This window comes from Colwellia sp. 5_MG-2023 (genome assembly GCF_030547795.1).
GTDB lineage: Bacteria > Pseudomonadota > Gammaproteobacteria > Enterobacterales > Alteromonadaceae > Colwellia.
Genome location: NZ_JAUOPW010000006.1, coordinates 1 through 115,343, shown reverse-complemented (window position 1 = coordinate 115,343; position 115,343 = coordinate 1). Strand labels below are relative to the sequence as shown.

102 protein-coding genes (1 of these 102 running past the window's edge) are annotated in these 115,343 nt (G+C 35.9%); 64 read left to right on the top strand and 38 right to left on the bottom strand.

Annotated features, from left to right (window positions below; translation table 11 throughout):
- The 6 genes from Q4496_RS06970 to nqrM form a co-directional block, all read left to right on the top strand.
- Positions 1-678, top strand: partial view of a Na(+)-translocating NADH-quinone reductase subunit C gene (locus Q4496_RS06970; protein WP_215973233.1) — the 3' portion only. The gene continues 93 nt to the left of window position 1, outside the view; the window shows 678 of its 771 coding nt (coding positions 94-771); its start codon lies beyond the left edge, outside the window; it ends in the stop codon at positions 676-678.
- The gene (locus tag Q4496_RS06965) at positions 678-1,301 is read left to right on the top strand and encodes an NADH:ubiquinone reductase (Na(+)-transporting) subunit D (RefSeq protein ID WP_215973232.1); all 624 of its coding nucleotides are present in this window, start codon (positions 678-680) and stop codon (positions 1,299-1,301) included. Before Q4496_RS06970 ends, Q4496_RS06965 begins: the two co-directional genes overlap by 1 nt.
- A 4-nt stretch (positions 1,302-1,305) precedes the next feature.
- Positions 1,306-1,929, top strand: coding sequence for an NADH:ubiquinone reductase (Na(+)-transporting) subunit E (nqrE, locus tag Q4496_RS06960; protein ID WP_215973231.1), 624 nt, complete (start codon positions 1,306-1,308; stop codon positions 1,927-1,929).
- Between the two features lie 63 nt (positions 1,930-1,992).
- Complete coding sequence (nqrF, locus tag Q4496_RS06955; RefSeq protein WP_303610134.1) at positions 1,993-3,216, top strand: NADH:ubiquinone reductase (Na(+)-transporting) subunit F; 1,224 nt, start codon at positions 1,993-1,995, stop codon at positions 3,214-3,216.
- 222 nt (positions 3,217-3,438) lie between these two features.
- The gene (locus Q4496_RS06950; protein ID WP_215971371.1) at positions 3,439-4,470 is read left to right on the top strand and encodes an FAD:protein FMN transferase; all 1,032 of its coding nucleotides are present in this window, start codon (positions 3,439-3,441) and stop codon (positions 4,468-4,470) included.
- A 112-nt stretch (positions 4,471-4,582) separates the two neighbouring features.
- A complete protein-coding gene (gene nqrM, locus Q4496_RS06945; protein ID WP_215971370.1) occupies positions 4,583-4,813 on the top strand; it encodes a (Na+)-NQR maturation NqrM in 231 nt (76 codons plus the stop codon).
- Positions 4,814-4,951: 138 nt separating this feature from the next.
- Here the strand turns inward: nqrM and dxs are convergent, their stop codons facing one another.
- From dxs to xseB, 3 genes are read right to left on the bottom strand one after another with little or no spacing between them, the layout of a single operon-like run.
- The gene (dxs, locus tag Q4496_RS06940; RefSeq protein WP_215971369.1) at positions 4,952-6,826 is read right to left on the bottom strand and encodes a 1-deoxy-D-xylulose-5-phosphate synthase; all 1,875 of its coding nucleotides are present in this window, start codon (positions 6,824-6,826) and stop codon (positions 4,952-4,954) included.
- A 33-nt stretch (positions 6,827-6,859) separates the two neighbouring features.
- Positions 6,860-7,750, bottom strand: a complete 891-nt coding sequence (gene ispA / locus Q4496_RS06935; RefSeq protein WP_303610133.1) for a (2E,6E)-farnesyl diphosphate synthase — start codon at positions 7,748-7,750, stop codon at positions 6,860-6,862.
- Entirely contained in the window at positions 7,747-8,013 is a 267-nt protein-coding gene (gene xseB, locus Q4496_RS06930) for an exodeoxyribonuclease VII small subunit (RefSeq protein WP_215971367.1), read from the bottom strand. The genes ispA and xseB overlap by 4 nt, the downstream gene beginning before the upstream one ends.
- Before the next feature lie 245 nt (positions 8,014-8,258).
- On the opposite strand from xseB, the gene pomA reads away from it, so the two are divergent.
- From pomA to thiI, 3 genes are all read left to right on the top strand, one after another.
- Positions 8,259-9,026: a flagellar motor protein PomA gene (pomA, locus tag Q4496_RS06925; protein WP_215971366.1), complete on the top strand. Its 768-nt coding sequence runs from the start codon at positions 8,259-8,261 to the stop codon at positions 9,024-9,026.
- A gap of 27 nt (positions 9,027-9,053) precedes the next feature.
- Positions 9,054-9,995 carry a flagellar motor protein MotB gene (locus Q4496_RS06920; protein WP_215971365.1) on the top strand — a complete coding sequence of 314 codons (942 nt, stop codon included), beginning with the start codon at positions 9,054-9,056 and terminating at the stop codon, positions 9,993-9,995.
- A 159-nt stretch (positions 9,996-10,154) separates the two neighbouring features.
- Positions 10,155-11,609, top strand: coding sequence for a tRNA uracil 4-sulfurtransferase ThiI (gene thiI / locus Q4496_RS06915; protein WP_303610132.1), 1,455 nt, complete (start codon positions 10,155-10,157; stop codon positions 11,607-11,609).
- Between the two features lie 41 nt (positions 11,610-11,650).
- On the opposite strand, the gene Q4496_RS06910 is transcribed toward thiI, so the two are convergent.
- Both Q4496_RS06910 and Q4496_RS17985 read right to left on the bottom strand, forming a co-directional pair.
- Positions 11,651-12,634, bottom strand: a complete 984-nt coding sequence (locus Q4496_RS06910) for a ketopantoate reductase family protein (protein WP_215971363.1) — start codon at positions 12,632-12,634, stop codon at positions 11,651-11,653.
- Between the two features lie 7 nt (positions 12,635-12,641).
- A complete protein-coding gene (locus Q4496_RS17985; protein ID WP_215971362.1) occupies positions 12,642-13,040 on the bottom strand; it encodes a VanZ family protein in 399 nt (132 codons plus the stop codon).
- Positions 13,041-13,185: 145 nt separating this feature from the next.
- Between Q4496_RS17985 and Q4496_RS06905 the strand changes: the two genes are divergently transcribed.
- Both Q4496_RS06905 and Q4496_RS06900 read left to right on the top strand, forming a co-directional pair.
- Positions 13,186-13,668 (top strand): YajQ family cyclic di-GMP-binding protein, encoded by a 483-nt coding sequence (locus tag Q4496_RS06905; protein ID WP_215971361.1) that lies wholly within the window; start codon positions 13,186-13,188, stop codon positions 13,666-13,668.
- A gap of 583 nt (positions 13,669-14,251) precedes the next feature.
- Positions 14,252-14,605, top strand: a complete 354-nt coding sequence (locus Q4496_RS06900) for a DUF1428 domain-containing protein (protein WP_215971360.1) — start codon at positions 14,252-14,254, stop codon at positions 14,603-14,605.
- Between the two features lie 177 nt (positions 14,606-14,782).
- Here Q4496_RS06900 and Q4496_RS06895 read toward each other — a convergent pair whose 3' ends face one another.
- The gene (locus tag Q4496_RS06895) at positions 14,783-15,277 is read right to left on the bottom strand and encodes a peptidylprolyl isomerase (RefSeq protein WP_215971359.1); all 495 of its coding nucleotides are present in this window, start codon (positions 15,275-15,277) and stop codon (positions 14,783-14,785) included.
- An 80-nt stretch (positions 15,278-15,357) separates the two neighbouring features.
- Positions 15,358-16,338 carry a tRNA-modifying protein YgfZ gene (gene ygfZ / locus Q4496_RS06890; protein WP_303610131.1) on the bottom strand — a complete coding sequence of 327 codons (981 nt, stop codon included), beginning with the start codon at positions 16,336-16,338 and terminating at the stop codon, positions 15,358-15,360.
- A 198-nt stretch (positions 16,339-16,536) separates the two neighbouring features.
- Between ygfZ and Q4496_RS06885 the strand changes: the two genes are divergently transcribed.
- The gene (locus tag Q4496_RS06885) at positions 16,537-16,809 is read left to right on the top strand and encodes a succinate dehydrogenase assembly factor 2 (RefSeq protein ID WP_215971383.1); all 273 of its coding nucleotides are present in this window, start codon (positions 16,537-16,539) and stop codon (positions 16,807-16,809) included.
- 31 nt (positions 16,810-16,840) lie between these two features.
- Positions 16,841-17,239: a protein YgfX gene (locus Q4496_RS06880; protein WP_303610130.1), complete on the top strand. Its 399-nt coding sequence runs from the start codon at positions 16,841-16,843 to the stop codon at positions 17,237-17,239.
- Here the strand turns inward: Q4496_RS06880 and nadB are convergent.
- Positions 17,214-18,869, bottom strand: a complete 1,656-nt coding sequence (gene nadB / locus Q4496_RS06875; RefSeq protein ID WP_215971356.1) for an L-aspartate oxidase — start codon at positions 18,867-18,869, stop codon at positions 17,214-17,216. The genes Q4496_RS06880 and nadB overlap by 26 nt on opposite strands.
- Positions 18,870-19,100: 231 nt before the next feature.
- Here nadB and rpoE point away from each other — a divergent pair, with 231 nt between their 5' ends.
- From rpoE to Q4496_RS06815, 12 genes are all read left to right on the top strand, one after another.
- Positions 19,101-19,679, top strand: coding sequence for an RNA polymerase sigma factor RpoE (gene rpoE, locus Q4496_RS06870; RefSeq protein ID WP_215971355.1), 579 nt, complete (start codon positions 19,101-19,103; stop codon positions 19,677-19,679).
- 77 nt (positions 19,680-19,756) lie between these two features.
- Positions 19,757-20,386, top strand: a complete 630-nt coding sequence (locus Q4496_RS06865; RefSeq protein WP_303610129.1) for a sigma-E factor negative regulatory protein — start codon at positions 19,757-19,759, stop codon at positions 20,384-20,386.
- Positions 20,387-20,477: 91 nt separating this feature from the next.
- Entirely contained in the window at positions 20,478-21,491 is a 1,014-nt protein-coding gene (locus tag Q4496_RS06860) for a MucB/RseB C-terminal domain-containing protein (RefSeq protein WP_215971353.1), read from the top strand.
- Complete coding sequence (locus Q4496_RS06855; RefSeq protein WP_252727311.1) at positions 21,491-21,982, top strand: SoxR reducing system RseC family protein; 492 nt, start codon at positions 21,491-21,493, stop codon at positions 21,980-21,982. The genes Q4496_RS06860 and Q4496_RS06855 overlap by 1 nt, the downstream gene beginning before the upstream one ends.
- Before the next feature lie 102 nt (positions 21,983-22,084).
- On the top strand, positions 22,085-23,875 hold the full coding sequence (gene lepA, locus Q4496_RS06850) for a translation elongation factor 4 (RefSeq protein WP_215971352.1): 1,791 nt from the start codon (positions 22,085-22,087) through the stop codon (positions 23,873-23,875).
- A gap of 76 nt (positions 23,876-23,951) precedes the next feature.
- The gene (gene lepB, locus Q4496_RS06845) at positions 23,952-24,884 is read left to right on the top strand and encodes a signal peptidase I (RefSeq protein ID WP_215971351.1); all 933 of its coding nucleotides are present in this window, start codon (positions 23,952-23,954) and stop codon (positions 24,882-24,884) included.
- On the top strand, positions 24,884-25,612 hold the full coding sequence (gene rnc, locus Q4496_RS06840) for a ribonuclease III (RefSeq protein WP_215971350.1): 729 nt from the start codon (positions 24,884-24,886) through the stop codon (positions 25,610-25,612). The genes lepB and rnc overlap by 1 nt, the downstream gene beginning before the upstream one ends.
- A gap of 3 nt (positions 25,613-25,615) precedes the next feature.
- On the top strand, positions 25,616-26,527 hold the full coding sequence (era, locus tag Q4496_RS06835; RefSeq protein ID WP_215971349.1) for a GTPase Era: 912 nt from the start codon (positions 25,616-25,618) through the stop codon (positions 26,525-26,527).
- An 86-nt stretch (positions 26,528-26,613) separates the two neighbouring features.
- Positions 26,614-27,342 (top strand): DNA repair protein RecO, encoded by a 729-nt coding sequence (recO, locus tag Q4496_RS06830; RefSeq protein WP_215971348.1) that lies wholly within the window; start codon positions 26,614-26,616, stop codon positions 27,340-27,342.
- Positions 27,343-27,353: 11 nt separating this feature from the next.
- Positions 27,354-28,085, top strand: coding sequence for a pyridoxine 5'-phosphate synthase (pdxJ, locus tag Q4496_RS06825; protein ID WP_215971347.1), 732 nt, complete (start codon positions 27,354-27,356; stop codon positions 28,083-28,085).
- Positions 28,086-28,174: 89 nt separating this feature from the next.
- Positions 28,175-28,567, top strand: coding sequence for a holo-ACP synthase (gene acpS / locus Q4496_RS06820; RefSeq protein ID WP_215971346.1), 393 nt, complete (start codon positions 28,175-28,177; stop codon positions 28,565-28,567).
- 151 nt (positions 28,568-28,718) lie between these two features.
- The gene (locus Q4496_RS06815) at positions 28,719-28,967 is read left to right on the top strand and encodes a hypothetical protein (protein WP_215971345.1); all 249 of its coding nucleotides are present in this window, start codon (positions 28,719-28,721) and stop codon (positions 28,965-28,967) included.
- Here the strand turns inward: Q4496_RS06815 and barA are convergent.
- On the bottom strand, positions 28,964-31,768 hold the full coding sequence (gene barA, locus Q4496_RS06810) for a two-component sensor histidine kinase BarA (RefSeq protein ID WP_303610128.1): 2,805 nt from the start codon (positions 31,766-31,768) through the stop codon (positions 28,964-28,966). The genes Q4496_RS06815 and barA overlap by 4 nt on opposite strands.
- Before the next feature lie 195 nt (positions 31,769-31,963).
- On the opposite strand from barA, the gene rlmD reads away from it, so the two are divergent.
- From rlmD to Q4496_RS06785, 5 genes are all read left to right on the top strand, one after another.
- Positions 31,964-33,379: a 23S rRNA (uracil(1939)-C(5))-methyltransferase RlmD gene (gene rlmD, locus Q4496_RS06805; protein ID WP_215971343.1), complete on the top strand. Its 1,416-nt coding sequence runs from the start codon at positions 31,964-31,966 to the stop codon at positions 33,377-33,379.
- Between the two features lie 139 nt (positions 33,380-33,518).
- Positions 33,519-35,711 (top strand): GTP diphosphokinase, encoded by a 2,193-nt coding sequence (relA, locus tag Q4496_RS06800; protein WP_215971381.1) that lies wholly within the window; start codon positions 33,519-33,521, stop codon positions 35,709-35,711.
- A gap of 35 nt (positions 35,712-35,746) precedes the next feature.
- Positions 35,747-36,565 (top strand): nucleoside triphosphate pyrophosphohydrolase, encoded by an 819-nt coding sequence (gene mazG / locus Q4496_RS06795; RefSeq protein WP_215971342.1) that lies wholly within the window; start codon positions 35,747-35,749, stop codon positions 36,563-36,565.
- An 11-nt stretch (positions 36,566-36,576) separates the two neighbouring features.
- Positions 36,577-37,188 carry an RNA methyltransferase gene (locus Q4496_RS06790; RefSeq protein ID WP_215971341.1) on the top strand — a complete coding sequence of 204 codons (612 nt, stop codon included), beginning with the start codon at positions 36,577-36,579 and terminating at the stop codon, positions 37,186-37,188.
- 11 nt (positions 37,189-37,199) lie between these two features.
- The gene (locus Q4496_RS06785) at positions 37,200-37,655 is read left to right on the top strand and encodes a YbaN family protein (RefSeq protein WP_303610127.1); all 456 of its coding nucleotides are present in this window, start codon (positions 37,200-37,202) and stop codon (positions 37,653-37,655) included.
- A 277-nt stretch (positions 37,656-37,932) separates the two neighbouring features.
- Here the strand turns inward: Q4496_RS06785 and Q4496_RS06780 are convergent, their stop codons facing one another.
- Complete coding sequence (locus Q4496_RS06780; protein ID WP_215971340.1) at positions 37,933-38,547, bottom strand: DUF4202 domain-containing protein; 615 nt, start codon at positions 38,545-38,547, stop codon at positions 37,933-37,935.
- A 294-nt stretch (positions 38,548-38,841) separates the two neighbouring features.
- Here Q4496_RS06780 and Q4496_RS06775 point away from each other — a divergent pair, with 294 nt between their 5' ends.
- The 17 genes from Q4496_RS06775 (at position 38,842) to Q4496_RS06695 (ending at position 56,353) form a co-directional block, all read left to right on the top strand.
- Positions 38,842-40,479 carry a CTP synthase gene (locus Q4496_RS06775; RefSeq protein ID WP_215971339.1) on the top strand — a complete coding sequence of 546 codons (1,638 nt, stop codon included), beginning with the start codon at positions 38,842-38,844 and terminating at the stop codon, positions 40,477-40,479.
- 68 nt (positions 40,480-40,547) lie between these two features.
- Positions 40,548-41,846 (top strand): phosphopyruvate hydratase, encoded by a 1,299-nt coding sequence (gene eno, locus Q4496_RS06770; RefSeq protein WP_215971338.1) that lies wholly within the window; start codon positions 40,548-40,550, stop codon positions 41,844-41,846.
- 206 nt (positions 41,847-42,052) lie between these two features.
- Positions 42,053-42,706, top strand: a complete 654-nt coding sequence (locus Q4496_RS06765) for a hypothetical protein (RefSeq protein ID WP_215971337.1) — start codon at positions 42,053-42,055, stop codon at positions 42,704-42,706.
- Positions 42,707-42,763: 57 nt separating this feature from the next.
- The gene (ftsB, locus tag Q4496_RS06760; protein ID WP_215971336.1) at positions 42,764-43,078 is read left to right on the top strand and encodes a cell division protein FtsB; all 315 of its coding nucleotides are present in this window, start codon (positions 42,764-42,766) and stop codon (positions 43,076-43,078) included.
- 2 nt (positions 43,079-43,080) lie between these two features.
- On the top strand, positions 43,081-43,830 hold the full coding sequence (gene ispD / locus Q4496_RS06755) for a 2-C-methyl-D-erythritol 4-phosphate cytidylyltransferase (protein WP_303495257.1): 750 nt from the start codon (positions 43,081-43,083) through the stop codon (positions 43,828-43,830).
- The gene (ispF, locus tag Q4496_RS06750; protein ID WP_215971335.1) at positions 43,821-44,324 is read left to right on the top strand and encodes a 2-C-methyl-D-erythritol 2,4-cyclodiphosphate synthase; all 504 of its coding nucleotides are present in this window, start codon (positions 43,821-43,823) and stop codon (positions 44,322-44,324) included. Before ispD ends, ispF begins: the two co-directional genes overlap by 10 nt.
- A gap of 36 nt (positions 44,325-44,360) precedes the next feature.
- A complete protein-coding gene (truD, locus tag Q4496_RS06745) occupies positions 44,361-45,443 on the top strand; it encodes a tRNA pseudouridine(13) synthase TruD (RefSeq protein ID WP_215971334.1) in 1,083 nt (360 codons plus the stop codon).
- 8 nt (positions 45,444-45,451) lie between these two features.
- On the top strand, positions 45,452-46,204 hold the full coding sequence (surE, locus tag Q4496_RS06740) for a 5'/3'-nucleotidase SurE (protein WP_215971333.1): 753 nt from the start codon (positions 45,452-45,454) through the stop codon (positions 46,202-46,204).
- Positions 46,204-46,866 carry a protein-L-isoaspartate(D-aspartate) O-methyltransferase gene (locus tag Q4496_RS06735; RefSeq protein ID WP_215971378.1) on the top strand — a complete coding sequence of 221 codons (663 nt, stop codon included), beginning with the start codon at positions 46,204-46,206 and terminating at the stop codon, positions 46,864-46,866. The genes surE and Q4496_RS06735 overlap by 1 nt, the downstream gene beginning before the upstream one ends.
- Positions 46,866-47,444: a YqaA family protein gene (locus tag Q4496_RS06730; protein WP_215971332.1), complete on the top strand. Its 579-nt coding sequence runs from the start codon at positions 46,866-46,868 to the stop codon at positions 47,442-47,444. Before Q4496_RS06735 ends, Q4496_RS06730 begins: the two co-directional genes overlap by 1 nt.
- Positions 47,445-47,458: 14 nt before the next feature.
- Positions 47,459-48,343, top strand: coding sequence for a peptidoglycan DD-metalloendopeptidase family protein (locus Q4496_RS06725; protein ID WP_303601337.1), 885 nt, complete (start codon positions 47,459-47,461; stop codon positions 48,341-48,343).
- A gap of 131 nt (positions 48,344-48,474) precedes the next feature.
- On the top strand, positions 48,475-49,368 hold the full coding sequence (gene rpoS / locus Q4496_RS06720) for an RNA polymerase sigma factor RpoS (RefSeq protein ID WP_215971330.1): 894 nt from the start codon (positions 48,475-48,477) through the stop codon (positions 49,366-49,368).
- A 502-nt stretch (positions 49,369-49,870) separates the two neighbouring features.
- Positions 49,871-50,512 (top strand): hypothetical protein, encoded by a 642-nt coding sequence (locus tag Q4496_RS06715; RefSeq protein ID WP_215971329.1) that lies wholly within the window; start codon positions 49,871-49,873, stop codon positions 50,510-50,512.
- Positions 50,513-50,620: 108 nt separating this feature from the next.
- Positions 50,621-51,379 (top strand): hypothetical protein, encoded by a 759-nt coding sequence (locus Q4496_RS06710; RefSeq protein ID WP_303610126.1) that lies wholly within the window; start codon positions 50,621-50,623, stop codon positions 51,377-51,379.
- A gap of 241 nt (positions 51,380-51,620) precedes the next feature.
- Positions 51,621-55,001: a carboxypeptidase-like regulatory domain-containing protein gene (locus tag Q4496_RS06705; RefSeq protein WP_303610125.1), complete on the top strand. Its 3,381-nt coding sequence runs from the start codon at positions 51,621-51,623 to the stop codon at positions 54,999-55,001.
- 60 nt (positions 55,002-55,061) lie between these two features.
- A complete protein-coding gene (locus tag Q4496_RS06700; protein ID WP_215971326.1) occupies positions 55,062-55,550 on the top strand; it encodes a hypothetical protein in 489 nt (162 codons plus the stop codon).
- A gap of 125 nt (positions 55,551-55,675) precedes the next feature.
- Positions 55,676-56,353 carry a FlgO family outer membrane protein gene (locus tag Q4496_RS06695; protein WP_303601334.1) on the top strand — a complete coding sequence of 226 codons (678 nt, stop codon included), beginning with the start codon at positions 55,676-55,678 and terminating at the stop codon, positions 56,351-56,353.
- Between the two features lie 254 nt (positions 56,354-56,607).
- Here Q4496_RS06695 and mutS read toward each other — a convergent pair whose 3' ends face one another.
- A complete protein-coding gene (mutS, locus tag Q4496_RS06690) occupies positions 56,608-59,202 on the bottom strand; it encodes a DNA mismatch repair protein MutS (protein ID WP_215971324.1) in 2,595 nt (864 codons plus the stop codon).
- A 340-nt stretch (positions 59,203-59,542) separates the two neighbouring features.
- Between mutS and recA the strand changes: the two genes are divergently transcribed.
- The 3 genes from recA (at position 59,543) to metH (ending at position 65,505) form a co-directional block, all read left to right on the top strand.
- On the top strand, positions 59,543-60,583 hold the full coding sequence (gene recA, locus Q4496_RS06685) for a recombinase RecA (protein WP_215971323.1): 1,041 nt from the start codon (positions 59,543-59,545) through the stop codon (positions 60,581-60,583).
- Positions 60,584-60,807: 224 nt separating this feature from the next.
- The gene (gene metA, locus Q4496_RS06680) at positions 60,808-61,755 is read left to right on the top strand and encodes a homoserine O-succinyltransferase (RefSeq protein ID WP_215971314.1); all 948 of its coding nucleotides are present in this window, start codon (positions 60,808-60,810) and stop codon (positions 61,753-61,755) included.
- Positions 61,756-61,812: 57 nt separating this feature from the next.
- On the top strand, positions 61,813-65,505 hold the full coding sequence (metH, locus tag Q4496_RS06675; protein WP_303610124.1) for a methionine synthase: 3,693 nt from the start codon (positions 61,813-61,815) through the stop codon (positions 65,503-65,505).
- A 459-nt stretch (positions 65,506-65,964) separates the two neighbouring features.
- On the opposite strand, the gene raiA is transcribed toward metH, so the two are convergent.
- The 3 genes from raiA to radA form a co-directional block, all read right to left on the bottom strand.
- The gene (gene raiA / locus Q4496_RS06670) at positions 65,965-66,303 is read right to left on the bottom strand and encodes a ribosome-associated translation inhibitor RaiA (RefSeq protein ID WP_215971312.1); all 339 of its coding nucleotides are present in this window, start codon (positions 66,301-66,303) and stop codon (positions 65,965-65,967) included.
- A gap of 284 nt (positions 66,304-66,587) precedes the next feature.
- Positions 66,588-68,771, bottom strand: a complete 2,184-nt coding sequence (locus Q4496_RS06665; RefSeq protein WP_252727314.1) for a S9 family peptidase — start codon at positions 68,769-68,771, stop codon at positions 66,588-66,590.
- A gap of 174 nt (positions 68,772-68,945) precedes the next feature.
- Entirely contained in the window at positions 68,946-70,316 is a 1,371-nt protein-coding gene (radA, locus tag Q4496_RS06660; RefSeq protein ID WP_303610123.1) for a DNA repair protein RadA, read from the bottom strand.
- Between the two features lie 207 nt (positions 70,317-70,523).
- Between radA and Q4496_RS06655 the strand changes: the two genes are divergently transcribed.
- A complete protein-coding gene (locus Q4496_RS06655) occupies positions 70,524-72,974 on the top strand; it encodes a PilZ domain-containing protein (RefSeq protein ID WP_303610122.1) in 2,451 nt (816 codons plus the stop codon).
- Positions 72,975-73,044: 70 nt separating this feature from the next.
- On the opposite strand, the gene serB is transcribed toward Q4496_RS06655, so the two are convergent.
- Positions 73,045-74,064 carry a phosphoserine phosphatase SerB gene (serB, locus tag Q4496_RS06650; RefSeq protein ID WP_303495258.1) on the bottom strand — a complete coding sequence of 340 codons (1,020 nt, stop codon included), beginning with the start codon at positions 74,062-74,064 and terminating at the stop codon, positions 73,045-73,047.
- Positions 74,065-74,111: 47 nt separating this feature from the next.
- Here serB and Q4496_RS06645 point away from each other — a divergent pair, with 47 nt between their 5' ends.
- Complete coding sequence (locus tag Q4496_RS06645) at positions 74,112-74,765, top strand: AhpA/YtjB family protein (protein ID WP_215971308.1); 654 nt, start codon at positions 74,112-74,114, stop codon at positions 74,763-74,765.
- Here the strand turns inward: Q4496_RS06645 and Q4496_RS06640 are convergent.
- Positions 74,762-75,607: a TatD family hydrolase gene (locus tag Q4496_RS06640; RefSeq protein WP_303610121.1), complete on the bottom strand. Its 846-nt coding sequence runs from the start codon at positions 75,605-75,607 to the stop codon at positions 74,762-74,764. The genes Q4496_RS06645 and Q4496_RS06640 overlap by 4 nt on opposite strands.
- Before the next feature lie 153 nt (positions 75,608-75,760).
- Complete coding sequence (gene purL / locus Q4496_RS06635) at positions 75,761-79,726, bottom strand: phosphoribosylformylglycinamidine synthase (protein ID WP_303610143.1); 3,966 nt, start codon at positions 79,724-79,726, stop codon at positions 75,761-75,763.
- Between the two features lie 214 nt (positions 79,727-79,940).
- Between purL and mltF the strand changes: the two genes are divergently transcribed.
- Together mltF and Q4496_RS06625 are read left to right on the top strand one after the other, a co-directional pair.
- The gene (gene mltF, locus Q4496_RS06630; protein ID WP_215971306.1) at positions 79,941-81,431 is read left to right on the top strand and encodes a membrane-bound lytic murein transglycosylase MltF; all 1,491 of its coding nucleotides are present in this window, start codon (positions 79,941-79,943) and stop codon (positions 81,429-81,431) included.
- 214 nt (positions 81,432-81,645) lie between these two features.
- Complete coding sequence (locus Q4496_RS06625; RefSeq protein ID WP_289847510.1) at positions 81,646-81,780, top strand: hypothetical protein; 135 nt, start codon at positions 81,646-81,648, stop codon at positions 81,778-81,780.
- Positions 81,781-81,811: 31 nt separating this feature from the next.
- Here Q4496_RS06625 and tadA read toward each other — a convergent pair whose 3' ends face one another.
- From tadA to Q4496_RS06590, 7 genes are all read right to left on the bottom strand, one after another.
- Complete coding sequence (tadA, locus tag Q4496_RS06620) at positions 81,812-82,318, bottom strand: tRNA adenosine(34) deaminase TadA (protein ID WP_215971305.1); 507 nt, start codon at positions 82,316-82,318, stop codon at positions 81,812-81,814.
- Positions 82,318-83,538 carry a radical SAM family heme chaperone HemW gene (gene hemW / locus Q4496_RS06615; protein ID WP_303610120.1) on the bottom strand — a complete coding sequence of 407 codons (1,221 nt, stop codon included), beginning with the start codon at positions 83,536-83,538 and terminating at the stop codon, positions 82,318-82,320. Before hemW ends, tadA begins: the two co-directional genes overlap by 1 nt.
- A 42-nt stretch (positions 83,539-83,580) precedes the next feature.
- Complete coding sequence (rdgB, locus tag Q4496_RS06610) at positions 83,581-84,183, bottom strand: RdgB/HAM1 family non-canonical purine NTP pyrophosphatase (RefSeq protein ID WP_215971304.1); 603 nt, start codon at positions 84,181-84,183, stop codon at positions 83,581-83,583.
- Positions 84,184-84,306: 123 nt separating this feature from the next.
- Positions 84,307-84,747, bottom strand: coding sequence for a DUF4426 domain-containing protein (locus Q4496_RS06605; RefSeq protein WP_215971303.1), 441 nt, complete (start codon positions 84,745-84,747; stop codon positions 84,307-84,309).
- A 174-nt stretch (positions 84,748-84,921) separates the two neighbouring features.
- Positions 84,922-85,467 (bottom strand): YggT family protein, encoded by a 546-nt coding sequence (locus tag Q4496_RS06600; protein WP_215971302.1) that lies wholly within the window; start codon positions 85,465-85,467, stop codon positions 84,922-84,924.
- 84 nt (positions 85,468-85,551) lie between these two features.
- On the bottom strand, positions 85,552-86,370 hold the full coding sequence (gene proC, locus Q4496_RS06595; RefSeq protein WP_215971374.1) for a pyrroline-5-carboxylate reductase: 819 nt from the start codon (positions 86,368-86,370) through the stop codon (positions 85,552-85,554).
- A 93-nt stretch (positions 86,371-86,463) separates the two neighbouring features.
- Positions 86,464-87,222, bottom strand: a complete 759-nt coding sequence (locus Q4496_RS06590) for a YggS family pyridoxal phosphate-dependent enzyme (RefSeq protein WP_215971301.1) — start codon at positions 87,220-87,222, stop codon at positions 86,464-86,466.
- Between the two features lie 144 nt (positions 87,223-87,366).
- On the opposite strand from Q4496_RS06590, the gene Q4496_RS06585 reads away from it, so the two are divergent.
- Together Q4496_RS06585 and Q4496_RS06580 are read left to right on the top strand one after the other, a co-directional pair.
- Positions 87,367-88,410 (top strand): type IV pilus twitching motility protein PilT, encoded by a 1,044-nt coding sequence (locus Q4496_RS06585; RefSeq protein WP_215971300.1) that lies wholly within the window; start codon positions 87,367-87,369, stop codon positions 88,408-88,410.
- 32 nt (positions 88,411-88,442) lie between these two features.
- Positions 88,443-89,570: a PilT/PilU family type 4a pilus ATPase gene (locus tag Q4496_RS06580; RefSeq protein WP_215971299.1), complete on the top strand. Its 1,128-nt coding sequence runs from the start codon at positions 88,443-88,445 to the stop codon at positions 89,568-89,570.
- 46 nt (positions 89,571-89,616) lie between these two features.
- Here the strand turns inward: Q4496_RS06580 and Q4496_RS06575 are convergent, their stop codons facing one another.
- The gene (locus Q4496_RS06575; RefSeq protein ID WP_303610119.1) at positions 89,617-90,051 is read right to left on the bottom strand and encodes a CBS domain-containing protein; all 435 of its coding nucleotides are present in this window, start codon (positions 90,049-90,051) and stop codon (positions 89,617-89,619) included.
- Positions 90,052-90,264: 213 nt separating this feature from the next.
- Between Q4496_RS06575 and Q4496_RS06570 the strand changes: the two genes are divergently transcribed.
- The 3 genes from Q4496_RS06570 to Q4496_RS06560 all read left to right on the top strand — a co-directional run bounded on the left by Q4496_RS06570 (position 90,265) and on the right by Q4496_RS06560 (position 93,953).
- The gene (locus Q4496_RS06570; protein ID WP_303610118.1) at positions 90,265-91,710 is read left to right on the top strand and encodes a coniferyl aldehyde dehydrogenase; all 1,446 of its coding nucleotides are present in this window, start codon (positions 90,265-90,267) and stop codon (positions 91,708-91,710) included.
- Positions 91,711-91,996: 286 nt separating this feature from the next.
- The gene (locus Q4496_RS06565; protein WP_215971296.1) at positions 91,997-92,677 is read left to right on the top strand and encodes a TIGR00153 family protein; all 681 of its coding nucleotides are present in this window, start codon (positions 91,997-91,999) and stop codon (positions 92,675-92,677) included.
- Positions 92,678-92,687: 10 nt separating this feature from the next.
- Complete coding sequence (locus Q4496_RS06560) at positions 92,688-93,953, top strand: inorganic phosphate transporter (RefSeq protein ID WP_215971295.1); 1,266 nt, start codon at positions 92,688-92,690, stop codon at positions 93,951-93,953.
- 127 nt (positions 93,954-94,080) lie between these two features.
- On the opposite strand, the gene Q4496_RS06555 is transcribed toward Q4496_RS06560, so the two are convergent.
- A complete protein-coding gene (locus Q4496_RS06555; protein WP_215971294.1) occupies positions 94,081-94,359 on the bottom strand; it encodes a peptidylprolyl isomerase in 279 nt (92 codons plus the stop codon).
- A gap of 318 nt (positions 94,360-94,677) precedes the next feature.
- Here Q4496_RS06555 and Q4496_RS06550 point away from each other — a divergent pair, with 318 nt between their 5' ends.
- Positions 94,678-95,595 carry a hydrogen peroxide-inducible genes activator gene (locus tag Q4496_RS06550; RefSeq protein ID WP_215971293.1) on the top strand — a complete coding sequence of 306 codons (918 nt, stop codon included), beginning with the start codon at positions 94,678-94,680 and terminating at the stop codon, positions 95,593-95,595.
- Between the two features lie 130 nt (positions 95,596-95,725).
- Here the strand turns inward: Q4496_RS06550 and Q4496_RS06545 are convergent, their stop codons facing one another.
- From Q4496_RS06545 to Q4496_RS06525, 5 genes are all read right to left on the bottom strand, one after another.
- Positions 95,726-96,001 carry a hypothetical protein gene (locus Q4496_RS06545; RefSeq protein ID WP_215971292.1) on the bottom strand — a complete coding sequence of 92 codons (276 nt, stop codon included), beginning with the start codon at positions 95,999-96,001 and terminating at the stop codon, positions 95,726-95,728.
- Between the two features lie 234 nt (positions 96,002-96,235).
- Positions 96,236-98,410 (bottom strand): malate synthase G, encoded by a 2,175-nt coding sequence (locus Q4496_RS06540; RefSeq protein WP_215971291.1) that lies wholly within the window; start codon positions 98,408-98,410, stop codon positions 96,236-96,238.
- Between the two features lie 182 nt (positions 98,411-98,592).
- Positions 98,593-99,303 (bottom strand): LrgB family protein, encoded by a 711-nt coding sequence (locus Q4496_RS06535; RefSeq protein WP_303610117.1) that lies wholly within the window; start codon positions 99,301-99,303, stop codon positions 98,593-98,595.
- Between the two features lies 1 nt (position 99,304).
- Positions 99,305-99,679, bottom strand: a complete 375-nt coding sequence (locus Q4496_RS06530; protein ID WP_215971289.1) for a CidA/LrgA family protein — start codon at positions 99,677-99,679, stop codon at positions 99,305-99,307.
- A 113-nt stretch (positions 99,680-99,792) separates the two neighbouring features.
- Positions 99,793-100,734, bottom strand: coding sequence for a LysR family transcriptional regulator (locus Q4496_RS06525; protein WP_215971288.1), 942 nt, complete (start codon positions 100,732-100,734; stop codon positions 99,793-99,795).
- Positions 100,735-101,074: 340 nt separating this feature from the next.
- Here Q4496_RS06525 and Q4496_RS06520 point away from each other — a divergent pair, with 340 nt between their 5' ends.
- The gene (locus Q4496_RS06520) at positions 101,075-102,664 is read left to right on the top strand and encodes an isocitrate lyase (protein ID WP_215971287.1); all 1,590 of its coding nucleotides are present in this window, start codon (positions 101,075-101,077) and stop codon (positions 102,662-102,664) included.
- 397 nt (positions 102,665-103,061) lie between these two features.
- On the opposite strand, the gene Q4496_RS06515 is transcribed toward Q4496_RS06520, so the two are convergent.
- From Q4496_RS06515 to Q4496_RS06485, 7 genes are all read right to left on the bottom strand, one after another.
- Entirely contained in the window at positions 103,062-103,844 is a 783-nt protein-coding gene (locus Q4496_RS06515) for a YdiY family protein (RefSeq protein WP_215971286.1), read from the bottom strand.
- A gap of 87 nt (positions 103,845-103,931) precedes the next feature.
- A complete protein-coding gene (locus Q4496_RS06510; protein WP_215971285.1) occupies positions 103,932-104,792 on the bottom strand; it encodes a YdiY family protein in 861 nt (286 codons plus the stop codon).
- Positions 104,793-105,178: 386 nt separating this feature from the next.
- Positions 105,179-106,243 (bottom strand): class II fructose-bisphosphate aldolase, encoded by a 1,065-nt coding sequence (gene fba, locus Q4496_RS06505; protein WP_215971284.1) that lies wholly within the window; start codon positions 106,241-106,243, stop codon positions 105,179-105,181.
- Between the two features lie 298 nt (positions 106,244-106,541).
- A complete protein-coding gene (locus Q4496_RS06500) occupies positions 106,542-107,447 on the bottom strand; it encodes a fructose bisphosphate aldolase (protein ID WP_252727308.1) in 906 nt (301 codons plus the stop codon).
- Between the two features lie 203 nt (positions 107,448-107,650).
- Positions 107,651-108,829: a phosphoglycerate kinase gene (locus Q4496_RS06495; RefSeq protein WP_303610116.1), complete on the bottom strand. Its 1,179-nt coding sequence runs from the start codon at positions 108,827-108,829 to the stop codon at positions 107,651-107,653.
- Positions 108,830-108,870: 41 nt separating this feature from the next.
- Positions 108,871-109,794, bottom strand: a complete 924-nt coding sequence (gene rdgC, locus Q4496_RS06490) for a recombination-associated protein RdgC (protein ID WP_215971282.1) — start codon at positions 109,792-109,794, stop codon at positions 108,871-108,873.
- Between the two features lie 170 nt (positions 109,795-109,964).
- Positions 109,965-111,710 carry a HAMP domain-containing sensor histidine kinase gene (locus Q4496_RS06485; RefSeq protein WP_215971281.1) on the bottom strand — a complete coding sequence of 582 codons (1,746 nt, stop codon included), beginning with the start codon at positions 111,708-111,710 and terminating at the stop codon, positions 109,965-109,967.
- Positions 111,711-111,965: 255 nt separating this feature from the next.
- Here Q4496_RS06485 and Q4496_RS06480 point away from each other — a divergent pair, with 255 nt between their 5' ends.
- The 3 genes from Q4496_RS06480 (at position 111,966) to phoR (ending at position 115,028) form a co-directional block, all read left to right on the top strand.
- Positions 111,966-112,889 (top strand): porin, encoded by a 924-nt coding sequence (locus tag Q4496_RS06480; RefSeq protein ID WP_215971280.1) that lies wholly within the window; start codon positions 111,966-111,968, stop codon positions 112,887-112,889.
- Positions 112,890-113,229: 340 nt separating this feature from the next.
- Positions 113,230-113,937, top strand: a complete 708-nt coding sequence (gene phoB, locus Q4496_RS06475; protein WP_215971279.1) for a phosphate regulon transcriptional regulator PhoB — start codon at positions 113,230-113,232, stop codon at positions 113,935-113,937.
- 50 nt (positions 113,938-113,987) lie between these two features.
- Complete coding sequence (gene phoR / locus Q4496_RS06470) at positions 113,988-115,028, top strand: phosphate regulon sensor histidine kinase PhoR (protein ID WP_215971278.1); 1,041 nt, start codon at positions 113,988-113,990, stop codon at positions 115,026-115,028.
- The last annotated feature ends 315 nt before the right edge of the window (positions 115,029-115,343 follow it).

Below are 115,343 nucleotides of genomic sequence, written 5' to 3'. Positions count from 1 at the left end.
GGCTTAAAAGATAAACAAGACGCAAACAAGTTACTTGATCAGCAAACTAAAGTTTTAGAAGCTGCAAAGTTAATCGAAAAAGCAAACGGCGATATTGTTGGTACATATAATAAATATGTTGATGCTAGAATGATTGACCTTGATTCAGGTGAGTTCATTGATAGTGACCCATTATTATTTGATGAGCGTCGTAATGCTCGTGATAAAGCTTTATCAATTAAACCGGAAAATGATATAGCAGGTATCAATCGTCGTTCTAATACAGCGGTTGTTTACTTAATCAAATCAGATTCAGGTTCTATTGATACTGTTGTATTACCTATCATAGGTTCTGGTTTATGGGACTTAATGTACGGTTACGTTGGCTTAGAGTCAGACTTAAATACAGTGAAAAGTGTTATTTACTCTGATCATAAGGAAACTCCAGGACTAGGTGCGGAAGTGCTTAACCCTAAATGGAAAGCCTTATGGCCAGGTAAAAAAATATATAACGACGCTGGTGAAGTTAAAGTTAAGCTAGTTAAAGGCGGTGCTAAACCTAATGATATTCACGGTGTGGATGCGTTATCAGGTGCAACCTTAACAAGTAACGGTGTTACTCATACATTACAGTTTTGGTTTGGTAAAGAAGGTTATGCTCCTTTCATTACTAAATATCGTGCAGAAGGGGTTAAATAATGTCTTCAGATGCTAAAAAAGTATTAACGGGTCCTATTGTTGACAATAACCCAATAGCATTACAAGTATTAGGTATTTGTTCTGCTTTAGCGGTAACCAGTTCGATGGCAAATGCTTTGGTTATGAGTTTAGCTGTTATTTTTGTAACGGCATTCTCTAACTTATTCATTTCTAGTATTCGTAACTATATACCTTCAAGTGTGCGTATTATCGTACAAATGGCTATTATTGCATCTTTAGTAATTGTAGTTGACCAAGTGCTTAAAGCTTTTTCGTATCAGTTATCTAAAGAACTATCGGTTTTCGTTGGTTTGATTATTACTAACTGTATTGTAATGGGGCGTGCGGAAGCATTTGCCATGAAAGAAAAACCTGTTGTGAGCTTTATCGATGGTATCGGTAACGGTCTAGGTTACGGTTTAATATTAATGCTAGTTGCTTTTTTCCGTGAATTATTTGGTTTTGGTACTTTATTTGGTATTGAAATTCTACCATTGATTCAAAATGATGGCTGGTATCAGGCGAATGGTTTATTAGTATTACCATTTAGTTCATTCTTCGTTATTGGTTTAATCATTTGGGCTATTCGCCAATGGAAACCAGAACAAGTAGAGAAGGATTAATACCATGGAACATTATATTGCATTATTAGTTAAGTCTATTTTTATTGAAAACATCGCATTAATGTTTTTCTTAGGTATGTGTACTTTCCTGGCGGTATCGAAAAAAGTAGATACGGCAATTGGTTTAGGTGTTGCTGTTGTTGTAGTACTTGGTTTGGCTGTGCCAATGAACCAAATTATCTACCAAGCAGTATTAGCACCAGGTGCACTTGATGCTGTATTAGGCATTACCGATCCAAGTGAATCGATTGATTTAAGCTTCTTATCTTTTATTACCTTTATTGGTGTAATTGCTGCCTTAGTTCAAATCTTGGAAATGGTATTAGATAAATATTTTCCTTCTTTGTATCAAGCCCTTGGTATATTTTTACCACTTATAACCGTTAACTGTGCGATTTTTGGTGCGGTATCATTTATGGTATCTAAAAACTTAACGCTTGGTGAATCAGTTGTTTATGGTATTGGCTCTGGTGTTGGTTGGGCATTAGCGATTGTTTTACTCGCTGGTATCCGCGAGAAGATGAAATACTCTGATGTACCAGACGGCTTGAAAGGTTTAGGTATCACATTTATTACTGCTGGACTAATGGCTTTTGGCTTCTTGTCTTTCGGTGGTATTTCGTTATAAATTTGGTCGGTGTAACGCAGGTTTCTATGCGTTGCACCCTTAGATAACTTTAAGGAAAGGTCGATGGAAATTATTCTCGGCGTATCGATGTTCACAGCGATAGTTATTGCCTTAGTATTAGTAATTTTATTTGCTAAATCTAAGTTAGTATCAAGTGGTGACGTAACGATTAGCATAAACGGTGATCCATCTAAAGCAGTTGTTACTGCTGCAGGTGGTAAATTATTAGGCGCATTAGCTGATCAAGGTATTTTTATACCTTCAGCATGTGGCGGCGGCGGTACTTGTGGTCAATGTCGTGTTGAAGTGCATTCAGGTGGTGGTGATATTCTTCCTACGGAAGAAGGTCATATCAATAAGCGTGAAGCAAAATCAGGCTGTCGTTTAGCCTGTCAGGTTGCTGTTAAGCAAGACATGGAAATTGAAGTAGAAGATGAAATCTTTGGTGTTCAACAATGGGAATGTGAAGTTATCTCTAATGATAACAAAGCAACTTTCATTAAAGAGCTTAAGCTACAAATTCCTAATGGCGAATCAGTACCATTTAAAGCCGGTGGTTATATTCAAATTGAAGCACCAGCGCATCACGTTAAATACAGTGATTTTGATATTGATGAACAATATAGTGGTGATTGGAACCATTTTGGTTTCTTCGATGTAGAGTCTAAAGTAGATACAGACACATTACGTGCTTACTCAATGGCTAACTATCCAGAAGAGGAAGGCATTATTATGCTTAATGTGCGTATTGCTACGCCACCTCCTGGACGTTTGCATTTACCGGCAGGTAAAATGTCATCGTACATCTTTAGCTTGAAGCCAGGCGATAAAGTAACAATTTCAGGTCCGTTTGGTGAGTTCTTTGCGAAAGACACTGATAATGAAATGGTATTTATTGGTGGTGGTGCAGGTATGGCTCCAATGCGTTCTCATATCTTTGATCAACTTAAGCGTTTGAAGTCTAAACGTAAAATGAGTTTCTGGTATGGTGCTCGTTCACTTCGTGAAATGTTTTATGAAGATGATTATAACGGCTTAGCTGCTGATAATGATAACTTTGAATGGCATGTTGCATTAAGTGATCCTCAGCCTGAAGACAACTGGGATGGCTTAACCGGCTTTATTCATAATGTTCTTTTCGAAGAATATTTGAAGGACCATGAAGCTCCAGAAGATTGTGAGTACTACATGTGTGGTCCTCCTATGATGAATGCTGCGGTTATTCATATGTTAAAAGATCTTGGTGTTGAAGATGAAAACATCATGCTAGATGACTTCGGTGGCTAATTAAGCTGAATCTTTTGTTATTTCGTCCAATAGCTGTATCGAAGGTCTTCATTGAGTAATATTAATGCTGCGCCTTCTTTTTGCTCTAAACGAACTATCTGTAAAGTAAGGTTTAATTTGCTATAAATAATAAGGGCGACTTAGGTCGTCTTTATTATTTATATCAAGATATTAAATTACCCAAATTAGTATCTTGATATAAATAATAAATTTGGAATACCTATGAATAAATTCAAACTAATACTAATTGTCTTATTAGCCCTTATCCTAACAGCTTGTTTTCCTAGTAATAACTCTGCTAAAAAAGAAATTTTATTGCAAGGTTATACGATGGGAACTACATACAATATTAAAGTTGTAGCGACAGCCGCTGAGGTAGAAAGTTTAGGCTTACATAAACAAATTGATACATTGCTCGAGCAAGTGAATCAGGAAATGTCGACTTATATTCCTAATTCGGAATTATCTCGCTTTAATGCTCTTCAGTCACTGGAACCTGTTGAAGTATCACCTGGTTTTAAACGAGTCTTAGCGGAATCTATTCGTTTAGGTGAGTTAAGTGGTGGTAAATTAGATATTACCGTTGGTCCTTTGGTTAACTTATGGGGGTTTGGACCTGAGCATAGACCAGAAAAAGTACCAAGTGATGAGTTACTAGCCAATACACGGTTACGTGTTGGGTTAAAGAACCTTCATTTGAATGGCAATAAATTATCAAAAGATATTCCTAACTTGTATGTTGATTTGTCTACTACGGCTAAGGGCTATGGGGTCGATGTAGTCGCAGAGTTAATTGAAGCTAATGGTATCCATAACTATTTAGTCGAAATAGGCGGAGAACTTCGTGTAAAAGGTTTTAAACATACTGGTGAGCTGTGGGCAATTGCGATAGAAAGACCTATTTTTGATCCTTTAGGTGATCATAGAGCGGCTCAGCAAGTAATTATCCCTAAAGATAATGCTGTTGCTACAGCAGGCGACTATCGTATTTACTTCGAAGAAGATGGACAACGCTTTTCTCATATTATTGATCCTGATACTGGGAAGCCGATTAATCACAACCTTGTGTCAGTCACCGTTATTGCTCCATTATCCATGACCGCGGACGGTTTATCTACTACCATGATGGTGATGGGCGCTGAAGAAGGAATGAAGTTTGCGACTGAAAATGATATCGCAGCATTGTTCATTTCTAAAGCTGAAAATGGCTTTCATGAAGAATTTACGGTAAAATTTAAGCAATACTTGAAATAATACTTACCGTGTGTCGGTCTTAATTAATAACATAGATACGCATTAAACTTATTTTCCAATGGCTTTTGTCCTGAGCCCTGATCATTAATTATTTAATTGAGAGCATAACATTATGATGATTTTTATTATTACCTTTGGTTTTTTCCTAGTTGTCGGCGTAGCTATGGCAGTGGGTTATATTTTTCAAAATAAAACGTTAGCGGGTAGTTGTGGTGGTTTAGCAAGCGTCGGTATTGAAAAAGATTGTAATTGTGAAAATCCATGTGAAAAACGTCAAGCGCGTGAGCGTAAATCAGCACTTGAAGAAAACTTGAACAATAGAATAGATGTTACAAATCTCTAGTGATTTGAGACTATAGACTTATTAAGGATAGTACCATTGCTATCCTTTTTTGTTTAATAGGTTTATTTAATAGATTTTTTACTGAACGCTAACTTAATCAAGTCATATAAAAATATCAGTATTGTTAATTTTTAGCGGCTAGTTCATAAAACTTTTTATTTTTTGAATGATCCCTAAACTATCTAAGCCTAACTCTTGATGAACTTCTTCTTGCGTACCATGCTTAATAAATTGATCAGGAATACCTATATTTAATACTTTTATTGCGATACCTTGCGATAAAATATATTCATTTACTGCTGAGCCTGCACCACCCGCTATTGCATTATCTTCAATAGTTACTAGGGTACTATGGGTTTTAGCTAATTGATTAATCATGTTATTATCAAGTGGCTTAATGAAGCGCATATCTATAAGGGTTGCGCCAAGTGTTATAGCGGCTTTATTTGCTTCAATTAGCATGGTACCAAAGCTTAAAATCGCGATATTATTATTGCTTTCGTTTGGCGATATTATTTGTTTGGCTTTACCTATCTCTATCACTTCATCAATATGTGGTAATTCTTCACCAGTACCACTGCCGCGTGGATAACGAACAACGGTGGGAGTGTTTGATTTATGCCCTGTATTTAACATTAATTGGCATTCACGTTCATTAGCTGGTGCCATAATTACAAGGTTTGGAATACAACGTAAAAAGCTTAAATCAAATGAACCTTGATGTGTAGCACCATCTGCACCCACAATACCCGCGCGATCAACAGCAAACATTACTGGTAAGTTTTGAATGGCAACATCGTGAATAAGTTGATCGTAACCACGTTGTAAAAAGCTTGAATAAATTGCAACAACAGGGTGCTGATCACCAATTGCTAATCCAGCTGCGAACGTGACAGCATGCTGTTCAGCAATGGCGACATCGTAATATTGATCAGGAAAGCGTTGACTAAATTCAACCATACCCGACCCTTCACGCATCGCGGGGGTAATTGCGACTAACTTTTTATCTACAGCCGCTGTTTTACAGAGCCAATCACCAAATATTTGAGAGTAAGTTGGCAATGAAGGTTTAGATTTAGGTAAATGTGCATCACTAGGATTAAATTTTGGAACAGCATGATATTTTATTGGATCTTGCTCTGCAGCTTGAAAACCTTTACCTTTTTTAGTCGCAATATGTAGCAGTTGTGGCCCTTTAAGGCTACGCATATTTTTAATTGTATCGACTAAACCATTAACATCATGACCATCAATTGGACCAATATAATTAAAGCCAAGTTCTTCAAAGAAAGTGCTAGGAACAACCATACCTTTCAGGTGTTCTTCTGCTCTGCTAGCCAATTCTTTAATTGGAGGAATGTTATTTAATAAACGCTTACCACCTTCTCTAATACCTGTATACAAACTACCTGATAGCATTTTGGCGAAGTGATTATTTAATGCACCAACATTTTCTGAAATAGACATTTCGTTATCATTTAAAATGATCAACATGTCTTTTTTAATATCACCAGCGTGATTTAATGCCTCAAAGGCCATTCCTGCAGTCATTGCACCATCACCAATAACGGCAACAGTTTTTCTATTTAATCCTTCTTTTTCTGCGGCAACTGATAAACCTAAGGCAGCAGAAATTGAAGTGCTTGAATGACCAACACTTAAAGTATCGTATTCACTTTCTTCACGCCAAGGAAAAGGGTGTAATCCGTCTTTTTGTCTAATAGTATGCAGTTGATCGCGACGACCAGTAAGAATTTTATGTGGGTATGCTTGGTGTCCAACATCCCAAATAAGGTGATCAAAAGGCGTATTGTAGACATAATGCAATGCAACAGTCAGTTCAATAGTACCTAACCCTGAAGCGAAGTGGCCACTGCTTTTACTTACTGAATTTAATAGGAATTTACGCAGCTCATTACTTATTCGCGGTAATTTATCTTGAGAATAATTTCGCAAATCTTTTGGTGAGTTGATTTGGGTAAGTAATGGATAGTCAGCAAGGTTTGTGGTCATAGTTGTTCTATAGTTGTTTTTATTTTTAGCTACTTAATGGCTACGTTTAATGATAAAGGTGGCAAAATCAGCTAAGGATTGTGTATTGTAAGGCAAACTGGCTAAAGCTTGAAGTGCTTGTTGAAATAAGTTTTCAGCTTTTTCTTGAGCACCTTCTAAGCCAAGTAGGGCTGGGTAAGTGCTTTTATTTAACGCAATGTCCGAACCGCAAGGTTTCCCAAGCTGTTCTTGGGTTGATGTTATATCAATAATATCATCTCTGACTTGATATGCGAGACCAATAAATTTTGCATACGCTTTTAGGGATTCTTTTTCTGATTGTGATATTTTGGGGCTACATTCGGCTACCATTGCAACAGAAGCTTCCAGTAAGGCACCCGTTTTCAATGAATGTAAAGTTTCCAGTTGTTCTAAGGTTATCATTTTATCAGTTGCGGCTAAATCAAGTGCTTGGCCTCCGCACATACCTTGATAACCAGCGGCCGTTATTAGTTGCTGAATTAGCTTAACTTGCTTAGGTTTAACTGCTTCTGAAAAATCGTGGTTGGCAATAATATCAAAGGCAAGAGTTTGTAAGCTATCACCAGCAAGAATTCCTGTTGCTTCATCAAAAGCCTTGTGACAGGTTGGTTGACCACGCCTTAAGTCATCATCATCCATCGCGGGTAAGTCATCATGTACTAAAGAATAAGCATGTATACATTCTATTGCGCCAGCTATTCCATCAACGTCTTTTAAATCTAGGTCTAATGCTTGTCCTGTAATATAAGCTAAATAAGGACGTATGCGCTTGCCACCTATCAATAGCCCATATCGCATTGCTTGATGAAGTTTCTTATCGTTAACAGTTAAACTCGCAAGTTTCTGCTCTAAAAATTGGTCGATACGTTGTTGAAAAACATCATGATTGGCTAAACTACTCACGAAAGATCACCGGATAATTGCTCATTGTCAGTTAACGCAAAATCTTGGAGTTGTTGTTCTCCGTTTTGCTCGAGTAAAATTTTTACTTTTTGCTCTGCTGTTTGTAGCTTATTTTGGCTTAGTTTACTTAATGTTAAACCACGCTCAAAAAGTGCCATTGATTCTTCTAAGTCTAAATTCCCTTGCTCTAAATTTTGTACTATCGTGTCCAATTCGCTAAGAGATTCTTCAAAACTTAGGTTTTCTAATTTTTTTTTGGCCATATTTTATATTCTCTTTATGCCTTAGATGCTTTCAACTCTAGGCGCAAACTTACCTTAGCTAAGCACAATGGTCAATGTAGTGCTCATATATTTCAGCGTATATTGTGATTATTTAACGATTAAGTTATTGACTATTAGGGCGATAACTTAATATATAAAGGGATAAGTAATGGCGAATAGCTTTATCATAATGTACTATTATTTTATTAGATCAAATTAGTTTTTATAGCTTTAGGAGTTTTTCTGTGGATTTAGCAACCTTAATCGGTATCCTTGGTGCCATTGCTTTTCTCGTTATGGCGATGGTTTTGTCTGGCGATATTACGATGTTCGCTGATACCCAATCAGTACTAATTGTTTTTGGTGGTTCACTATTTATCGTGTTATCTAATTACAGTATAGCTCAGTTTTTTGGTATAGGAAAAATTATAGCTAAAGCGTTTATATTTAAATTAGAAAAGCCCGAAGAATTAATAGAAAAAGCCGTTGATATGGCTGATGCTGCACGTAAAGGTGGATTCCTCGCCTTAGAAGAAGCAGAGATAACCAATAATTTTATGCAAAAAGGTGTTGACATGCTTGTTGATGGTCATGATGCCGATGTAGTGCGGGCGACCTTACAAAAAGATATTAACCTAACGACAGAGCGCCATGAAAAAGGTGCTGGTATGTTAACGGCTTTAGCTGATGTTGCACCTGCTATGGGGATGATTGGTACACTTATTGGACTCGTTGCTATGTTGGCTAATATGGATGATCCTAAATCTATTGGCCCAGCTATGGCGGTTGCTTTGTTAACGACACTTTATGGTGCCTTCTTAGCAAATGTTATTGCTATTCCGTTAGCGACTAAATTAAAACTGCGCATGGAGGAAGAAAAAATGAATCAAGAGTTAATTCTTGATGCCGTGCTTGGAATCCAAGATGGGCAAAACCCGCGAGTCATTGAAGGTTTATTGAAAAACTATCTGGCTGAAGGTAAGCGTCAAACGAATACTACTGATGATGAATAACAATCGATTTATTAATAGGGAGGACTTATGACTGAGCAAAAGTGTAAATGTCCGCCACCTGGGCTACCTGCATGGATGGGAACATTCGCCGATCTTATGTCGTTGTTAATGTGTTTCTTTGTTCTATTGTTATCTTTTTCTGAAATGGATGTACTAAAGTTTAAACAAATTGCCGGATCAATGAAATTTGCTTTTGGGGTACAAAATAAAATTGAAGCAAAAGATATTCCGAAAGGGACAAGTATTATTGCTCAGGAGTTTAGACCTGGTAAACCGGAGCCAACACCAATAGAAGTTATTCAGCAGCAAACCATGGAAATAACTCAGCAAATGTTGGAGTTTGAAGCGGGAGAAGAAAACTCGGCTGGTGGACGTCAAGAGCAACGTGGTAGCGAACGAGGCGGAAAATCACAGAGTACTGATGATGCCTTATCTGAACAAGCGTTACAAAAAGCACAAGAGCAAATAGAGCAGGCAGCACAAGATCAAGTTAATGAATTGGTCAAAAAAATAGCGGATAAACTTGAAGAGCAAATTGAAGATGGTGCTATTGAATTAGAGTCACTAGGCCAACAAGTTATTATCCGTATTCGAGAGAACGGCTCATTTCCATCAGGCTCTGCTTTTTTACAGCCTAAATTCAAACCTATTATTAGACAAATAGGTGAGTTGTTGAATACAATTCCAGGTGAAATTATGATTTCAGGGAATACTGATAACCGTGGAATAGATTCAGAGTTATTTGACTCAAACTGGGATTTATCTAGTAAAAGAGCGGTTGCTATTGCACATGAAATAATTAAAGTACCAGGGTTTAATCAAACACGTTTAGTTGTTGCAGGGCACGCAGACACTCGTCCGTTAGTACCAAATACTAACCCATTGAATCGTCGACGAAATCGCCGTGTTGAAATTGCCATTAATCAAGGTAAGCCAAAAGAGAGCGAACCTATTCAAGTACTACAATAAAAATTAAGGTATAACCTTAGTTATGTTGAAAAGCTGTCATCGTAATGAGGACAGCTTTTTTTGTTGGTACTCAATATTGCCTTAACTCGCATTTTGAGGTGGTTTGGGTATATAATGCGCGCCATTATTCTTATTGTTATATTTATTAGGCCAACATCGATGAAATTTATCGTAAAGCTGCAAGCTGAAATCACCATTAAATCTCGCCCTGTTCGTAAGCGTTTTACCAAGATCTTAGAATCGAATATTAAAAATGTTTTACGCCGCATTGATGAAAAAGTTACCACGCGGATGAACTGGGATAACATCGAAGTAAATACTAAAGATAATAGTTCTGAAAACCGTGAACGTTTAGTGGAAGCACTTAAGTGTATTCCAGGTGTACCGATGTTTTTAGAAGTTCAGCAGTCAGAATTTATTGATGTTCATGATATTTATGAAAAAACTTTAGCCATTCATGCTAAGACGATTGAAAATAAAACTTTCTGTGTTCGTGTAAAGCGTACGGGTACACATGACTTTAATTCACTGAAAGTAGAGCAATATGTTGGTGGTGGTTTAAATCAGTCAGTAGAAAGTTCAAAAGTTAAACTGACTAAACCTGATGTCACTATTCGTTTAGAAATAAAAAACAAAGATTTATTTATTGTTACCCAACGTCATAAAGCGCTAGGTGGTTTTCCTATCGCAACCCAAGAAGACGTTTTGTCTTTAATGTCTGGTGGTTTTGATTCAGGGGTTGCTAGTTATCAAATGATTAAAAAAGGGGCTAGAACTCATTATTGTTTCTTTAATCTAGGTGGCTCTGCTCATGAAGTAGGGGTGAAGCAAGTTAGCTATTATTTATGGAATAAGTTTGGTGCGTCTCACAAGATTAAATTTTTTGCTGTTGACTTTGAACCTGTTGTGGCTGAAATATTAGAAAAAGTTGAAAACAGTCAAATGGGCGTAATACTTAAACGTATGATGATGCGTGCCGCGAGTAAAATAGCTGCAAAAGGTAAAATTCAAGCGCTAGTGACGGGCGAAAGTTTAGGGCAAGTGTCTAGTCAAACACTCACTAACTTAAACGTTATTAATCGAGTAACAGACACACTTATTTTACGTCCATTAGCTGCTTATGATAAACAAGATATTATTGATATAGCTCGTGATATTGGTACAGAAGATTTTGCGAAAACTATACCTGAGTATTGCGGTGTTATTTCAAAGAAACCGACAGTAAAAGCGGTATTATCTAAAGTTGAAGAAGAAGAAGGTCATTTTGATTTTGATATTCTGGATAAAGTTATTAGCGAGACCCGTGTTTTTGATATTCGTGATATTGGTAAAGAGACCGAAGAAGAAATTCACGCAGTTGACCTAGTAGAGAATATTCCAGGCAATGCTGTTGTGGTTGATATTCGTAGTCCAGAAGAAGAAGAAGATAAGCCATTAAGCTTAGATAATGTTGAAGTTAAACATATCCCTTTTTATAAACTTGCCACTCAGTTTGGTGATTTAGATATGAGTAAAGATTACCTACTTTACTGTGATCACGGGGTCATGAGTAAGCTACAAGCTCTTTACCTGATTGATAACGGTTTCAGTAACGTAAAGGTATATCGTCCGTAAAAGCAAGTTTAGTTCTTAAATTAGCGTATTAGGTCAGCACCTTAACTTAGCGCGCTAACCGCTTGCCACATTTTAGTATTTTCTGGTGTGGCAAGTTTGTGTTTTATACCTAAGCGATGTATATAGCCATTAATGTAATCTATTTCACTCGTACGTTTTTCGGTAATATCACAACGCATAGAAGAGCTATTTTTAGCGGTTGCTTGTGCTACATTTTTCACTATTATTTTAAGATCTGCTAAATCTAAATTCACCTTTTCAGCATCAGCTACAGCCACTACTTCTTCTAGTAATATTAAAATTGTTGATGAATATTCAGCATTATTTATTTCACCGTTACTGATATCGTTTATTGCAGTTAATGGATTAATAACACAATTGATTGCTAGCTTTAACCATTGTTTTTTATTGATTTCTTGATGAAATGTTACTTGAGGTAGGGCGGTATTTAATAATTTTGTCAGTGATTCTTGCTGTGCTAAGTTCGGCACACCTGAAAGTAAACCAATATCTGTTGAACCAACTCCGGTATGTGTCACAGTAAAAGGCGCTGAGCGCAAACAACCATGTGTTGTGAGTAATGCGTAAATATTCTGGTGCTTGATTATATTTTGCGATAGCTCTGACAAGGTTCCCATACCATTATGAGCAAGTACAATAGTAATATTACTTTTTAATTTATTTGCAATATTATCCAGTGCTAACGATATTTGAAAAGCTTTTACGCAAAAAATAATGAGATCAGCTTGCTCAATATCCTCAGTTTGCGCGTAATTAATTTTACCCTGATGTACTAAACCATTATGATCAGTAAAAGAATATTGATCATAGGACATGGTTATTTGATTTGTTGATGTCTTATTAGACCGCGGCTTAGCTGAAGGAGAAGTTGAATCGGTTCTCTTCGAGGGTAACAAATGCAGCCGTGCTTCATTATAATCACCGTGGTTATTTATCAGCTGTAAAATATGATGATACCAAAGTAAGCCTATCGCGCCTTGCCCAACAATAATAATATTTTTCAACTAAATGTTACCTTTGAAGCTTGTTGTTTTTTATTCTCTGAATCATAAATGATTTATATCGAAAATAAGCAATTTTAAACAGTATGTATAAAATGATCCCCGCTATATCAGCAAAAAAATCACTAAACTCACCATTACGAAACCCTAAATAATATTGCCCTAGCTCACTGAGCCCAGCATAGCAAGATAGCGTAAAAAAAGTAGTTAATAATGATAGCTTTATTACTGAAATCGCTAACCAGCTTAAAACGAAAAAGCTAATAAAATGACCAATAGTATCTATTTGCGGAGAGCGAAATATTATTCTTGTTAGGGCATCAGGTAGTAATAATTCATGAGAAAAAAATAGGGCTATCCCACAGCAGAAAACGAAGATAAAAAAAGTTAGGTGATGTCGTACTTTCACAAGGTATACATTTTAAAAAAATAAGGCCTTAATATTACCATGTCCTCAGCGTTTGTGGATGAAAAATTCTCGTGAGGTCTGCTTGTTTGGCTTTTTTTGCTAGGTATAATAGGGACAATAATAATTTAATTGAAAGAGAATAATTATGCCATCAATGGATATTGTTTCTGAGACTGATTTAGAAGAAGTACGTAATGCGGTAGATAATGCCAATCGAGAAATATCAACTCGCTTTGATTTTCGTGGTGTAGATGCAAGTTTTGAATGGAAAAAACCTGTAGTAACAGTAAAGTCTGAAAGTGATTTTCAACTAAAACAACTTTGTGACATGTTACGTAGTCAATTAACTAAGCGTAATGTTGACGCTAAAGCGATGACAATAGGAGCTGCTTCTGCAACAGGTAAAAATTGGAGCCAGCAAGTAACCTTTAAAGAAGGAATTGAACAAGACGTAGCCAAAAAAGTTGTTAAGCTTATTAAAGGAGAAAAATTTAAAGTACAAGCGGCCATTCAAGGTGAGCAAGTTCGCGTTACAGGAAAGAAACGTGATGACTTACAAGCGGTAATGCGTTTTGTGCGAGAAGCTGATTTAGAGCAATCTTTTCAGTTTACTAACTTTAAAGATTAATTTCCATATAGATTTTAATTTTAGCTTATCGAGTTTCTGTCATTCGTTGTAGTGGCTCAAACTCGATATAGCATTGCTAGTTTCTGTGTTTGAGTCAAACCTTACTACAGTAATATCATCTAGGCGTTGCCCACCTTTATCACCTTATCGAACTAGTGTCATTTCACATCAATTATTTACCCAAACGACTCTGTTTTATATCAGCTTCATTAATTAAGTGAGCAATTTTATATGTAGAAAAAATTGCCAAATATAAGGAATTTATTTAATAACTAGTTGTTCTAATTATTAAATAACGATGTGGTTGGTGGTTTTAGCAAGTAGAAATGCTCACATAGCTAGTGAGATTGGCATTAGCACTACAGAAATCTTTTAAAATAGGCAGTTTAGTCAATATTTCAGTGTACCTAATTCAATAAAAATTAGGGCGTGGTTATTTATACTGGCCTACGCTTCAGTTCTTTACTAAACTAATTATGGTTTTGATTTTTTAAGTTAATCTCAGATATGGAGACTAGCCTTTTGGGGAAGTCATCATGTCTATGTGAATTTAAACCATAAAAATATTAAACAGAGGTTATATATGTCTTATGTAGATGGTTTTGTAGCTGCAGTCCCAACAGAAAATAAAGAAAAATATATTGAACATGCTAAGTTATCTGCGGTTGTTTTTAAAGATCACGGTGCACTGAAAGTCACTGAAACTTGGGGGGATAATGTTCCTGATGGCGATATAACATCCTTCCCTATGGCTGTTCATTGCGGCAACAATGAAACGGTAGTATTTTCATCTGTATTATGGCCGACGAAGGAAGTACGTGATGCTGGTTGGGAAGCCATTATGGAAGATCCTAGGATGGATCCAGAGCAAAATCCAATGCCTTTTGATGGCAAGCGTTTAATATACGGTGGCTTCGAAGTTATTATAGAGGAATAGTTGCGAGTGCCATTTAATTAACAAGGAACATAAAAAGCCAATAACCTGGCTGGCTTTGAACTTGAAGTGGCTCGTTAAAAGGTCTTTGGAATCTACTAGATAAAGTTTGAGTTATGCCACCTTAGTTAAATGTTGAAGGCTTGTAACTCGAACTTTACCTATGAGTTAAATTGTTATTTAATCGTGATCATGCCCACAGCTTTCACCTTCGCCATGAATATGGCCGTGCGCAAGCTCTTCTTCAGTTGCTTCTCGTACTTCTAAAATATCGACTTCAAAGCTCAAATCAATACCAGCTAATGGATGGTTACCATCAACAGTTACTTCATCGTCTGTAACATCGATTACAATAACTGTTTGCTCACCATCATCAGTACTAGCACGCAGTTGAGTACCCAGTGTTAAATCTTCAACGCCTTGCAGTAATTCTTTTGGTACTGTTTGTACATAGTCGTCATGACGTTCACCGTAAGCTTTATCTGCGCTTACATCAACTTTAAATTGATCACCAACTTGATGACCGATTAATGCCTCTTCAAGGCCTTCAATCAGATAACCTGAGCCTTGAATAATAGTCATAGGTTTATCATCATAAGAGCTGTCGATTAATGAACCTTCGCTGTCTGATACTGCGTAGTGCATTACGACTACTGAATTGTTGGTAATTTTCATATATTGTCCAATGTTAAAACTGAGTTTAAAGTTAAGTTTAGACGTTAAGAGATTAAGTTAACGTTTTAAGTATGATTTTTCTATTCCTCAACCGTTAACGAATAAGGTAATGTTTCAACTGCTACCTTAGCGTCAGGTTGTGATTTTATTCTTAATTGAGTTGAGCTATCAACATCATGCCCTAATACAGCTTGGATATAGCATGTACCATCATCAGCTTGATATGTAGATAATACATCACCAGCTTTACGCCAGTTTTCGCCTAATTGTTTTTCAATTATATCATCATTTTGTACTGGCTGATTCAGAAGAGTAGTTAATGAAAACAGGGCTTTTTTATTCTTACCTAAATATTGCATACGAGCGACAGTTTCTTGGCCTAAATAGCAGCCTTTAGTAAAACTGATACCGTGAATAGCTTGTAGGTTAAGCATTTGAGGAACGTATTCACCGCTGCTTTCATGAGATAACTGAACAAAACCTTCACTGATTTCGAGTAAATTCCAGATATTATTAGAGTAAACAGGTAAATTGATGCCTTGTATAATATTTTCTAATCTGGAGGTTGAATCAATTAATAAGTAACGAGTTATTCTGCCTGAAATATAAACCAGTGTTGTAGAGTCTGACTGTACTACGGGGTTTAAACTATCAGGGATACGTGAAAAATTATTTTTTAATATAGTTTCAGCGTCATCACCTATTAATGCAAAAATCGCTAAGTCATCAGCTTTTAAAATATCAACCTTGGCAAAAACACCAAACTTTTTTAGTTCTGCCATTGATGACTCAATACTCGATTCAGGCTGAATTAATAAGTGTGCGTCGTTTCTATTTAATAAGCGAAAAACACTGAATGTTTTGCCTTTAGCATCGCAATGTGCACCAACAAGTAAGCTATGTTCTGTACTTATGGTTACGTCACAAGTGACTTGTCCCTGCAAATACTTGCTCTTTTCTTCACCCGTTAATGCAATAGCACTATAATGATTTAGTGAAACTAAATAAGTGTCGGGTAATTGCTCTAGAGTAGGGGAGTTTGCTTCAAGGTTTATTGACATAAGAAAAGCCTATGCTGTGGTTAATAAAAGATAAATAAGGGTGAAAGAGCAATAAATCAAGTTTAGTTGCAAAAAACACACAATTTATTGGCGGTAAAACAGCTGTTATTGTTACAATGTATTCTACTAAACAACACGTTAAAGCAAAACGGTTAATCCTTAGAACATCACTTTAGGTAAATTACTATGCCAACATCAATGAGCTCTCTAGAAAAAAATCCTCAACCTATAGTCAATAAAGCAAGACTAAGATGGGCTTGTCGTCGTGGTATGCTAGAGCTAGATGTACTATTTATACCGTTTGTTGATGAAGCTTATGATAATTTAACATCGAAACAACAATACGTTTTTGAACGTTTACTGACCGAGCAAGATCCAGATCTATTCGCTTGGTTTATGGGGCATAAGGCTTGTGAAGACCAAGAACTTAACACCATGGTGCAACTTATTCTCAACCGCGTTAAAGTATAATATATGCGTTAGAAGTTCACGTTATCAGCCTATGTTATACGTGGGAGGATTTGTTGCGATACTTCTGTTACCCATATTATTGTTTACTTATGCTTATCATCTTGCATTAGTTGTTATTGTACTTACGTTATTTTTATTTGGCTTTTGGCTATCAAGTAAATCAGTTCAATGTGTTACGGATGTAAACTTTGAGTTAAGTAAAGCGGGGATTTGTTCTCTTAAAGGGAATGACTATCAACTATCAAAAAGTAGCCGCTTTAGTTTTTTGGGCTGTTGGTTAATTTTACAGCCCATCACTAAAGTGAGTTTAATGCTTGATGATGATAAGGTAAGTAAAAATAAAGCACTTTTTATTTACCGTGATAGTCTAAGTGAACAAGATTTTTCTCGATTAGTCACTGTTATTACTCAATTAAATCGTCAACCTTAGGCACTACACTTTTAATTGAGTTTAATTTAGTTGTCAGTATCGTTGGTTTTGCATCAGGTAAGGTGTCCGGATAATCTAAGGTATAGTGTAGACCTCGGCTTTCTTTTCTTTTCAGCGCACAGTGAATAATCAACTCAGCTACTTGTACTAAATTTCTCAATTCGAGTAAATTATTACTAACTTTAAAGTTTCGATAATAGTCTTGAATTTCTTGTTGTAATAATTCTACGCGATGCAAGGCTCGTTCAAGTCTTTTAGTGGTTCTAACAATACCAACATAATCCCACATAAATAGGCGTAGTTCATGCCAATTATGTTGAATAACAACTTCTTCATCAGAGTCTGTTACTCGACTTTCATCCCAAGGTGGTAAGTCAATAAAAGAGTTGCTATGGGTTAACGAACCGCTAATTTCTAAAGCGGCGGCTCGTGCATAAACTAGGCACTCTAGTAATGAATTACTCGCTAGACGATTCGCGCCATGCAAGCCAGTATAAGACATCTCTCCAATAGCATAAAGTTGAGGAACGTCAGTTCTACCATGCTGATCTATCATGACGCCACCACAGGTATAATGTGCTGCGGGTACAATAGGGATTGGCTGTTTAGTGATATCAATACCTAAATCTTTGGTGCGTTGATAAATAGTAGGGAAATGTTGTTTAATAAATTCAGCAGGTTTATGACTTATATCTAGGTACATGCAGTCAACACCTAAACGTTTCATTTCAAAATCTATCGCTCGGGCGACAATATCCCTAGGTGCTAATTCTGCTCGCTCATCAAAAGCCGGCATAAAGCGACTACCATCAGGTCGTCTTAGTTTAGCTCCTTCGCCACGTAACGCTTCTGTTAACAAAAAGGTTCCAGCATCAGGATGAAATAAACAAGTAGGATGGAATTGATTAAATTCCATGTTTGCTACACGACAGCCCGCTCGCCATGCCATTGCAATTCCATCACCGCTTGCAATATCAGGATTAGAGGTATATTGATAAACTTTACTTGCGCCGCCTGTTGCTAAAATAGTTTTTTGAGCATAAATACTTTCAACTTTTTCTGTATTTCTATTCCAGATATAAGCGCCAATACACTGTTTTTTATCATCGGCTTGTTTAGAGTCGGCCTTATGATCACAAATAAGATCAATTGCATTGTAACGTTCAAAAATACGAATACGCGAATGCTGTTTAACTCGCTCTGATAAAGTTGTTTGAATAACTTTACCCGTAGCATCTGCGGCATGAAGGATACGGCGGTGACTATGACCACCTTCTCTTGTTAGATGGTATTTAGCTTCGCCTTGAGTGTCATCTTCTTTATCAAAATTAACACCTTGCTCAATGAGCCAATCAAGGCATGCTTTTGCACTTTCCGCTGTATATCGCACCGCACTTTCATCACATATGCCAGCACCGGCAACGAGAGTGTCTGAAATATGATCTTCAATACTATCATTTTCATCAAAAACGGCTGCCACACCACCTTGAGCATAATAAGTCGATCCTTCATTTAATGGACCTTTGCTCAAAATAACGACATCTGCATTTTTTGCTAAATGTAAGGCAAGTGTTAAACCAGCAGCGCCGCTGCCAATAATTAAAACGTCACAATTGTTTTGTTGATTCATATATACGAATGTTAAGTAAAATCAGTTATTATAGTACGATATTAACGTTAATTAGCGTTTGATAATAGAGCTAGCAAGTATGAATTGAGACTAAAATAGAAATAAATGAAATTAAATAGAACTTTTTCTAGAACCCGTAGTCTTAATTTATGCGTTTGTTATGAGCCAAATGTGTAAAATGATTTTTTACTCTGAATTTTTTGTAGAGTATATTTAGGAGAAATGGCTCAAATGAGCGAACAGAACGTCGACCAAGCATTGGTTGAGCGGGTTCAGCAAGGGGATAAAAACGCCTTCAACCTGTTAGTAACGAAATATCAGCATAAAGTGTCTAACTTAGTGTCGCGCTATGTAAGTAATCACAGTGATGTGCCAGATATCGTACAAGAAGCTTTTATTAAAGCCTATCGAGCCTTACCTAATTTTAGAGGGGAAAGTGCATTCTATACTTGGCTATATCGAATTGCAGTGAACTGTGCAAAAAATCATAGTGTCGCTTTAGGTCGAAAACCACCAAGTAATGATGTTGAAATAGAAGATGCTGAGTTTTATGATGGAGGGGAAGCGCTAAGAGAAAATGCTTCACCTGAAAAAGTATTACTTACTGAAGAAATTAAAAAGGTGATTTTCGATACAATAGCGCAACTACCTGATGACTTGAGAATGGCAATAAATTTTCGAGAGATTGAAGGATTAAGTTACGAAGAAATAGCAACCATTATGGAGTGCCCTGTTGGTACAGTGCGTTCGCGAATTTTTAGAGCACGTGATGTGATAGATAAAAAAATCACACCATTACTAAAAAGTTAACTTGCGTAATAATGGCTAGTTAAACGAAAGTTTATCAATTTTAACACCAATTTAGGTGTGAATTAAAAGGTTAAAGTATGAGTGAAAGTAAGTTTGAGACAATATCATCTATAGTTGATAACTATCGTGTTCCTGAGCAAGAGTCTGAACAGACTATTGACGAAATGCTCAAGGATGAAAACTTAGCAAACACCTGGGAGAACTATCATTTAATCGGTGATGTAATGCGCAATGAAGTACCAGCAGCATTACAGTTAGATTTATCGGCACAAATAGCATCAGCAATTGCAGATGAACCAACAGTATTAGCGCCTAATACTTCCAATAATAATGCAGCTACCGGATTTAAAGCTAAAGTTATCCAGCTGATAAAACCTGCAGGACAATTCGCTATTGCAGCCTCGGCAGCAGGATTAATGATTATTGGAGTACAGCAAAATACCGCGGATACCAATGAAGTTATTATGCCAAGTCAAATAGTACAAACTAAACCGTTAGGTGGATTTGCTAACCCAGTAAGCTTTAATTATCAGCAAAATACCAAGTCACAACAGCAGGCTGAACTTGAGCAAAGAATTGAGCAACAAAGACGTTTTCAAGCTTTATTATCAGATCATGAGCAACAAATTAAGTTGAGTGAAGTTAGAAAAACAGATAAGAAGGAAAGTCTTGCTGAGATGGACAAAGAATTAGAAAAATCTCAATAGAAAGCAAACCTTTGATCTCCCCCTATATGAAACGTGAGTAACTTAAGTATAATGAGTTATTCACTTTTTACTGTCTAAACCACGAGAAAATATGAAATTACTAACATCATTCTCCTTTATCTGCATTTTTATCACCAGTTTATTTGTTAGTTTTTCAGCTGTGTCTGCCGATGAAGAACAAGCAAAGTTACTCCTAGAGCGACTTTCTCAATCGTTACGTCAACTAAATTTTAACACTTCGTTTGTTGTCGTTAAAAATAACCAAGCAGAGCCTTATCATTGGTTGCATGGTCTTGCCGAAAATAAAACGGCTGAACAAGGCGACAATAATAAATATGTTGAGCTTGAAATTTTAGCTTTATTAAATGGCCCACGTCGCGATATTCTACGTATTAATAATATCGTTAGTTATAATGAACCAGAATATGCGCCATACTCTATTGACTCTTCACAAATTAGTGGTCCAATTCCTGCTGTTTTTAGCCAAGATATAAGTATTTTAGAAGAAAACTATCATTTGGTTTTAGTGGGCAAAAATAGGGTGCTAGGTAGGGCAGCACAGTTAGTTCGTATTGTACCAAAAGATTCGCATCGTTTTGGGTACTGGCTTTGGTTAGATCAACAAAGTGGCTTGCTATTAAAGTTAGCAATTATCACTCGCAAAGGTAACTTACTTGAGCAAATTCAGTTTACTCATTTAGACATAACAGATACTGTTTCAGAAAACTTGAGTCAACTACAAACGACTGAATTACCAAAAGTAATTGATGTTGCTACTCAACAAAAAACAACAGAACTTGCTTGGCAAGTTAACTGGCTACCTACTGGATTTAAGCCAATTAAATCAGATAGACATCGTATTAGCACCAATAAACAAGCCGTTGAATTTATGCTTTTTAATGATGGTTTAGTAGATATTTCGGTTTATGTTAATCCAAGTAATGAAAAAAACAGACCATTAGAATTTGGTAATGACGGTGCCACCTTGGTATTGAGCCAGGTAGTTAATAATATTGAAGTAAGTGTTGTTGGGAAAATTCCTTTAGAGACCGCGAAGGAAATAGCTAATTCAGTCAGTTTTAATACTAAGGTTACTTCACCATAATGGAAGAATTAGCAACCGTTACCGAGATTAGTCATGGTAATATTACAGTCGTTAGTCAAATAAAGTCTACTTGCAATAGTTGCTCACAAGTTAATAACTGTGCCAACGGGCAAGTTGCCAAAGCGATACCTCATAAAAAGCTATCATTTACCTTAGGTAAACCTAAATCACTGAATAAGCAAATAATAGGGGTTGGTGATAGTGTTTTATTAACTGTGCCTGAAGAAGATGTATTGAGTAGTGCTTGGCAAGTCTATTTATTACCTATATTAGGGCTCTTTTCGTTTTCAGCATTAGGTCAATGGCTAGTACAGAAAGCGATAATACCGCATGAATTAATCGCAATCGTTATTGGTAGTGTCGGTGGTTACTTAGGTTATCGTTTAGCAAAAAAACTGCAAAGCGACCCAATTAAGCAAAAAAATTTGCAGCCGAAAATTTTACGTGTTTTACCTAAGCCTCTTGAAGTCAACAATATTAGCGAAAGTTAACATCTGTTGTGAAAATTCTGAACAAAAGATAGCCCCAGCGCGCTAAATTCGTTAAGATCACGCCATTCTTGAATTAATAACTTTTTATCTGAATAGCCATTTATGAAAAATATACGTAACTTCTCAATTATTGCTCACATCGATCACGGTAAATCAACACTTTCAGATCGTCTAATTCAACATTGTGGGGGGTTGCAAGCACGTGAGATGGAAGCCCAAGTTCTTGATTCAATGGACATTGAACGTGAGCGAGGCATCACCATTAAAGCACAAAGTGTTACTTTAGATTATATTGCGAAAGATGGTGAAACTTATCAGCTTAACTTTATCGATACTCCGGGACATGTTGATTTCTCTTATGAAGTATCACGCTCGTTAGCCTCGTGTGAAGGTGCATTACTTGTCGTTGATGCCGGACAGGGGGTTGAAGCACAAACCGTAGCTAATTGTTATACCGCCATTGAAATGGACTTAGAAGTAATTCCTATTTTGAATAAAATAGATTTACCACAAGCCGATCCTGAACGTGTTAGCGAAGAAATTGAACATATCATTGGTATTGATGCGACTGATGCCGTGACTTGTTCTGCTAAAACAGGTCTTGGCATCGAAGATGTTTTAGAAACGATTGTTAAAAATATTCCACCACCGCAAGGTGAGTATGATGCTCCGTTACAAGCGCTAATTGTTGATTCATGGTTTGATAACTATCAAGGTGTTGTTTCCTTGGTAAGAGTTATTAATGGTGAAATTAGGAAAGGCGATAAAATGTTGGTGATGTCTACAGGACAAGTTCACCAAGTTGATAAAGTAGGAATATTTACGCCTAAACAAATTGATACTGGTATATTACGTGCTGGTGAAGTTGGTTTTGTGATTGCAGGCATTAAAGAAATTCATGGAGCACCTGTAGGTGATACCATTACCATCAGTAAAAAAGAAACAGCGAATGCACTTCCTGGATTTAAAAAAGCACAGCCACAGGTTTACGCAGGTATTTTTCCTATTAGTTCTGATGACTATGAAAACTTCCGTGATGCTTTGAATAAATTAAGTCTTAATGATGCTTCTTTATTCTTCGAGCCAGAAAACTCTTCGGCTTTGGGTTTTGGTTTCCGTATTGGCTTCCTTGGCATGTTGCATATGGAAATTATTCAAGAGCGTTTAGCACGTGAATATGATCTTGATTTAATTACGACAGCCCCAACCGTAAATTATGAGATTGCCTGTACGAATGGTGAAGTATTATCTATTGATAATCCGGCTGACTTACCTGCAATTAATAATATTGACGAAATTAGAGAGCCAATTGTACAAGCTAATATTTTAGTACCACAAGAATATCTAGGTAGTGTTATTACCCTATGTATTGAAAAGCGTGGCGTACAAAAAGATATTATTTATCACGGAAATCAAGTTGCCGTTACTTATGAGTTACCTATGGCTGAAGTAGTAATGGACTTTTTTGATAAGTTAAAGTCAACAAGTCGTGGCTATGCTTCACTCGATTATAATTTTATTCGCTTCCAGGAAGCCGATATGGTGCGTGTCGATGTTATGATTAACGGAGACCGAGTTGACGCTTTAGCTATGATTACACACAGAGATAATTCTGTTTCACGTGGTCGTATGCTCGTTGATAAACTAAAAGAGCTGATTCATCGTCAAATGTTTGATATTGCTATTCAAGCCGCTATTGGCAATAACGTTATTGCGAGAACTACCGTAAAGCAGTTACGTAAGAATGTAACCGCTAAATGTTATGGTGGTGATATTAGTCGTAAGAAAAAGCTATTACAAAAACAGAAAGACGGCAAGAAACGTATGAAGCAAGTAGGTAATGTTGAAGTACCTCAAGAAGCGTTTTTAGCAGTATTGAAATTAGATAATTAACTAAAAAATACAAATAATAAGTGTTGAACCAACATATTCGGTACTTATTTTTGTGACAATTAAAAATAGGAATTTTATGGCTGTTTATTTTTCAATTATCTTGGTTGCAATTACGGTAATCACCGGTATTGTGTGGCTTTTAGATAAGCTTTATTTAGCACCTCAACGTAAATTGAAAGTTGAAGAAGCACAAGATGCGGTAAAAATGCAAGGTGGGGCAGAATTACCAAAAGAAACAATCGAAAAGCTGATGGAACCATCACCTCTTATTGATACTTCGGTGCAAATTTTTCCTATAATCGCTTTTGTTCTAATCTTAAGATCATTTCTTTATGAGCCTTTTCAAATACCATCTGGATCGATGATGCCCACGTTGCTCGATGGTGATTTTATATTGGTGAATAAATTTAACTATGGTTTAAGGGATCCTGTTGCTCGTAATAAATTTCTTGAAATTGGTTTGCCTAAACGTGGTGATGCTGTGGTATTTAAATATCCCGTCGATCCTCGAATTGATTATATAAAGCGTGTTATTGGTTTACCGGGTGATCGTATTATTTATAGAAATAAATCGTTATATATTAAAAAAGCGTGTACAGAATCGGATACAAGTTGTCCTGACTTTGTGCAGATTGTAAATAACTATACCAATAAGTATGAAGGGCCTGATGCTGAAGAAGGGATGAACCAATTTGAAGCAGTAATGTTTGATAAAAAACATAATATTTTGAATAATCAAAATGTTTTACCTAGAACAGGCCATTATTTTCAACAAGCAGGTACGGCACAAGATGAATTTTTAGTGCCAGCAGGGCATTATTTTGTAATGGGCGATAATCGCGATAATTCGCTAGATGGGCGTTTCTGGGGGTTTGTACCTGAAGAAAATCTAGTCGGTCAAGCTGTTGCTATTTGGATGAGTTTTGATTTTGAACGTACTGAAGAAAGTATTTTACCGCACTGGGTACCAACAAATATCCGTTTTGAACGTATTGGCGCAATAAACTAATGAGTAATAAAAATCAAATTAGTGCTATTTCTCTCAATCGTTTGTCAAAGAAAATTGGTTATAGCTTTTCTCAACCTGAATTACTAGTACAAGCACTTACGCATCGAAGCGCGAAGGGGCAACATAACGAAAGACTCGAGTTTCTTGGCGATTCTATTTTGGGGTTTGTTATTGCAAAAGCGTTGTTTGATAAATTTCCTAAGCATAACGAGGGCGATTTGACTCGTATGCGTTCTAGCTTAGTGAAAGGTGTAACGTTAGCTGAAATTGGACGAGATTTTAATTTAGGTGAATACTTAATACTTGGGCCAGGAGAGCTAAAAAGCGGTGGGCATAGACGGGAATCTATTTTAGAGGATGCTATTGAAGCCATTATCGGTGCGGTTTATTTAGATTCCAATATATCTCAATGTAAGAAGTTAATTTTATCTTGGTTTGCTCAACGACTTGATGCAATTAAGCCAGGAAATGAACAAAAAGACCCTAAAACGCGTTTACAAGAGTATCTACAGGGAAGAAAAATACCTTTACCTGTTTATGATGTTATTGATACTAGTGGTCAATCGCACAATCAGCATTTTACTGTTAGTTGTATTACTGAGGTTGTCAATAAAGAAGTGATTGCTCAAGGTACAAGCAGACGTAAAGCTGAGCAAGCAGCCGCACAAGAAGTTTTAGCACAGTTAGAGCAAAGTAGTCTTAAGCAAAAAAATACCAAGGTAAAATAGTCAATGAATAATGAATCTACTCGTGCAGGAATAATTGCCATCGTTGGCCGTCCTAATGTAGGGAAATCTACTTTACTTAATGCATTGCTTGGTCAAAAAATTAGCATAACATCGCGTAAACCACAAACTACACGTCACCGCATTTTAGGTATTCTTACCGAGGAAAATAGACAAGCTATTTTAGTCGATACACCGGGCCTTCATTCTGAAGAGAAAAGGGCTATAAACCGTTTGATGAATAGGGCGGCAACTAGTTCAATTTCAGAAGTTGAGTTAATTCTTTTTTTAGTTGAAGGTACTCATTGGACAACAGATGATGATTTAGTACTGAATAAAATAAAAAAAAGTGGTTCACCTTGTATTTTAGTGGTTAATAAAATCGATAATATTGTTGATAAAGATGAGCTATTACCACATTTGCAAAAATTAGGAGCAATGCATGACTTTACTGATATTGTGCCTATTTCTGCCAGCAAAGGGCATAGTGTCGATACGATAAAGAAACTGTGTTTAGATAGCTTGCCTGAAAGTGACTTTTGGTTTCCTGAAGACCATATCACGGATAGATCAAGCCGTTTTATGGCGTCAGAAATTATTCGTGAAAAGCTTATTCGTTTTACAGGTGATGAACTTCCTTATTCAATCACCGTTGAAATAGAACAGTTTAAAATGGATGATAAAGGTATTATTCATATTAATGCGTTAATTTTAGTGGAACGTGATAGTCAAAAACGTATGGTTATTGGTAATAGAGGTGAACGCCTAAAAACTATTGGCCAAGAAGCAAGACGTGATATGGAAAACTTATTTGATAGTAAAGTTTTTTTAGAAACCTGGGTTAAGGTTAAATCTGGTTGGGCGGATGATGAGCGAGCGTTAAGAAGCTTAGGTTATGGTGATGACTACTCTGGTTAGTGGCTAGTTAAGTAACAGCTAAGCTAATAAAGCAATACTTATTGGCTTATTCTATAAAATGACGTATTACGAAAAATAGTAGAAACATGTCAAATATTCAAGTGGAACATCATGCTTTTGTACTCCATTCTCGCCCTTTCAAAGAGAATCAGCAACTACTTGAATTGTTAACTGAATACGAAGGAAAAACTTCCGCACTTGTGTATGTAGGGCAATCTAAACGCTCTATTAAAAAAGGTATGATCCAGCCTTTTTTACCTTTAAAACTTACTTTTAAGGACAGCAATGCGACGTTAAAGCGTATTACGGGTATTGAAGCAGCAGGTAATTCTTATTCTTTAAACCAACATTATTTATATAGTGGTTTTTATATAAATGAGCTTTTGGTTAAACTCTTGAGTAATGATATTGTCTGTGAAGCGGTATTTAAGCAATATCAGTTAACATTAATATCCCTATCTGAAAATTTACCTATTGCTCCTCAATTACGACAATTTGAATTATGCTTGTTAGAAGAGTTGGGTCAATCGTTTGATTTTAGCCCTGTATTTAATGAAGTAAGTGATAATGTTGCTGGTTTTTATTATGTAGTAGAGCAAGGGTTTGTTCCTGCTTATAAATATTCAGTAACTAATATAACTACGCCTTGGTTTAATACAGAGCATTTACAATCTATTGCTAATTATATTTATCAAGGCACAGAGCTTATAGATAAAGACGCTGGGCATACGTTTAAACTATTAATGCGAAATGTGTTAACCCATCTACTTGATGGTAAGCCTTTAAATAGCCGTAAATTATTTGAGAAAAAATAAGAGAGAATAAAATGAAAGAATTACTTTTAGGCGTTAATGTCGATCATATTGCGACTTTACGCCAAGCTAGGGGAACAAATTACCCTGACCCAGTATATGCCGCTAGTGTTGCCGAGCATGCTGGAGCTGATGGTATAACTGTACATTTACGTGAAGATAGACGCCATATCCAAGATCGAGATATTCATGTGTTAAAACAGACACTACATACGCGAATGAATTTTGAAATGGCCGTTACTGACGAGATGATCGCAATTGCCTGTGAGGTGAAACCAGCTTTCTGCTGTTTAGTCCCTGAAAAAAGAGAAGAGCTAACAACAGAAGGAGGTCTAGATGTTATTCAGCAGTTTGAAAAAATAGCTGATGCTGTGACAAAAATTTCAGCAGTAGGTACACAAGTAAGCTTATTTATTGATGCAGATAAAGGTCAAATTGATGCTGCTTTAGCGAGTGGCGCACCTTATATTGAAATCCATACTGGCCAATATGCCGATGCAATAGAAGAGTCAGTTCAACAAAGTGAATTAGTACGTTTAACTGATGGTATTAAGTATGCGCACAGTATTGGTTTGAAAGTAAATGCAGGTCATGGACTTAATTACTTTAATGTTAAACCTATTGCTGCAATAGAAGAGATAATAGAATTAAATATTGGTCATGCCATTATAGCTCGTGCAGCTATTGATGGTCTTGATAAAGCGGTTAGAGATATGAAAGCATTAATGTTAGAAGCAAGGCAGTAGTTTTAGCTTCTTAATGATTATTTTAAATTGAGCTCAAGTTAGTTTGAGTTCGATTTAAAATACTGGGAACTAGCTTTTAAGGATCATATATGCCGATTATTGGTATTGGTACAGATATTGTAGAAATTAGTCGTATTGCTAAAATGCCTGATAATACTCGTGAACGATTAGCTAAGCGTGTATTGACACTGGATGAATATGAACGCTTTGTAAGTATGGGTCTAGTTTCAGTTAATAATGCTACAAGTTATTTGGCTAAACGTTGGGCAGGAAAGGAGGCGACAGCCAAAGCTTTAGGTACTGGTATAGCAAGTGGTGTTTCTTTTCAACATATAGAAATAATAACGCTTGCAAGTGGAGAGCCTAAACTTATACTTTCTAGTAGAGCCCTAGAAATTGCTCAATCTAAAAAAGCACAGTATTGGCATATTTCTCTTGCTGATGAAAAACGTTATGCAACAGCATTTGTGACGCTTTCATAAAGTAGTCAAAAATATTAAATTAAGGATAGCGGGTATAATATTTTTTTATTTTATTTTTATTTTTTTTATACTAAAATCGAGTTCTTATATTTGCGGAATTCTGCATTTTAATTGTAGCTATTAGCTTTTGTTGTTTAAATAAGGAATTTTCATGCAAGCAGAAGAGAAAATAATACTTGAAAGACGTGAACGCTCATCTGAAAAATCTATGTTGTGGGATAGGTTATCATTAGCGCAAAAATTTTCAGCTAGCAGTCTAGGCAAGTTTGGCTATGAATTATCCTTTATACGAAAAGAAAAAGACCATAGTATAGCTGTACTCACTTGTAACTCTGGGATCGCAATAATTACTGAAGATGGCGAGATTGATACAAGTCCTGATATTACGCTTCGTGATTAAATATTTATTCCAGGTACATCGCTATTTAGCTTTATTAACACACTAGGCGCTTGTTCTAATATTAACTCTATTTGTTCAAAAAACTCTAAAAATTCAGGCTCTAAGCTACCTAAAGCTGCCTCTTTTTTCAGTTGAGTTTCTATTTCTTGGCAAATATTGGTTAGCTGTGGAACCCCCGTGTAACAGCAAGTTCCGTTTAGTTTGTGTATCAATTTTGTTAATTTCGTACTATCTTGTTCTTCTAACGCAATGCTGATCTCTCTTTTACTTTCTGGTAAGTATTCAATTAATCCTATAAGCATCTCTTTAGCTAAATTTTCTTTTCCGCCTGTTCTGTTAAGTGCTATCTGCCAATCTATTATCTTTATATTGTGCTCCTCTTGTAGTGTTAAAGGCAAAGTTTCTCTCGGTGTATGTGAATTTTTTTTGTCACTATCTAGAAAATAATTAATATCACAGTATTCATAAATAATGTGTTTTAACATAGTTTCATCTATAGGCTTAGTCATGTAGGCATCAAAACCTTGTTGTTCCATTCTTTCTTTTTCACCACTTAAAGCATGGGCTGTCACTGCAATTATAGGCGTTTTTTCGTTATAAGAATTACGTCTAATAGCTTGTAGGGAGCTTATGCCATCCATTATTGGCATTTGAATGTCCATAAAAATTAAGGTAAAAATTTCATTCTGGCATAACTCTAACGCTTTTAAGCCATTGTCAGCCAAGACAACTTCGCCCACTTGCTCGCATAATAGGGCATTAATGAGTTTTAAGTTCGCTTCGTTGTCGTCTACTGCGAGTACCTTAATGGGCAGAATGTTTTTATTTGGCGTTGATAAATACTCAGGCTCAGCTAATAAAGCACTGTAGAGTTTGTTTGTTGTTATTGGCTTACTTAAACAGCTTAAAGCACCACTGGCTAGCAGAGCATCATGTAAACTAGGTGAATTACTATTAATAGCTAAATGTATATTGGCTATTTGAGGCTTTATTTTAGTGATTGTTTTTTTTAAATCACTTAAAGCGGTTGAGGTTTTATCGTGACCAATTAATGCAAAATCAAAATGTGTATTTTCATCTTGTGCAGACTGTTCAAGCACTTCATCTAATTGTGTTTTAGTATCGACTTTAGTTACTTTCATATCCCAATTAGATAAAATGTCGTATGTTGCCGCTCGGCTATGTGAATGCGGTTCATAATATAAAATAGACTTATCTGCTAGCCTTAAGTGCTCTAATTCACCTGTTACAGGTAAGGTGTTCATGCCACATTCAAAGTTAAACCAAAATGTTGAACCATGATTTTTATTAGAACTAAAACCTATATCCCCCTTCATTTCATGAGCAAGTCTTTGGCAAATAACTAAACCTAAACCGGTTCCTCCATGTAGTCTGGTGATACTTTGATCTGCTTGAGTAAAGGCTTTAAATATTGTTTTTTGTTGTACGTTGCTCATACCAATACCACTGTCAGCAACGGTTATTTTTATTGCAGCTCGTTTGGCGTTAATTATGTTGAAGGTAACATCGATAAGCACAGAGCCATGTTGAGTAAATTTAATAGCATTGCTGACTAAGTTACTCATAATTTGTTTAATGCGCATTGCATCGCCTAACAAGGAGTCAGGCAGTGAGTTATCAATTTTTATTGATAACTCTAATTCTTTTTTATGAGCACTAGGTGCTAATAGCACTAAGCTCTCATCGATAGATTCTCTTAATGAAAAGGGAATACTTTCTATTACCATTTTTCCTGCTTCAAGTTTTGAAAAATCCAGAATATCATTAATAATGGCGAGTAAATTATTGGCAGATCTATCGATTGTTTGTAAGTAATCTCGTTGAGAGTCGCTTAGTGGTGTTTTAAGTACTTGTCGAGTAAAGCCAATTACCCCATTTAAGGGGGTACGTAATTCATGGCTCATATTAGCTAAAAATTCCGACTTTATTTTATTAGCATCTTGAGATTTTTTCTTGGCAATGCTTAACTCAACATTTTGAATTTCATACTGTTCTAAACTTTCACGTAAATCAATGGTTGCTTGATCAATACTACTTTGCATTTCATTTTGGTAATTACCCAATGATTGCGCCATGGCATTAATACCTAGTTTTAAAAAATTAAGTTCGCCAATTAACAGTTGCCCAGTTACGCGACTTTCAAGCTTTCCCTCTCTAATTCGATCAATAGCATTCACCATGGAGTTGATCGGCTTAGTTACGTTTTGAATCAGCTTCAGTGCTAAAAGACTACTCAGTAAAACAGCAAGAAAAGCGAGGCTAAAGGCAATAATATATTGGCTTTGTTGTTTGAGCTTAATCCAGCTTTTATCGACATGTATAGCAATGTAGCCCAAAGGTGTTAAAACATTATTACTATCAAATTTTTCGTCAAGGATAGGCGTTCTGAAAATAATAAAATCGTCAAAGTGCTCTCCTTGAGTATAGGAAGGAGGGGCTTCTTCTGGTTTTAAGCGCATTAAATTTGTATCACCATGATAAGCGCTGGTTACTAATATTTGGTTATCTAAAGTAAAGACAGTAATACTTTTAATAAGACTTGATTGGCTTCGGTGTACCGCGCTGATGATAGCGCGAATTTTTTCGCGGTTGTTGTTAACATATGCTTCTTTAGTGGTAATGGCTAAAGGTTCAATAATACTTTGGGAGCGTAAAGTTAAAAATTCGTTTAATTCACTACTACGGTTATATGAAAAATAGCTGGCAAGTCCAAAGCTAATAAATGCTATAGGAACAATCGTTAGTAATATAACCCAGTCTTTGAGGCGTAATTTATGCATTATGAATAGTGTTTAATATTTGCTCGTTTTACCCTAAACCCGTAACTTCAGGTGGAACGAGTATAAAACTAGTGTAAAATGATCATCCTGATAAGCCTATAATGTCATATGCTTAATAAAATTACACTTTTTAGTTGAGTTCTGCTTTAGCTACTGATGTAAGCCCAAATAAAGAAAATTCCTAGGTATTCAATAATGGCAAACTTTTTCCAAGTAAATAATAAAAAGTCAGTTAAAGCCCAAGAGAGAAAAAAACTAACCGTTAAGGTTGAAAGATTAGACTCAAATGGCTGTGGCGTTGCCTACTACCAGAGTAAACCCGTTTTTATTCCTGGCTCTTTACCGAACGAAAGCGTCGATATTAAGATTGTTGAACAAAAAAATAAATATGCGTTAGCTAAACTTTTAACAATCAATAAAGCTAGCCAACATAGGGTTGTGGCAAAATGCCAGCATTTTACTCTGTGTGGTGGTTGCGATATACAGCAGCTAGAATATTCACAGCAGCTTGATTTTAAGAAAAATAAAATTATATCGCTTTTTTCTCGCGCTGGTGTAGCAGACACTATTGTTGCTAAATTACCTTGGCAAAGCCCCGTTACGAGTTCGCCATGGGAATACCGTCGAAAAGCAAGAATAGGTGTGCAATTTGATAAGAACGCCCACGCGACGATCGGTTTTAGGCAAAAATCTACTAATCAGCTTGTCGCTGTTAAGTCGTGCCCTGTGCTTGTTGAGCCGGCGGCTAATATATTTCCCTTATTAAAAACATTGATTAATAAACTGAGTGTGAAAAAAGCGATTGGTCATATTGAAGTTATTAGCACAGAAGATTTAGATGATAATGAGCTAGTCCCCGTTGATATAAATAGTGCTACGAAGCCAGTAAAAAAGTTAACACTCATCATCCGCCAAATTAGAGCGATAAATGAACATGACCATCAATTGTGGCAAGAATATGCTGAAAAGAATAGCTGGGAAATTTATTTCCAAACTAATGATAGTAATAACGAAAATGTTAATAAAAGTTCAGGTAACTTGGTTGATAGTTTACGTTATCGCTTAGTTAATGGTATTCAAATTAATTTTTCAAGTACAGATTTTATACAGATAAATCAGCAGGTAAATTTGGCCATGGTTGAACAGGCGCTTGATTGGTTGTCGCCGCAAAAAAATGACAATATATTAGATTTATTTTGTGGTCTTGGAAACTTCAGTTTACCGCTAGCGCAACAAGCTAAGTTAGTTATTGGCGTTGAAGGTGTACAAAGTATGGTTAATAAAGCGAGTGCTAATGCTAAGTTTAACCAGATAAATAATTGCCATTTTTTTCAAGCAGATTTAAATAGTGAATGGTTGTCTAATATTTGGGCGAAAAATGAATTTAATAAGGTGCTATTAGATCCTGCTAGAGCAGGAGCAGAGTTAGCTGTAGAGCAAGTGATTCAACTTAATATTCCCACAGTTTTATATGTTAGTTGTGATCCTACTACGTTGGCTAGAGATAGTCAGGTGCTAATTTCAAAAGGGTATAAAATTGAAAAAATAGGGTTAATCGATATGTTTTCTCAAACAAAGCATGTTGAGACTATGGTATTGTTTAGTCGGTAAGTAAACTAAATTACACTTAGTTATTGCTCAATGGCAATACTTCACGGCGCAAAAGTTGTTCTTGGCATTGAGAGCAGGAGTGCCGTGGTATAATTTAGCGAAATTGGTCTTAAATCGTGGTTTTCATAAAGGAAAGAAAATGGTTTCGGTGCGTAAATCTCATCAGGTTGTTAGTGTAAATTTTAAACATTGGCTAACAGAGCAATCTTTACCAGAAGAAAAACAACAAGCATTGGAACAGTTGTGGGAGCAAGTTTCGCCATTCTTTCAACAACATGAAGCTAGTCTTTTAAAAGCAAGGGAAATGGTAGAGATACTTTCTAGTTTAAATTTAGATGCTGATTCTTTATTAGCAGCTTTTTTAACGCCTTTACTAGAAGAGAATTTAATTACGCAAGATTTTGTTAAAGAACACTGTAGTAAAGATGTTGCAATGCTTTGCCAAGGTGTTGAGAAAATGGAAGCTATCAAAGGCTTAAGGCAACAAAGTAGTGTAAGTAATATTGATAATATTCGCCGTATGTTATTGGCCATGGTTGAAGATGTACGTGCGGTAGTTATTAAATTAGCTGAACGTTTGTGTGACTTACGAGAACAAAAGCACAGTGATGAAGAAAGTCGCGTATTAACAGCTAAAGATAGCGCTAATATATATGCACCTTTGGCCAACCGCTTAGGTATTGGTCAATTAAAGTGGGAATTAGAAGATATTTCATTTCGTTACCTTCATCCACAAGTTTATAAAAAAATTGCCAAATTATTAGATGAAACACGCCTTGAACGTGAACAATATATGCATGATTTTGTTGGGAATTTAAGTGATCAATTAAAAGCGTTAGAAATCAAGGGAGAGGTTTACGGTCGTCCAAAACATATTTATAGCATCTGGAAAAAAATGCAGCAAAAAGCATTAGATTTCGATCAGTTGTTTGATGTGCGAGCTGTGCGAGTTGTCGTTGAAAGAATACAAGACTGTTATTCTGCTTTAGGTGTTGTTCATACTCAGTGGCAACATTTATCTCAAGAATTTTCAGACTACGTTGCAACGCCTAAGTCTAATGGTTACCAATCGATTCATACTGTTGTACTTGGCCCTGAAGGTAAGTCAGTAGAGGTACAAATAAGAACGCAGCAAATGGATGATGATGCCGAGTTAGGTGTAGCAGCACATTGGCGTTATAAAGAAGGCTCGATAACAGGAAAAAGTAATAGCTTTGATGACAAGATAGGCTGGTTACGCAAAATTTTACAGTGGCAAGATGATGTCTCGGAAAATGGAGAGCTGCTAGATGAACTTCGCAGCCAGGTTTTTGAAGATAGAATTTATGTCTTTACACCTTCTGGTGATGTGATTGATTTACCTATGGGTTCAACCCCATTAGATTTTGCCTATTATATTCACTCTAATGTTGGTCATTGTTGTATTGGGGCTAAAGTCTTTGGAAAAATCGTTCCTTTTACTCATCAGTTGAAAACGGGTGATCAGGTTGAAGTGTTAACAAATAATCACCCTAATCCAAGTCGTGATTGGTTAAACCCTAATTTAAATTATATTCATTCATCAAGAGCTCGAGCCAAAGTACAACATTTTTTTAAATTACAAGATCGCGATAAGCATTTAGCTCAAGGTAAGGAGTTACTTGATACAGAATTAGCAAAGTTAACTAACTTAACCATTAGCCAAGGGCAATTGAAAGAAGCGGTGGCGCATTTCAATGTAAAAACCATTGATGATCTATATGCTGCTATTGGTTCAGGTAATGCACGTTTACAGCAAGTTATTAATTACTTTAAACAACTTGAAGAAAAGTTTAATCCAGCACCTGAGATTGATCCGCAAAGTTTAGTGAAAGAGCCTCAGGCAGGGCATAGTACTGCTGGCGACGATAATGGTATTACTGTGTCGGGCGTCGGTAATTTGCTCACACACATGGCAAAATGTTGTTCCCCTGTACCAGGTGACATGATTTCAGGCTTTATTACTCAAGGGCGAGGTATTTCAGTTCACCGGCAAGATTGTGAACAACTCGCTAATTCGTTAAATCAGCAGCCGGAGCGTATTGTAGAGCTTCAATGGGGCGTTGATGATAAGCAAAATTATCAAGCGAGTGTGCTTATTATCGCTAGTGATCGTCAAGGGTTATTTCGAGATATATCAACGATTATTGCGAATGAAAAGGTGAGTATTGTTGGTATCGAAAGTCATAGCGATAGCGCTAAACAAACCATGAGTATGAAAATTAAAATAGAAGTCACCAGTAGTGAGCTACTTACTAGAGTGCTAGATAAAGTAAGGCAACTTGATGATGTTGTGGAAGTTAAAAGATTATAAAACTTGTTGTCAAAATTAAGAATAAGAGAACATACATGCTAAATGTTAATATTGAAAGCGAAGCTTCAATTGAAAAATTACGTTGGATAATGTCCCAATTACGTGATCCTGACACAGGCTGTCCGTGGGATATAAAGCAAAATTTTGCCTCTATTACCGCGCACACTATAGAAGAAGCATATGAAGTGGTTGATGCAATAGAGCAAAATGACTTTGTTGAGCTTAATAAAGAGTTAGGTGATTTATTGTTCCAAGTTATTTTTTATAGTCAGCTTGGACAGGAACAACAACTTTTTAATTTTGATACCGTGGTTGAGGCTATCTGTGAGAAGCTTATTCGCCGTCATCCTCACGTTTTTAGTAGTGCTGATTTAACGAGTGACGCACAAATAAAAGCTAACTGGGAAAATGAAAAAGCCAAAGAACGTCAAGCAAAAAATAACCAAGAAAACTTGAGTATTCTTGCTGATATACCTAAAAGCTTACCCGCTCTATCACAAGCAGCAAAGATCCAAAAAAGATGTTCGCATGTCGGCTTTGATTGGGATAATGTGAAGGATGTTTTTGCAAAAATTGAAGAAGAAGTACTCGAAGTTAAAGCAGAGCTCGAAGCAGAAAACCTTAATAAAAAAGCATTAGGGGAAGAAATAGGGGATTTAATGTTTGCCGTAGTGAACTTATGTCGTCATGCAAAAGAAGATCCTGAAACATTGCTGCGTAAGGCAAATCAAAAGTTTACTAAACGCTTTCATGGGGTTGAAGCACAAGTACAGCAATCGGAACGAGATTTTTCAGCGCATAGTTTAGCGCAATTAGAGCAGTATTGGCAGCAAGTAAAGCTGAATGAGAAATAGCAGATAATATTATGACTAAACTTTTACTCTCCACTATGGCTTTAGGAAAACGTTTACAAGTTGACAATAGTTATGTAACTGTTGGTTTAACTAACCCTAAAAGTCCCAGCAATGTTGGTGCTGTTATGCGTGCTGCAGGTTGCTATTGTGTTGACCAAGTATTGTATACAGGACAGCGGTATGCGAATGCAGCTAAATATAATGGCTCAAAACATAATACCGATACTAAAAATGCTCATGAAAAAATTCCTTTAAAGGCCGCAAGAAATTTTGAAAATATTGAAGCCTTGCGCGCTGAACTACCAGAAAATACCAAAATTATTTGTGTAGATCTCGTTGAAGGAGCGACACCATTGCCTCATTTTCAACACCCAGATCAAGCGATTTATATCTTTGGTCCTGAAGATGGTACTATTAGTCAAAGCGTCATAAATAATGCTGATGGTGTTGTATATGTACCCACGGTGGGCTGTATGAACTTAGCGGCCTCAGTGAACGTATTGTTATATGATAGATTAGCTAAATCCTTAGTGAATAGTAATCAGATAGATAGTGATAATGCATTAATAAAGAAAAGTCGCGACACCAATAATAAAGTTAAAGTTAACTTGAAACACGAATAATGGAGTGAGTTTTGTGTCAAAACCAAGAATCGCTAACTCAAACAGCAGAAATAAAGTCTAGAATAACGGCCCAAGGTTGTCCTGTGACTATTGCTAAACGAAACAAAATTATGGTTTTGCTATGGAAAACTATGGGCGTTTTTTGTGTTGGTTTAGCCATATTAGGTGCGATCTTACCAATTCTACCAACAACTGTTTTTTTGATTATGGCAACAGCTTGTTTTGCTAAATCGTCACCAAGAATGCAACAAAAATTACTTGATAACAAAACATTTGGACCACTAATTCGAGAATGGCAGAAAAGTCGAAGTATACCTAGAAAAGCAAAAAGAATTGCCTTGCTTATGATTATACTATCGGTGGCTTGGTCTTCTTATTTACTACAAGACTTGATGTTATCGTTTTTGGTTATTCTCCTAGTTATTTGGCCTTTCATTTTTTTATGCCGTTTACCTATTAGTAAATAGCCCTATATTATCACCATATTGTAGTCCCTTAAGAAAGCGGGACAAATAATGAGGTATGTGTAAGATTCTGAATTAAGTTCAGAATGACGACGGTGTAAGATGACGATTTTTTTAAGGTAACGATGGCCGTTTATGGGATATTGATTCCTTTCAGGATGACGCCCATTTCGTCATTCCGTAAGTGTTTTGATACGGAATCTCATGTCTGTAGTTAAACCACCGTCGAATTTTTGAATCCTTAACACTACACAGCAAACTATTGAAATTCTGAATCTAATTAGGCAGAAAGTGCTTTATTGACAATATTGGCCAAATGTTTAGGCAGTGCTACTTGCAAGGCAATATTATGAGCTTTTTCAGACATTTTTCCCCAGGTTAATTGCACAATACGAATTATTTTAGCTTCATTATCTTGTTCAATATATTGTGTAGCAAATTCATCAAAGTAATGAACTAGAAAAACTAAGCAGGCAACATCTTCCAATGTTTGGCTATCAGCATTGAGTTGGCTATCTTCTTTACTTTTTAAGTTTTCTTTACAAATTATAGAGGCTGTTTGTTTCGCTTGTAAATCACTGTAACCTTGCTCGATCATAAGGCTCGCAGTTAGTTCACCATGAAACTTCCCTAACGCGATTCGCCATTTATAATACCCAGCTTTACCTGGTTCATACTCATTACGTTTTAAATGCCAACGCTTAATATGCTGAGCTCGAACTGCTATTTGTAATAATTCACTTGCTTGTGGCCAATGCTCATTTAGACAAGCGGTCATTCGTTGGCCATAAAGCAATTCTTTTGGGTGCTTTTCGTTATTTAGTAGGGTGAAATTACTATCTTGGCGGTTAATATCGTCAATAGCTGATAACACGCGCTCTAATTTATTTGTCATAGGTTACTTAGGTTAAAAAGTGATACTCATATAATAACGATTAATGAACGACAAAAAAATGCTTATTTTAACTTGCGCTCTCTTTGAGGCAGAATAAATTTAATATAATTGTAAATTACAGTTATTATTGTTGTTGTCTTGTATTTTAAGTATAATGTTTTCCCGTCCTGCTTTACTTCTTTTTAACGTGCTTTTTAGTGTTTTCTTAACGAAAATAATCACTATGGATGAGCATTTTATAGTTAAAAAAGTAATGCAAAAAAAATTCTGTATTTCCCTTACATCGGTGTAGACATGACAACTAGATATATTTTTGTTACTGGCGGCGTAGTTTCGTCTCTTGGTAAAGGTATTGCCGCAGCATCCTTAGCTGCAATCCTTGAAGCGCGTGGTTTAAAAGTAACCATGTTGAAACTTGACCCTTATATTAATGTCGATCCCGGCACTATGAGTCCTATCCAGCATGGTGAAGTTTTTGTGACTGAAGATGGTGCAGAAACTGATCTGGATTTAGGTCATTACGAACGCTTTATTCGTACCAAAATGACTAAGCTAAATAATTTTACGGCGGGTCGTATTTACCAAGATATTCTAGCACGCGAGCGTAAAGGCGAATTTTTAGGTGCAACTATTCAAGTTATTCCACATATTACGAATGACATAAAGCGTCGTGTAATAGAAGGGGCGGAAGGTTACGATGTTGCCATGGTTGAAGTTGGCGGTACTGTTGGTGATATTGAATCACAACCGTTCCTAGAAGCTATTCGTCAACTCGCAACGGAAGTAGGTCGTGAACGTGCAATGTTTATGCATCTTACCTTAGTTCCTTACCTAGCTGCTGCGGGCGAAATTAAAACTAAACCGACTCAACATTCAGTAAAAGATTTACGCTCAATTGGTATTTTCCCTGATATTTTAGTTTGTCGTTCAGATCGACCTTTACCAAATGGGGAACGTGCGAAAATTGCTTTATTCTGTAATGTTGAAGAAAAAGCGGTTGTGTCAATGCGTGATGTTGACAGTATTTATAAAATTCCTGCGTTATTAAAATCTCAAGGAACAGATCAGTTAGTGACTAAACGTTTTGGCTTAGAGCTACCTGAAGCAGATCTAACTGAGTGGGAAGAAGTACTTTATCATGAAGCGAACCCTAAAGGTGAAATTACGGTTGGTATGGTCGGAAAGTACATTGAACTTCCTGATGCTTATAAATCTGTCAATGAAGCATTAAAACACGCAGGTTTGAAAAACCAAGTAACGGTTAATATTAAGTATATTGATTCACAAGATGTTGAAGTTAAAGGTACTGACTTATTAAAAGATTTAGATGCTATTTTAGTACCTGGTGGTTTCGGTGAACGTGGCGTAGAAGGTAAAATTTTAACGGCACAATATGCACGTGTAAATAAAATACCTTATTTAGGTATTTGCTTAGGTATGCAAGTTGCTTTAATTGAATTTGCACGAAATGTTGCAGGTTTGACTGACGCCCATAGTACTGAGTTTAATGCTGATTCGCCGCATCCAGTGGTTGGTTTGATCAGTGAATGGCTTGACGAAGAAGGGCAAGTTGAGTACCGCAGTGAAGAGTCTGATTTAGGCGGAACTATGCGTTTGGGCTCACAATTGTGTCACCTAGTGAAAGGTACCAAGGTGTGCGACGTATATGGCAGTGAAACAATTTATGAAAGACACCGTCACCGTTATGAGGTAAATAATAACTACCGAGAACAGTTAAGCAAAGCTGGCTTAATATTTTCGGGGTTATCAACTGATAAAAGTTTAGTTGAGGTGATTGAAATAGCAGATCATCCATGGTTTATTGCCGGGCAGTTCCATCCTGAGTTTAATTCAACTCCGCGTGATGGGCACCCTTTATTTGAAAGCTTTATTACCGCTTCTTTTGACTATCAAAAGCAGCAATTAAGTTAATTCAAAATAATTATAAACCGTAGCTATAGGCTGCGGTTTTTGTTTTTTAAGTTTGAGAAGGAAATATAATGTCAAATATAAGTAAAATAATAGCACGCGAAATTATGGACTCTCGTGGTAACCCAACTGTTGAAGCAGATGTTTATTTAGAATCGGGTGCTTGGGGACGTGCAGCAGCACCTTCTGGCGCATCAACCGGTTCACGTGAAGCATTAGAGCTACGTGACGGTGATAAATCTCGTTACTTAGGTAAAGGTGTCCTTAACGCCGTTGCTGCCATTAAAAATGATATTACACCTGCTTTAGTTGGCCAAAACGCACTTGAGCAAGCTAATATCGATAAAATCATGATCGATTTAGATGGCACTGAAAATAAAGAGAAATTTGGTGCAAATGCTATTTTAGCTGTGTCACTAGCTGTTGCTAAAGCTGCTGCAGCTGATAAAGGTGTTCAGTTGTTCGAACATATTGCTGACTTAAATGGTACCCCAGGTGTTTATAGCTTGCCTGTACCTATGATGAACATCATTAATGGTGGTGAGCATGCAGATAACAATGTTGATATTCAAGAGTTTATGGTACAGCCTGTCGGTGCTAAAAATTTCTCTGAAGCACTAAGAATGGGCGCTGAAATTTTTCATGCCTTGAAAAAAGTATTATCAAGCAAAGGTTTGAATACTGCTGTTGGTGATGAAGGTGGTTTTGCCCCTGACTTAGCCTCTAATGCTGACGCTTTAGCGGTAATTAAAGAAGCAGTTGCTGCTGCTGGCTACAAGTTAGGCTCAGATGTTACATTAGCGATGGATTGTGCTGCATCGGAATTTTACGATAGTGAAAAAGGTATTTATGACCTTAAAGGTGAAGGCAAGCAATTCACTTCAAATGAGTTCTCTGATTTCTTAGGTGAGCTTTGTAAAGAATACCCAATTGTTTCAATTGAAGATGGTTTAGATGAGTCTGATTGGGATGGTTTTAAATACCAAACTGATTTACTTGGCGATAAAGTACAAATTGTTGGTGATGATTTATTCGTGACTAACACTAAGATCTTTAAACGAGGTATTGAGACAGGTGTTGCTAACTCAATTTTAATCAAGTTTAACCAAATTGGTTCATTAACTGAAACGTTAGCTGCAATTCAAATGGCTAAAAGTGCTGGTTATACTGCTGTTATTTCTCATCGCTCAGGTGAAACAGAAGATGCAACTATTGCTGATTTAGCGGTAGGTACAGCAGCAGGTCAAATTAAAACAGGATCTTTATGCCGTTCAGATCGTGTTTCTAAATATAACCAATTATTACGTATTGAAGAATTTTTAGGTGATAAGGCTGTTTATAATGGTCTTAGTGAAATTAAAGGTCAATAACCATTTGTGTTATTAATTTTGAATAAAGATTTATAAACAGAGTGTTTATATCACCGTAATATATTTCAAGTGTCTTTGATTAAAAAACCGAGCTTTAAAGCTCGGTTTTTTTTATCTGGCGTTGTATTTTTTATCGACAATCAAGTATGCTAAGAGATAACGAATTATCTGAATAATACAAATATAACTACTTGATTTATTAATTGATGTCGCAAACTTCTCTTTGGCAAACTGACCAGCAAAGTAATGACTTTGCAGAAATATGTAATGCGCTTTATGAGCGAGAGTTACGCCTGCTTGCACATGGTGAATTTACGTCTGTACAATCGGTACAAGGGCGTTTAAAGAGTTTAAGTTATTACATTAAGCGCACAGCCAATTTAATGACCCAAGTTAATGCACAGGGAATTAGTCCGTTAACATTAGATATTCAAAATGCGAGTTGGTCAGCAAAACAAGCCAGTAAGTTGTCGTTATCAGGACAGACAGCACCAGAAGTTTCTTCATGGTATTTAACACAAAAATTAACCTTAGGGTTAGTGGTGCCAATATTTATTGGGGGACATGTAATATTAGATTCTATTGATAAGATTGATGTCGAAAATAAACGACTTCGCAGTAATGTAGCTGGCTGGATTTCTCTTAGTAGCGATAGTTTAGCGGATAACTTTCCTGTAAATAATACCAAAATTAAGCTACTAAAACCGAATAAAAAGATTATGTTAGCGGCTTGCGCCGGACACTGTTGGAAAAATAAAACGTATAGTAGCGTGTCACAGCCGATCATACCAAGTTTACGTGAATTGTTACTTTCTTGTGCGATTAACTGGAAAGACTTCAAACAACCATTAGCGTTATAAATAAGAAGCCCATATAATAGTAAATCTTCTTGTCATTATTTATTTTATTAAGGGATTATGAGGGCATTTACAGTACTATTATTAATTGTGTTGGCTTTACTGCAATATCGACTTTGGTTCGGTAAAAACAGTGTGTCTGATTATTTATCTTTGCAAGAAGATGTTAAAGCTCAGCAACTAGTAAATGCCAAACTTCAACAACGAAATAAATTATTATATGCAGATACAGATGATCTCAAGTTAGGTACAGAAGCAATCGAAGAGCGTGCTAGAAATGAACTTGGTATGATTAAGGAAAATGAAACGTTTTTTCGTGTTGTTCCTAGTAAGAATAGTGAAGTAAATGACAATACCAACAAAGAGTTATATTAGTTGTGAATAATGCTATTCCATTCGTTGAAAATCAACAGTTTGTTGTCGTTGTTCCTGCTGCCGGTGTTGGCAAACGGATGTTGGCATCATGTCCTAAACAATATCTTACAATCAATGAACAAACTATTTTAAGTCATACAATTAAACGTCTACTTAGCCATAAAAATATAGCAAAAGTGATCGTAGCTATAAGTGATGATGATGGCTATTTTGTCAAAACAGCATTATCAGATAACCCTAACATTATAAAAGTTAGTGGTGGTGAAGAGAGAGTCGATTCTGTTTTAAGTGGTTTACAGGCGATTGATGAATTGGATTGGGTATTGGTACATGATGCAGCCCGACCTTGTATTACTCATGACGATATCGATAAACTTATTTTACAATGCCTTGAACATAATACAGGTGGAATCTTAGCAGCCCCTGTTGTTGATACCATGAAGCGTGCTAGCAGCAATGATTCTGGTCAAGCAGGTGTTGATAAAACAATTGATCGCAGTAGTTTGTGGCATGCTTTTACACCACAAATGTTTAAAGCCCAAGAATTAAAAGAAGCAATAATACAAGCTAAAGAAAAAGGGCTAGTAATTACGGACGAAGCTTCTGCTATTGAGTTTGTAGGCTTACCTTGTTTACTTATTCCAGGTAGAAGAGACAATATAAAAATAACGCGCCCAGAAGATTTAATCTTAGCTAGTTTTTATTTAAATCAGCAAAAAATTGAACATGAAAAGGATAAAAAATGCGTATAGGTCATGGTTTTGATGTACATAAATTTGGTGGCTCAGGACCCTTAATGCTTGCAGGAGTTGCCATTCCTTTTGATAAAGGTTTTATTGCGCATTCCGATGGTGATGTTGCTATACATGCGCTTTGCGATGCTATTTTAGGAGCACTTTGTTTAGGAGATATCGGGAATCATTTTCCTGATACTGATGGACAATATGAAAATATTTCTAGCAGAATTTTGCTACGTCATGTCGTGGCTTTAATGAATGAACAAGGTTATGAAGTTGGCAATGGTGATATAACCATTGTTGCTCAAGCACCTAAAATAGCACCTTATTTAATGGCAATGCGCGAGTGTCTAAGTGAAGACTTAAATTGTTCGTTAGGGCAAATTAATGTCAAGGCAACTACAACGGAAAAGCTAGGATATGCCGGTAGAAAAGAAGGCATTGCGGTTCATTGTGTTATATTGCTGACACCTCTTTCTCATTCCATTTCAGTGACAACAGAAATTTAATTTTACTGCTCCTTACGACTAATTCAGAGATAAATAATGTTACAAGAACTTGCCTATTTGCACCACAAACCTGAGTCTAAAGGTTTATTAAGAGTCAACCAAAGTGATTTTAAAGTGTTTGAACTACTGCCTTTTTTACCTTGCGGTGAAGGCGAGCACTTATTTATTCATATTAGAAAAACCGGTGCAAACACTGTTTTTGTTGCCCGAGAATTAGCTAAATATTTTAAGGTAAAAGAACAATTAGTGTCTTATGCAGGTTTAAAAGATCGCTTTGCTGTAACAGAACAATGGTTCGGTATTCATGTACCTGGTAAGCAAACATATGATTTATCAGATCTCGTTATTGAAGGTGTTGAAGTACTCAGTTACAAAAGACATAACAAAAAACTACGTACAGGCGCATTAACTGGTAATCGTTTTGAGTTAATATTACGTGACGTTACCGAACTTAAAACGTTGTATGAACGTTGGCAAAAAATTATAGAGCAGGGTGTGCCTAATTATTTTGGTGAACAGCGTTTTGGCATTGACGGTGGTAACATTGAACATGCATTAGGTTTGTTTTCAGGCACAAAAGTAAAAGATAAAAAGAAACGGGGGATGTATTTATCAGCAGCACGATCATATATTTTTAATGCGATAGTTAATCAACGTATTAAAAATAATACCTTCTCAGAATTACAATTAGGTGATGTATTAATGCTTGCCGGTTCTCAATCTGTGTTTCGCCCTAAAGAGATTGATGCTGTTCTTAAACAACGCTTAATTGAAAAAGATGTGGATATTACTGCAGCAATGTGGGGAGCTGGTGATCTAATGACAGCTGCTGAACCCGGTATACTTGAACAAGAAATCGCTGATAAGAACAGTGAATTTGCTAATGGCTTACCACGTTTTGGCTTAAAACAAGAGCGTCGACGTATTCGGTTAGTTGTTGATAATGCAGACATTGAGCTCTTAACAAATGACAGCTCGATTGAAGAAGCATTACCTGCTGTAAAAATTAGCTTCTCATTGGCTGCTGGTTCATATGCAACGACAGTGCTTCGAGAGTTAATTGATTATCAAGATTGCACTCAACGTGTTAATACACAGGCGAACGGTAATATAGAGTGAAATAATTAATGAGAATTTTATTAAGTAATGATGATGGTGTTCATGCATTGGGTATTAAAGTGCTACAACAAGAGCTAATAAAGTACTTTGATGTCACGGTTGTTGCACCGGATAGAAACTGCAGTGGAGCAAGTAATTCTTTAACTTTATTAAACCCTCTTAGAGCAGAAGTGTTAGAAAATGGTTTTATTTCTGTTAATGGCACGCCCACTGATTCAGTTCATTTAGGTGTTAGCCAACTTGCATCATCGTCATTTGATTTAGTTGTGGCTGGCATTAATAATGGCCCGAATTTAGGTGATGATACAATATATTCGGGTACTGTTGCTGCGGCGACTGAAGGTCGACATATGGGGTTACCTGCCATTGCTATATCGCTGCTAGGCAAAGATGAAAAGTATTATCAAACCGCGGCAATAATTACCGCGAGAATTATTAAGCGTATTCAAGAGCATCCTTTAGCTGCGGATCAAATTCTTAATATCAATGTGCCTGACGTGGCAATTGATGACATAAGAGGGATAAAAGTCACCCGTCTTGGTCATAGACATAAAGCTGAACAGATGCAGAAAATGAAAGACCCATGGCAAAGAGATATTTATTGGTATGGCAGGTTAGGTAAAGAGCTTGATGGTGGTGAAGGTACAGATTTTCATGCAGTAGCGAATAGTTATGTTTCAGTAACACCGCTCACTGTTGATATAACAGCACATAACAGTATAGATAGTATGAAAGAATGGATAGGTGAAGTAAGGTTATGATGAGTCATAAAAAAAATGCTAGGGCGGGCAGTAGAACAAAAAGAAGTGGAGAATTACTTGCACAAAAGTTGCAGGCTGAAGGCATAACAAATCCGCAGGTATTACATGCTATAGCAAGTTCACCTCGTCATATTTTCTTACCAGAAATATTGGCTCATAAAGCTTACGATAATACAGCCTTACCTATTGGACAAGGGCAAACTATATCTCAGCCTTATATAGTTGCAAAAATGTCAGAGCTATTATTGAATGATTATAAGCCTAAAAACATTCTAGAAATAGGTACCGGCTCAGGTTACCAAACTTCTATTTTAGCGCAACTAACAGATAAAGTTTTTTCGGTAGAGCGAATTAAGGCTTTACAGTTTCAAGCTAAGCGCTGTTTAAGATCGATAGATTTACATAATATTTCATTAAAGCATGGAGACGGTTGGCAAGGCTGGGCAAGTAAAGCTCCCTTTGATGCCATTATTGTAACCGCTGGTGCAGCTCGTGTGCCACAAGCATTACTTGATCAGCTGGTTGATGGTGGACGTTTAGTTATTCCTGTAGGCGATAAAACTCAAATACTGAAAACCATTACTCGCCATGGTGATAGTTATAGCGAGGAGCAAGTTGAAGTCGTTCGATTTGTACCGCTAGTCGCTGGAGAGTTATTGTAATGAAAATATTTACGGCGGTTTATGATTGGACGCTAAAATGGGCTGAGCATAAGTTTGCGCCACGGATGTTAGCACTGTTAACTTTTGCTGAATCGGTATTCTTTCCTATTCCGCCTGATGTTCTACTTGCACCTATGGTATTAGCTAAACCTGAAAAAGCATGGCGACTAGCCAGCCTGACAACGATTTCGTCTATTTTAGGAGGAGCTGTTGGTTATTTGCTTGGTTATATGATGTTTGAACCATGGATACAACCACTTATTACTGAATTTGGTTATCAAGCACGATTTGATACCGCAATAACTTGGTTTAATGAATGGGGTGTATGGGTAGTGTTTATTGCTGGCTTCTCACCTATACCTTATAAGTTATTTACAGTAAGTGCTGGCTTTTTACATATGGCATTTTTACCTTTTCTACTTGCTTCAGCTATTGGACGAGGGATGCGATTTTTCCTTGTTGCTGGATTAATTCAGTGGGGAGGAGAGGCTATTACACATAAATTACGTAAATGGATAGACATGATAGGTTGGACTGTTGTTGCACTAATTATCATTGCGTATTTAGTCTTGAAATAATTGTTCGTTTAACCATGATAGCGATTCAAATTAAAAATAATACAACGCCTAAAACACTTTTAAAATTATTGTGTTGTATTTTTTTAGTTCTGAATCTTTTGGCGTGCTCTTCTCGGGAAAAACCCGCTCCTGTAGTAACTGTCTATGGCAGTATTCCCTTAACTAAACAAGCTCAAAATACTATCAATAGTACTGAGTATGTAGTGCAGCCGGGAGAAACATTATATTCAATTGCATGGCGAGCAAATTCTGATGTTCGGCAAATAGCTAAATTGAATAATATTCCAGCTCCTTATAATATTTTTCCAAATCAAAAATTAATTTTAGTGGCGAATAAACAGACAAAAAGTGTAAAAGCTAGTAAGAATAAGCAGTACAGTAAAAGTCCGACTAAAAGCTCTACTCAAAAGAACAATACTGTAGTGAAAAAGAGTGTTGCATCTTCGAAAAAGCAGGCGTATGGTAAAAATATAAGTGATAAGAAAATAATAGAAAATAGTCAACCGAAAGATAATTTTTCTCAAAAAATTCGTCGTTGGCAATGGCCTGTTAAAGGAAAAATCATTGCCTATTTTTCTGCGAAAGAAAAAGGCAATAAAGGGATCGATATTACTGCTCGACGCGGTACTAAAATTAAGGCGACGGCAAGTGGTAAAGTTGTTTACTCGGGGAGCGCATTAAGAGGTTATGGCAAGTTAGTTATTATAAAGCACAATGATGATTATCTTAGTGCCTATGCCCATAATGATAAAATACTGGTAAAAGAACAGCAGCAAGTAAAGGCTGGAGATACTATAGCAACGATGGGAGATACTGATACAGAAAGGGTTATGCTTCATTTTGAAATACGTTTTCGAGGAAAGTCAGTTGATCCCTTAAAGTATTTGCCAAAGCGATAAGAAGTGTATTCTATTGAGGTATTAATCATAGTAAATCATTGATTAAAAAGAATACTGTTTGATTAAATAAATTGGAGTTAGTGTGAATATATAATAGTTAATAATAAGCTTGCGAGATAAGGGAGAACACCATGGTAAAAGAAAAAAAACAAACGACCGTGCTTAAAGACAAAGTACAAAAATCGTCAGGTGTTGATGCAACACAAATTTATTTAAGTGAAATAGGGTTTTCACCATTACTAAGCGCAGAAGAAGAAGTTTATTTCTCGCGCCTATCCCTAAAAGGTGATGAAGCATCACGTAAGCGTATGATAGAAAGCAATTTACGTTTAGTGGTTAAAATAGCTCGACGCTATAATAACCGTGGTTTACCTTTACTTGATTTAATTGAAGAAGGTAATTTAGGTTTAATTCGTGCTGTTGAAAAATTTGATCCTGAGCGAGGCTTTCGCTTCTCTACTTATGCTACTTGGTGGATTCGTCAAACGATAGAACGAGCGATAATGAATCAAACACGTACCATTCGCTTACCCATTCATGTCGTTAAAGAATTAAATATTTATCTACGAACTTCACGAGAACTTATTCAAAAGTTAGACCATGAACCAACCGCTGAAGATATAGCCAATACACTAGATAAACCGGTTGCAGATGTCACTAAAATGCTGCGTTTGAATGAACGTATAGCATCAGTAGATACACCTTTTTCAGGTGACTCAGATAAAGTATTACTCGACGTTATTCCTGATAGCAAAAGTAATGGTCCAGAAGGAGACTTACAGTCGGAAGATCTGAGTAATAACATAGTGAACTGGCTAAATGAGTTAAACTCCAAACAAAAAGAAGTAATTGCTAGACGTTTTGGTTTAATGGGCTATGAAGCTGAAACATTAGAAAATGTCGGCATTGAGATAGGTTTAACTCGTGAACGAGTTCGTCAAATTCAAGTGGAAGGACTGAAACGCCTTCGCGATATCTTAAGTCAGCAAAACTTATCGATTGAAGCGTTATTTGAAAATCAATAATTTAAAATGTAGTCAAAAAAATAATTAAATTATTAAAATAATAAAAAGCAGGCTGTAAAGAATAACTTTACAGCCTTTACATGATAACTTTGTATTACTTATTTCATTAGTATAATAACACTATAATGAAATAGCTGTGTCTAGCTTATCCTACCATATAGAATTAGTTTATTAATGAGTTACTTTGTATGCTTCTCAAATTTTACAGTACAATGTAAACCTGAAGTATTTGCTAATTTTAGTGGTATTGTTAATGGCACTACTCTTTTAAGCCGCTAACGATTATAGTGTTGTCTTAACCGTTTCCTTATTGCTCGTGTGGTAGTGGCAGTAGCTGCTGAACAAATATTGTTCAATATTTGTTTTATTGATTTTACTGTAGAAATAAATAACAATTAATTGTTTATTTTGCTCAAGTTATTTTATTTTAAGCCGATACTATAATTGAAGATATTCGTCTAAACTTATCACAGGCGGCATCCACTCTATAAAAGGGAAAACTATGAACAATAAATTATTATCAAAATCACTGGTGTTTACTGCAATTTCTTTTATTGCAACAACGGTTAATGCACAAAGTGTTGATTTTCCGGTTAGTTTTAGAACAATTTCTGATGTTGAGATTCAACAAGTACAAGCGCTAAGTTTCGGCGCAACAATGTTTTCAGCCAATGGTGGTACATGTTCAATGGATGCATCTGGGACAACTATAAATGATGCGGACGCTGCTATTCTACGAGGAACACCTGTATCAGGTAGCCTTGCAGGTGCTGTGACAGGTACAGGTTGTATTGATACTGCAGCAGGTATATCTGGAAACCAAATAGGTATTTATCGAGTGATAGGCATTTCTGGTTCTGATGTTCAAATTACTGTCAATGAAGTAACTGGTAGTGACTTTACTTATACTCCGGATTCTGGCTGTATCAGTAATTATGATGGCGCTACCGCTGGCGATACCTGTCAATCTTTCTTTGTTTCCTCTCCGACAACTACCGCTTTAGCTGATGCGACAGATGGTGCTGATGCTAATGTTACTGAGGGCGAATTACGTATAGTGATTGGTGGTAAAATTACTATTAACACGGATTTAACCGCTGATACTAACTATTCGCAAGACTTTACAATTGATGCAATATATTAAGATAGTATCTTAAGGTACTATATTTAACGACGATGAAAAGCCATGTTATTATTCACATGGCTTTTTTTTGTCCGTTTTGTATTTGTTTGGTATTTAATGAGTTTTTATATGTTAGTAAAAGTAAAATATATATGTGTGTTAATCGTAATATTATTAACGATTGCCACTTTTAATGTTAATGCTATTAGTTTAACAAGTAATAGAATTTATCTTGATAATAATAATCGAGTTGCCTCATTTATTGTTTTAAATCGCAGTTTAACGGCTGAAGAATGCCGCTTGTCTTTTCGCTATTTTGAATTTGATAATGCTGCGGTAATGGGGAAAGAGTTAACCGATACATTACCGAGTAATAATACCAGTAAAACAGTTAAATTTTCGCCACGTCGATTTTCAATTGCTGCAGGTAAATCTCAAGCTATTCGCTTATCGTTAAGGCGCAGTGCAGACACAGATAAAGCTGAATATCACAGTTACTTAAGTGTTAGTTGTGGAAAAATTTCCCCTCCGACACCAAATTTAGTCAATGTTGCTCCGCGACTTGTACATAATGTTCCTATTGTTGCTCGCACAGCTAAATTGAATGCTCAAGCAAGCTTTACTAATGTAAAGCTATTAGATAATGGAAAAGTATCTTTTAGATTGAATCGGGAAGGAAATCGTTCAATCTACGGAGACTTAGAGGTTTTAAATAAGCGAACTGGCAAAAAAGTTAACGGGTTAAAGTCTATTTCAATCTATACTCAGTCAAGTTATCGAGATTTTGAATTTTCAGTACCTGTTAACCTTGGTGAAAGTGATATTTCGCTACGTTTTACCGAAGTAGAAAAATATGGCGGCTCTTTAACCGTTACACATAATGATTAAAATGTTACAACAACAATACAAGCAATTCTTGCTTAGCTAGAAGAGTTGCTTGCTGATATAGATTTCCACCTTTAATTATAATCTTAATTAATAAACTGTTGTTTAATTAATGGCATATAAAATGCTTTATGAATTATTCATGGATATTTTATCTTCGTAAAATCATTTCGCTATAATATCAATATATATGTATGAAACTTACGAGGCTTGAATAAAAAATAATTAATAACAATGGGTTAATATGAATAAAAAGAAATTAATACCTTATGAAGTACTGTTTTCAGTGCGTCATCTTTTTGTCATTTTTATTTTTTTATCTTGGAGCAGTGTAAGTTCTAGTGCTCAATTACATAAATTGGTTATTAATGATGAATTTTTATTGCTTGATACCTATTTAGATAAAGATCAAATATCTTCTTCGATAGATGCTTACTCTATAGATGGTAAATTACTTTTAGCGGTTCAGCCATTATTTGATGTATTAACATTAAGAAACTCGATTACAGGCAAAGAATTAAATGTATGGAAAGAGAACAAATTATATAGTTTTGAATTAATAGATAAAACTAAGATCAATGCTGATGGTTACTGGCTTGATGATGGTTATTATTTATTTATCGACAGTAAAACTCTCAGTGATTTATTTAATGTTGAAATTAGCTATAACGAGAGCAACCTAAAATTACATATAACTACTTCCGATTATAAATTTCCTAAACAGCAATTAGCAAAATTGTCTTTACAGCGTACTTTATCTCGCAACGGTAATAAAGTTAACTATTCTGATTTACTTGATGAAGACATTATTGAAGATGAATATCGTTTATTTACTATACCTCATGGCAGCTTTTCGAGTAATTTGAATCTTGATAGTGATGATAACACTTCGCTTAATTATTCATTGCAAACAGTTTCTGATTTTTTATATCACTCTGCAAATATCACTATTACTGATACCAACAAACAAGATCTTACTGGATCGGTACGCTTTTCAAGATATAAAACCAAGCCAAATGAGATGATTTTTGATGCTTTTGATAGTTATTCCTTTGGTGATATTAGTACTACAGGTAGGAATTTAACAACATCAACGCGATCTGGGCTAGGTGCTGTGTTCTCGCGAGCACCAGAAGCATATCGCAATAGGAACGTTGGTATAACGTTAGAAGAAACAGCAATTCCTGGCTGGAGTGCTGAACTTTATCGTAATGGACAGTTTATTGAGCTAAAAGTAGTGCCTGCTGATGGTAATTTGATCTTTGATGACGTCGAAACGCAATATGGTAATAATCGTTACGAAATTAAGCTTTATGGTCCTTTCGGGGAAGAAAAAATAATAACCCGTTATTATAATATTGATAGTAATGCTTTATCAGCAGGACAAATGGCTTATAGTTTTTATGGGGTTGATCGTACTAAAAGGGTTATTAATGATCAAAGCGACACTGATTTTTCACTTACGGATTCTGGTTTTACTTTTGACTATGGCATAAGTGATAATTGGTTACTTGGTTTAAGTGCTGTTCAATCGACGACTAACTTTAATGGGAAAAAACAAAGTTTTGTTACTTTAAAAAATGCTTTTGTTTTGCCTGGATATTTATTTGAAAATGAAATTTCAGCACAAAACGAGGCAGGTTATTCACAAATATCAACGCTTACAGGTAATGCTTATGGCAGAGATACCTTTTCTGTTGTTTATCAATCAGCAGATGATTTTAGAAGTAGCAGGATTAATTCAGCTGATAGCCGTTGGCACAATATTTATGCTAATTATGCCGGTTCTCTTCCATCTTTAGGCTCTCTTGGCTATGGCATAGGGGTCGGTTATAACACCATTAAAGATGATAGTTCTGTCAATAATATTTTGGGAAAAGAAGATAACCATTGGCAATTTAATCAACGATTATCAAAATCATTTGGTGGTGTCAGTGTGACTAATACTTTGTATTATAACCGTTATGAACAGCTAGAATTTGAAACAATTACTGAAGAAGATAAAATAAACAATGCGCGTGTATTACTTGAAGACTGGTCTGGTAACTTAGGTCTTGGTGGTTCACTGACGAATAATTTAAGATTGAATGCAGGTATACAGTATAAGCCCGATAATGATAGCGATATCATTCAAAGTGGTAATATTACTTTAAGTTGGTTTAACAATAGATTCTATCATAGCCTTCGAGGTATTTATTATTTAGCTGACACCAATAATAAATGGCAACTTGGTTACAACATGAGTTGGGATAACAATTACTTTTCGAGTAATTTATCTAGTACTTATAATGCGCAAGATGAATGGACTATTGGTTTAGGATTTAATTTGTTTTTTGGGTATGATCATCACAATAAGACAATGAGAATATCGAATGATTTATCCTCGGGCTCTGCTTCTATTAATACCTATAGTTATTTAGATAGAAACCCAAATGGTTGGAGGGATGAATCTGACTGGGATTTAGAAGGGGTTTCTTTTACAGGTAATAGTGCCTGGAAAAATATAAAAAGTGGTGAGAATGGCAGAGTAGTCGTGCCAGGGGTAAGTACAAATACACCTTTTAAATTTAATGCTAGTTGGGAGTATGGCACCAGTACACTACAGAAAGATTATGTCATATATACTCATCCGGGCGCTTATGTTGATGTTAATATCCCGTTTTATATTACTACTGATATTTCAGGTTTTGTGTATGTAACGAATAGTGAAAACGAAGATCGACCTTTAGCAGGAGCGATTTTATATATACAAAATAGTTTTGGTGAAATAGTTAAAGAAGTAAATACAGATCAAGATGGCTTTTATGAAGCGAGAAACCTTAAGCCAGGACGTTATCAAGTTGCCATTCTACCAGAGTATTTAGATAAAAGTGGCTTCACTGCGAACAATGTTGGTTTTGAATTTACAACGAGTAGTAAAGGTGGGTTTGTTGAGCTTGATGATATAAAGTTAACACTTTCAGATAGTAATGGACAAAGAAAAGCGCAAAATTTACGACTATTACGCTTGAATGTTAATAATTCAGGGCAACAAGTTTGGCTAGATAAAGACGATCCGCTTAGTCGACAAATTTATAGTTTACCTGCTCGTACTAATTTTCAAGTGCAACAACGTTATTCTCAACCTGACAAACTTCCTGTTGCACCCAAACGCAGGGATTACATAGCCATAAATCCCGTGCAGCGAAATGAACTTCCAATAAAGCCTATAGAAAGAACTGAGAGCATAGTTAAAATGCAAGAAAGAGAACACTTGCCAGAAGCGCTAACTCGCACGTTATCATCGATTAAGGCGAAGGAGTTAAATAATAATTTAACTCGCTTAAATGGAAACCTAACTCCTGAAAAAATTGTTGACAATAATGATACTAGAGGCACAGAGTTTGTGATACAGCTAGCTGCTCACAATTATAGAGCAAATGCATTAGCTGCGGCTAAGCAGTTCAATAGTTCAATCCCATTATATATTGCTGAAAAGGAAATTAATGGGGTGAAAAAATACTGTATAATTAGCCAAGCCTATAGTGACTATCAAACAGCAAAAGCGCGATTGGCTACTAATAATGTAATCGGGTGGGTAACATCCAATAATGCTTATTTTAATGTGCAAAAATTAAGTGATTAAAAGTAAAGGCTTTTACTGTATTGACACTGTCAATGATATCAAAGGGGAGAGGGAGGTATTATGAAAATTAAATTAACACTGATAGTCATTTTCGGCTTGTTTTTCACTTTTTTTCACAGCAGTACTAAAGCTGATGCATATATTATTGAAAGGAGTCGGATTAATTTTGGTTCGTTAATTTATATCTCTGGTGGTTGTGTCATGGCCTATGACACAAAATTAATCACTAATGTAATAGGCTCTAATATTTGTATCTCTGAAGAAGGGCAATTAGGCAAGTACCGTATTTATGCCGACCCTCATACTGAAATAGCCATTACTGTCAAGTCACACAATGATAATGGCAGTGGCATTATTTATGTGCCTGATGGTGAAGTAACGAATGATATAGAAAGTAAATTAATAATCGCTGATACCGGTATAACGATTAATAGCGAAACATCAGGGATTATTGATATAAACCTAGGCGGAAGGATCAGAATTAACGGTATATTAAATTCAAATAATACTTATTCTGAAAACTTCAGTATTGAGTTTAATGAGATTTAATTGTTATATAAAGCTATTTTACTGTTAATTAATTTAAAGGCACATTTTATGCATTACTTATTTGAACTGAACCTGAAACATAAAGAAAGTGCTATGTTTTTGACTTTTACTTACTAGGTATTGTTATGAAATTTTACGTATGTTTACTTTTGATAGGGCTATTAACTGCCTGTACGTCATTTTCACAGAATGATTTTTATCATACTTTTAGAACAGAAAAGCCAGAAAAAATAGAAAAGACAAAAGTGGTTAAGCATAAACCCATTGATAGTGAAAATTTAGAAAATCATAGCTTAAATGCAATTGTACAAGGCCTAGCTTTTCAAATGTTAGATAACAGTGTTTTTGTTAGTCATAAAACACCTATTGCCATGGCTTCTTTTGTTAATTTAAATGATTTAGAAAGTACTAGCTGGCTAGGAAATTTAATATCAGAGAGTTTTATATATGAATTTCAACGTCATGGTTTAATTGTTGTAGATTTTAAAACGACCGGTTTTTTTAGAGTTACTAGTGAAGGGGATTTTGTTTTTAGCCGCGATTGGAAAGAATTACCGGACAATCAAATTATAGATTATGTAGTTACAGGTACTTTATTGGAACAAAAAGATGGTTTTATTGTTAATGCTCGAATGATCGGTATGATATCTCATGTGGTTGTTGCAACAGCTCAGACTTTTATTCCTCGATGGGCTATAGGTGAAATGTTATCTAAAGATAACCTTGTAGAAGATGATATGAAAGTAGAGAAGTCTGCTGATAAAGAAAATGATAAAGCATCTTGGATTGAGATTACTAACTAACGTAAAATAATTAGCCTTATTATACCGTGCTATAAAATAAGTATTGTTTAATAAGCAATGTTCAATGAGCGCTGTTTAATAAATATCGTTTACTATAAAAATCTTCTAATTTATTAAAGTGCTAACCATATTAGACAGTGCACTATTAAAGCTGTAAAGTTTAGCTTCAACATTCCTGTGTCATCACAAAAATATGATTGCTGACTTATCTCATTTAGTGAAGATAAGTCAGCAGTTCAGTCTTTTTCAATATATTAAAGCTTTGTTTTTAAGTCGAATAGCAAGTCTAATGCTTGTTTAGGCGATAAGTCATTCACATCAGTATTACGTAAAGTATCTATTGCAGGGTGTTCATCTGCGACCAAGGCTAATTGTTGAAAATTGTCTGATTGTGGAGGCAAAATAGAAGCAACTTCCTGATTCTCTAACTCGACCAGTCTTTGCTTAGCCCGTTTGATAACCATTTTAGGAACTCCGGCAAGTTGAGCAACTTGTAAACCAAAGCTTTTACTTGCCGGGCCTTCTTGCACTGCATGCATGAAAATAATGCTATCGTCATGCTCCATTGCATCTAAATGTACATTGGCTAGCGTTGGTATTTCTTGGGCAAGTAAAGTTAATTCGAAATAGTGGGTAGCAAATAAAGTAAATGCTTTTGTTTTTAACGCTAACATTTCAGCACAAGCCCATGCTAAAGAAAGACCATCATAAGTACTAGTGCCACGCCCAATTTCGTCAAGTAAAACTAAGCTTTTCTCGGTAGCATTATGAAGAATATTAGCGGTTTCAGTCATTTCAACCATAAAAGTTGAGCGACCACTCGCTAAATCATCAGAGGCACCGATACGGGTAAATATTCTATCAACTAAGCCAATTTTAGCTGAATTGGCTGGAACAAAGCAGCCAATATGCGCAAGTAACACAATTAATGCAGTTTGACGCATATAAGTTGACTTACCGCCCATATTAGGGCCTGTAATTATTAACATCTTACGTTGTTCTGTTAATAGGATTGGGTTAGCAATAAAGGTGTTATTAGTCATTTGTTCCACTACTGGATGTCGACCTGCATCTATTTCAATTCCAGTAGCGTTGACTAAGGTAGGTTTTACATAATTTAGGGTAATAGAACGCTCAGCAAAGTTAGTTAATACGTCAAATTCAGCAATAGCTTGACTGAGTGTTTGTAATCTTGCTAATTCAGGTAGTACGAGATCGAATAATTCTTGGTAAAGGCGTTTCTCTAATGCTAAAAATTTACCTTGAGCACTTAGTACTTTATGTTCATGCTCTTTTAATTCTTCAGTAATAAAACGTTCATTATTTTTTAATGTTTGGCGGCGTATATAATCGTCAGGTACGTCATTTGCCGCCGTTCTACTCATTTCAATAAAGAACCCATGAACTTTGTTATAGCCTACTTTTAAAGAATGGATACCAGTACGTTCTTTTTCTCTTTGTTCTAATTGTGCTAGAAACTCAGTCGCACCATCACTTAAATCACGTAAGACATCGAGTTCTTCATGATAACCAGGTGCTATAACACCGCCATCTCGAATAAGGACAGGTGGATTATCGACAAGTGCTTTTTCCAGTAGCTCTTGAATACTAGGGATTGGTGCCATTAATTTAGCTAATGTGTTTACATAACCAGTATTGGCGCTTGCTGATAAGTAGTTTTGTAGTTCGGGTAAAGATTGTAAGGTATTACGTAATCGAGCAAAGTCACGCGGTCTTGCTGAGCCTAATGCTATGCGAGAGACAATACGTTCAATATCACCAAAGCCTTTTAAAATGGGTTTTGCATCAATATGTAAGTCAGTTGAAATTATTTGTTCAATGGCATTTTGTCTATCAGATAAAATACTTAAATCACGCAATGGAAAATGTAACCAACGTTTTAATAAACGAGATCCCATAGGGGTAGCAGCATAATCTAATATCGCAGCCAGAGTATTATCCACACCACCTTGTAAGTTTTGTGTTAGCTCTAAATTTCGTCTTGTTGCTGCATCAAGGACGACACCCGAAGTCGCAGATTCGCAAATTATTGCACGAATATGTGGTAATGCGGTTCGTTGTGTATCTTTCACGTATTGAAATAAACACCCCGCAGCAGATAAACCTAATAATTTATCATCAACACCAAACCCAGTTAGCTCTTTTGTTCCAAACTGCTTATTAAGTAAAGCCACTGATGTTTCAAGATCAAACTCCCATTCTGGACGTCGGCGTAATCCTTTATATTGATCAACATGTTGCAGTGATGAAAGCGTTTCTGAGTAAAGTAATTCAGCAGGTGAAAGGCGTTGTAATTCTGCCTGTAATTGTTCACTTGTTTGCGGCTCTGTAATGACAAAACGGCCACTAGTCATATCTAAATAAGCTAAACCGAAACTTGGATCGGAAGCTTTTTTAGACTTAGCGTTATTTTCAGTAATAGCAACAATTAAGTTGTCTTGCCTATCAGATAAAAGCGCTTCATCACTCACTGTACCTGGCGTTATAATTCTGACTACTTTACGTTCTACTGGGCCTTTACTTGTTGCAGGGTCACCAATTTGTTCACATATAGCAACGGACTCTCCCAGTTGAACTAGTTTAGCTAAATAATTTTCTACCGCATGGTAAGGAACGCCTGCCATTGGAATAGCGTTCCCGCCTGTTTTACCGCGTGCTGTCAATGAAATATCTAATAAGTCAGCGGCTTTTTTTGCATCATCAAAGAATAGTTCGTAGAAATCACCCATACGATAAAAAATCAGAATATTAGGGAATTCTGCTTTTATTGTTAGGTATTGACGCATCATAGGGGTGTGTGAAGAAAGGTCTTGCGTTGTTGTGGTCATTTAAATGCTGCAACTCATAGAATCAATAAGGTTGGTGAAAGAGGATTATGCCATATTTAACAAATAAAATTATGAATTATTTTTATAAAAACTTTAAATTTAGCTTAGCTATAAAACTACTGTGTAAACAGTGGTAAATCAAATTAGTAACTTTTTTAAGTCAAAAATGCAAAAGTTATTAATGTTGTTTTTAATCTTTTATATCAATAAGTTAAAAGTATAGGTTTTTATTTTTTTTAATTTAAATAAAATAAATTATAAAAAAACTTGATACTGTACGACCATACAGTATACTTGCTCTATCAAAACGACGTACCAGACGTTATTAGTGGAGTAAATTATGAAAGACGATAAAGAAAAAGCATTAGCAGCAGCCCTAGGCCAAATCGAAAGACAATTTGGTAAAGGTTCAATAATGAAGCTTGGCGACAATACTACAATGGATGTAGAAACTATTTCAACTGGTTCGTTAGGTCTAGATATTGCCCTAGGCGCCGGTGGTTTACCTATGGGAAGAGTTGTTGAAGTTTATGGTCCAGAATCAAGTGGTAAAACAACATTAACTTTAGAGGTTATTGCTGAAGCGCAGCGTAATAATAAAGTTTGTGCTTTTATTGATGCTGAGCATGCACTTGACCCTATTTATGCTGAGAAGCTTGGTGTTAACATTGATGAATTACTTATTTCACAACCTGATACCGGTGAGCAAGCACTTGAAATTGTTGATATGTTAACTCGCTCTGGTGCTATCGACGTTATTGTAGTTGACTCTGTAGCTGCTCTTACACCTAAAGCTGAGATTGAAGGTGACATGGGTGATTCACATATGGGATTACAAGCGCGTATGTTATCGCAAGCTATGCGTAAGTTAACGGGTAATTTGAAAAAATCTAATACCATGCTTATCTTCATTAACCAAATTCGTATGAAAATTGGTGTTATGTTCGGTAGCCCTGAAACAACTACTGGTGGTAATGCACTTAAATTTTATGCCTCGGTTCGATTAGATATACGCCGTATTGGTGCGGTTAAAAATGGTGATGAAATTATTGGTAATGAAACGCGTGTCAAAGTTGTAAAAAATAAAATTGCTCCACCTTTTAAACAAGCTGAATTTCAAATACTGTATGGTTTAGGTATTAACAGCTTAGGTGAATTAATTGATTTAGGTGTTAAAAACGGTTTTGTTGAAAAGGCTGGCGCTTGGTATAGCTGTAATGGTGAGCGTATTGGACAAGGTAAAGCAAACGCCGCTAAGTATCTTGAAGAAAACCCAGAAATGGCGAAAGATGTTGATGCTAAATTAAGAGAGCTATTTCTGAGTAAGAATATTGATGCCAAGAAAGTTGAACCGGAAGGCTTAGACATAGTAGAAGAGTAATACTATTATGTAACCTCAATCTAGTTTGAGTGAATTTATCTATAAAACCTTTGCTACTTTAGCAAAGGTTTTTTTTTATTTAATATAATTCAATACGATAATATATAGGTTTAATCTATTTAGCCATCTAAACGTTTAGATGTTGACATATCTAGCAATCTAAGTAGTATTGTAAGTATAGTTTTTCTATACTTTGTTTGCTTTTTCTTCGTCATAGGTGCGTTATGCCAATTAAAATTCCAGATCAATTACCTGCATTATCAGTGTTAGATAAAGAAAATATTTTTGTTATGTCTGAACATAGGGCCATTTCTCAAGAAATACGCCCAATGCAAGTCGCTATTTTGAATTTAATGCCAAATAAAATTGAAACAGAAGTGCAAATACTGCGCATGTTGTCGAATACTCCATTACAAATAAATATAGAGTTTATTCGTATTAATGCCAATGAATCGAAAAATACCCCAACAGAGCATTTAGATACCTTTTACCATTTATTTGATGATGTAAAACATAAACAATATGATGGTTTAATTATTACTGGAGCGCCGTTAGCTTTACTTGATTATTCACAAGTTACTTTTTGGGATAAAATATGTGAAGTCTTTGATTGGGCAGAAAAAAATGTTACTTCAACAATGTTTTCTTGTTGGGCTGCACATGCCGCGCTGTACCATCACTATGGTTTGAATCGCCATTTAAGAAAAAACAAATTATCGGGAATTTTTAATCACAAAGCACTTGATGAAAAAGAACCTTTAACGCGTGGCTTTGATGAAAATTTTAATGTGCCGCATTCTCGCTATGGCTACATTGATAAATCAGATTATGAAAGTATTTCACAAATAAAAGTCTTAGCAGAATCTGAAGAAGCTGGAGTTTATTTAGCTGCGAGTAAAAATAAGCAACAAGTTTATTTAACAGGCCATCCTGAATATGATACCTCTACTTTACACGAAGAATTTTTACGTGATAGCTTAAATGATAGTGGCACGGCGATACCTAAAAATTATTATAAAGACGATAACCAAAATAATCCTCCTATTGGTTCTTGGCGAAGTCATGGTAGTCTATTATTTACTAATTGGCTTAATTATTATGTTTATCAAATTACCCCATATAAATTGGATGCTTCTAATATCAAAGCAATACATCCAGATACCGTCATTTAAGTTTTGTAGATATCCCAAATTTGATTTAAAGATTTATCCATAGGAAACCGATACACCATGAAAAAACATCCTTCATTCGCTTTATTCGAACAGCAATTGGCTAAAAATATTCTAATTCTTGATGGTGCTATGGGAACAATGATCCAAGCCTATAAGTTTGAAGAACAAGATTTTAGAGCAGAGCGATTTGCTGATTGGCATACGGATGTTAAAGGCAATAATGATATGTTAGTGCTTACTCAGCCTGATATCATAAAAGCGATTCACCTTGAATACCTTGAAGCCGGTGCAGATATTCTTGAAACCAATACATTTAACGCCACTACGATTGCTATGGCCGATTATGATATGGAAGAGTACAGCGCTGAAATTAACTTTGCAGCGGCTAAAATTGCCCGTGCAGCAGCAGATGAATACACCAAAAAAAACCCTGGACGTCCTCGTTTTGTTGCCGGTGTTTTAGGTCCAACAAACCGTACCTGTTCAATTTCACCGGATGTGAATGATCCTGCATTTCGTAACGTTACTTTTGATGAATTAAAAGAAGCATACATAGAATCAACTAAAGCCTTAATTGAAGGTGGCAGTGACATTATTCTTATCGAAACCATTTTCGATACCTTAAACGCTAAAGCCGCCATTTTTGCTGTTGAAGTAGTTTTTGAAGAGTTAGGTGTGCGTTTACCGGTAATGATTTCAGGCACAATCACCGATGCCTCTGGTCGTACATTATCCGGTCAAACGACCGAAGCGTTTTATAACTCTTTACGTCACGCTAAGCCGATTTCATTTGGTTTAAATTGTGCTTTAGGACCTGTTGAATTACGTCAATATGTTGCTGAACTAAGCCGAATCTCTGATTTCGCGGTTTCTGCACATCCGAATGCAGGTTTACCTAATGCTTTTGGTGAATACGACTTTAGCGTTGAAGACATGAATACCCATGTTGCTGAATGGGCTGAAGCGGGTTTCTTAAATATTATTGGTGGTTGTTGTGGTACAACACCTGCCCATATTAAAGGTATGGCTGAAGCGGTTGCGAATATTGCACCGCGTAAAATAGAGGCACGTAAAATTGCTTGTCGCTTATCTGGTTTAGAAGCGTTAACCATCGAAAAAGATTCGTTATTTGTTAACGTGGGCGAAAGAGCTAACGTTACTGGCTCTGCCGTGTTTAAACGTTTAATCACCGAAGAAAAATACGATGAAGCCATTGCTGTAGCACTACAACAAGTAGAAAACGGCGCGCAAATTATTGATATCAACATGGATGAAGGCATGTTGGACTCAAAAGCTGCGATGGTACGTTACTTAAACCTCATTGCCGGTGAGCCTGATATTGCCAAAGTACCAATCATGCTTGATTCATCTAAATGGGATATTTTAGAAGAAGGCTTAAAGTGTATACAAGGCAAAGGCATAGTTAACTCTATCAGCTTAAAAGAAGGGGAAGATAACTTCCGCGAGCAAGCTGAATTATTAAGACGTTACGGTGCTGCTGTTATTGTTATGGCGTTTGATGAAGAAGGTCAAGCCGACACGCGCGCACGTAAATACGAAATTTGTCATCGAGCTTATCATATTTTGGTTGATGAAATTGGTTTCCCCGCTGAAGATATTATTTTTGATCCTAATATTTTTGCGGTAGCTACCGGAATTGATGAGCATAACAACTACGCGGTTGATTTCATTGAAGCGGTTAAAGATATTAAAGATAATTTACCTTATGCTATGATTTCAGGTGGTGTATCAAATGTATCGTTTTCATTCCGTGGTAATAACCCTGTTCGCGAAGCTATTCATGCAGTATTTCTTTATTACGCCATTAAAAACGGTATGGATATGGGGATTGTAAATGCAGGCCAACTCGCCATTTATTCTGACCTACCCAAAGATTTAAAAGACGCGGTAGAAGACGTTATCAGCAATAGTGATGATGGTGCCACTGAGCGTTTACTTGATGTTGCTGAAAACTATCGTGGTCAAGCGGGCAGCCAAAACAATAAAGCCGATTTGTCATGGCGTGAATTGCCTGTAGTAAAACGTATTGAGCATTCGCTAGTAAAAGGCATTAATGAATTTATCATTGAAGATACTGAAGAGGCACGATTAGCTGCCGAACGACCTATCGATGTGATTGAAGGTCCGTTAATGGACGGCATGAATGTGGTAGGCGATTTATTTGGTGCCGGCGAAATGTTCTTACCACAAGTGGTTAAGTCTGCTCGTGTAATGAAACAAGCGGTTGCGCATTTGAATCCCTTTATTGAAGCAGAAAAAACCGAGGTTAAGTCAAACGGTAAAGTATTATTAGCTACCGTTAAAGGCGATGTACATGACATCGGTAAAAACATTGTTGGTGTTGTGCTTCAGTGTAATAACTATGACATTATTGACTTAGGCGTGATGGTTTCTTGTGAAGATATTTTACGTGTAGCCAAAGAAGAAAAAGTCGACATTATTGGTTTATCAGGCTTGATCACACCGTCTCTTGATGAAATGGTGCATGTAGCTAAAGAAATGAAACGTCAAGACTTTGAGTTACCATTACTGATTGGTGGTGCAACAACGTCGAAAGCTCATACAGCTGTTAAAATTGAGCCACAATATGAACACCCTGTAGTGTATGTTCCTAATGCTTCACGTTCAGTATCGGTAGTAAGTGCGTTACTTTCTGATGAGCTACGACCTGCCTTTATGCAGCGTCAAAAAGAAGAGTATGTGAAAGTTCGTGAACGTCATTATAAAAAGGGTCCACGCTCAAGTTTAATTTCCCTTGAAGATGCTCGTGCTAATGCAGCGCCAATCTCATTTGAAAATTACACGCCGACTAAACCGAAGAACTTAGGTGTTACTGTACTTGATAATATTGATTTAAATATTGTGCGTAACTACATTGATTGGACGCCATTTTTTATGACTTGGCAGTTATCAGGTAAATACCCACTTATTTTAAAACATGAAGTTGTCGGTCATGAAGCTACTAAATTATTTAATGATGCTAATGCATTACTTGATGACGTTATTAACAATAAAAAGTTAACGGCAAAAGCGGTATTTGGTTTATTCCCGGCTTATCGTGAAAAAGATGATGTTGTGTTATTTGCTGATGAAGCACGTGAAACGCCAATTACTAAGTTTCATCAATTACGTCAACAAAGTAAAAAACCAGCAGGACAGTTTAACCGTTGTTTATCTGACTATATTGCCACTAAAGAGTCTGGCATTAATGATTACATAGGCGGTTTTGCTGTTTCATCTGGTTTTGGCTGTGACGAATTGGTGAAAGCATTTGACGCAGAAAATGATGACTACAACAGCATACTCATTAAAGCGGTAGCCGATAGGTTAGCAGAAGCAACTGCCGAATATTTACATGAGCAAGTACGTAAAGAATATTGGGGTTATGCGCCAGACGAAAATTTGGAAAATGACGATCTAATTCGTGAAAAATATCAAGGTATTCGCCCAGCGCCAGGTTACCCTGCATGTCCTGAACATACTGAAAAAGGCTTGTTATGGGAACTACTTGATGTTGAAAATAACATTGGCATGGAACTAACCTCAAGCTTTGCCATGTGGCCAGGTGCAGCGGTAAGTGGTTTCTATTTTGCTCATCCAGATGCCAAATACTTTGCTGTAGCTAAAGTAGCTAAAGACCAAGTTGAAAACTATGCCTCGCGCAAAGAAATGACCATGCCACAAGCTGAACGTTGGCTATCAGCCAATTTAGACTACGAGCCAGAGTAATAAGTTAAATAAACGAGCATGCTATTAATCTTGAATGTTAAACTTTGTTGCACTCTTGTGAAGTATATGTGCTTTATACCAATCTCACTAACTATGTGATCATTTCTACTTGCTAAAATCACCAACTACATCGTTATTTATTTAATAATTAGAACAACTAGTTATTGAAATAAATGCCTTGTATTTGGCAATTTTTTCTACGTATAAACTTGTTCACTTAATTAATTAAACTGGTATTAGTTAACCTGAATGTGATTTAAAATATTTTTAATCAGTCAAAACAAGAAAGCTGTACTCTGTTGATCAGAGTACAGCTTTTTATGTAGGTTTACTTGTTAATAATTAATTAAAATAATAGGAATAGTTTAACTAACTTGTACATTAAATAAATATTTGAGTTTAAAACTAATTATTTACTCGTAGTACTTATTAACGTTATAAGGTTAATTTTAAAATATTTTAGGTTGATGCCTGATATAGGTCTGTTTGTGGTACAACAAACTTTTTATTGAATTTGGCCGATAATACACCTTTGCGACGAGCCAGTGAAACTTCGAGTTTCTTCGCTACTTTAGCAATTGCCGCATACAACTGTTTATCTGATGCATTTACGGTAACTTGCTCACCTTCATACAAAGTGGTTACTTCAAGTTTTTGTTGATGCGGCTCAACAGTAATGGTTGATTCTAATGTCATGATTGACGGATAATGCTTAGAGATTTTCGCGAATTTATTCTCGATAGATTGCTTAATACCTTCTGTAATTTCAACATGGTGTCCAGAAATTTTAATATTCATAATCTTACCTCTTGGTCATCTTAATCGTAAACTAATCATTCTTTACATCTTCATAATCCTCCTCTCGTCATAAAAATGCAATAGTAATATGGTAGATAAATGCAATTAAATGTAACTAAAAATTATACATTTTTTATCACACTTTTGATTACATTTAAGGCATGAAAAATGCTTGGTATTATGCGTTGAAAACGCAAAAAATAGAGAGTAAAAAAAACGGCAAGTAACTTAAGTACTTGCCGTTTTATAAAATGAAAATAATGTTACGTAATTTTAAATAGAAGCTATTTAAAGTGCCTATCAAAGAAATTCATAATAGTATTATTCAAATGAACTTTTACTTTTTTACCTTTCATGCTGTGTTTGCTACCAGGGTATGTCATTAGTTCAAATTGTTTATTTTCGTCTTGTAATGTCTTAATCAATTTTGTGGTATTGGTAAACAACACATTATCATCAGCCATCCCATGATAAATCAATAATGGATTTTTTAATTCAGGAGCGTAAGGGAAAACACTCGATTTATCATAACCCTCGTTATTAACACTTGGATGGTTTAAATAACGTTCAGTGTAGTGAGTGTCATATAATAACCAGTCAGTTACTGGCGCGCCACTAACACCGGCTTTGAAGTAATCACCGGCTTTGAAAAGAGCCATTAATGCCATATACCCACCATATGAATGGCCATAAATACCAATGCGCTCTTTATCGACAAAAGGTAATTCATGTAAGTATTTAACACCTGTTATTTGATCTTCTATTTCTACTTGCCCCAATTTTTCATAAATAGGAAATTCAAAAGCAGTACCTCGAAAATTAGAGCCTCTATTATCTAGTTGGAAGACAATATAGCCTTGTTGTAACATGTATTGAGTAAAGTCTGCTCCTTCCCATGCGTTTTTAACTTTCTGCACGTGAGGACCACCGTAAACATTAACAATAACAGGATATTTTTTACCTGGAGCCATATCATTAGGGGTATATAATTTATAATAGAGTGTTGCTGTACCATCGTCGCTAGTGAGTGTGCCAAAATTAGGTTGAATTAAATCATCATAATATGGGTTACTAGGATGCGTAGCATCTATTTTGTTTTCCGCTAGCCAAGTTATGTGCTTGCCATTAGCGTCATGTAAACTCACTTGGGTAGGTGTATATATGTTAGAGAAACTATCGATATAACTTGCGTTATCTTTACTAAAACTGATGTTATGGAAACCATTACGTTGACTTAAGCGCGCGACATGCTCAGGAGAGTTCCCATGTAATGGTACGCTGTATAAGTGACGTTCAAGTGGAGTGTCTGCACGACCAGTAAAATAAATCAGCCCATTAGTTTCATCAATTTGGTTAATTTCATCTACTACCCAGTTTCCTTTAGTTAGTTGATTTATTAACTCTCCTTCATTAGTAAAGTGATATAAATGCTTAAAACCATCTCGTTCTGAAGCCCAAATAAACGATTTATTATCATTTAAAAATTTAAGGTCATTATGTAGGTTTATCCAATGATCTGAATGTTCTGTAATTAATGTTTTTTGATCACGTGTTTTTAGGTTATAGGTTTTTAACTTTAAGGTTTTTTGATCACGACTCTGCCATTGATAAGATAAAACTTTGCTGTCAGGTAGCCATTTTACACGTGGAATATAAATATCATTTTTATTTCCTTTCGATGTACCACCCTCGGCTTCATCTAATTTAACAAAACGAATTTTTTTCCCTTTTATATCGGTTACCGCTAATTGTATTGTGACATTATTGGTGCCAGTGGCAGGGTAGCGTTGTTCAATTAACTTGATTTCTTCTGCGTATATTTCATTGCGTATTACCGTTTGTACTGGTGTTTCATCTACACGTAAAAAAGCAATGTGCTTTTCATCTGGAGACCACCAATAACCAGTCATTCGATCCATTTCTTCTTGAGCAACAAACTCACTCATGCCATTTTTTATTGTACCTTTACCATCTTTGGTTAATTGTGTTTCTTTACCGGTATTAATGTTTAGTATGAATACGTTTTGATCACGAATGAAGGATGCGTAGTTACCTTTTGGAGAGAATTTTACATCTGTTTCAAATGCGTCTGTTTGGGTTAGGCGTTTCGCTGTTTTGCTTGCTAAATGGTAGTAGTAAATATCACCATTAAGTGGAAATAATAGCGCATTACCATCATTTGAAAAGGTATATTCTATAATACCAAAGCCATAAACCCGTTGACGTTCACGACGGGCTTTTTCTTCATCAGATAATATTTCCGGACCAGTAAATAACACCTGAGAGTCGACAAGTAAGTTATTTTTTTTGCTTTTAAGATTGTATTCCCATAAATCATAACGATTTAAATCGTCACTTTTCCCTTGTAAATAGGTCACTCGTGAGCCGTCTGGGGAAAACTTTAACGACTTAGGTGTTTGTCCATTTAAATCTGGAGAGCTATAAATACGTTCAATAGTTAATGGCATTGTTGTTTTATCTACTTGAGTAGTGTCTTGTTCTGTTGAATGTACTGTATTTGAAAAAATAAGTACTGATGTAAGCAGAGTACAAGAAGTAAAGAAAGAGCTGACTAATTTTTTGTTCATGTATAAACCAATTTATATTTGTAAATGTTATAAGAAAAGGTGATTTACTATCATTTATATCACCTCTAATGCTTCGCTTAATTTTTTGACACCAATGACTTCCATACCTTTTATCGCTTGTTTAGGCATATTATTAAAAGGAACTATGGCTCGTTTAAAGCCATGTTTTGCTGCTTCATTTATGCGTTCTTGACCGCTTGGTACCGGCCGTATTTCTCCAGATAAACCTACTTCACCAAAAATGACTAAGTCTTGTGGTAGGGCGTTATCTTTAAAGCTAGAAACTAATGCAAGAATTAACGCTAAATCGATACTGGTTTCTGTCACTTTTATACCGCCAACAACATTGACGAACACATCTTGATCGTTAAGCTGAAGACCACCATGACGGTGTAAAATAGCCAGTAACATTGATAATCTATTTTGATCTGCACCAACGGCAACACGGCGTGGGTTTCCTAAAGCAGAATGATCAACCAAGGCTTGAATTTCTACCAATAAAGGACGAGTTCCTTCCCATAACACCATCACAACACTGCCGGCCGTTTGTTCTTCGGTGCGACTAAGAAAAATAGCAGAAGGGTTTTTAACTTCTTTTAACCCTTCGCCGGTCATGGCAAATACACCTAATTCATTAACAGCACCAAAACGGTTTTTATTACCACGAAGTGTTCTATAGCGAGAATCAGTACTACCTTCCAGCATAATCGAGCAATCAATACAATGTTCTAGTACTTTAGGGCCAGCTAGAGAGCCGTCTTTAGTAACATGGCCAACTAATAATATAGCAACATGGTATTGTTTAGCAAAACGTGTCAAATAAGCGGCGCTTTCTCTGACTTGTGAAACACTACCAGGTGCAGATTGTATTTCACTCATGTGCATTACTTGAATAGAGTCAATTACAATAATCTTAGGTTGCTCTTTTATGGCAATTTGACAAATATTTTCAACGCTTGTTTCTGAAAGCATCTGTAATTTATCTGTAGGTAAACTTAAGCGTTTAGCACGCATTGCAACTTGCTGTAATGACTCTTCACCTGTGATATACAAAGCCGGCATATTAGACGCTAAAGTACACATAGTTTGTAGTAATAAAGTACTTTTCCCTGCGCCCGGTTCCCCACCAATCAAAATAGCGCTTCCAGGTACAATACCGCCACCAAGAACGCGATCAAATTCAGCAAAGCCAGATGAAAATCGAGGTAGATCTGTCAAATCAATATCGTCAAGAGTTTGGACTTTTGCTTGTTCATTGTGCGCAGCACCTGCAAACCCAGCAAAGTTTCCACCACGAGCAGGTAGTTTTGCTTGTCTAAATTCTGAAATAGTATTCCAAGCTTTACAGTCATTACATTGACCTAGCCATCGAGAATATTCAGAGCCACAATCTGTGCAGACATAGGCGGCTTTAGCTTTAGCCATACATTCCCTCTTTGTTGTTTATTAGTTATAGGCACAAAAATTGCTTAGTTATTGCTATATCTGTATTGTTGCAGAGAGCTGCAAGATGATGTATTAAATACTATAGCTGAATTTAAGTCGTTCAAATTATAATGCTATTTGAGCTTGCATTATACTTTATTCAAGAAATTCTTTATTAAACAATAAGAGTAAACATAATATTATTCTATGAGCAAAGACTTTTCAAAATACCAAAAGATAATTCATAACTTTCGCGGTGAAGTAAATAAGCCAAGTTTTGATATCAAGTTTACTCAACAGACTAAACAGATGACTAAGACGGAAAAATTCTTATTAAAAATGGAATTGAAACGCTTAGCGAGCACTTGTACTCGGTCTATTGATTTACGTGGTTTAGTTAACGGAGATTGTAAGTTATTTCAATATTGTGGGCAAAGCCACTTTTTAGATGACATTGCTATTAATGTATTTCAAGAAAATGTAGATAAATATCAAGGTTATACTTTCGGCGTTTATGAAGCAGTAAAAAATACAGAAAATAATTTCCGTGTTATTTATCAGAAAGAACAACAGCATATAGATCAGCTAAAATCAAAAGAAGCACAGGTAGAACTTCCTAAAAAAACAATCGAGAAACTTCAATACCCTGTTAAGTACGTTCCTTGTAGTCAACGATATAATCGAATGGAAGAACGAATGAATTTTGTTGTGCCTTTTGCAATAGCGTTGGACGATAATCAGAAAAAGTCAGTGAATAGTATTGATATCAGCGTGACAGGATTAAAGTTTCGATTGAATAGTAAGTTACCTCTTTATATAGACCAAAAAATTACAATCGTTTTCAAAGATATTGAAAGTGACTTTCAATTTTCTCGCGGAGACAGTTTAGAATATCAAATAAAAAATATTTACAGTGATGAAAATACCCAACTTGTTGGTTGCCAACGTATAGATGATTTTGAAAATGATGACTTTAAAACCTTTTTACTTGATTATATTCAAGTTAATAAACGTAGATATAAAATTAATTTAGAAAATACTATTGCGGCATTACAATCTAGAAGCTTTGAACAATATGTTTTACCCAAAATTAATGAGTTACCTATATATTTTCAACTAAACGACAATCAAATTATTCCTCGTTATGTATTAACAACAAACAATAATCAACCTACCTTTCAATACTGGCAAGATGAAGAGCACCACTCTAATTTACATTCACTCGTTAATGAAGCGCGCTTGCCTCGTTTGTTAAAAAGATATAAGCAAGGTAAGTCGCTGTTGGTTTACAGCTTTATTCATCAACACCAAGGTAAAGACTATTTTTATACTGTAGATGAAGAGCAATTATCTCAAGAAAATGACTTTTTCCCTGAGTTTTTTACTTTTGCAGCTAAAAGAGCTTCTTTTTCAGTGACCAAATTAACTTACTTTACTATTGATAAGTCAACGATACACTCTCCTTTTATTTTATCAAATAGCCAAGATCCAGATGAACAATATATAAACCCACCCCCTTCAAAAGAAGTGATTAATTGTATTGATTCATTGTCCTTTGGTGTTGTTGCTAGTGATATTACGCATCAAACCTCTATTGTTGAGTATCAAGGTTTTTCAAATAAAGGAATAGATGTAAATAAATTGAAAAAGTTTGGACATAAGCGTTTAAAAAATAAATTGGTTGTTCAGCAGTTAGGCATCAGCTATAAGAATTTGCGACAAGAGCCTAGGTTTATTTATAAAACGCCGGTTATATTGGAAAATAATAAACAAGAATGGCAAGCGAACTCTATCGACTTCTCTGTTTCAGGTGTTAAGTTGGTACTAAGTGAAGGTGTAGGGGTTCGTGCTGGTGATGTTATTAGCATGACATTTCCAAGCCTACAAAAGATAACTTCATCCCATGAATTGAAAAAATTACCTTATGAGGTTATAAAAGTTAATCAGAAAAAAACAGTGCTTAATTGCAAAGTTTATATTAGATCACACCAGCATGTAGGTCGCACATTTTTTAAATTATTAATTGAGAAAAATAAAGAGAAGCTAACCACTGATGAAGGAAGTTCATTGTTGCCGGGTTTAGCTGAATCACTGCGTACACACTATTCTCAATGCATTGAAGTTCCTACATTAATTGTACAAACAAGTGGTAGCCGTTACAAAGTAGAAGTGCTGGTTACCAATAATCAGGATAATGATTTTTTAGAGCGATTACGTATACTTAGTGATAGAAAAGGCTATTACAATTTCTATCCTATATTAACCAAGCTATATAAGGATAACTTTCTTGATTCTTGCCTGAAGAAGCTGGTAATAAATGCTGAGCCTATTACTGATGTTCTTTATATTTCTATTGCTAATAATGTTGATCAAATTGATAAAGGGGTGAGTATAAAGTTTGAGCGAGAGTTGAATACGTCAGCGTTGAGGAAAAACTTTATCAAGCAAGCAACCCAAAAAGGCAGTTTCTTCAGTTTTCAATTAAAAATATCACGTACTAACACACCTAATTTAGAATATTTAAACGCTGAGCTTAGCTATATTAGTACTTATGCTATACACCGTAGTAAACAAATAGAGCAAGATATTTTGAGTGTTGTTGCATCTATTCAATGTATCGATATTACGCATGAAGTTTTGTACAGCCATCGATTATAGTTAATACCTCGAATTTTAATGACTGTAGAGTGCAGTTATCGGCTCTATTATTTATAATAGAGCCGTCTAGTTAGGCTAACCAATGTAATAAACAATCTAACCCTTGTTGGTTAATGCTACTATCAGCTTGTGCTAATACAATGGGTTTAGCGTGAAATGCAACGCCGAAGTTAGCAGCAGCCATCATCACAAGATCATTAGCGCCATCACCCATAGCAACGGTTTGAGCATGAGGAATTTGATATTTATCTGCTAATAAATTTAATGAATCTGCCTTTACTTGCGCATCGACAACACTACCTAAGACTTTTCCGGTGAGTTTACCGTCAACAATCTCTAATACATTAGCAAAAGTTGCATCAAGAGCTAACATATCCTTAAGGTGATCAGCAAAATAAGTGAAGCCCCCAGATGCGACTGCGATACGCCAATTATGTTTTTTAAGCTCGCTAATTAATGTTTCTAATCCCGCCATTAATGGAATGTTTTTTGCTACATCGGCAAGAATTTTCTCAGGTGCATTAGCTAATGTTGCAACACGTTGATGTAAGCTTTGAGAGAAATCTAATTGACCTTGCATAGCTAATTCTGTTACCGCAGATACTTCTTCACCAACACCTGCTAATTTCGCTATTTCATCAATACATTCAATTTCAATGGTGGTTGAATCCATATCCATGACTAATAACCCTGGTGTATTAAGCTTTGGAGCATTTAGAATTAATGCCGCCTCTATTTTATTTGCTAAGGCAAAGTCAGCAATGGCTTGGCGAGATTTAATGAAATCAGTACAAGTCACATTAAAACGATAACTTGTCTGGTTATTGCGGGTGTTTATTGCAATTAAGCTATCAATAGTAAAATAGCCATTACCTTGCAATAATAGTAAATTTTGTAATGTTAAATCAGAAAACACCACTAATTCAGGTTTTGATGAGTCAATATTATGACCTTCATTTAATGCTAAGCGCTCATCATTTAAAGTAAAATCAAGAGGTAATTTACTTTTAATTTCACTCTGTGCAAAGTGATTTTCAAGCGATAATGATGATATTTCAGTAGAAAAGGATACAGTAGTAGAAAAAGACACGTTAACTCTCTATTATAGGTGCATGTATTTCGATACCATGCATTTTTATGATGAATAAATTAGAACAGCCTTTATACCCTAAACTATCGTCAATTTATAATAAAATTCTGCAATTAGTTAGTGCTATTTTGCTTATAGTCTTGCTGCTGGTATTTTTAGTGGATAATACAGAAAAAAATAATCAAATTATTGAGCAGCATTTTGAACAAGTTGCCGATAAACTTTTAGGGCAAGCTATTGCCGGCATTTCAGTAATTTTAATGAATAATAGTAATTCTATCTCCAAAATAGAACGTAATGCTCAAGTACAGTCCTATGTAAATAATCTTGCTGATGCTGATTATATTAAACATGTACATTTTTATGATAACACTGGACAGTTACTGTTGAAGTCCGAGTCGAGTGGTGAAGTTAGCAGTACGATTAAATATCTTTATGGTATTGATGAAGTGATGCCGTCACTTGATAAAAGTAAACTATATGTTCCCGTTATTAAAGAAATTAGAAATACGGAGCTTCAGGGCTATTTACGACTGACGATAGAAAAGTCTTATTTAACGTCAGCGTTAATGCATAACAACTATGAAAGTCATACATCGTTCAGGTTATTACTTATTGTCGCAGGCGTTATCGGTTTTCTCCTGACACGAGGTTTAAATCGATTTAGTAGACAAGGCTATAGAGCACCGAAAACCTACTAATTAAAGAATAACTCTTCAACATTATGCTCTATCTGTGCAGCAATCATTGTTGCTGGCTCGTCTCTTATCACTGATAAAGCCTGAAATACTGCAAGTACATTTAGTGGAGAGTTATTGCTGCCTTGAGTTCCAAAAGGGGGCATAGACGGAGCATCAGTTTCTAATAATAAGCTGGATAAAGGTAGACGCTTTACTGCATCAATTGTTTTTTTAGCTCTAGGGTAGGTGATAGTACCGCCAATACCTAGCTTAAACCCTAAATTCACATAGTCTTTAGCTTGTTGATAACTTCCTGAAAATGCATGTATAACCCCTGCGTTTGCCAGTTTATATTGTTTTAGTAACGCTAGTATTAGTGGGTGTGATTGGCAGTGATGAATAATAACGGGTAAATTATTTTCTTTTGCAATGCCTAATTGCATTTCAAAAAACGCTTCTTGTAATTGAATGTTTTTATTATATTCATCTTCATTCCTTGTACTTGTTTTTGCTTTGCAAATATCAATACCGCACTCTCCAATCGCAACAATTTTATTCTGATGAGAGCTATGGTTATCGATGATCGCTTGCTTGAGTTTAAGCTCCTGTGAAGCAACATCATAATTTTTTGGCAAGTTAATATCTTGTTGTATAACAAACCAAGGATGAAAGCCTAAGCTGCATGTTATATTTATTGGTGTGATTTTTTCTGTTAACGATATGACTCTTTGCCAGTGGCTTGGCTTAACAGCAGGAACAATAATACGGTGAATGTTATTTGTGTCACATTGCTGTAGAAGTTGAGAGAGGTTAGCGTCAAAGGCAGAGAAATCAAGATGGCAATGACTATCGGTAAACTGCATCATCGCCTCTTTATTTTATAAAAAACTAACGAACAATGGTTGGTGACTGCTCGTTAATTATTTATTCTAGTTGAAATTTTTTAAGTAAATCGTATGTAAGTCAGCAGCGCTTTTGTTTTAACAACATGGTTAGCACTGCTGGCTCGTTATTACTTAGCCGATAAATGCTCTTGCATTGCGGAACATGCGAACCCAAGGTGAATCTTCACCCCAGCTATCAGGATGCCATGAATTAGCAACCGTTCTAAATACACGTTCAGGATGAGGCATCATAATGGTTACACGACCATCAGTCGTTGTTAATGAGGTAATACCGTCTACTGAGCCGTTAGGGTTAGCAGGGTAAGTTTCAGTAACATCACCGTAGTTATTGACAAAACGCATTGATACTGTGCCTGAATTATTTGCAGCATCAATTGCTTCATCAGATTTAAACTCAGCATGACCTTCACCGTGTGAAACAGCGATTGGCATACGAGAACCTGCCATACCTTTAAATAATACAGAAGGACTTTCTTGAATTTCAACTAATGAGAAACGTGCTTCAAAGCGCTCAGATTTGTTTTGCACAAAATGAGGCCAGTGCTCAGCGCCAGGGATGATTTCTTTTAAATTAGATAACATCTGACAACCGTTACACACACCTAAACTAAAGGTATCTTCACGTTCAAAGAAAGCCTTAAACATAGCACGTGCATTGGTATTAAATAGAATTGATTTTGCCCAACCTTCACCAGCACCTAATACGTCACCGTATGAGAAACCACCGCAAGCAACTAAACCATTAAAATCGGCTAAATCAGTTCTGCCAGATAATATGTCTGACATATGCACATCAATAGCTACAAAACCGGCTCTATCAAAGGATGCCGCCATTTCTACATGGGAGTTAACACCTTGCTCACGTAAAATAGCAATGCGTGGGTTGGTGAGCACACTATTAGTAGAATTAGCAGCATCTTTAGCAATCAAATCGGCCACAATATCTTCATTAATATCAAATGTAAGCTTTGTGTTTAAGCCTGGATCTTCAGTATCAAATTTAACATCATGTTCTTGTTGAGCACATTCAGGATTATCACGCAGCGATTGCATTTTATAAGTTGTTTGTGCCCAAGTAGTGCGGTAATAAGTACGAGAATTCTCCAGTACTACTTCACCGTCACGGCTAAAGCGAATAATGTCTTCGTCATTAAGCGTACCTACTACAGTACTGCAAGCTAAAATACCGTGCTCAGTTAAAACAGAATTAACTGTTTCAATGTCACTGTCAAGTACTTGAATTACACCACCTAACTCTTCATTGAATAAGGTTGCTAAATCATCGTTAGCACCATTTGATAACTTACTGATATCAATATCAACACCTGTATGGCCTGCAAATGCCATTTCACTAATCGTTGTAAATAAGCCACCATCTGAAATATCGTGATAAGCAATGACTTTTTCAGCGCGAACTAAGGTTTGCATCGCGTTGAAGAAGCCTTTTAATATTTCTGGATTATCAACATCTGGTGTTTCACTACCAAGTTGTTTGTAAACTTGTGCTAAACATGAACCACCCAAGCGTTTTTTGCCTTGAGATAAGTCAATAGCGATAAGACGTGTTGCACCTTTATCAGAGCGAAGCTCTGGAGTGACTGTTTTACGTATATCTTCAACAGCACCAAAAGCTGTAATAATAAGTGAAAGTGGAGATGTTACTGATTTTTGTACACCATCATCTTCCCATTGAGTCTTCATTGACATTGAGTCTTTGCCCACAGGGATAGTTAAGCCAAGCGCAGGGCATAACTCCTCACCAATGGCTTTAACCGCTTCATAAAGACCAGCATCTTCGCCAGGGTGACCGGCAGGTGACATCCAGTTTGCAGAAAGTTTGATACGGTTTAATCTATCACCGTCAGAGCCAGCGATATCAGTACCTGCAATATTGGTTAGTGATTCAGCTACAGCTAAGCGAGCAGAAGCACCAAAGTTTAATAAGGCAACCGGCGTACGTTCGCCTAACGACATCGCTTCACCGTGGTAAGAATCAAGCGCTGATGCGGTAACACCACAATCGGCAACAGGAACTTGCCAAGGACCAACCATTTGATCACGATTAACCATACCGGTTACAGATCTATCACCAATGGTTATAAGAAACGTTTTTTCAGCAACGGTAGGAAGACTTAAGATTCTATCTGCAGCATCAGTTAATGTAACTTTACTTAAATCTAGGCAATCTCCAACGGCTTTTGCTGACTTAACATCTTTGATAATCTTAGGTGTTTTACCTAACAGAACATCAAGTGGTAAATCAATTGGTGTATTTAGTTTTTCATCATCAGCGAAATGTGAATCAGTAACCGTTAAGTGTTCTTCTTCTGTAGCACGACCAACAACTGCATATGGTGCACGTTCACGTTCACATATTTTTTTAAACGTTGCTAAATTTTTATCTGAAACAGCAATAACGTAACGCTCTTGAGATTCGTTACACCAAATTTCATGTGGTGCCATGCTGCGTTCATCATTTGGCACATTACGCAGTTCAAATACACCACCACGTCCGCCATCAGATACTAATTCAGGAAAGGCATTAGATAAACCACCTGCGCCAACATCATGAATGAAGGCGATTGGATTGTTTTCACCAAGTTGCCAACACTTATCGATTACTTCCTGACAACGACGTTCCATTTCAGGGTTTTCACGTTGAACAGAGGCAAAATCTAGATTTTCAGCGGATTGACCTGAAGCCATTGATGATGCTGCACCGCCACCTAAACCAATGTTCATTGCCGGACCACCTAAAGCGATCAAGTTTGCACCTACAACGATTTCACGCTTTTGTACGTGCTCATCACGAATATTACCTAAACCACCAGCAAGCATAATAGGCTTATGGTAACCACGTACTTCAACGCCGTTGAATGAATTAACTTCTTCTTCGTAAGTACGGAAGTAACCTAAAATAGCAGGACGACCAAATTCATTGTTAAATGCTGCGCCACCCAATGGACCTTCCATCATAATGTCGAATGCATTAACAATACGGCTTGGTTTGCCAAAATCGGTTTCCCAAGGTTGGACAAACTCAGGAATACGTAAATTAGACACAGAAAAACCAACTAAACCTGCTTTAGGTTTAGAGCCTACACCTGTTGCCCCTTCATCACGAATTTCACCACCACTACCTGTTGCTGCACCTGGATAAGGTGAAATAGCAGTAGGGTGGTTATGGGTTTCAACCTTCATCAATACCTGAATATCTTCCTGGTGATAACCGTAAACATTTGTTTCAGCATTAGGGAAGAAACGTCCACCTTTATTACCAACCATTACAGCAGCATTATCACTATAAGCACTAAGCACGTAATCGCTGTTTAGTTCGTGTGTATTACGAATCATTTTAAATAATGATTTCTCTTGCTTAACGCCATCAATAGTCCAATCAGCGTTAAATATTTTATGGCGACAATGTTCTGAGTTTGCTTGCGCAAACATATATAGTTCAATATCGTGCGGGTTGCGGCCTAATTTAGTGAAGTTTTCAAATAAATAATTAACTTCATCTTCAGCAAGTGCTAAGCCTAATTCAACGTTAGCGTTAACTAAAGCTGCCTTACCACCGTTTTCAATATCAATGGCTGCAAGCTTGCCTGGTTCGCTGCTAGCAAATAATAAGCTTGCTTGCTCAAAGTCATTGAAAATACTTTCCATCATGCGGTCATGCAATAATGCATTTAATTGTACTTCTTGAGCTGAAGTTAATGTTTTACCATCCTCTATTGATACGTAGTAAGCAATACCACGCTCCAAACGAACGATGTTAGTAAGACCACAGTTATGTGCAATATCAGTAGATTTAGATGACCAAGGAGAGATAGTGCCTGGACGAGGAGTCACCAATAAAAACAAACCATTAGGTTGATGTTCTTCAATGGTAGGACCATAAGTAAGTAATTGCTGTAATACATTCTCATCGTTTGAACTTAATTCTTCTTTAAGTTGAGCAAAATGAGCAAATTCAGCATAAATATCATTTACCGGTAGCTGTAATTCTTCACATTGAGTTAATAACTTTTTAACTCTGAATTCCGAAAGTGCAGGAGCGCCACGAAGGTTTTTAATTAACGTCGTCTTAGGCATCGTCATAGGGTAATCACCAAGTTTTTATAGGTTTTTTGATTAGACTAACTATCGAGCTTAGCCTAAGCGAAAATTTCGCGCGTATTATAGTTTAAAACTCAACTTTTAGTAAGCGTTAAAAGCTTCTGTTTGTATGAAAATTTAACTTTTAAAAAAAGAGCTTGGCTAACAAGGAAATACACGACACAATTACACTATGAAATTTATAAATTGTCACTCAAAAAAGTCATTAATAATACAAAAGGTATTTATTACTTTTCTATTACTTGGGGCGCTTGTTTCTTGTAGTGAAAAAAATCAAAAAGTAACCTTTGAACGTATTATTGAGCGTGGTTATATCACGATTGGTACTTTATATGGTGCCAATAGTTTTTATGCGCAAGGTAATGATATTCAAGGTAATGGCATGGAGATGGATGCCTACGCAGGATTTGAATATGAATTGGCAAAACAGTATGCTGATTATTTAAATGTCTCGTTAAAAATTGTACCAAGTTACTCTTTGGATGAACTCTTTGCTAAGCTAAATTCTGGAGAAGTTGATCTGCTGGCTGCTGGCTTAGCAGTAACAGAAAAGCGTTTGCTTGATTTTGATTTTGCCCCGAGCTATACAAATGTCAGTCAAAAATTGGTCTTTAAACAAGGTAATGTAAGACCTAGAGAAGTAAGCGATTTGACAGGAACTTTAATGGTGACAGCTAGCTCTAGCCATGTAGAAAGTTTAAATAAACTTAAACAAATTCATCCTGATCTTAAATGGATTGAAACAAGTGATTTTGACGGTGAAGAGTTATTGGCTAAATTACTTAATGATGAAATAGATTATACCATTGTTGACAGTAATACGCTGGCGTCAAGTCGTCGCTATTATCCTGAAATTAGTATCGGTTTTACTATTCAAGAAACAGAGCCTTTAGCATGGATGGTAAATAAAACTACTGACGACGCTATTTTAGCAAGTTTAGTCGAGTTTTTTGGTCAAGTTCATCACAATGGTTCTTTGCTGGCGCTAGATGATAAATACTATGGACATATTGAGCAGTTCAATTACGTAGAAACACGCACTTTTATTAAGGCTGTGAAAACTAGATTACCTGAATATCAAAATATTTTTCAAAAATATAGTCAAGATATCGATTGGCGATTACTGGCAGCAATTAGTTATCAAGAATCGCATTGGAAGCCACATGCTCGTTCACATACCGGTGTAAGAGGTATGATGATGTTAACGTTAGCTACGGCTAAACAAATGGGGATCAAAAGTCGTTTAGATCCAGAACAAAGTATTCGTGGTGGAAGTAAATATTTCAAGCGCATGATAGCTAAAATGCCTGATCGAATTCCAAATCCAGATCGTATTTGGTTTGCGTTAGCGTCTTATAATGTTGGTTTTGGCCATTTAAATGATGCACGTATTATTACACAGCAACAAGGCGGTGATCCTGATCGCTGGGTAGAAGTAAAAGCTCGCTTACCATTATTACAACAAAAGAAATATTATAAAAATACAAAATATGGTTACGCTCGAGGAACTGAGCCGGTGCATTATGTTGATAATATTCGCCGTTACTACGATACGCTAACTTGGCTAGATGACAAGTCAAAAGAAGCTATTGAGAAAGCCATTGAAGAAGTTGAAGCAATGGACGCCGCAGAAAAAAGTTTAGAAGAAGAAGCAGCTGAATAAAAGTGTTGTTTCGATGGTATTATTTTTTTTAATTTAATCCTTTGCCTTATTCTTTGCTGATATTAGCTGATTCCATATTTAGATACATGCGAAATCCAGCAATAGCGACTACTTAGAACAATTTAATTAACTTGTATTTTGTCATATTCGTGTCATATTTATCGACAATAATGTGTGCGAATTAATTTTAACTACTAATACAAGAGAGAATAAAATGAAAAATAGAAGACAAGCAACTGCAAGAAAGAAACATTTAAAAGTACAACATCATAAAGTAAACTCACGACGTCAATTTTTCTTCAATCAAGTTGTGAATCAAGAGTCAGCACAACAAACAAAAGAAAATTAATTCTTTTGTTTTTACTATGGTAAGTAATAAATTATTTAAACTCTGATGTAAGCTTTAATGCTTTCTTAGCTAATTTCTTTTCACTACGTCTGCGTTTAAAAAAGCCTGATAATAATTCACTACATTGCTCAACCATAATCCCACCATCTACCTCTATTTGATGGTTTAGTTGCGATGTTCCTACCAGATTGAAAATACTTCCAGCAGCGCCTGTTTTTAAGTCGGGGCTTGCATACACTAAACGCTGAATTCTACTATGTACCAATAAACCTGCACACATAGGACAAGGTTCAAGCGTTACATACAAAGTGCAGTTCAATAGTCGATAATTATTAAGGTATTTTCCTGCTTGGCGGATTGCGATCATCTCAGCATGAGCAGAGGGATCATTACGTAATATAGATTGATTAAAGCCTTCACCGATAATATCTCCTTGATAGACAACGACGGCACCAACAGGAATTTCATTATGTTGCTCTGCTTGTTGGGCGAGTTCATATGCTCGTTGCATAAAAGTTAGATCATTGTCAGTGGTCATTAAAGAAAAAGCTCCAGTAAATCATTTAAATATCTATGTCCAAGCGCTGTTACCTGCCATGTTTCTTGATTAGGGGGAGTATCAAGGCATTCCATTAATAGTTTAGTTTGTGCCTGTTGTAATATTGGTAATATAGTGGTTGAAGCTAACCCCGTTCGTTGTTGATAATGGCTGAGTGTAAAAGGGGAAGATAATCTTAATTGGTTCATCATATACTCAAATGGTAACTCTTCATGAGAGACAGTAGTTAAGTGATCTAGTGGATCTCGAGTTGAATCTAGGTACCCTTTAGGATGCTTTACTTTTACTGTTCGTTGAATAATGTTTGACTCAACATTGGTAATTTTACCGTGAGCACCACAACCTATCCCAAGGTAATCACCAAAGCGCCAGTAATTTAGATTATGTTGGCATTGCTTGCTGTTTTTATTGTCTTTTTCCGTCGGCTTTAAACTAAAAGCTGATATTTCGTATTGCTTATAACCAGCCTCAGTTAGTAATTTGAAGCCTTTGTCTTGAATATTCCATAAGGTTTCATCTTGCGGTAGTTTTGGTGGTTTAGAATAAAAAGCTGTATTAGGCTCAATAGTTAATTGATACCAAGAAAGGTGATCGGGCTTAAGGTTAATCGCCGTTTTTAAATCGTCTAGAGCATTTTCGATACTTTGATTAGGTAAGCCGTGCATTAAATCTAAATTAAAGCTTTGAACACCAGAATTTGTAGCAAGTTGTGCAGCTTGCTTTGCTTGGTCAACATTATGAATTCTACCAAGTTTGACTAATTTTTCTGATTCAAAACTTTGTACGCCAATAGACAAGCGAGTAACCCCTGCCTTGGCAAAGCCAATAAATTTATCTGCTTCTACAGTACCTGGGTTTGCTTCTAGTGTAACTTCTATCAATTCTTCTGGTGCAGCGCTTTGTAATGCACCATTAATAAATCGTGAAAATACTTGTTGCAGTAAACTTTCAATCGATTGCGCTGAAAATAAACTAGGTGTTCCGCCACCAATAAAAATAGAATGTAGTGGTCTTTTTTGTAAATTAAATCGCTCAATATCTGCATCTAAATCAGCGATCAAAGCCTGTACATAATCTTGTTCAGGTATTTTTGATTTAAGTGCATGGGAATTAAAATCACAATAAGGACACTTTTCAACACACCATGGTATGTGAATATATAAAGAAAGCGGTGGTGTTGTTAACAAGTTAGTACTCACTATTAATTTCTATGTTACAAGCCAAATAAATTGTTTTTATAATTACTTGGCTAATTTTTTTATCAGTTGTGCTAAAGCTTGACCACGATGACTTAGCTTATTTTTCACTTCACGGGGTAATTGTGCTGAGGACAATTGTAAGTCTTCTTGCCAAAAAATAGGATCATAACCAAAACCTTGCTCGCCTTTTTTTTCGTGGCTAATACTACCTTGCCAAATACCATGACAAATAATGGGGGTAGGGTCATTTTCATGTTTCATATATACCAATACACAATGGAAGCGTGCTTTGCGTTGTTCAGTAGGCGTATCTTTTAATGCATTAAGAAGCTTGCTCATATTGTCATTGTCAGTGACGTGATCACCAACAATATCACTCGCATAACGGGCAGAATAAACACCAGGAGCGCCATTTAACGCATCAACTTCTAAACCTGAATCATCAGCAATAGCAGGTAATCCTGTTATTTTAGCTGCATGGCGCGCTTTGATAATGGCATTTTCAACGAAAGTTGTACCTGTTTCTGCAATGTCTGGCACATTAAAATTACTTTGCGGTACTATTTCTATTTGATATTTACTAAGCAGGCTAGCTAACTCTTTAACTTTACCTTGGTTGCCAGTGGCTAAAACTATTGTAGGCATAAATGACAGGACTATATAAATGAATAATTGTCGGCAATAATACGGGAAAAAAGAGAGCGGTACTAGGTTATATTCTCAAGGTTATGACCCTAAGCCCTTTATACCTTCTCTTTTGGTATAGATTTAATCAACATAAAATTTTTGGGAAAACGTTAATGTCTGCTGTTCTTTACCGTCATTAATTTCCAAGGTGAAATGCAATGTTTCTTCATCGTTATAGCTAACTTGCGCTAAATAATAGATAGCATCACCTTCTTTTACTTCTTCAAACGCTAAGTTTTTAAATTGGCCCAAATTATTTTTTGCTTGGCCAATAATACTAACCGTTTTAGCTGGGTGACCTGCCTTTGTATTATCAAGTACTGAAATATTAACTAATCCATTATAGCGACTACGCGTTATACCGTAAGCTTTAGCTATTTCAGGCGTAAAAAAGGTTGAACCGATTGCCATGTAATGAACGTTCATTGAGCCTAATGGTTTCATGTTTTCGGCGTTAGCACTCGATATAACTAATAAGCTTATCGTGAACGCCAATAATAATTTAACGATTAGATTATTCATATTATTTCCTGATTTGTTGGTTTAAAAATAGCCGGCTCTAAATAGATAGTAATAAAACAGACTTTTTATTTTTTATATTAATTCAAATGGGCGGTGCTAGTTATCTCACCTCAAGTTTATATTTAAGATGTTTATGAGTATAATATCCACGCCTCTCTGAACCTCTATTTTGCGTTATAAAGCTCCCCAGTAGGGTAAAGATCCTGACAGGAGAATATTGATAACATTCATCGCTAAAAAGGCAACAATCATAGATAAATCTAAACCACCTAAATTAGGAATAATACGTCTAATAGGGTTTAAAAATGGTTCAGTGAGTTGATGGAATACTGCTAGGGTAGGGTTATAACCTTGAACAACCCAACTCATTACCGCCATAATAATCATTATCATAAACAATAAAAAGCCCGCTTGTTTTAACAGCACTAACAAACCGATATAAAAAGCTAATAAACCTAAGCTTTGACCTGTTATGGCTGCTAAGGTAAAAAACTTTAAAGTGGCGACAGCATATGCAATTAATATTGTGGCTAAATCTATCCCACCTAATCCAGGTACAATACGGCGTACCGGCACAACCAAAGGATTACTCACTTTTACAACGAACTGACTTAAAGGATTATAAAAATCAGCTTTTACCCATTGCAGCCAAACTCTCATGATCAAAATTATTAATAAGGCATCAAAAGCGAATCTTAATAAGTATGTAATTGCTTCCATATTTTCTCCTAAGTAGCAATATAATCTCTTAGTATACTGCTATTGTATTTATTGTAATCTACACTCTATTTGTTACTTGAAATGTTAGTTGCCTTTTGCCATTTCTTCAGCTCGGGCTATTGCGGCATTCATTGCATTACCGACCATTTCTTCAATACCGTCTGCTCTAAACTGCTCAAGAGCAGCAAAGGTCGTGCCGCCTTTTGAAGTGACATTTTCTCGTAGTGTACTAATTGCTGCACTGCTATGCTCTACCATTTGTGCTGCACCAAGTGCAGTTTGTTGTACTAACATTCTGCTTTCTTCTGCGCTAAAGCCTAGCGTTTGTGCGTGTTTTTCCATTGCTTCCATAAACAAGAAAAAATAAGCGGGTGCAGAGCCTGCCACAGCAATAACATCATTTATTTTATCCTCAGTTGGGAGCCAGATCACTTTACCAACAGCAGACATCAACTTATCACTTGCAGCTTTTTGTTCTTTACTGACTTCATTTGAAGCAAACATGCCACTCATGCCTAAACCTAATTGTGATGGTGTGTTTGGCATAACGCGAACAAGGGCGGCATTACAATGAAGTGCCTGTTGAATTTGAGCAACTGTTGTACCCGCAGCTACAGAAATAAACAATTTATTTGATATATCTAATGCACTACTAAGTTGCTCACAAACATCACAAATAAAATGTGGTTTTACACTTAATACGATAATATCAGCAAAAGTTGCCGCTTCGATATTATCACTGGTATGTTGTACGCCAAACTCGTTAGCTAGCTGTACTCTTTTCTCAGGAGACGGATTGGCAACCATAATGTTTTTTGCTGCAACACCTGAGCTTATTAGCCCTACAATGATTGCACGGGCCATATTACCTGCGCCAATAAATGCTATTTTATTCATGAAAATTATCTACCTTTTTGTGCGAATACGTTTTGTTAGGTTACTTGTGTCAGAGTACTTTTTTAGGGTACTTTCTTCAGAGGAAGTACTGACTTATATTTAACTTCTCTCTCCAAAAATGGCCGTACCAATTCTGACCATAGTGGAACCATGTGTAATAGCCAACGTTAAATCGTTCGACATTCCCATGGATAGCGTATCTACAGTAGGATATTGGGCCTGTAATTTGTTAAACAAGTGCTGCATTTTTACATAACTTGTTTCTCCAGCATTTTTCTCTGGAATGGCCATTAATCCTCGTAAGGTGAGTTTATCACAATTATTAACGACTTCAGCCAAAGAAAATACTTCATCTATCATAATGCCAGATTTCGATGCCTCTTCACTAATATTGACTTGTAAACAAATGTTTAGCGCGTTATCTTTGCAAGGAACTTGCTGATTTAAATCATTTAAATGTTCATTTAAGCGTAATGCTATTTTGGCTCTATCTACACTGTGAACCCAGTTGAAGTTTTGAGCGATAAGCTTGGTTTTATTCGATTGAATAGGGCCAATAAAATGCCAGCAAATATTAGATAAATGTGACAGTTTAGTGATTTTCTCTACTGCCTCTTGTAAATAGTTTTCACCAAAATCACGCTGTCCAGCTAAGTAAGCTTGTTCTATTGCTGCTATAGGTTTAGTTTTACTTACGGCAAGCAAAGTTATAGGATTTTGTCTACTATCGGAATATGACAGATTTTCTTGCTTAGAGGTAATATCCGCGTGATGATGAAAATTAACACGAGAACTTGCATGGTAAGCCTGATCTATTTTTGATTTTATTTTTTGGATATTTTCGTTAATTTTATTCATTATGTTAGTTAGTAGCATTTGACTGATATATTTTTATTGATAATAACAGTTTGTGAGATTGGTATAAAATACTAACGATCGCTATTTTGGACTGTGATACTTTTACCATCTATATTTTGATAAATAATACCACCGAGGTTTTTTATGGATATTACTGAACTACTTGCCTTTAGTGTGCAACATGAAGCATCAGATTTACACTTATCGACCGGGTCACCGCCTTTGATTCGTGTTGATGGTGATGTTCGTAAACTTAATATACCCGCTTTTGACGCTAAAGATGTTAACGCATTAGTCTACGACATTATGAATGATCGTCAACGTAAAGAATATGAAGAAAAGTTAGAAGTGGATTTCTCCTTTGAAGTGCCTAATTTGGCTCGTTTTAGGGTTAATGCTTTTAATCAAAATAGGGGGCCTGCAGCGGTATTTCGTACTATCCCGAGTACAATATTATCTCTTGATGATTTAGGTTGCCCTGATATTTTTAGGGATATCTCTGATACGCCGCGTGGTTTAGTTTTGGTTACAGGTCCTACAGGCTCAGGTAAATCGACAACGTTAGCGGCAATGGTTGATTATATTAATGATTCGAAAAATGATCATATTTTAACTATCGAAGATCCAATAGAATTTGTACATGAAAATAAAATGTGTTTGATTAATCAGCGTGAAGTACATCGTGATACATTAAGTTTTGAGGCAGCATTACGTTCAGCTTTACGTGAAGATCCAGATGTTATTCTTGTCGGTGAAATGCGTGATTTAGAAACTATTCGTCTTGCCATGACTGCCGCTGAAACAGGGCACTTGGTTTTTGGTACCCTTCATACAACGTCTGCTCCTAAAACGATTGATCGTATTATTGATGTTTTTCCGGCAGCGGAAAAAGCGATGGTACGCTCCATGTTATCAGAGTCTCTTAGAGCCGTTATTTCTCAAACGTTAATTAAAAAAGTGGGCGGTGGTCGTGTCGCCGCTCATGAGATTATGATTGGTACGCCAGCTATTCGTAATTTAATTCGTGAAGATAAAATTGCACAAATGTATTCATCAATTCAAACGGGTATGTCGAATGGTATGCAAACCATGGATCAGTGCTTACAAAATTTAGTTAGTCGAGGCATTATTACTAAAGGCTCGGCTATGGAAAAAGCCGTTGATAAAAATCAGTTCAGAAGCTTTTAAATTATGTGTAATTAATAAGATAGGAATAATTAATGGCTTTTCATCAGTTATTAGAAAAAATGGTTGCTGCACAAGCTTCCGATATGTTCGTTACCGCAAAGTTACCTGTTAGTGCAAAAATTAATGGTGAGTTACAGCCTATTGATGATCAGGTTTTAACTGCAAAAGATGCATTAGCTTTAGTGCATAACGCGATGAATGAAAAACAGATTCGTCAATTTGATGAAGAAAAAGAATGTAATTTTGCCATTTCAATTGATGGAATAGGACGTTTTCGTATTTCTGCTTTTTGGCAGCGTGATATGGCAGGTATGGTTGTTCGTCGTATCGTTACCGAAATACCTGATGCCGATGAACTTGGATTACCGTCTGTGCTGAAAGATGTTGTGATGTCAAAACGTGGCTTAGTGCTTTTTGTTGGTGGTACAGGTACTGGTAAATCAACGTCAATGGCATCATTAATTGGTTATCGAAATCGTAATGCACGTGGGCATATTCTTACCATTGAAGATCCAGTGGAATTTGTTCATGAACATGGTAAAAGTATGATAACTCAGCGTGAAGTCGGCTTGGATACCGAATCATTTGATGCTGCTTTGAAAAGCTCTTTACGACAAGCGCCTGATGTTATTCTGATTGGTGAGATTCGTAGTAAAGAAATCATGGAACATGCATTAAGTTTTGCAGAAACAGGTCATTTATGTATTGCTACTTTACATGCTAACAATGCAAACCAAGCAATCGATCGTATTATGCATTTAGTACCCGCTGATCAGCATGGTAAATTATTATTTGATTTAGCATTGAATCTTAGGGGGATTATTGCTCAGCAATTGGTGCCAACTCAAGATGGTAATGGCCGGGTTGCTGCGATTGAAATTTTATTAAACTCGCCTTATGTATCAGAGCTTATTAAAAAAGGGGATGTTGGTAGCCTCAAAGATGTCATGAAAAAATCAAATGAACAAGGTATGCAAACCTTTGACCAAGCATTATTTAATTTATATGACGAAGGCTTAATTACTTATGCTGATGCGCTTCATCATGCTGATTCTCCAAATGATTTACGTTTAATGATTAAACTACGAAGTAACGATCAAAGTGGTACCGGAGGGCTCGCAGGTGTAACACTTGATGGGCTTGACGACTATACTGACTAACCGCTTTACTATATTTTAGTTGCTAATTTTTAATAGTTTTAAATTATTAAATGTTAGCTGCTAATTTCTCTTTATATCTCAATGCTAATATTTTTAATAAATCTCGCCAAGTAATAATTCCTATTGGTTCATTTTGGTTATTGACTACTGGTAAGCAGGACACATTATTATCATATAAAAGTAAGACTGCTTCGTTTAGTGATTGTTGTGCTTGAATGGTAATTAAATTGCGAGCCATTATTAAATGCAGCTTTTTTTGCATTAAAGCGGTATCTCTGAAGGTTTCATGGCTCGTGCCAACCGTTGGGCTTAGATGTTTATATAAATCTCTATCTGTAATTACACCGGCTAATAAACCATTCTCGTCAGTAATAATAGCGTGATGTACGTTGTTATTTTCAAAAAGATCCTTGGCCTTACTTAATGGAGAGTCCATAGAAAGGGTAAGTAAACTGCGGTTCATTAACTTTTCAATTTTCATATGTTTATTCTACTTTTAATGATTCCATAATGGTGAGTATAGCAATAGATAATTTTCCATGAAAACTATCGCCTTATATAAAATTGTATGCTTAGATGGTTTAATAAAATAAAAATGTTAATTATCTATTTTTTAACAAGTATAGCAACAGCTGTTATCGCTATACTATGTATTCTAAAACGCAGCATTTCCGAATCATAGAGGCAATTAATAATGGCGAAAAATTTATATAGTGCATTAGACGATCAACAAGAAATTAGTCAAATTGATAATGTGTTATTAATGCAAAAAAAAGCCTTTGTAAATGACCCTTACCTTTCTGCACAAGCACGTATAGATGATTTAGTTAAATTAAAATCAGCTATTCTTAGCTCTCAAGAGGCTTTACTTCAAGCCCTGTCAAAGGATTTTGGCTGCCGTAGTATTGACGATAGTAAAATGGCTGATTTAATGCCTACAATTATGGGTATTAATTATGCTATTAAACATATTAAAAAATGGATGAAACCATCAAAACGTCATGTGGGGTTACTTTTTCAACCTGCGAAAGCTTTTGTTATGTATCAGCCGTTAGGGGTTGTTGGCATTATTACACCGTGGAACTATCCATTATTTTTATCGCTTGGCCCTTTGACCACCGCACTTGCTGCTGGGAATAGAGCGATGATTAAAATGTCTGAATTTACACCTGCTACAAATGATGTAGTAAAAGAAATGCTGTTGAGTATATTCTCAAACGATAAAGTGGCTGTAATTAATGGTGGCTCTGATGTTGCCTCTCACTTTTCTGAACAACCTTTTGATCATTTGATTTTTACTGGGTCAACCCGTGTTGGTAAAGTTGTTATGGCAGCAGCAGCTAAAAATTTAACGCCAGTTACTTTAGAGTTAGGCGGTAAATCACCAACAATTATTGATGATGAAATTGAGATTAACGATGCTGTCTCCCGTTTTATTTTAGCTAAAACGCTTAACGCAGGACAAACCTGTGTCGCACCTGATTATCTTCTTTGCCCTGAGCGACGAGTTGATGAATTAAAGCATGCGATAAGCAAACAATTTATAAAAATGTACCCTAGTGTGGCTGATAATAACGATTATGGTGCAATAATTAATGATATGCAGTTACAGCGATTGAACCAATGGCTAGAAGATGCAAGAGCTAAAGGAGCTATTTTAACGCCATTAGGTAATGACAATCTGCAAGATTGTTTGTCGGCAGGTAAAATTCCATTAACGTTAGTTAATAATGTAAATGACAAAATGCTGTTAATGCAGGAAGAAATTTTTGGGCCTATTTTACCTATCGTTAGTTATAAGGATATAGATGATGCGATTGCTTATGTAAATGCTAGGCCTCGTCCACTGGCTTTATATTTATGTAGTCATAATACTGATATTCAGCAAATGGTACTTGAAAAAACACATGCTGGCGGTGTTTGTTTAAATGATGCAGCAATGCATGTGGCTCAAGATGATATGCCATTTGGTGGCATAGGCCCCTCAGGTATGGGCCATTATCATGGCCATGAAGGTTTTTTAACTTTTTCCAAAGCAAAATCAGTCTTTAAAAAAGGTAAAATAAATACGGCATCTACTGCATTTCCTCCCTATAATAAATTAGTTCATAAACTTATTTATAAACTATTTTTAAAATAATACTCTCCTTTTATTAATGAGAAGGTAAAACGCTCTACATTATTTTATAATAAACTATCAGTTTTACCCCTGTAATAAAAATGTCACATAAGTGTCATATACTCTGCGAAGCTAAAATAAATTAAGCGTATATAGGTCGATTTCACTGTATTATGTCAACTTGATTAAGTTATTCTCCACTCAAATTTAATCAAATTGGTAGTGTAGGAAAGTTTAACTTAGTTAAATAAATACGGTATGATCAACATTAATTGATTTACAACGAAAATAATAACTGGAAAATATCATGGCCAGCAATTCTATATTGGGTGTTTTTGCAAAGTCCCCAATTAAACCATTAGTAAAACATATCAAATTGGTTGTTAAATGTAGCAATCAACTTATTCCATTTTTTAACGCTTGTAGCGAACAAAACTGGAGTGAAGCAGCCAAGGTTCGTCGCAAGTTATCTAAATTAGAGCAAGATGCTGACGTATTGAAACGACAATTACGATTAGAGCTGCCAGGTGGTTTATTTATGCCGGTAGATCGAGCTGATTTGCTTGAGCTACTTAGTCAGCAAGATAAAATAGCGAATAAAGCTAAAGATATTTCGGGGCGTATTCTCGGTAGAAAGTTAGAGATTCCTGAAAGTTTGCACACACAATTTGATGCTTATTTAGCACGCTGTATTGAAGCAACTGAAAAAGCAGCTGAAGCGATTAGTGAATTAGATGATTTATTAGAAACTGGCTTTCGTGGACGCGAAGTAGAGTTAGTTGAAAAAATGATAAATCAACTAGACGAAATTGAAAAAGATACTGACAACATGCAAATCGTGTTGCGTAAAGATTTACTTGCTTTAGAAAGTGAGTTAAATCCCGTTGATGTAATATTTTTATATCAAATTTTTGATTGGGTTGGTGATTTAGCTGATCTTGCTGAACGTGTAGGCGCACGTTTAGAAATTCTTTTAGCTAGAAAATAGGGTTTAACCGATGGAAATTATACAAAATTCAGGCTCTATTTTAGTCATGATCGCCGCTATTGTTGGTTTGTTTATGGCGTGGGGTATCGGTGCTAACGACGTAGCAAATGCGATGGGTACCTCAGTTGGCTCAAAAGCGTTAACTATTAAGCAAGCAATTATTATTGCTATGGTCTTTGAATTTGCCGGTGCTTATTTAGCGGGTGGCGAAGTTACCTCAACGATTCGTAAAGGGATTATTGACGCTAGCTTTTTTATAGATTCACCTGAATTACTCGTCTTTGGGATGATTTCAGCGCTATTTGCTGCGGCAACTTGGTTACTTATTGCATCTGCTTTAGGTTGGCCTGTATCTACAACACATTCTATTGTTGGCGCTATTGTAGGTTTTGCTGCTATGGGCGTGAGTGTTGATGCTGTTACTTGGTCTAAAGTGCTTGGTATTGTAGGCAGTTGGGTAATAACCCCATTAATCTCTGGTGTTATCGCATTTATTATCTTTAACAGTGCTCAAAAGCTGATTTTTGATACAGATAAACCGTTGGTACAAGCTAAGCGTTGGGTACCAATGTATATGTTTTTTGCTGGTTTTGTTCTTGCGCTAGTGACAATTACCAAAGGTTTAAAACACTTAAATTTACATATAGATACGGGTGATGCCTTTATTTATGCTGGTATTACTTCTGTTGTTGTCGCTTTAATTGGTAAATATTTCATTAGTCGAATTAAGTTTGATGAATCTGCAGAGCTTAAAACACATTACGCCAATGTAGAGAAAGTATTTGCTGTATTAATGATTGTTACAGCTTGTTGTATGGCCTTTGCTCATGGTTCGAATGATGTTGCTAACGCTATTGGTCCATTAGCTGCGGTTGTTAGTATTGTTGATAATGACGGTGCAATTTCAGCTAAATCAGCAATAGCTTGGTGGATATTACCATTGGGTGGTTTTGGTATTGTTGCTGGCCTAGCTATCTTTGGTCATAAAGTTATTGCAACTATTGGTCAAGGCATTACGCATTTAACACCAAGTCGTGGCTTTGCTGCTGAATTAGCTGCAGCATGTACTGTCGTTATCGCTTCAGGAGCAGGTTTACCTATTTCGACTACTCAAACTTTAGTAGGTGCGGTATTAGGTGTTGGAATGGCACGTGGTATTGCAGCAATTAATTTAGGTGTAGTACGTAATATTGTTATTTCTTGGGTAATTACATTGCCTGTAGGCGCAGCATTATCCATTATATTCTTCTGGATGATGAAAGGGATATTTGCTTAATATCTTGAGTTAATCGATAGCTCAATAATAGTAATAAAAAAGCCGCATTTATTGATGCGGCTTTTTTTGTGGTTTGTAGATGATAATCTAATATAATACCAAATGGGGAAAAGTCAGATTATGTTTACTAGCTACGTTCAGTAACTTCAAGTAAATGATATCCAAATTGAGTTTTTACAGGACCTTGAACTTCATTAAGTGGAGCAGAAAAGACCACTTTGTCAAACTCAGGAACCATTTGTCCTGGACCAAAAGTTCCTAAGCTGCCACCTTGTGCTTTAGATGGGCAATTTGAGTGCTCTTGTGCTACTTCTGCAAAATCCTTTCCATTTTCAATATCGGCTTTTAATGCTAAACATTGTTCTTCGGTATCAACCAATAAATGACGTGCTGCTGCTTGAGACATGCTTTTTCCTATTTATAACTATAGTGAGAATTAATTTCACTAACAATAACGTATCTAGTCATAGATTTAAAGCGGGTGTATCGATTTATTCTTGTGTCAAATTAGAGCGGCTGACACCTGCTTTATTTAATTAGAGAGCTTGCTGTGTGCAGAAAAAATAGAGCAAGGAAAGTTAATACATTAAAGCAATAATGGATTAATATAATTTAGCGCAATATCATCTCACTGCATTTCGTTAAGTATAAGAGGAGAGTAATTTATTGATTATTGAAATTGGTATAATATAAAGCCAAGGCTTAAATCATATAATCGTTGTCTATGGAAAATAATATCTTCAATAATAAGTTGCCTAATCTTAAACATTTAAATTACTTACTGGCACTTGATAAACACAAACACTTTAATAAAGCTGCTCAAGCTTCATTTGTGAGTCAATCAACCCTAAGCAGTGCTATTTTAAAGTTAGAAGAGCAACTTTCATGTCAATTATTAGAGCGCGATCATAAGAGCTTTGTGTTTACTAGCCATGGTAAGCAAGTCGTTTTACTTGCAAAGCAATTATTATTAAATGCTAATGAATTTGTTACTTTTGCTAAGCAACAAGAAAGCCAAAACGAAGGGAGCATCCGAATAGGTTGTATACCGACGATAGCCCCTTTCTTATTGACAGATTTAGTTTTGTTGTGTCAACAGCAATTGCCAAAACTTGAGCTTTATTTGTGTGAAGATACGACTGATAACTTAATGGTACAGCTAGAGCAAGGAGAGATTGATTGTGCTATTTTAGCTTTTCCTATGCCCAAGCATAACTTTTCAATGCGAATATTAGGTAGAGATAAATTCTATATTGCAGGTGAAAAAAATCTGGTGGCTAGTATGTTAAATTCTCGAAATTACGATAGTTTGCCCCAAAAGAGTATATTTTTACTAAAAAAAGAACATTGTTTAACAGAGCATACCGTTGCCGCCTGTCAACTAGCTGATTACAGTCGCATTAACAGTTTTTCAGCGTCAAGCTTAGCAACTTTGGTTCAGATGACGGTTTTTCATCATGGCATAACATTTCTCCCTCAAATGGCGGTAGAAAAAGGCGTTGGTAAATTAGAAGGATTAACTATAAAACCAATAGAAGATGATGTTTATCGAGAAATAGGCATGATATGGCGAAAAGCAAGTATGAGAGAACAGTCTTTCTTGGCTTTAGGCGAGTTAATATCTGACTTACTTAATAAGTGAGTAGCAATATCATGTAATACTCATTATCTATTTAGTTTTGAATGGTAGTAGCTTGAGTATTGTGTAGATAAGTAAGTCAGAAGGTGTTTATTTTAAGTAGACTATTCTTAAGTCGACAGTTTTAAGTCAATTATTTGAAAGATGAAATAAATTGTTGTAGCTTTTCATTAAAAATCATCGTCATTTCAAAGAACTCGTTGTTCTTATATTTACTATTGTTTGATGATAAAGCTATATTCTCGTTAACCGTTCGAGTCGATAATGAAGGTTTTAATACCATAGACTCTGACGTTGATGAAGATTGAATATAAAGCGTATTGACTTGTATTAAATTGCTTTTGGCAAATGTTGACCATGAAATTATTGTGATTGAAACAATCAATAATAGTGAAAATAATGTTTTCATATAGTTCTCCCGCCAATTTAGAAATTTAAAGATACATTATAACTATATTTTTTTACAAAGGTAAATACTATATTAATAAGGTAAGCGGTATATTTAGTAGGATAAAGTGTTTTAATCGCTAAGATCAGAATATTTATGCTACTTCGTTCCTATTAATTCGTGTCGTATTGTTGATATCGATAATAGCCAGAGTTTTACTTCTGGCTATTATTACTTAACGCATTAACAAATTAACTACTTCATACTTGCCTTCTTATCTAACCTAAACTGGTGTAATAATGGCTCAGTGTAACCGCTTGGTTGTTCAGCACCTTGGAAAACGAGTGCTGAAGCTGCTTTAAAAGCAATACTATTTGTAAAGTCAGTACTCATTGACTGATAGCTTGGATCCCCTGCATTTTGACTATCAACAATCTTTGCCATTTTTTCTAAGCTTGCTTGTACTTGTTCTGGCGTGCAAATTTTGTGGTAAAGCCAGTTAGCGATATGTTGACTAGAGATACGTAACGTTGCTCTGTCTTCCATTAAACCAACGTCATTAATATCTGGTACTTTAGAGCAGCCAATACCTTGGTCTATCCAACGCACTACATAACCTAATATGCCTTGGGCATTATTATCTAGCTCTTCAGTAATCTCATCAATGCTCCAGTTAGTATCTTGTGCTAATGGAATTGTTAAAATGTCATCTAAATTAGCACTTTCACGTTGCATTAAATCTTTTTGTAGCGAGAATACATCTATACGGTGGTAATGTAGTGCATGTAATGTAGCTGCTGTTGGTGAAGGCACCCAAGCAGTATTTGCACCAGCTTCTACATGGTTAATCTTAGTGGCAACCATATTAGCCATTTGATCAGGTATTGGCCACATACCTTTACCTATTTGAGCTTTTTGGCTAAAACCACAGGCTAACCCAACATCTACATTATTATTCTCATAAGCGCCTATCCAGGGTGTTAATTTTATATCGGCTTTACGTGCCATAGGACCTGCAGCCATAGATGTGTGAATTTCATCACCTGTTCTATCTAAAAATCCAGTGTTGATAAATACCACTCGTTCTTTAGCTGCATGGATACAGTTTTTTAAATTGACACTTGTACGTCTTTCTTCATCCATAATACCCATTTTTATGGTATTTGGCGGTAATAATAGAGCTTTTTCTACACGAGAAAATAATGTATTGGCAAATTGTACTTCTTCAGGACCGTGCATCTTAGGCTTAACTATGTAAATAGAGCCTTCATTACTATTACTTAATGAGCCATTACCTTTAATGTCATGTAAAGCGATTAATGACGTAATCATAGCATCTAAGATACCTTCAGGTACTTCATTACCTTGTGCATCTATAATGGCGTTATTTGTCATTAAATGCCCAACATTACGTACAAACATTAAGCTACGCCCTTTAAGTGTGATTGTATCACCCGATAGCGATTGATATTGTCTATCGCTATTCATTTTTCGTGTAAATGATTGACCACCTTTAGTAATGTTTTCCGTTAAATTGCCCTTCATTAAACCAAGCCAATTTCGATAAGCAATGACTTTATCTTCGCCATCTACTGCTGCAACTGAGTCTTCACAATCCATAATTGTTGTTAAGGCTGACTCAATAATCACGTCGCTTAATGTTGAAGGATCTGCTTTACCGATTTCACTGTTAGCATCAAAAACTAACTCAAGGTGTAAGTTATTATGCTTAAATACTAAGGTACTTGGTTTACTGATACTGCCAGTAAAGCCAATAAATGCATCATTATTTTGTAATGAGCTTTGTTGACCATTACTTAAGCTAACCATTAATTGTTGTTCATTTAAGTGGTAAGCAACGACATCTTTATGGCTGCCATCAATTAGCGGAATTGCTTGATCTAAGAAATCTTTAGCGTAACTAATTACTTTAGCGCCGCGAACAGGGTTATATGCCCCCGCTTTTTCTGCGCCATTATCGTTACTAATTACATCGGTACCATATAAAGCATCATATAAGCTGCCCCAACGTGCATTTACTGCATTTAAAGCAAAACGAGCATTCATTATTGGTACAACAAGTTGTGGCCCTGCAATTGTAGCAAGCTCAGCATCAACATTTTCTGTAGTGATCGAAAAATCTTCAACAACAGGAGCTAAATAACCAATGTCAGTTAAAAACTGTTTGTAATTTACAAAGTTAAATTTTTCGCCAACGTTATCTTGATGCCAACGGTCAATTTTTTCTTGTAATGCTTCACGCTTAACCAGTAATTTTTTATTGTCACCAGACAAGTCATTAATAATTTGAGCAAAATCTTGCCAAAACTGTGTTGAAGATACTCCTGTATCTGGTAAAGCTTCATGTTCAATAAAATCAAATAATTCTTGATTTATTGTTAAGCCTGATAATTTTACGTTTTGAGTCATGTTTTCCTCGCTTATTCTGGTGACATTTAATCTGTTTAGGTGGTGTTAGTAACATTGAGTTTAATCACTCTATCCTATTGTTAATAGCATGGACTAGCAAACACAGTGTTATTATAACTATTATTCATTTTGTGAATGTATTTTTATTTATTTTTCAAATCTATTTATAGTGATTTTTACATTTAAAAAAGTGGTAACAATAAAGGAACCATTATCGGTATTATTAAGGCGGTTAATAATGCAGATATGATTAATGCTACTGAGCTATATGCACCTTGATTAAGGTTGTTTTTTGAGAGAATAATACTGCCAATAACATGACTACCAGTACCAATAGCCAGCCCTATAGCAATATCGCTTCGTATGTTAATAAATTTTAGCCAAATAGGACCTAAAATAGCACCTGAGAAACCTGCGATCATAATAGCAAAAGCGGTGATAGAGCTATCACCTTGCAAGCGCTCTGTTAAGGTTATCCCTATGGGAGTAGTTACTGATTTTAATGATAGCGCAATAGCAATTTCAGTTTGATGAATTAATAACATAGTTAAGGAAAAGCTAATAATCATCACAATACATATACCTAATGCAAGTATTGCAATGAGCTCTTTCCAATAGCGTTTTATATGCTGAAGTTGCTGATATAAAGGGAAGCCTAAGGCAACAGTGGCAGGCTCTAATAAAGCGTTTAGTACTTGTGTGGAATCACGATAGCTAGGGTAATCAATATTATTAACTAGTAAGTAAGGTATGATGACAATAGTAGAGAATAGCATTGGATTTAACCAAATTAATTGCCATTTTTGTTGAGCCCAAGAAATACTTTGATAAAGTGCTAACGTCATCAAGGTAAGTATTAATGCATCGATTAGATTTATGTTGTCAAATGACATATTAATAATCCTTTACATCTGCAGCTGGTTTTGATTTTGTTGTTAAATATTTTTCAACTAAAATACCAACGAAGCTTATTAATATAAAGGTAGTCACAAGAATTATTGCGACTATCGAGTAGCCATGTTTTTGAAATAATTCAAAATGATTAATTATCCCAACAGCTGCAGGAATAAAACATATACCCATATGCTTTATTCCCCACTGATTGGCTTGCTGAACTTTATCTGGGTTAAACCAACCTAACTGTAATAGTATGCAATAGAGTACCATACCATATAAACTTGCTGGTAAACCGCCAATAACACTGTAAAGCATTCTGCCAGATATTAAGCAAATACTAATAGCTATAATGGTATAAATAATATTTTTCATTCTAACTCAGTTAATTAGAAAACTGCTGGGGAGTATATTCCAACATTATTAAGTTCATTATTAACTTAGAGCTGGCTAAATAAGCAAGCTCTAAGTTAATTAATAGATTAGTGTTACATTTGTACTAATCTTGCGGCTTCTATGACTAAATGTCTGAACCACACATGGCTTGCATCATGATGAAGTAAAGGGCTCCATATCATTTTTAATTCCATATCTGGTATTTCAAACGGCGGTTTAACAATAATATAATTAGCATCGCTTTTATGTAACATAGCCGCTTTTGTTGGTAAGGTAGCAATCAGGTTATCTTCAAAAGCAAGTTGCATTGCAACATGATAGTTTCGAGTGAATACCTTTATATCACGCTTTTTACCCAATCTTGCTAGTGATTCATCAACCCAACCCAATTTTTGTACGTCGTTTGGATTCATTCCAACCCCAACACCAAAACCTGTTTTTGATACCCAAACATGTTTGGCCGCTAAGTAAGAGTTTAAGTTGAATTTACTAACTATTGGGTTTTCGGCACTGACTAAGCAAGAGAAGGAATCACGCCATATCGACTTTTGATGAAAAGACTGAGGTAGTTCATCGAAACGGTTTATTGCCATATCAATTTTACCTGCTTCAACATCGTGAAAGGTAACATCACTAGGTGTCATAATATCAATAGTGACATTAGGTGCTACTTTATTAAGAAGCTTTAGCAATTTAGGTAATAGAGTAGAGGCTGCATAGTCACTGGCCATGATACGAAATACACGGGTACTATGCTGTTCATTAAACTCTTCTTCGCCTTGTAACGTTTTTTCTAATTCAAGTAATATCTTTCTAATCGCTGGCGCTAGCGCTCTTGCTCTTTCAGTTGGAGACATTCCATCAGAAGTACGTACTAGTATAGGATCATTGAATAGCGTTCTTAACCTTTTTAAGCCGTTACTCATTGCAGGTTGAGTAATATTAAGCTGACCGGCAGCGCGAGTTACATTCTTTTCTCTAAGTAGTACGTCTAAATAAATTAGTAAGTTTAAATCAATTTTAGAAATATTCATCAGTTTGATAGCTCTCTCGTGATTCATAATTTAAATGAATATAAGCTAATTTTTGGTCTTGTTCAATAATAAATCGTGATTATTTCATATAAAAGTCATAAAAATTAATATTCAATAAGCTTTAATTCATTGTATTTTATTGGTTTAATTTTATTGATGTAGAATTTGAATGTTGTATTTTTTGTGTGAATGGTGGTAATAGTGATTATATATTTCATAAATAGTGGATGGTTGGTTATTATTTTTGTTGTCCGGTGTGGTTGCTTTCATAGCAAGTTACACTAACCTAATTTTAGTTATATAACTTAGATTCATGTAAATAAGACCATTGGAGAATATTATGTCTAATTATCAAAGTGCAATTGAAGCAGTTAAAGCAATAAAAGAAAAAGCAGGTTCATCTTGGGATCCTATTAATCCTGAATCAGTAGCTCGTATGAGAACACAAAACAGATTTAAAACTGGTTTAGAGATTGCTCAGTATACTGCAGATATCATGCGTGCTGATATGGCTGCATTTGATGCAGACAAGACTAAATACACACAATCATTAGGTTGCTGGCATGGTTTTGTTGGTCAACAAAAAATGATTTCTATCAAGAAACATTTTGATGGCAAAACAGATCGTCGTTATTTATACCTTTCTGGTTGGATGGTTGCTGCACTTCGTAGTGAATTTGGTCCGCTTCCAGATCAATCTATGCATGAAAAAACGTCAGTAGCTTCTTTAGTTGAAGAGCTTTATACATTCTTACGTCAAGCTGATGCTCGTGAATTAGGTGGTCTTTTCCGTGAGTTAGATGCAGCAACATCAGAAAGTGAAAAAGCAGCTATTCAAGACAAAATTGATAACCATGTAACACATGTTGTACCAATTGTTGCTGATATTGATGCTGGTTTTGGTAATGCGGAAGCGACTTATTTAATGGCTAAGCAAATGATTGAAGCTGGCGCTTGTGCACTTCAAATTGAGAACCAAGTAGCGGATGAAAAGCAATGTGGTCACCAAGATGGTAAAGTTACTGTACCTCATGCTGACTTCCACGCGAAAATTCGTGCCTTACGTCATGCTTTCTTAGAGCTAGGTATCGATAACGGTATAATCGTTGCTCGTACTGACTCAGAAGGTGCGGGTCTTACTAAAGAAATTGCTGTTGTTAAAGAGCCAGGTGATTCAGGTGATATTTATAACTCTTTCTTAGATGTTGAAGAAATCGATGTAGCTGATATGGCTGAAGGTGATGTTTGCTTTAACCGTGATGGTAAATTAGTTCGACCTAAGCGTTTACCTTCTGGTTTATATCAATTCCGTCCTGGTACAGGCCATGAACGTTGTGTATTCGATTGTATTGGTGCACTTAATGCAGGTGCTGATTTACTTTGGATTGAAACGGCAGTACCTACTGTACACGAAATTGCGGGAATGATGGATGACGTTCGTAAAGTTCATCCAGATGCGAAACTTGTATATAATAACTCGCCATCTTTTAACTGGACGCTTAACTTCCGTCAACAGACTTACGATACAATGGTTGAAGAAGGTAAAGACGTTTCTGCTTATGATCGTGCTAACTTAATGAGTGCGGAATATGATAATACTGAACTATCAGCTATCGCTGATGAACGTACTCGTACTTTCCAAGCTGATACAGCACGTGAAGCGAATGTTTTCCATCACTTAATCACGCTACCTACTTACCATACAACGGCATTATCTGTAGATAACTTAGCCAAAGAGTACTTCGGTGAGCAAGGTATGCTAGGTTATGTTAAAAACGTTCAACGTGAAGAGATTCGCCAAGGTATTGCCTGTGTTAAACATCAAAACATGTCTGGTTCTGATATGGGTGATGACCATAAAGAATACTTTGCTGGTGAGAATGCACTTAAAGCCGGTGGTGCGAAAAATACATCTAACCAATTTAACTAATCACTAATATGTTAATTCTAAAAAAGCGATCTTCGGGTCGTTTTTTTGTGCCTGTAATTTAGGTACTGCCATGATAGCAGGCGTAATACTAGGATATTGTCTGGTGATTGCTGATAATACCAGTTTCATTAATTAAGTGAACAATTTTACACGTAGAAAAAATGGCCAAGTACAAAGCGTTTATTTCAATAACTAGTTGTTATAATTACTAAAAAAACCTATTAGTTGTTTATAGTTAAACTGATTAACTTATTCATACGTATTTATGAAAAGGATAGAGCGGGAGAGGGGATATGAGAATTTTAACGAGTTAATATTATACAGTTACTATTGTTTGATTCTGTAAACAATAGTAACTGTAGTAATGAAGTGTTAACTTACTAAAACCATATAGTGGTTAGAAGTTGTAAATTAACGTCATTGATGTTTCAGTGTTCGTTTTTTCAAACTCAGGTTGAACTTCACTGTCATAATCAACGCGAATAGCAAATTTCAACTGTAGTGCATCAATTAGCTGAGCAGTAATAGAGCTTTCAGATTTATAAACACTATTTTCACCCGATTCTGTTGCTTGTCTAGCAACAAAATATTGCTTAAATTGAACATGTTCATTGAATTTATGTGTGTAAAGCGCTTGTGCTTGAATAATAAAGTTAGTGTTGCTCTCTGAGGCTTGTGTATCTGTTGCACGAGTTACATCATATTTTATACCTGGACCAATATCAGCAAAAAATGATGAGGTTTTGTTTTCAAACCAATGACGACCCCAACCAGCAGAAAAAGAGCCTTGTGACTCATAACCACTAAATTTATCTTGTTGATATGCAAGGTTTCCGTAAAGGTAGTTTTTACCTTCTTCACCAATGGTGTAATTAGTTTGACCTAAAACATCCCATTTATTATCAGTAGTTTCAAATTCTTCATTACCTTCATCATCTTCTGTTTCAATTTTTTTAGCTAGAATATTGAAGGCAAGTGTAGAGCGCCATTTATCTTGCTCGTAACCAAGGTTAAAAGCGGCTTTAACATCAGCGCTTTTAGTATTACCTGTTTTATATAAAAAACCTAATTCAGCTGATGCTGTATAAGGTGATTTTGCTTCAGCTGCATCTTCTGCCGCTGCTGTGTATGACAGTAGTGGTAATATACATAGGGTTGAAAGTGCTAATTTATGATTCATTGCTGTTTCCTTTTCAAAGTTGAGTCATTCTTGCGGATATAAAAACCGCTTTTAATTATGTGTTAATTTGTTTGATTTTTTATAATATTAAAAACTATAGACGAGTGTGGCAGCTGTTTGAGTATCAAAATTCTTTTGCTCTTCATCTACCTTGGTGTTGTAGCCTAAGGTAACTGTGAATTTTAATTGCAGCGTAGAAATTAGTTTTGTTGTGATTATTGTCTCTGACTTATAAATACTGTTTTCATCGGTATCAAGTGCTTGTTTAGCACTTAAATATTCTTTAAATTCAATATGATCGCCAATTTTTCTTATATATAACGCTTGAAGTTGAACGATAAAAGTATCTGCCGTTAATTGCTCATCGGTATCAGTTTCTTTGTATAAATCGCGTTTATAGCCAGGGCCTATATCTCCCCAAAGAGAAGCCTCGTTACTTCTATACCAGTGACGTCCCCAGCCAGTTGATATCGAGCTTTGATAATCAAAGCTACTGAATTCATTCTCTTCATACCAAATGTTGCCATAGACATAATTTTGTTCTTTATTATCTAAGTTATAGTTTGTTTGTGAAGATACAGTCCATTTGTGATCGGTCGTTTCAAAGTGTGTATCACCATCATCATAGACAACATCTGCCTTCTTTAATAATAAGTCGATATTTAATAAACTTAACCAGGCGCTTTTTTCAAAACGAAAATCTAAGCCTGTTTTTACATCACCACTATTAGTATTTCCCGTTTTGTAGAGGAAGCCAAGTTCAATTGAGCCAGTAAAAATTGGCGGCGTTCTAATGTTGGTAGTGGTATCAGGAGTTTCTAGACTAAATAAAATGTCAGCTGCTGTTGCACTTGATGTGTCAGGATTTGTTTTTTGAAAATTACTTCCTTGTGCATAAGTACTAACAGATAAATACAAAAATGATATCACAATGAGTAAACGAGGCATGTTAAGATCTTTTTTAGTTTGAAATATTATATCTAAGTCGTATGAAGCATCTTAGAACCAATTAAAAGTAGATTTATAAGCAAACATGTAGACGGGTATAACTGCGGCTAGAGCTAAATCAAAACTTTAAAAGAGTTCATTATAAAGCAGTTTTGATTATTTTAAAGTAGGATTTGATGTTTAATAGCAATTTGATTGAGTTTATTGTTAATAGGTTAGTCAATTAACGCTCTTGTCATCAGGTAAGTGATTTTTATAATAAGCATGATGTTTATGATTAACTATTTGAATAAATTAATTTTGTAGGTAAAAAAGGGCCAAAACCCTTTAAATAAATGATTTATTAGCCTAGAACCTCATTATTATAAATTCTAGGCTAATTTGTCTTACTTGATTATTGCGTTTAACTTACCAGCTTGGTATAAATCAAACATGCTATCAAGGCTGATAGGTTTTATTTTACTTGCATTACCGGCTGTATTAAATGCTTCATAACGAGCAACACAGATATCAGACATTGCTTTGGTTGTTTCGGCTAAAAATTTACGTGGATCAAATTCACTTGGGTTATGTGCTAAAAAGCGTCGAGTTGCGCCCGTTGAGGCTAATCGTAAATCAGTATCTATATTAACTTTACGTACGCCGTTTTTAATACCTTCTTGAATTTGTTCAACAGGTACGCCATAAGTTTCCGGAATATTACCGCCATATTCATTAATTATAGCTAACCATTCTTGTGGTACAGAAGATGAGCCATGCATTACTAAATGTGTATTAGGAATACGGGTATGAATAGCTTTGATGCGATCAATTGCTAGAATGTCACCTGTGGGTGGGCGAGTAAATTTGTATGCACCATGTGATGTACCGCAGGCGATAGCTAAAGCATCGACTTGCGTTTTTTGCACAAAATCAGCCGCTTCTTCAGGATCTGTTAACATTTGTTCAAGGGTTAACTTACCTACTGCACCAATGCCATCTTCTTCACCAGCTTCACCGGTTTCTAATGAACCTAAACAACCTAGTTCACCTTCAACAGAGACACCACAAGCATGTGCCATTTCAACAGTTCTACGTGTTACATCAATATTATATTCATAACTGCTTGGTGTTTTACCGTCATCCATTAAAGAGCCATCCATCATTACGGATGAAAAACCTAATTGAATAGAACGTTGGCAAACACTCGGCGATGTTCCATGATCTTGATGCATTACTACTGGAATATGAGGAAACTCTTCAATAGCAGCTAAAATTAAGTGTCGTAAAAAGGGGGCTCCAGCATATTTGCGTGCGCCTGCTGATCCTTGAAGAATTACAGGGCTATCCGTTTTGTCTGCTGCAATCATGATTGCGCGCACTTGCTCTAAATTATTTACATTAAACGCAGGAATGCCATAGTTGAATTCAGCTGCATGATCTAGCATTTGACGCATTGAAATTAAAGCCATTGATTACTCCTAATATTAGCCAATTAAATTTTTGAATGTGAAGGTGTTTTTTTTCTGTTTATGAATCATTATTTTTATAACAAACAGTGTTTATCAATAAATTATAACAGTATTTATACTGTTCAGGCAGTAAAAGTTGTTGTTTTGATGGTTTGACTGAAAATACGGGGTTGATGCTAGAAATTTACTAGAAAAGTAGTTGAAAAATAAGTGATATTAGCTGATTGTTATTAATAAGTATGAAAGTTAACCATACCGTTAGATAGGGTTAACTTACTTGGACTTATGAAGAGTTATATTAGGTTTTTGAAGCGTTATAAATACTTTCTATGGCGGTATTTAATATTGCTGTAAATTCTTCTTCTGATTGCTTAGCACTAAGGCCTTGCGTTAACGCACGAGAAAAGCTTGCGATCATTTTAGGATTAGCGGCAACTTTCTTATTGGCTTGTTCTCGATCATAACCACCTGATAATGCAACTACTTTAATGGTGTTTTTATGGTTAATACAGCTATCATAAAAATTGTCGGTGTTAGGTAATGTTAATTTGAGCATGACTTTTTTATCGTCAGGTAACTTATCTAGTTGGTTAAGTAATGCTGATTTAAGTAACGCTTCGGCTGATGATTTTTCAGGGCTGTTAATATCAATTTCAGGCTCTATTATTGGAGTTAGGCCTTTTGCTAATATTTGTTTTGCAATCTCAAACTGTTGGGCAACAACATCATTAATGCCTTGTTGGTTAGCTAATTTAATAACAGAGCGCATTTTTGTTCCAAACACCCCTTGAGAAACCGCTTTATCCAGTAATGAATCTAGCTCTGGCATGGCTTTCATTAACTGCACATCATTTTTCTCTTCACAAAGTCCTTTATCTACTTTTAGAAAAGGAACAACTTGTTTTTCTTCCCACAAGTATTGCGCTGAAGGCTTACCTGAAAACTCTCTATCTAACGTATTTTCGAATAATATAGCGCCCAAAATACGTGTTCCGGTAAAAGCAGGGTTAGTGACGATACGAGTGCGCATTTTATGCACTAAGTCATACATTTGTTCATCATTAGAGAATTCATTTTCCTCTATGCCGTATAAAGCTAAAGCTTTTGGTGTACTACCGCCACTTTGATCAAGCGCGGCGATAAATCCATGTTCTGTGATAACCTTTGTAAGCATTGATGCCATACTTGAAGCATTTAAAGCCATATAATTCTCCTTCAGGTTTGAGCTTCATTTTGCTTTAAGCTCTGTTAGTTGGGGTGCGTTAACTTACTCATTTTTTGTATAGACTGTTGAGTATAGTTGATTGTATTCATTCTTTAAAAATTAGGCTTAATTGTTAAAGAATGAATACAAGTAGCAAACTTCACTGTAAATAAACTGTGTGGAAGTTCGCTACTTGAAAATGTCTATTGCTCTTTAGCTCTTTGTTCTAGAATTTCTACAGCTGGTAATTTTTTGCCTTCTAAAAACTCTAAAAAGGCACCACCACCAGTAGAAATATAAGAAACTCTATCTTTAATATTATATTTATCTACAGCGGCTAATGTGTCACCGCCACCTGCAATTGAAAAAGCAAAGCTATCAGCTATCGCGTTAGAAATAACTTCTGTACCTTTAGCAAATGCATCAATTTCAAATACGCCAACAGGACCATTCCATAAAATAGTACCGGCTGTTTTTATTATTTCAGCAACTTTAGCTGAAGTTGCTGGGCCGTAATCGATAATATCATCTTGTGCATCAACGTCTGATGATGATTTTATTTCTGTTACTGAATCATGTTTCCAATCGCTAAAACCATCACGAGTAACGGTTACATCATCAGCAAATACAATTTCTGTTTGCTTACAAAGGCGTTGAGCCTCAGGAATTAAGTCAGGTTCATATAGTGATTTACCTACTTCTTTGCCCGCAGCAGCAACAAATGTATTTGAAATACCGCCACCAACAACTATTGTGTCGGCGATTTTCGATAACGCATCTAAGACAGTTAATTTAGTTGATACTTTTGAACCACCTACAATCGCAACCAATGGGCGAGCAGGGTTGTCAATAGCTTTAGCTAAGGCAGCTAATTCATTAACTAATAATGGACCTCCACAAGCAATAGGAGCATATTTAGCAACACCATGAGTACTTGCTTGCGCACGATGTGCTGTACCAAAAGCATCCATTACAAATACATCACAAAGGTTTGCTAATTGTTTAGCGAGAACGTCATCATTTTCTTTTTCGCCTTTATTAAAACGAACATTTTCAAAAATAACAAGTTCTCCTGATGCTACATCAACGCCTGATAAATAATCTTTTACCAAGCGCACAGGGTAGTTAATAGCACCAGCTAAATAGTCAGCAACAGGTTTAAGTGAGTATTCATCTTCAAACTCTCCTTCAGTAGGTCGGCCAAGGTGTGACATAACCATCACTTTAGCGCCTGCCTCTAAGGCCTGAATTATTGTTGGTAATGCGGCTTGTAAACGAGCATCAGAGGTAATTACTCCATCTTGAACCGGCACGTTCAAATCTTCACGTATTAAAACGCGTTTATCTGTAAGTTCCACATCTGCCATTTTGATAATTGTCATTTCTACTCCAAATAAATAATAATCTTGTTAACTAACACAAGTTAGTCGTTCTCTAATAAGTCTGTTGTTTTCAATGAAAATTCTGCAAGTAAATCGTGAATGAATCGATTTAATTCTCCTGCCATTAGTGAAAAGTCTGCGTCAAGCTTAGCAACAATATCATCGCTGTCGATATCGTCATTTTGTTCTTGAATCACGTCAAAAAACTTTATACGTTTAATAGATAAATCATCACAAAGTATAAATGATAATGATTCATCCCATTCAAGAGCCACTTTTACCATATATTTATCAGCATCTAAGTGAGACTTTATTTCGTCGCTGTCTAAATCTTGATTTTTTACTCTGATGACAGCACCATCGTCACCTAGTGCATTAAATTCAGCTTCCATACCTAATTGAAACTTAGGGCCTAAATCTTTTTTTACCAACCAATCTGTCATTGTTTCGTCAGCTTGGACGTCCGGCTCTAATGTAGTGACAGGTAGTGTGCCTAATACTTTACGGAGTAAGGCAAGTAAATCTTCTGCTTTACCGCGAGCACTTGCATTAATAACGATAATGTTATCTTTAGGGCTAATGTAGGCGTGAGTATCTGAAATACGAGAAAAAGCGCGAGGTAATAATTCGAAAACAATATCTTCTTTAAATTGTTCTTTTTCTTTTTTTGTTGCCCCGCGACCTTGCTCCTGCTCAAGCAAAGCGACTTTTTCTTCTATCATATCTTTGATCACAGGGGCAGGTAATATCTTTTCTTCTTTTCGTGCACATATTAAAAAATTTCCATTCGCACTATGTACACTGGTATCACCATGTTTTCCTAAGGCATTCACCCAGCCAAAGTGTGATACTTCTGTTGAGCCACAAGGAGTGAAAAGGTGTTCACTCAGGTGTTTTTCTAAATCTTCCTCTGAATGTTCAAATGGACGAGTAAAGGCGAAAAAATATAGGTTCTTAAACCACATAAAAGGATCCTAGCTTGGGTGCTCACCTAATGTATACGGAGTGAGGCTGATTTTTAAAAAAGCCATATTACCTGAAAAAAAGCAGTGGATCATTAGCATTCAATAAAACTTATGTCTAAGCAAGTTTAAAAATTATATTTTCACTGGCAGCTAAGTGAGGTAAGTGTCGGTTATGTACGCATATCTGGTATTTCTATATGGTAACTCAGGCCTTTATTTATTTCACTATGCGCGGTAATTGTGCCATTTAAGGTATCTGTTACTAAGTTTTTAATAATATGAGTTCCTAATCCTGTTCCGCCTTTATTCGATTTTGTTGTATAAAATGCATCAAATAATTTTTCCTTGGTTTCTTCGCTAAGGCCATGCCCATTATCTTTATAGTCAATTAGTAATTTATGATGATAATACTTCACATCAATAGTTATTTGTCCACGGTTGATTTGCTCAAAACCATGAATGATAGAGTTAATTATTAAGTTGATTAGTATTTGGGCAATAGCGCCAGGATGACTACATATGTCAATATTCTCATCACAATCTACTTTAATGGAATGACTCGTTTTCTTCAATTTAGGGTGTATAGATTGGATAATTTCATCAATATAATTAGAAACATTTATTAAACGAATTTTGTCTCTCGTTTGATCGGTAGCTATATGTTTAAAGCTTGTGACTAATTCAGAGGCTCTATGAAGGTTGTTATTTAATAGTTTGGTACTATTTAAAGCATTTTGGATAAAGCTTTCGATACTTTTTCTTGATATTTTGTTTTCATCTAGGCTCTGTTGTAAATGAGATATTTGCTCAGATAAGTAACTTGAAGAGGTAATACTAATACCAATAGGTGTGATTACTTCATGAGATATTTCGGCGGAAAGCTCACCAAGTGATGCCATTTTCTCCGCTTCTAATAATCTTTCTTTAGCTTTATTTAATTCCTTAATTGAATGAATTAAATCTTTATTCGTGGTTGTTAGTGTTTTTTCTGTTTTGCTGTGACGTAGGTTTTCTTCTTGTAAGGTTTTCTTTTGCTCTCGTAACTCTTTTTGCTGCACTTCCATTTTTAGCATAGTGCTGCTTAATGAAGATGTTTTTCTGGCAACTTCTTGTTCAAGTAAAAGATTGTTTTCGTCAATTTGTTCTTTAGCTTTATCTGTTTCTAATTGGGATTGTGCTAACTTCTCTTTGAATTCTACTAGTTCATTGATTAAATTGTTGTAGGCATCCTCAAGCACATTTAATTCATTTTTTTCATAATTCATTGAATGAAGTTTAGAGGCTTCAGGATCATCTAAGTCTATCTGGCTAATTTGTCGTGTTAACTCTTTCAGCGGCGTGGTTAATAGCTTATTAAAGGCCAAGGTGAATAGAAATACTAGAAATGCCGTTTTAACAATAGCATTACCAATAAGAAAATAGAGGCCAACTTCAATTCGGCTAAATATTACAGCGTTGCTAGATAATAAGGTAACACGGCCTACAGAGGTTGTTCGGCCAGAAAATTCGAACACAAGAGGAAATGAGTGACCAAATAAGCCTTCGGTAACCGAACTTATGCCTTCAGAGGCATCATCTAATGCCATATTACGAATACTGGATTTTTCAGGAGAAATAACTTCGCCTAATTGGGTAATTATATTGTTTGATTCATCAGTAACTGTAATCCCTTTAATCATAGGAATGGCAACAAGCCCTTCTGAAATATCAATAACTTGTTGATTGTTTAATTCCCAAACGGCTCGGGTCAAGCTACCACTAATGGTTTTCTCTAAGGTAAGCAGCTCACTATTGATATGATTTTTAGTGTTAAAATACTCGGCAATAATTTGAATGCCTGTAACACCCACTGTTAATATAAAGTAAAAGGAGAGCACTCTGGTTAGCAATTTTCGAGATAGGCTCTTAACTTTCATATAATTTTATTTCATTTGTTAGATTGTCATATTAATGACTTTAACGACTTTTATTGAAAGGATAAAGTTTTTTACATAAATATTATGAATTTGGTTGAAGTTACCGAGGTTATCTAAATTAGGTTAGTGAATTATCTTGTCATATTTTTGTAATATAAAGTGATTGTGGCCTTATAATGTCATATTATGTAATAAAAATGATAGATATATAGCCTAAAAAGACAGGAATCTTTTTTAGGCTGAAAAGGCATATAGATGAAATTAATAAGAAGTACCCTTGGCTTAATGTTGTGTTCAGTTGGTATCAGCTCGGCTTATGCCGCTAATGTTGATATTTATGGTCGAGCAAATGTCTCAGTACAATCTTCTGATGATGGTGAAGGCCGCTATAGCGAACTTAAAAGTAATGCTTCTCGTATAGGTTTTAAAGGTAGTCATGATTTGAATGACGACCTAGAAGTTGTCTATCAAGCTGAGTTTCAGATAGATATTGATGGTGATGCCGATGATACTTTTACTGCACGTAATCAGTTTATCGGTTTAAAAGGCTCTTTTGGTGAAGTGTTACTTGGTAAAAACGATTCTATATTGAAACAATCTCAAGGTAAAACTGATTTATTTAGTGACTTAAATGGTGATATTAAAACACTTTGGGCGGGTGAAAATCGTTTGAGTGATACTGTTACTTATAAGTCCCCTAAATTTAATGGTTTCCAATTAGGTGTAACCTATATGTTGGAGGATTCAGTAGATAGTGAAGACGCACTATCTATCGGAGCTTTTTATGGTGATAAAAACCTGAAAAAATCTCAGCTATATGCAGCAATCGCTTATGACGCTGAGGTTAAAGGTTTTGATACGTTCAGAGCGACGGTACAAACTAAAATTTCAGATGTTATTGTAGGGTTGGTAATTCAAAATCAAGAGGATATTGATACCGGTGCTGAAATGGATGGCGTGATGATTTCAGCTAAATATACTATTGGTGCTTCAACGCTTAAAGGTCAATATCAGATGGCTGATTATAAAGGGAGTGAGAAGAATTCTGGCCTAACTGCTGGCATTGATTATAAGCTAGCAAGTAATACGAAACTTTATGCTTTTTATACAAGGTTTGAGCTGAAAACTGAAAATCAGGATGCTGATTATTTAGGTGTGGGTATTCAATATGACTTTTAATGTCAACTTTATATAAGATTAGCGTTGTATTTTAGAGGGCGTGTGTAAGTTATCAGGGGGATATTCTTTTAGGGAGTCATGACCGTTTGATAAGATATTAACATTATGCATGAACAGTCATTAACGGATGGATATTTACAGTAGTTTTTCATAAAAAAGTCGCATTGCGGCTTTTTTTGTTTTTTAAGTGAGTATTTAAGTAGATAAAACGTACTAAGTGGTTACTTAAGGTAAGTAATTAAGTATTTCACTTAGTTTATTGTCACAAAAGTGTCATTTTTGTTGTGCATAATAGCAACATTGAAAATTACGTGACGTAAATATATTTTAAGGTATATGTATGAGTGGTTACATTTTAGTTGTTGAAGATGAAACTCCAATCAGGGAAATGATCACCTTTGTTTTAGAACAAAATGGTTTTAACTCGGTCGAAGCTGTTGATATAAAAGAAGCGAAAGAAAAAATTGTTGAGCCATACCCTGATCTAATTTTACTTGATTGGATGTTACCTGGCGGAAGTGGTGTCAAGTTAGCTAAAGAATTAAAACAAGGAGAATATAGTCGTAATATTCCTATTATCATGCTGACCGCTCGTGCTGATGAAGATGATAAAGTGAAAGGCCTTGATGCAGGTGTTGATGACTATGTTACTAAACCTTTTTCACCTAAAGAATTGATTGCCCGTATTAAAGCCGTAATTAGACGTGTGTCTCCGACATTACTAGCTGAAAAAGTAGAGTTTCATGGTTTAAAGTTAGATCCTGTATCTCATCATGTCACTATCAATGAAGATGCCTTAGATTTGGGACCAACAGAGTTTCGATTATTGCATTTCTTTATGACTCATACAGAACGTGTTTATTCACGCGAACAACTGCTGGATAATGTCTGGGGAACCAATGTTTATGTTGAAGATAGAACCGTTGATGTTCATATCCGACGTTTAAGAAAAGCTATTTCAGGCGCGGGCCATGAAGATTTTATTCAAACTGTCCGTGGTGCAGGTTACCGCTTTTCGGGTAAAACAGTCCAAAAGTCTAAAAACTAAATATTGTTGTCAAACAATATGATTAATAACCAACATAGCAAGTATAAATAATGCAAACTCATTTAAATATTGAAGATAAGTCAGACTTTCGTTTTCACTCAGGAATAGAGGCTTTACCTGATGCAGCGCTTATCTTATCTAACGATTTATTAATTGTTTCGGGTAATAAAAAGGCACAGCGTTTACTGGGTGTTAATTTTCCTGATGACATTGGTAAGCATATTGAGCAGTTACTTATTGATCCTGTATTGTCAGAATATTTATCCCAAGATAATTTTGAATCACCTTGTTTAATTACTTCACCTATTAATGATGAGCTACAACTTGAAATATCAGTAATGTCTTTTGGTGGGGAACGTGTTTTTTTAATGTCTCGTGCTATTGCTAAATATCACCGTATGAAAAAAATGCGACGCGAGTTTGTAGCTAATGTGTCTCATGAACTTAAAACGCCACTCACGGTTGTTCGTGGTTACGTTGAAATGATTCAGGAAACTGAATATGCGTTAGACTCCCATTGGCAAAAAGTATTTTGTACCATTGAGGGGCAGGTATCTCGAATGGAGCGCTTGGTTGAACAATTACTGAGTTTGTCTAAAGTAGAAAATAATCGTGATGATGATGCGATGAAGCCTGTTGATATGCCAAGCCTTATCGAAAATCTTGTTGAAGATGCAAAGTGGCTAAATCAAATAAAACAGCATGAAATTCGTACTAATATTACCCATGGTATCGGTATTTATGGTATTGAAACTGAATTGAAAAGTGCGTGTACCAATTTAATTTCTAATGCCATTGCTTATACTCAACCTCACGGCACTATTGAAATTAGTTGGCAAAAAAATGGCGATAAAATGATATTTAGCGTCAAAGATAATGGCGATGGTATTAAATCTGAACAATTAAATCGATTAACAGAACGTTTTTATCGTATTGATAAGTCTCGCTCTCGCGATACCGGAGGCTCAGGACTAGGGTTAGCAATAGTTAAACATGTATTACTTCACCATAAAGCTGAATTAGTGATTACCAGCAAATGGGGAGAGGGCAGCGAGTTCTCTATTTATTTTGATGAAAGTTCAACCCATTAGTTAGTTTAAATTTAAAGAGTAACAACTGCTTTTTAAAATACACCTTGTATATCCTGCTCAGGCGACTGAAGTCGCCCCTACAAACGCCCCTACAAAAACGTCCAACGAAAGAATTAATTATCATCACCGTAGGGGCGAATTTATTCGTCCGATAAAGAATAAACCCTACGAAGGAGTTGAATATAATTATCGTAGAGGCGAATTTATTCGCCTAATAATGAGAATAACATAATACAGCGTTATTGATGTGTATTGTGAACAGGCGACTGAAGTCGCCCCTACAAACGCCTCTACAAAAACGCCCATATAGAAAAC

What these genes read in the sequence shown, in the direction of transcription:
- mutS (WP_215971324.1), bottom strand. Translation starts at nt 59,202, where the DNA reads ATGACCACAACAACGCAAGACCTTTCTTCACACACCCCTATGATGCGT.
- xseB (WP_215971367.1), bottom strand. Translation starts at nt 8,013, where the DNA reads ATGGCCAAAAAAAAATTAGAAAACCTAAGTTTTGAAGAATCTCTTAGC.
- nqrF (WP_303610134.1), top strand. Translation starts at nt 1,993, where the DNA reads ATGGAAATTATTCTCGGCGTATCGATGTTCACAGCGATAGTTATTGCC.
- tadA (WP_215971305.1), bottom strand. Translation starts at nt 82,318, where the DNA reads ATGACCACTGACAATGATCTAACTTTTATGCAACGAGCATATGAACTC.
- Q4496_RS06860 (WP_215971353.1), top strand. Translation starts at nt 20,478, where the DNA reads ATGAAATTACTAACATCATTCTCCTTTATCTGCATTTTTATCACCAGT.
- Q4496_RS06605 (WP_215971303.1), bottom strand. Translation starts at nt 84,747, where the DNA reads ATGAATAATCTAATCGTTAAATTATTATTGGCGTTCACGATAAGCTTA.
- Q4496_RS06730 (WP_215971332.1), top strand. Translation starts at nt 46,866, where the DNA reads ATGAAAATATTTACGGCGGTTTATGATTGGACGCTAAAATGGGCTGAG.
- fba (WP_215971284.1), bottom strand. Translation starts at nt 106,243, where the DNA reads ATGGCTTTAATTTCAATGCGTCAAATGCTAGATCATGCAGCTGAATTC.
- metA (WP_215971314.1), top strand. Translation starts at nt 60,808, where the DNA reads ATGCCAATTAAAATTCCAGATCAATTACCTGCATTATCAGTGTTAGAT.
- lepA (WP_215971352.1), top strand. Translation starts at nt 22,085, where the DNA reads ATGAAAAATATACGTAACTTCTCAATTATTGCTCACATCGATCACGGT.
- Q4496_RS06900 (WP_215971360.1), top strand. Translation starts at nt 14,252, where the DNA reads ATGTCTTATGTAGATGGTTTTGTAGCTGCAGTCCCAACAGAAAATAAA.
- Q4496_RS06540 (WP_215971291.1), bottom strand. Translation starts at nt 98,410, where the DNA reads ATGACTCAAAACGTAAAATTATCAGGCTTAACAATAAATCAAGAATTA.
- acpS (WP_215971346.1), top strand. Translation starts at nt 28,175, where the DNA reads ATGCCGATTATTGGTATTGGTACAGATATTGTAGAAATTAGTCGTATT.
- lepB (WP_215971351.1), top strand. Translation starts at nt 23,952, where the DNA reads ATGGCTGTTTATTTTTCAATTATCTTGGTTGCAATTACGGTAATCACC.
- Q4496_RS06920 (WP_215971365.1), top strand. Translation starts at nt 9,054, where the DNA reads ATGACTGAGCAAAAGTGTAAATGTCCGCCACCTGGGCTACCTGCATGG.
- Q4496_RS06520 (WP_215971287.1), top strand. Translation starts at nt 101,075, where the DNA reads ATGTCTAATTATCAAAGTGCAATTGAAGCAGTTAAAGCAATAAAAGAA.
- Q4496_RS06550 (WP_215971293.1), top strand. Translation starts at nt 94,678, where the DNA reads ATGGAAAATAATATCTTCAATAATAAGTTGCCTAATCTTAAACATTTA.
- recO (WP_215971348.1), top strand. Translation starts at nt 26,614, where the DNA reads ATGTCAAATATTCAAGTGGAACATCATGCTTTTGTACTCCATTCTCGC.
- nqrM (WP_215971370.1), top strand. Translation starts at nt 4,583, where the DNA reads ATGATGATTTTTATTATTACCTTTGGTTTTTTCCTAGTTGTCGGCGTA.
- mltF (WP_215971306.1), top strand. Translation starts at nt 79,941, where the DNA reads ATGAAATTTATAAATTGTCACTCAAAAAAGTCATTAATAATACAAAAG.
- Q4496_RS06510 (WP_215971285.1), bottom strand. Translation starts at nt 104,792, where the DNA reads ATGCCTCGTTTACTCATTGTGATATCATTTTTGTATTTATCTGTTAGT.
- nqrE (WP_215973231.1), top strand. Translation starts at nt 1,306, where the DNA reads ATGGAACATTATATTGCATTATTAGTTAAGTCTATTTTTATTGAAAAC.
- Q4496_RS06965 (WP_215973232.1), top strand. Translation starts at nt 678, where the DNA reads ATGTCTTCAGATGCTAAAAAAGTATTAACGGGTCCTATTGTTGACAAT.
- Q4496_RS06855 (WP_252727311.1), top strand. Translation starts at nt 21,491, where the DNA reads ATGGAAGAATTAGCAACCGTTACCGAGATTAGTCATGGTAATATTACA.
- Q4496_RS06625 (WP_289847510.1), top strand. Translation starts at nt 81,646, where the DNA reads ATGAAAAATAGAAGACAAGCAACTGCAAGAAAGAAACATTTAAAAGTA.
- Q4496_RS06580 (WP_215971299.1), top strand. Translation starts at nt 88,443, where the DNA reads ATGGCTTTTCATCAGTTATTAGAAAAAATGGTTGCTGCACAAGCTTCC.
- phoR (WP_215971278.1), top strand. Translation starts at nt 113,988, where the DNA reads ATGCAAACTCATTTAAATATTGAAGATAAGTCAGACTTTCGTTTTCAC.
- pdxJ (WP_215971347.1), top strand. Translation starts at nt 27,354, where the DNA reads ATGAAAGAATTACTTTTAGGCGTTAATGTCGATCATATTGCGACTTTA.
- era (WP_215971349.1), top strand. Translation starts at nt 25,616, where the DNA reads ATGAATAATGAATCTACTCGTGCAGGAATAATTGCCATCGTTGGCCGT.
- nadB (WP_215971356.1), bottom strand. Translation starts at nt 18,869, where the DNA reads ATGAATCAACAAAACAATTGTGACGTTTTAATTATTGGCAGCGGCGCT.
- Q4496_RS06765 (WP_215971337.1), top strand. Translation starts at nt 42,053, where the DNA reads ATGTCGCAAACTTCTCTTTGGCAAACTGACCAGCAAAGTAATGACTTT.
- Q4496_RS06710 (WP_303610126.1), top strand. Translation starts at nt 50,621, where the DNA reads ATGTTAGTAAAAGTAAAATATATATGTGTGTTAATCGTAATATTATTA.
- Q4496_RS06645 (WP_215971308.1), top strand. Translation starts at nt 74,112, where the DNA reads ATGATGAATAAATTAGAACAGCCTTTATACCCTAAACTATCGTCAATT.
- raiA (WP_215971312.1), bottom strand. Translation starts at nt 66,303, where the DNA reads ATGAATATTAAAATTTCTGGACACCATGTTGAAATTACAGAAGGTATT.
- Q4496_RS06725 (WP_303601337.1), top strand. Translation starts at nt 47,459, where the DNA reads ATGATAGCGATTCAAATTAAAAATAATACAACGCCTAAAACACTTTTA.
- Q4496_RS06640 (WP_303610121.1), bottom strand. Translation starts at nt 75,607, where the DNA reads ATGCAGTTTACCGATAGTCATTGCCATCTTGATTTCTCTGCCTTTGAC.
- surE (WP_215971333.1), top strand. Translation starts at nt 45,452, where the DNA reads ATGAGAATTTTATTAAGTAATGATGATGGTGTTCATGCATTGGGTATT.
- rnc (WP_215971350.1), top strand. Translation starts at nt 24,884, where the DNA reads ATGAGTAATAAAAATCAAATTAGTGCTATTTCTCTCAATCGTTTGTCA.
- Q4496_RS06865 (WP_303610129.1), top strand. Translation starts at nt 19,757, where the DNA reads ATGAGTGAAAGTAAGTTTGAGACAATATCATCTATAGTTGATAACTAT.
- thiI (WP_303610132.1), top strand. Translation starts at nt 10,155, where the DNA reads ATGAAATTTATCGTAAAGCTGCAAGCTGAAATCACCATTAAATCTCGC.
- rlmD (WP_215971343.1), top strand. Translation starts at nt 31,964, where the DNA reads ATGGCAAACTTTTTCCAAGTAAATAATAAAAAGTCAGTTAAAGCCCAA.
- Q4496_RS06545 (WP_215971292.1), bottom strand. Translation starts at nt 96,001, where the DNA reads ATGAAAACATTATTTTCACTATTATTGATTGTTTCAATCACAATAATT.
- phoB (WP_215971279.1), top strand. Translation starts at nt 113,230, where the DNA reads ATGAGTGGTTACATTTTAGTTGTTGAAGATGAAACTCCAATCAGGGAA.
- Q4496_RS06895 (WP_215971359.1), bottom strand. Translation starts at nt 15,277, where the DNA reads ATGAAAATTACCAACAATTCAGTAGTCGTAATGCACTACGCAGTATCA.
- rpoE (WP_215971355.1), top strand. Translation starts at nt 19,101, where the DNA reads ATGAGCGAACAGAACGTCGACCAAGCATTGGTTGAGCGGGTTCAGCAA.
- Q4496_RS06585 (WP_215971300.1), top strand. Translation starts at nt 87,367, where the DNA reads ATGGATATTACTGAACTACTTGCCTTTAGTGTGCAACATGAAGCATCA.
- Q4496_RS06600 (WP_215971302.1), bottom strand. Translation starts at nt 85,467, where the DNA reads ATGGAAGCAATTACATACTTATTAAGATTCGCTTTTGATGCCTTATTA.
- Q4496_RS06665 (WP_252727314.1), bottom strand. Translation starts at nt 68,771, where the DNA reads ATGCCATTAACTATTGAACGTATTTATAGCTCTCCAGATTTAAATGGA.
- Q4496_RS06905 (WP_215971361.1), top strand. Translation starts at nt 13,186, where the DNA reads ATGCCATCAATGGATATTGTTTCTGAGACTGATTTAGAAGAAGTACGT.
- Q4496_RS06485 (WP_215971281.1), bottom strand. Translation starts at nt 111,710, where the DNA reads ATGAAAGTTAAGAGCCTATCTCGAAAATTGCTAACCAGAGTGCTCTCC.
- rdgB (WP_215971304.1), bottom strand. Translation starts at nt 84,183, where the DNA reads ATGCCTACAATAGTTTTAGCCACTGGCAACCAAGGTAAAGTTAAAGAG.
- metH (WP_303610124.1), top strand. Translation starts at nt 61,813, where the DNA reads ATGAAAAAACATCCTTCATTCGCTTTATTCGAACAGCAATTGGCTAAA.
- Q4496_RS06705 (WP_303610125.1), top strand. Translation starts at nt 51,621, where the DNA reads ATGAATAAAAAGAAATTAATACCTTATGAAGTACTGTTTTCAGTGCGT.
- Q4496_RS06695 (WP_303601334.1), top strand. Translation starts at nt 55,676, where the DNA reads ATGAAATTTTACGTATGTTTACTTTTGATAGGGCTATTAACTGCCTGT.
- Q4496_RS06515 (WP_215971286.1), bottom strand. Translation starts at nt 103,844, where the DNA reads ATGAATCATAAATTAGCACTTTCAACCCTATGTATATTACCACTACTG.
- Q4496_RS06715 (WP_215971329.1), top strand. Translation starts at nt 49,871, where the DNA reads ATGAACAATAAATTATTATCAAAATCACTGGTGTTTACTGCAATTTCT.
- recA (WP_215971323.1), top strand. Translation starts at nt 59,543, where the DNA reads ATGAAAGACGATAAAGAAAAAGCATTAGCAGCAGCCCTAGGCCAAATC.
- ispF (WP_215971335.1), top strand. Translation starts at nt 43,821, where the DNA reads ATGCGTATAGGTCATGGTTTTGATGTACATAAATTTGGTGGCTCAGGA.
- Q4496_RS06880 (WP_303610130.1), top strand. Translation starts at nt 16,841, where the DNA reads ATGTTATACGTGGGAGGATTTGTTGCGATACTTCTGTTACCCATATTA.
- Q4496_RS06950 (WP_215971371.1), top strand. Translation starts at nt 3,439, where the DNA reads ATGAATAAATTCAAACTAATACTAATTGTCTTATTAGCCCTTATCCTA.
- barA (WP_303610128.1), bottom strand. Translation starts at nt 31,768, where the DNA reads ATGCATAAATTACGCCTCAAAGACTGGGTTATATTACTAACGATTGTT.
- Q4496_RS06565 (WP_215971296.1), top strand. Translation starts at nt 91,997, where the DNA reads ATGGCCAGCAATTCTATATTGGGTGTTTTTGCAAAGTCCCCAATTAAA.
- rdgC (WP_215971282.1), bottom strand. Translation starts at nt 109,794, where the DNA reads ATGTGGTTTAAGAACCTATATTTTTTCGCCTTTACTCGTCCATTTGAA.
- Q4496_RS06885 (WP_215971383.1), top strand. Translation starts at nt 16,537, where the DNA reads ATGAGCTCTCTAGAAAAAAATCCTCAACCTATAGTCAATAAAGCAAGA.
- mazG (WP_215971342.1), top strand. Translation starts at nt 35,747, where the DNA reads ATGCTAAATGTTAATATTGAAAGCGAAGCTTCAATTGAAAAATTACGT.
- eno (WP_215971338.1), top strand. Translation starts at nt 40,548, where the DNA reads ATGTCAAATATAAGTAAAATAATAGCACGCGAAATTATGGACTCTCGT.
- Q4496_RS06790 (WP_215971341.1), top strand. Translation starts at nt 36,577, where the DNA reads ATGACTAAACTTTTACTCTCCACTATGGCTTTAGGAAAACGTTTACAA.
- truD (WP_215971334.1), top strand. Translation starts at nt 44,361, where the DNA reads ATGTTACAAGAACTTGCCTATTTGCACCACAAACCTGAGTCTAAAGGT.
- Q4496_RS06775 (WP_215971339.1), top strand. Translation starts at nt 38,842, where the DNA reads ATGACAACTAGATATATTTTTGTTACTGGCGGCGTAGTTTCGTCTCTT.
- Q4496_RS06560 (WP_215971295.1), top strand. Translation starts at nt 92,688, where the DNA reads ATGGAAATTATACAAAATTCAGGCTCTATTTTAGTCATGATCGCCGCT.
- Q4496_RS06495 (WP_303610116.1), bottom strand. Translation starts at nt 108,829, where the DNA reads ATGACAATTATCAAAATGGCAGATGTGGAACTTACAGATAAACGCGTT.
- relA (WP_215971381.1), top strand. Translation starts at nt 33,519, where the DNA reads ATGGTTTCGGTGCGTAAATCTCATCAGGTTGTTAGTGTAAATTTTAAA.
- Q4496_RS06815 (WP_215971345.1), top strand. Translation starts at nt 28,719, where the DNA reads ATGCAAGCAGAAGAGAAAATAATACTTGAAAGACGTGAACGCTCATCT.
- ygfZ (WP_303610131.1), bottom strand. Translation starts at nt 16,338, where the DNA reads ATGTCAATAAACCTTGAAGCAAACTCCCCTACTCTAGAGCAATTACCC.
- Q4496_RS06530 (WP_215971289.1), bottom strand. Translation starts at nt 99,679, where the DNA reads ATGAAAAATATTATTTATACCATTATAGCTATTAGTATTTGCTTAATA.
- ftsB (WP_215971336.1), top strand. Translation starts at nt 42,764, where the DNA reads ATGAGGGCATTTACAGTACTATTATTAATTGTGTTGGCTTTACTGCAA.
- Q4496_RS06700 (WP_215971326.1), top strand. Translation starts at nt 55,062, where the DNA reads ATGAAAATTAAATTAACACTGATAGTCATTTTCGGCTTGTTTTTCACT.
- Q4496_RS06555 (WP_215971294.1), bottom strand. Translation starts at nt 94,359, where the DNA reads ATGTCTCAAGCAGCAGCACGTCATTTATTGGTTGATACCGAAGAACAA.
- Q4496_RS06500 (WP_252727308.1), bottom strand. Translation starts at nt 107,447, where the DNA reads ATGGCTTTAAATGCTTCAAGTATGGCATCAATGCTTACAAAGGTTATC.
- dxs (WP_215971369.1), bottom strand. Translation starts at nt 6,826, where the DNA reads ATGACCACAAACCTTGCTGACTATCCATTACTTACCCAAATCAACTCA.
- Q4496_RS06590 (WP_215971301.1), bottom strand. Translation starts at nt 87,222, where the DNA reads ATGAATAAAATTAACGAAAATATCCAAAAAATAAAATCAAAAATAGAT.
- Q4496_RS06480 (WP_215971280.1), top strand. Translation starts at nt 111,966, where the DNA reads ATGAAATTAATAAGAAGTACCCTTGGCTTAATGTTGTGTTCAGTTGGT.
- Q4496_RS06575 (WP_303610119.1), bottom strand. Translation starts at nt 90,051, where the DNA reads ATGAAAATTGAAAAGTTAATGAACCGCAGTTTACTTACCCTTTCTATG.
- Q4496_RS06570 (WP_303610118.1), top strand. Translation starts at nt 90,265, where the DNA reads ATGGCGAAAAATTTATATAGTGCATTAGACGATCAACAAGAAATTAGT.
- rpoS (WP_215971330.1), top strand. Translation starts at nt 48,475, where the DNA reads ATGGTAAAAGAAAAAAAACAAACGACCGTGCTTAAAGACAAAGTACAA.
- Q4496_RS06735 (WP_215971378.1), top strand. Translation starts at nt 46,204, where the DNA reads ATGAGTCATAAAAAAAATGCTAGGGCGGGCAGTAGAACAAAAAGAAGT.
- Q4496_RS06535 (WP_303610117.1), bottom strand. Translation starts at nt 99,303, where the DNA reads ATGTCATTTGACAACATAAATCTAATCGATGCATTAATACTTACCTTG.
- radA (WP_303610123.1), bottom strand. Translation starts at nt 70,316, where the DNA reads ATGGCTAAAGCTAAAGCCGCCTATGTCTGCACAGATTGTGGCTCTGAA.
- Q4496_RS06655 (WP_303610122.1), top strand. Translation starts at nt 70,524, where the DNA reads ATGAGCAAAGACTTTTCAAAATACCAAAAGATAATTCATAACTTTCGC.
- Q4496_RS06525 (WP_215971288.1), bottom strand. Translation starts at nt 100,734, where the DNA reads ATGAATATTTCTAAAATTGATTTAAACTTACTAATTTATTTAGACGTA.
- Q4496_RS06780 (WP_215971340.1), bottom strand. Translation starts at nt 38,547, where the DNA reads ATGACAAATAAATTAGAGCGCGTGTTATCAGCTATTGACGATATTAAC.